This is a genomic window from Streptomyces sp. NPDC052020 (assembly GCF_040680575.1).
In the GTDB taxonomy this organism is placed as follows: domain Bacteria; phylum Actinomycetota; class Actinomycetes; order Streptomycetales; family Streptomycetaceae; genus Streptomyces.
In genome coordinates, this window is the sequence record NZ_JBFAWY010000012.1 from 56,183 (window position 1) to 167,523 (window position 111,341).

At 73.4% G+C, this 111,341-nt stretch carries 105 protein-coding genes and 1 pseudogene (2 of these 106 running past the window's edge); 25 read left to right on the top strand and 81 right to left on the bottom strand.

All coding sequences use genetic code 11. The features are described from left to right. The 7 genes from AB0L74_RS15050 to AB0L74_RS15080 form a co-directional block, all read right to left on the bottom strand. Positions 1-557, bottom strand: partial view of a hypothetical protein gene (locus AB0L74_RS15050; protein WP_365650845.1) — the 5' portion only. The gene continues 445 nt to the left of window position 1, outside the view; 557 of the gene's 1,002 nt are visible here — the first part of the coding sequence; its start codon is at positions 555-557; the stop codon falls past the left edge of the window. A gap of 112 nt (positions 558-669) precedes the next feature. Further along, positions 670-1,023 (bottom strand): hypothetical protein, encoded by a 354-nt coding sequence (locus AB0L74_RS15055; protein ID WP_365650848.1) that lies wholly within the window; start codon positions 1,021-1,023, stop codon positions 670-672. Then, positions 1,010-2,770, bottom strand: coding sequence for a hypothetical protein (locus AB0L74_RS15060; protein WP_365650851.1), 1,761 nt, complete (start codon positions 2,768-2,770; stop codon positions 1,010-1,012). The genes AB0L74_RS15055 and AB0L74_RS15060 overlap by 14 nt, the downstream gene beginning before the upstream one ends. Positions 2,771-3,002: 232 nt before the next feature. Next, entirely contained in the window at positions 3,003-3,992 is a 990-nt protein-coding gene (locus AB0L74_RS15065) for a malate dehydrogenase (RefSeq protein WP_365650854.1), read from the bottom strand. 370 nt (positions 3,993-4,362) lie between these two features. Beyond that, the gene (locus AB0L74_RS15070) at positions 4,363-5,913 is read right to left on the bottom strand and encodes a DUF2690 domain-containing protein (protein ID WP_365650857.1); all 1,551 of its coding nucleotides are present in this window, start codon (positions 5,911-5,913) and stop codon (positions 4,363-4,365) included. Between the two features lie 135 nt (positions 5,914-6,048). Then, the gene (locus tag AB0L74_RS15075; RefSeq protein WP_365650860.1) at positions 6,049-6,525 is read right to left on the bottom strand and encodes a DUF3017 domain-containing protein; all 477 of its coding nucleotides are present in this window, start codon (positions 6,523-6,525) and stop codon (positions 6,049-6,051) included. Further along, positions 6,515-7,369: a bifunctional methylenetetrahydrofolate dehydrogenase/methenyltetrahydrofolate cyclohydrolase gene (locus tag AB0L74_RS15080; protein ID WP_365650863.1), complete on the bottom strand. Its 855-nt coding sequence runs from the start codon at positions 7,367-7,369 to the stop codon at positions 6,515-6,517. The genes AB0L74_RS15075 and AB0L74_RS15080 overlap by 11 nt, the downstream gene beginning before the upstream one ends. 250 nt (positions 7,370-7,619) lie before the next feature. On the opposite strand from AB0L74_RS15080, the gene AB0L74_RS15085 reads away from it, so the two are divergent. The 3 genes from AB0L74_RS15085 to AB0L74_RS15095 all read left to right on the top strand — a co-directional run bounded on the left by AB0L74_RS15085 (position 7,620) and on the right by AB0L74_RS15095 (position 10,747). Then, positions 7,620-8,321, top strand: coding sequence for an RDD family protein (locus AB0L74_RS15085; protein WP_365650866.1), 702 nt, complete (start codon positions 7,620-7,622; stop codon positions 8,319-8,321). A 126-nt stretch (positions 8,322-8,447) separates the two neighbouring features. Then, the gene (locus AB0L74_RS15090) at positions 8,448-9,194 is read left to right on the top strand and encodes an FHA domain-containing protein (RefSeq protein ID WP_365650869.1); all 747 of its coding nucleotides are present in this window, start codon (positions 8,448-8,450) and stop codon (positions 9,192-9,194) included. Next, a complete protein-coding gene (locus AB0L74_RS15095) occupies positions 9,191-10,747 on the top strand; it encodes a protein kinase (protein WP_365650872.1) in 1,557 nt (518 codons plus the stop codon). The genes AB0L74_RS15090 and AB0L74_RS15095 overlap by 4 nt, the downstream gene beginning before the upstream one ends. A gap of 146 nt (positions 10,748-10,893) precedes the next feature. On the opposite strand, the gene purH is transcribed toward AB0L74_RS15095, so the two are convergent. Further along, positions 10,894-12,456: a bifunctional phosphoribosylaminoimidazolecarboxamide formyltransferase/IMP cyclohydrolase gene (purH, locus tag AB0L74_RS15100; RefSeq protein WP_365650875.1), complete on the bottom strand. Its 1,563-nt coding sequence runs from the start codon at positions 12,454-12,456 to the stop codon at positions 10,894-10,896. Further along, a complete protein-coding gene (gene purN / locus AB0L74_RS15105) occupies positions 12,453-13,082 on the bottom strand; it encodes a phosphoribosylglycinamide formyltransferase (RefSeq protein ID WP_365650878.1) in 630 nt (209 codons plus the stop codon). Before purN ends, purH begins: the two co-directional genes overlap by 4 nt. A 359-nt stretch (positions 13,083-13,441) precedes the next feature. Here purN and AB0L74_RS15110 point away from each other — a divergent pair, with 359 nt between their 5' ends. After that, on the top strand, positions 13,442-14,230 hold the full coding sequence (locus tag AB0L74_RS15110) for a hypothetical protein (RefSeq protein WP_365650881.1): 789 nt from the start codon (positions 13,442-13,444) through the stop codon (positions 14,228-14,230). A 91-nt stretch (positions 14,231-14,321) separates the two neighbouring features. Here the strand turns inward: AB0L74_RS15110 and AB0L74_RS15115 are convergent, their stop codons facing one another. Further along, the gene (locus AB0L74_RS15115; RefSeq protein WP_365650884.1) at positions 14,322-16,049 is read right to left on the bottom strand and encodes a DUF6350 family protein; all 1,728 of its coding nucleotides are present in this window, start codon (positions 16,047-16,049) and stop codon (positions 14,322-14,324) included. A gap of 105 nt (positions 16,050-16,154) precedes the next feature. Between AB0L74_RS15115 and AB0L74_RS15120 the strand changes: the two genes are divergently transcribed. Further along, positions 16,155-17,411 (top strand): helix-turn-helix domain-containing protein, encoded by a 1,257-nt coding sequence (locus tag AB0L74_RS15120; RefSeq protein ID WP_365650887.1) that lies wholly within the window; start codon positions 16,155-16,157, stop codon positions 17,409-17,411. Between the two features lie 86 nt (positions 17,412-17,497). On the opposite strand, the gene sucD is transcribed toward AB0L74_RS15120, so the two are convergent. The 6 genes from sucD to AB0L74_RS15150 all read right to left on the bottom strand — a co-directional run bounded on the left by sucD (position 17,498) and on the right by AB0L74_RS15150 (position 26,618). Next, complete coding sequence (gene sucD / locus AB0L74_RS15125) at positions 17,498-18,382, bottom strand: succinate--CoA ligase subunit alpha (RefSeq protein WP_365650890.1); 885 nt, start codon at positions 18,380-18,382, stop codon at positions 17,498-17,500. Between the two features lie 21 nt (positions 18,383-18,403). After that, a complete protein-coding gene (gene sucC / locus AB0L74_RS15130; protein ID WP_365650893.1) occupies positions 18,404-19,585 on the bottom strand; it encodes an ADP-forming succinate--CoA ligase subunit beta in 1,182 nt (393 codons plus the stop codon). A 744-nt stretch (positions 19,586-20,329) separates the two neighbouring features. After that, positions 20,330-21,481: a hypothetical protein gene (locus tag AB0L74_RS15135; RefSeq protein WP_365650896.1), complete on the bottom strand. Its 1,152-nt coding sequence runs from the start codon at positions 21,479-21,481 to the stop codon at positions 20,330-20,332. A 208-nt stretch (positions 21,482-21,689) separates the two neighbouring features. Further along, the gene (locus AB0L74_RS15140) at positions 21,690-22,853 is read right to left on the bottom strand and encodes a VWA domain-containing protein (protein ID WP_365650900.1); all 1,164 of its coding nucleotides are present in this window, start codon (positions 22,851-22,853) and stop codon (positions 21,690-21,692) included. Next, positions 22,850-25,351, bottom strand: a complete 2,502-nt coding sequence (locus tag AB0L74_RS15145) for a DUF5682 family protein (RefSeq protein WP_365650903.1) — start codon at positions 25,349-25,351, stop codon at positions 22,850-22,852. The genes AB0L74_RS15140 and AB0L74_RS15145 overlap by 4 nt, the downstream gene beginning before the upstream one ends. 88 nt (positions 25,352-25,439) lie before the next feature. Then, positions 25,440-26,618, bottom strand: a complete 1,179-nt coding sequence (locus AB0L74_RS15150; protein ID WP_365650906.1) for an AAA family ATPase — start codon at positions 26,616-26,618, stop codon at positions 25,440-25,442. Between the two features lie 132 nt (positions 26,619-26,750). Between AB0L74_RS15150 and AB0L74_RS15155 the strand changes: the two genes are divergently transcribed. Together AB0L74_RS15155 and AB0L74_RS15160 are read left to right on the top strand one after the other, a co-directional pair. Further along, entirely contained in the window at positions 26,751-28,112 is a 1,362-nt protein-coding gene (locus AB0L74_RS15155; RefSeq protein ID WP_365650909.1) for an SWIM zinc finger family protein, read from the top strand. A 21-nt stretch (positions 28,113-28,133) separates the two neighbouring features. Continuing rightward, entirely contained in the window at positions 28,134-29,738 is a 1,605-nt protein-coding gene (locus AB0L74_RS15160; protein ID WP_365650912.1) for a DUF5691 domain-containing protein, read from the top strand. Between the two features lie 100 nt (positions 29,739-29,838). Here the strand turns inward: AB0L74_RS15160 and AB0L74_RS15165 are convergent, their stop codons facing one another. Continuing rightward, entirely contained in the window at positions 29,839-30,255 is a 417-nt protein-coding gene (locus AB0L74_RS15165) for a cobalamin B12-binding domain-containing protein (protein ID WP_365650915.1), read from the bottom strand. Between the two features lie 453 nt (positions 30,256-30,708). Here AB0L74_RS15165 and AB0L74_RS15170 point away from each other — a divergent pair, with 453 nt between their 5' ends. Beyond that, on the top strand, positions 30,709-31,767 hold the full coding sequence (locus tag AB0L74_RS15170) for an alpha/beta fold hydrolase (protein ID WP_365650918.1): 1,059 nt from the start codon (positions 30,709-30,711) through the stop codon (positions 31,765-31,767). A 72-nt stretch (positions 31,768-31,839) separates the two neighbouring features. Further along, positions 31,840-33,477 (top strand): M23 family metallopeptidase, encoded by a 1,638-nt coding sequence (locus tag AB0L74_RS15175; RefSeq protein ID WP_365650921.1) that lies wholly within the window; start codon positions 31,840-31,842, stop codon positions 33,475-33,477. Between the two features lie 93 nt (positions 33,478-33,570). Here AB0L74_RS15175 and pcrA read toward each other — a convergent pair whose 3' ends face one another. Further along, positions 33,571-36,081 carry a DNA helicase PcrA gene (gene pcrA / locus AB0L74_RS15180; RefSeq protein WP_365650924.1) on the bottom strand — a complete coding sequence of 837 codons (2,511 nt, stop codon included), beginning with the start codon at positions 36,079-36,081 and terminating at the stop codon, positions 33,571-33,573. Between the two features lie 351 nt (positions 36,082-36,432). Between pcrA and AB0L74_RS15185 the strand changes: the two genes are divergently transcribed. Then, positions 36,433-37,434 carry a tellurite resistance/C4-dicarboxylate transporter family protein gene (locus tag AB0L74_RS15185; protein ID WP_365650927.1) on the top strand — a complete coding sequence of 334 codons (1,002 nt, stop codon included), beginning with the start codon at positions 36,433-36,435 and terminating at the stop codon, positions 37,432-37,434. On the opposite strand, the gene AB0L74_RS15190 is transcribed toward AB0L74_RS15185, so the two are convergent. Beyond that, complete coding sequence (locus tag AB0L74_RS15190) at positions 37,412-37,765, bottom strand: hypothetical protein (RefSeq protein WP_365650930.1); 354 nt, start codon at positions 37,763-37,765, stop codon at positions 37,412-37,414. The two genes, AB0L74_RS15185 and AB0L74_RS15190, sit on opposite strands and share 23 nt — an antisense overlap. Before the next feature lie 450 nt (positions 37,766-38,215). On the opposite strand from AB0L74_RS15190, the gene AB0L74_RS15195 reads away from it, so the two are divergent. Then, positions 38,216-39,271 carry an NlpC/P60 family protein gene (locus AB0L74_RS15195; RefSeq protein WP_365651197.1) on the top strand — a complete coding sequence of 352 codons (1,056 nt, stop codon included), beginning with the start codon at positions 38,216-38,218 and terminating at the stop codon, positions 39,269-39,271. Between the two features lie 18 nt (positions 39,272-39,289). Here the strand turns inward: AB0L74_RS15195 and AB0L74_RS15200 are convergent, their stop codons facing one another. Both AB0L74_RS15200 and AB0L74_RS15205 read right to left on the bottom strand, forming a co-directional pair. Beyond that, positions 39,290-40,033: a response regulator transcription factor gene (locus AB0L74_RS15200; protein WP_365650933.1), complete on the bottom strand. Its 744-nt coding sequence runs from the start codon at positions 40,031-40,033 to the stop codon at positions 39,290-39,292. Next, entirely contained in the window at positions 40,030-41,322 is a 1,293-nt protein-coding gene (locus AB0L74_RS15205; RefSeq protein ID WP_365650936.1) for a PspC domain-containing protein, read from the bottom strand. The genes AB0L74_RS15200 and AB0L74_RS15205 overlap by 4 nt, the downstream gene beginning before the upstream one ends. A 178-nt stretch (positions 41,323-41,500) precedes the next feature. Between AB0L74_RS15205 and AB0L74_RS15210 the strand changes: the two genes are divergently transcribed. Next, positions 41,501-42,901: a PspC domain-containing protein gene (locus AB0L74_RS15210; RefSeq protein ID WP_365650939.1), complete on the top strand. Its 1,401-nt coding sequence runs from the start codon at positions 41,501-41,503 to the stop codon at positions 42,899-42,901. Continuing rightward, positions 42,888-43,103, top strand: a complete 216-nt coding sequence (locus AB0L74_RS15215; RefSeq protein WP_365650942.1) for a hypothetical protein — start codon at positions 42,888-42,890, stop codon at positions 43,101-43,103. Before AB0L74_RS15210 ends, AB0L74_RS15215 begins: the two co-directional genes overlap by 14 nt. Here the strand turns inward: AB0L74_RS15215 and AB0L74_RS15220 are convergent. After that, complete coding sequence (locus AB0L74_RS15220; RefSeq protein WP_365650945.1) at positions 43,042-43,608, bottom strand: DoxX family protein; 567 nt, start codon at positions 43,606-43,608, stop codon at positions 43,042-43,044. The two genes, AB0L74_RS15215 and AB0L74_RS15220, sit on opposite strands and share 62 nt — an antisense overlap. Positions 43,609-43,804: 196 nt before the next feature. Between AB0L74_RS15220 and AB0L74_RS15225 the strand changes: the two genes are divergently transcribed. Continuing rightward, positions 43,805-44,278, top strand: coding sequence for a pyridoxamine 5'-phosphate oxidase family protein (locus AB0L74_RS15225; RefSeq protein ID WP_365650948.1), 474 nt, complete (start codon positions 43,805-43,807; stop codon positions 44,276-44,278). Between the two features lie 3 nt (positions 44,279-44,281). Here the strand turns inward: AB0L74_RS15225 and guaA are convergent, their stop codons facing one another. After that, complete coding sequence (guaA, locus tag AB0L74_RS15230) at positions 44,282-45,865, bottom strand: glutamine-hydrolyzing GMP synthase (RefSeq protein ID WP_365650951.1); 1,584 nt, start codon at positions 45,863-45,865, stop codon at positions 44,282-44,284. Positions 45,866-46,186: 321 nt separating this feature from the next. Between guaA and AB0L74_RS15235 the strand changes: the two genes are divergently transcribed. Both AB0L74_RS15235 and AB0L74_RS15240 read left to right on the top strand, forming a co-directional pair. After that, positions 46,187-46,561: a chorismate mutase gene (locus AB0L74_RS15235; RefSeq protein WP_365650954.1), complete on the top strand. Its 375-nt coding sequence runs from the start codon at positions 46,187-46,189 to the stop codon at positions 46,559-46,561. A gap of 740 nt (positions 46,562-47,301) precedes the next feature. After that, a complete protein-coding gene (locus tag AB0L74_RS15240; protein ID WP_365650957.1) occupies positions 47,302-48,318 on the top strand; it encodes an LPXTG cell wall anchor domain-containing protein in 1,017 nt (338 codons plus the stop codon). Between the two features lie 204 nt (positions 48,319-48,522). Here the strand turns inward: AB0L74_RS15240 and AB0L74_RS15245 are convergent, their stop codons facing one another. The 7 genes from AB0L74_RS15245 to AB0L74_RS15275 all read right to left on the bottom strand — a co-directional run bounded on the left by AB0L74_RS15245 (position 48,523) and on the right by AB0L74_RS15275 (position 61,988). Then, positions 48,523-50,280 carry a GMC family oxidoreductase gene (locus AB0L74_RS15245; protein WP_365651199.1) on the bottom strand — a complete coding sequence of 586 codons (1,758 nt, stop codon included), beginning with the start codon at positions 50,278-50,280 and terminating at the stop codon, positions 48,523-48,525. A gap of 141 nt (positions 50,281-50,421) precedes the next feature. Further along, the gene (locus AB0L74_RS15250; protein ID WP_365650960.1) at positions 50,422-52,035 is read right to left on the bottom strand and encodes a succinic semialdehyde dehydrogenase; all 1,614 of its coding nucleotides are present in this window, start codon (positions 52,033-52,035) and stop codon (positions 50,422-50,424) included. A 225-nt stretch (positions 52,036-52,260) separates the two neighbouring features. Beyond that, the gene (locus tag AB0L74_RS15255; protein WP_365650963.1) at positions 52,261-53,418 is read right to left on the bottom strand and encodes a serine/threonine-protein kinase; all 1,158 of its coding nucleotides are present in this window, start codon (positions 53,416-53,418) and stop codon (positions 52,261-52,263) included. A gap of 98 nt (positions 53,419-53,516) precedes the next feature. Then, on the bottom strand, positions 53,517-55,205 hold the full coding sequence (locus AB0L74_RS15260; RefSeq protein ID WP_365650966.1) for a protein kinase: 1,689 nt from the start codon (positions 55,203-55,205) through the stop codon (positions 53,517-53,519). A 168-nt stretch (positions 55,206-55,373) separates the two neighbouring features. Next, positions 55,374-57,881: a protein kinase gene (locus AB0L74_RS15265; RefSeq protein ID WP_365650969.1), complete on the bottom strand. Its 2,508-nt coding sequence runs from the start codon at positions 57,879-57,881 to the stop codon at positions 55,374-55,376. 153 nt (positions 57,882-58,034) lie between these two features. Then, the gene (locus AB0L74_RS15270; protein WP_365651202.1) at positions 58,035-60,023 is read right to left on the bottom strand and encodes a serine/threonine-protein kinase; all 1,989 of its coding nucleotides are present in this window, start codon (positions 60,021-60,023) and stop codon (positions 58,035-58,037) included. Between the two features lie 258 nt (positions 60,024-60,281). After that, positions 60,282-61,988 carry a glycerol-3-phosphate dehydrogenase/oxidase gene (locus AB0L74_RS15275; protein ID WP_365650972.1) on the bottom strand — a complete coding sequence of 569 codons (1,707 nt, stop codon included), beginning with the start codon at positions 61,986-61,988 and terminating at the stop codon, positions 60,282-60,284. Positions 61,989-62,263: 275 nt separating this feature from the next. Here AB0L74_RS15275 and AB0L74_RS15280 point away from each other — a divergent pair, with 275 nt between their 5' ends. Continuing rightward, the gene (locus tag AB0L74_RS15280) at positions 62,264-63,472 is read left to right on the top strand and encodes a nucleotide sugar dehydrogenase (protein WP_365650975.1); all 1,209 of its coding nucleotides are present in this window, start codon (positions 62,264-62,266) and stop codon (positions 63,470-63,472) included. 126 nt (positions 63,473-63,598) lie between these two features. Here the strand turns inward: AB0L74_RS15280 and AB0L74_RS15285 are convergent, their stop codons facing one another. The 4 genes from AB0L74_RS15285 to AB0L74_RS15300 form a co-directional block, all read right to left on the bottom strand. Next, positions 63,599-64,723 carry a GuaB3 family IMP dehydrogenase-related protein gene (locus AB0L74_RS15285; RefSeq protein ID WP_365650978.1) on the bottom strand — a complete coding sequence of 375 codons (1,125 nt, stop codon included), beginning with the start codon at positions 64,721-64,723 and terminating at the stop codon, positions 63,599-63,601. Positions 64,724-64,850: 127 nt separating this feature from the next. Further along, complete coding sequence (guaB, locus tag AB0L74_RS15290; RefSeq protein WP_365650980.1) at positions 64,851-66,359, bottom strand: IMP dehydrogenase; 1,509 nt, start codon at positions 66,357-66,359, stop codon at positions 64,851-64,853. Positions 66,360-66,511: 152 nt separating this feature from the next. Continuing rightward, entirely contained in the window at positions 66,512-67,099 is a 588-nt protein-coding gene (locus AB0L74_RS15295; RefSeq protein WP_365650983.1) for a sigma-70 family RNA polymerase sigma factor, read from the bottom strand. A gap of 468 nt (positions 67,100-67,567) precedes the next feature. Then, the gene (locus tag AB0L74_RS15300) at positions 67,568-68,179 is read right to left on the bottom strand and encodes a response regulator transcription factor (protein WP_003948568.1); all 612 of its coding nucleotides are present in this window, start codon (positions 68,177-68,179) and stop codon (positions 67,568-67,570) included. 379 nt (positions 68,180-68,558) lie between these two features. On the opposite strand from AB0L74_RS15300, the gene AB0L74_RS15305 reads away from it, so the two are divergent. Continuing rightward, on the top strand, positions 68,559-68,888 hold the full coding sequence (locus AB0L74_RS15305; protein ID WP_365650986.1) for a WhiB family transcriptional regulator: 330 nt from the start codon (positions 68,559-68,561) through the stop codon (positions 68,886-68,888). A gap of 58 nt (positions 68,889-68,946) precedes the next feature. On the opposite strand, the gene AB0L74_RS15310 is transcribed toward AB0L74_RS15305, so the two are convergent. Beyond that, positions 68,947-69,843 (bottom strand): LysR family transcriptional regulator, encoded by an 897-nt coding sequence (locus tag AB0L74_RS15310; RefSeq protein ID WP_365650989.1) that lies wholly within the window; start codon positions 69,841-69,843, stop codon positions 68,947-68,949. Between the two features lie 81 nt (positions 69,844-69,924). Between AB0L74_RS15310 and AB0L74_RS15315 the strand changes: the two genes are divergently transcribed. Together AB0L74_RS15315 and AB0L74_RS15320 are read left to right on the top strand one after the other, a co-directional pair. Next, positions 69,925-70,593 carry an MOSC domain-containing protein gene (locus tag AB0L74_RS15315; protein ID WP_365650992.1) on the top strand — a complete coding sequence of 223 codons (669 nt, stop codon included), beginning with the start codon at positions 69,925-69,927 and terminating at the stop codon, positions 70,591-70,593. A 96-nt stretch (positions 70,594-70,689) separates the two neighbouring features. Further along, on the top strand, positions 70,690-71,463 hold the full coding sequence (locus AB0L74_RS15320) for an SDR family oxidoreductase (protein ID WP_365650995.1): 774 nt from the start codon (positions 70,690-70,692) through the stop codon (positions 71,461-71,463). A 170-nt stretch (positions 71,464-71,633) separates the two neighbouring features. Here AB0L74_RS15320 and groL read toward each other — a convergent pair whose 3' ends face one another. The 4 genes from groL to AB0L74_RS15340 form a co-directional block, all read right to left on the bottom strand. After that, positions 71,634-73,262, bottom strand: a complete 1,629-nt coding sequence (gene groL, locus AB0L74_RS15325; RefSeq protein WP_365650998.1) for a chaperonin GroEL — start codon at positions 73,260-73,262, stop codon at positions 71,634-71,636. A 120-nt stretch (positions 73,263-73,382) separates the two neighbouring features. Further along, a complete protein-coding gene (groES, locus tag AB0L74_RS15330; RefSeq protein ID WP_029382138.1) occupies positions 73,383-73,691 on the bottom strand; it encodes a co-chaperone GroES in 309 nt (102 codons plus the stop codon). Positions 73,692-73,918: 227 nt separating this feature from the next. Then, the gene (locus AB0L74_RS15335; protein WP_365651001.1) at positions 73,919-74,653 is read right to left on the bottom strand and encodes a polysaccharide deacetylase family protein; all 735 of its coding nucleotides are present in this window, start codon (positions 74,651-74,653) and stop codon (positions 73,919-73,921) included. Then, positions 74,650-75,525, bottom strand: a complete 876-nt coding sequence (locus AB0L74_RS15340; RefSeq protein WP_365651205.1) for a polysaccharide deacetylase family protein — start codon at positions 75,523-75,525, stop codon at positions 74,650-74,652. Before AB0L74_RS15340 ends, AB0L74_RS15335 begins: the two co-directional genes overlap by 4 nt. 45 nt (positions 75,526-75,570) lie before the next feature. Here AB0L74_RS15340 and AB0L74_RS15345 point away from each other — a divergent pair, with 45 nt between their 5' ends. Continuing rightward, positions 75,571-76,875: a methyltransferase domain-containing protein gene (locus AB0L74_RS15345; protein WP_365651004.1), complete on the top strand. Its 1,305-nt coding sequence runs from the start codon at positions 75,571-75,573 to the stop codon at positions 76,873-76,875. Positions 76,876-77,140: 265 nt separating this feature from the next. Here the strand turns inward: AB0L74_RS15345 and AB0L74_RS15350 are convergent, their stop codons facing one another. From AB0L74_RS15350 to tsaB, 6 genes are all read right to left on the bottom strand, one after another. After that, positions 77,141-78,142: an LCP family protein gene (locus tag AB0L74_RS15350; RefSeq protein WP_365651007.1), complete on the bottom strand. Its 1,002-nt coding sequence runs from the start codon at positions 78,140-78,142 to the stop codon at positions 77,141-77,143. A 145-nt stretch (positions 78,143-78,287) separates the two neighbouring features. Further along, positions 78,288-79,370, bottom strand: coding sequence for a LacI family DNA-binding transcriptional regulator (locus AB0L74_RS15355; RefSeq protein WP_365651011.1), 1,083 nt, complete (start codon positions 79,368-79,370; stop codon positions 78,288-78,290). Positions 79,371-79,622: 252 nt separating this feature from the next. Further along, entirely contained in the window at positions 79,623-79,880 is a 258-nt protein-coding gene (locus AB0L74_RS15360; RefSeq protein WP_365651013.1) for a hypothetical protein, read from the bottom strand. Beyond that, entirely contained in the window at positions 79,877-80,983 is a 1,107-nt protein-coding gene (gene tsaD / locus AB0L74_RS15365) for a tRNA (adenosine(37)-N6)-threonylcarbamoyltransferase complex transferase subunit TsaD (RefSeq protein ID WP_365651016.1), read from the bottom strand. The genes AB0L74_RS15360 and tsaD overlap by 4 nt, the downstream gene beginning before the upstream one ends. Next, positions 80,976-81,458 carry a ribosomal protein S18-alanine N-acetyltransferase gene (rimI, locus tag AB0L74_RS15370; protein WP_365651208.1) on the bottom strand — a complete coding sequence of 161 codons (483 nt, stop codon included), beginning with the start codon at positions 81,456-81,458 and terminating at the stop codon, positions 80,976-80,978. Before rimI ends, tsaD begins: the two co-directional genes overlap by 8 nt. A 41-nt stretch (positions 81,459-81,499) precedes the next feature. Next, positions 81,500-82,153 (bottom strand): tRNA (adenosine(37)-N6)-threonylcarbamoyltransferase complex dimerization subunit type 1 TsaB, encoded by a 654-nt coding sequence (gene tsaB / locus AB0L74_RS15375; protein WP_365651019.1) that lies wholly within the window; start codon positions 82,151-82,153, stop codon positions 81,500-81,502. 108 nt (positions 82,154-82,261) lie between these two features. On the opposite strand from tsaB, the gene AB0L74_RS15380 reads away from it, so the two are divergent. Beyond that, on the top strand, positions 82,262-82,816 hold the full coding sequence (locus tag AB0L74_RS15380; RefSeq protein WP_365651022.1) for a hypothetical protein: 555 nt from the start codon (positions 82,262-82,264) through the stop codon (positions 82,814-82,816). A 92-nt stretch (positions 82,817-82,908) separates the two neighbouring features. Here the strand turns inward: AB0L74_RS15380 and AB0L74_RS15385 are convergent, their stop codons facing one another. From AB0L74_RS15385 to glmS, 7 genes are all read right to left on the bottom strand, one after another. Beyond that, positions 82,909-83,052, bottom strand: a complete 144-nt coding sequence (locus AB0L74_RS15385) for a hypothetical protein (RefSeq protein WP_365651025.1) — start codon at positions 83,050-83,052, stop codon at positions 82,909-82,911. Positions 83,053-83,417: 365 nt separating this feature from the next. Further along, positions 83,418-83,942 carry a tRNA (adenosine(37)-N6)-threonylcarbamoyltransferase complex ATPase subunit type 1 TsaE gene (tsaE, locus tag AB0L74_RS15390; RefSeq protein WP_365651028.1) on the bottom strand — a complete coding sequence of 175 codons (525 nt, stop codon included), beginning with the start codon at positions 83,940-83,942 and terminating at the stop codon, positions 83,418-83,420. Then, entirely contained in the window at positions 83,908-85,161 is a 1,254-nt protein-coding gene (locus tag AB0L74_RS15395; RefSeq protein ID WP_365651031.1) for an alpha/beta hydrolase, read from the bottom strand. The genes tsaE and AB0L74_RS15395 overlap by 35 nt, the downstream gene beginning before the upstream one ends. 95 nt (positions 85,162-85,256) lie before the next feature. Further along, on the bottom strand, positions 85,257-86,465 hold the full coding sequence (alr, locus tag AB0L74_RS15400) for an alanine racemase (protein WP_365651034.1): 1,209 nt from the start codon (positions 86,463-86,465) through the stop codon (positions 85,257-85,259). A 154-nt stretch (positions 86,466-86,619) separates the two neighbouring features. Continuing rightward, positions 86,620-88,065 carry an NAD(P)H-hydrate dehydratase gene (locus AB0L74_RS15405; protein WP_365651037.1) on the bottom strand — a complete coding sequence of 482 codons (1,446 nt, stop codon included), beginning with the start codon at positions 88,063-88,065 and terminating at the stop codon, positions 86,620-86,622. 334 nt (positions 88,066-88,399) lie between these two features. After that, complete coding sequence (locus AB0L74_RS15410) at positions 88,400-88,771, bottom strand: holo-ACP synthase (RefSeq protein ID WP_365651040.1); 372 nt, start codon at positions 88,769-88,771, stop codon at positions 88,400-88,402. Positions 88,772-88,882: 111 nt separating this feature from the next. Next, positions 88,883-90,730 carry a glutamine--fructose-6-phosphate transaminase (isomerizing) gene (gene glmS / locus AB0L74_RS15415; protein ID WP_365651043.1) on the bottom strand — a complete coding sequence of 616 codons (1,848 nt, stop codon included), beginning with the start codon at positions 90,728-90,730 and terminating at the stop codon, positions 88,883-88,885. 190 nt (positions 90,731-90,920) lie between these two features. Between glmS and coaA the strand changes: the two genes are divergently transcribed. Further along, positions 90,921-91,889, top strand: coding sequence for a type I pantothenate kinase (gene coaA, locus AB0L74_RS15420; RefSeq protein ID WP_365651212.1), 969 nt, complete (start codon positions 90,921-90,923; stop codon positions 91,887-91,889). Positions 91,890-91,905: 16 nt separating this feature from the next. Continuing rightward, positions 91,906-92,856, top strand: coding sequence for a DUF389 domain-containing protein (locus AB0L74_RS15425; RefSeq protein WP_365651046.1), 951 nt, complete (start codon positions 91,906-91,908; stop codon positions 92,854-92,856). A gap of 6 nt (positions 92,857-92,862) precedes the next feature. Here AB0L74_RS15425 and glmM read toward each other — a convergent pair whose 3' ends face one another. The 4 genes from glmM to AB0L74_RS15445 form a co-directional block, all read right to left on the bottom strand. Continuing rightward, a complete protein-coding gene (gene glmM, locus AB0L74_RS15430) occupies positions 92,863-94,221 on the bottom strand; it encodes a phosphoglucosamine mutase (protein WP_365651050.1) in 1,359 nt (452 codons plus the stop codon). Positions 94,222-94,447: 226 nt separating this feature from the next. After that, complete coding sequence (gene rpsI / locus AB0L74_RS15435; RefSeq protein WP_003998795.1) at positions 94,448-94,960, bottom strand: 30S ribosomal protein S9; 513 nt, start codon at positions 94,958-94,960, stop codon at positions 94,448-94,450. Positions 94,961-95,002: 42 nt separating this feature from the next. Continuing rightward, the gene (rplM, locus tag AB0L74_RS15440; protein WP_365651054.1) at positions 95,003-95,446 is read right to left on the bottom strand and encodes a 50S ribosomal protein L13; all 444 of its coding nucleotides are present in this window, start codon (positions 95,444-95,446) and stop codon (positions 95,003-95,005) included. A 208-nt stretch (positions 95,447-95,654) separates the two neighbouring features. Next, a complete protein-coding gene (locus tag AB0L74_RS15445) occupies positions 95,655-96,872 on the bottom strand; it encodes a glycosyltransferase 87 family protein (RefSeq protein WP_365651057.1) in 1,218 nt (405 codons plus the stop codon). Positions 96,873-96,956: 84 nt separating this feature from the next. On the opposite strand from AB0L74_RS15445, the gene AB0L74_RS15450 reads away from it, so the two are divergent. Then, positions 96,957-97,838, top strand: coding sequence for a hypothetical protein (locus AB0L74_RS15450; protein WP_365651060.1), 882 nt, complete (start codon positions 96,957-96,959; stop codon positions 97,836-97,838). A 25-nt stretch (positions 97,839-97,863) separates the two neighbouring features. Here the strand turns inward: AB0L74_RS15450 and truA are convergent, their stop codons facing one another. From truA to rpsC, 25 genes and pseudogenes are all read right to left on the bottom strand, one after another. Continuing rightward, a complete protein-coding gene (gene truA / locus AB0L74_RS15455) occupies positions 97,864-98,721 on the bottom strand; it encodes a tRNA pseudouridine(38-40) synthase TruA (RefSeq protein WP_365651063.1) in 858 nt (285 codons plus the stop codon). A gap of 74 nt (positions 98,722-98,795) precedes the next feature. After that, a complete protein-coding gene (gene rplQ, locus AB0L74_RS15460) occupies positions 98,796-99,290 on the bottom strand; it encodes a 50S ribosomal protein L17 (protein ID WP_365651066.1) in 495 nt (164 codons plus the stop codon). A gap of 204 nt (positions 99,291-99,494) precedes the next feature. Further along, positions 99,495-100,517 (bottom strand): DNA-directed RNA polymerase subunit alpha, encoded by a 1,023-nt coding sequence (locus tag AB0L74_RS15465; protein WP_009715858.1) that lies wholly within the window; start codon positions 100,515-100,517, stop codon positions 99,495-99,497. A gap of 151 nt (positions 100,518-100,668) precedes the next feature. Continuing rightward, a complete protein-coding gene (gene rpsK / locus AB0L74_RS15470) occupies positions 100,669-101,073 on the bottom strand; it encodes a 30S ribosomal protein S11 (protein ID WP_003956432.1) in 405 nt (134 codons plus the stop codon). 63 nt (positions 101,074-101,136) lie between these two features. After that, positions 101,137-101,517 (bottom strand): 30S ribosomal protein S13, encoded by a 381-nt coding sequence (gene rpsM, locus AB0L74_RS15475; protein ID WP_019526959.1) that lies wholly within the window; start codon positions 101,515-101,517, stop codon positions 101,137-101,139. Between the two features lie 198 nt (positions 101,518-101,715). Then, positions 101,716-101,829: a 50S ribosomal protein L36 gene (rpmJ, locus tag AB0L74_RS15480; RefSeq protein WP_003998809.1), complete on the bottom strand. Its 114-nt coding sequence runs from the start codon at positions 101,827-101,829 to the stop codon at positions 101,716-101,718. Between the two features lie 66 nt (positions 101,830-101,895). Beyond that, positions 101,896-102,117, bottom strand: coding sequence for a translation initiation factor IF-1 (infA, locus tag AB0L74_RS15485; protein WP_003948620.1), 222 nt, complete (start codon positions 102,115-102,117; stop codon positions 101,896-101,898). Between the two features lie 152 nt (positions 102,118-102,269). Beyond that, positions 102,270-102,428: pseudogene (locus AB0L74_RS15490) on the bottom strand (type I methionyl aminopeptidase); the annotation flags it as partial. Between the two features lie 100 nt (positions 102,429-102,528). Further along, positions 102,529-103,365 (bottom strand): type I methionyl aminopeptidase, encoded by an 837-nt coding sequence (map, locus tag AB0L74_RS15495; protein WP_365651072.1) that lies wholly within the window; start codon positions 103,363-103,365, stop codon positions 102,529-102,531. Positions 103,366-103,496: 131 nt separating this feature from the next. Then, positions 103,497-104,150, bottom strand: a complete 654-nt coding sequence (locus AB0L74_RS15500) for an adenylate kinase (RefSeq protein ID WP_365651075.1) — start codon at positions 104,148-104,150, stop codon at positions 103,497-103,499. Beyond that, positions 104,150-105,463: a preprotein translocase subunit SecY gene (gene secY, locus AB0L74_RS15505; RefSeq protein WP_365651078.1), complete on the bottom strand. Its 1,314-nt coding sequence runs from the start codon at positions 105,461-105,463 to the stop codon at positions 104,150-104,152. The genes AB0L74_RS15500 and secY overlap by 1 nt, the downstream gene beginning before the upstream one ends. A 241-nt stretch (positions 105,464-105,704) precedes the next feature. Further along, positions 105,705-106,160, bottom strand: coding sequence for a 50S ribosomal protein L15 (gene rplO / locus AB0L74_RS15510; protein ID WP_365651081.1), 456 nt, complete (start codon positions 106,158-106,160; stop codon positions 105,705-105,707). A gap of 2 nt (positions 106,161-106,162) precedes the next feature. Further along, positions 106,163-106,345: a 50S ribosomal protein L30 gene (gene rpmD / locus AB0L74_RS15515; protein ID WP_004984515.1), complete on the bottom strand. Its 183-nt coding sequence runs from the start codon at positions 106,343-106,345 to the stop codon at positions 106,163-106,165. A gap of 2 nt (positions 106,346-106,347) precedes the next feature. Beyond that, positions 106,348-106,953, bottom strand: a complete 606-nt coding sequence (rpsE, locus tag AB0L74_RS15520; RefSeq protein ID WP_009190144.1) for a 30S ribosomal protein S5 — start codon at positions 106,951-106,953, stop codon at positions 106,348-106,350. 43 nt (positions 106,954-106,996) lie between these two features. Then, the gene (gene rplR / locus AB0L74_RS15525; protein ID WP_365651084.1) at positions 106,997-107,380 is read right to left on the bottom strand and encodes a 50S ribosomal protein L18; all 384 of its coding nucleotides are present in this window, start codon (positions 107,378-107,380) and stop codon (positions 106,997-106,999) included. Positions 107,381-107,383: 3 nt separating this feature from the next. Then, a complete protein-coding gene (gene rplF / locus AB0L74_RS15530; RefSeq protein ID WP_365651087.1) occupies positions 107,384-107,923 on the bottom strand; it encodes a 50S ribosomal protein L6 in 540 nt (179 codons plus the stop codon). A gap of 21 nt (positions 107,924-107,944) precedes the next feature. Then, positions 107,945-108,343: a 30S ribosomal protein S8 gene (gene rpsH / locus AB0L74_RS15535; RefSeq protein ID WP_029380979.1), complete on the bottom strand. Its 399-nt coding sequence runs from the start codon at positions 108,341-108,343 to the stop codon at positions 107,945-107,947. Between the two features lie 267 nt (positions 108,344-108,610). Next, on the bottom strand, positions 108,611-108,796 hold the full coding sequence (locus AB0L74_RS15540) for a type Z 30S ribosomal protein S14 (RefSeq protein WP_003956452.1): 186 nt from the start codon (positions 108,794-108,796) through the stop codon (positions 108,611-108,613). A 5-nt stretch (positions 108,797-108,801) separates the two neighbouring features. Beyond that, positions 108,802-109,359, bottom strand: a complete 558-nt coding sequence (gene rplE / locus AB0L74_RS15545) for a 50S ribosomal protein L5 (protein ID WP_358782558.1) — start codon at positions 109,357-109,359, stop codon at positions 108,802-108,804. Beyond that, positions 109,359-109,682, bottom strand: coding sequence for a 50S ribosomal protein L24 (gene rplX / locus AB0L74_RS15550; RefSeq protein ID WP_029380977.1), 324 nt, complete (start codon positions 109,680-109,682; stop codon positions 109,359-109,361). The genes rplE and rplX overlap by 1 nt, the downstream gene beginning before the upstream one ends. A gap of 2 nt (positions 109,683-109,684) precedes the next feature. Then, positions 109,685-110,053, bottom strand: coding sequence for a 50S ribosomal protein L14 (rplN, locus tag AB0L74_RS15555; RefSeq protein WP_003998823.1), 369 nt, complete (start codon positions 110,051-110,053; stop codon positions 109,685-109,687). 104 nt (positions 110,054-110,157) lie between these two features. After that, complete coding sequence (rpsQ, locus tag AB0L74_RS15560) at positions 110,158-110,445, bottom strand: 30S ribosomal protein S17 (RefSeq protein ID WP_044383233.1); 288 nt, start codon at positions 110,443-110,445, stop codon at positions 110,158-110,160. Further along, positions 110,445-110,669, bottom strand: coding sequence for a 50S ribosomal protein L29 (gene rpmC / locus AB0L74_RS15565; protein ID WP_029380976.1), 225 nt, complete (start codon positions 110,667-110,669; stop codon positions 110,445-110,447). Before rpmC ends, rpsQ begins: the two co-directional genes overlap by 1 nt. Then, the gene (rplP, locus tag AB0L74_RS15570) at positions 110,669-111,088 is read right to left on the bottom strand and encodes a 50S ribosomal protein L16 (protein ID WP_029380975.1); all 420 of its coding nucleotides are present in this window, start codon (positions 111,086-111,088) and stop codon (positions 110,669-110,671) included. The genes rpmC and rplP overlap by 1 nt, the downstream gene beginning before the upstream one ends. A 5-nt stretch (positions 111,089-111,093) precedes the next feature. Continuing rightward, positions 111,094-111,341, bottom strand: partial view of a 30S ribosomal protein S3 gene (rpsC, locus tag AB0L74_RS15575; protein ID WP_164391222.1) — the 3' end only. It continues 577 nt past the right edge of the window; 248 of the gene's 825 nt are visible here — the last part of the coding sequence; its start codon lies beyond the right edge, outside the window; it ends in the stop codon at positions 111,094-111,096.

A 111,341-nucleotide genomic window follows, 5' to 3' on the forward strand; every position in this document is an offset into this window, starting at 1 on the left:
GCGAGGGTGAAGCCCTCGGGGTCGGTGTGGAGCTCGTATCCGGCGGGCGGCGCGGAGGACGGGCCGGACGGTGTCGCCGTCTCGTCGGGGGACGGCCCGGGGCTGTCGGCGGCCGGTGCCGAGGGCTCGGCGGTGAGGGACGGGGAGGCGCTGACGGGGGAGGGCCCGCCGTGGGTGCCGCCCTCGCCGTCCCCGTCGCCGCCCATCACCAGGGTGAGTACCAGGGCCGTGGCGACACCGGCCACGGCGGCTCCGCCCAGCACCGACCACACCACCCGGCGGCTGGGCCCGCGGCTGCCCGCGGCCGGTGCGGGTGCGGGTGCCGTGCTCTCGGTGGGCGGCCAGGGGGCGGTGTGCGGCGGCTCGGGCAGGGACCACGTACCGCTGGGACCGTCCGGGCCGCCGGGGCCCGGGGCCGGGTGGCCGTCCGGGTCCTGGGGTGCCGACGGCGAGAAGTCCGGGCGCGGCGGGGGCGGTGGGCCAGCGGGGAGTGCCCCCGCCGTGCCGTCCTCCCAGCGCTGGGTCTCCTCGTTCCAGTACCGCTGTCCCCCGCTCATCACGTCCCTCTCTCCCCTGTGGGCTCCCTTGTGGGCTCCCTCCCCTGCGCGCTCTCCCGGCGCTCGTCCCGGCGGCCTGCGCGCGGCCTGCGCTGCGGCCCGCGCGGGGACCTCACATCCCCAGCAGTCCGGCCACGGCGCCCGCCGACGCGAACAGCGTCAGGACGGTCTCGGCGTCCGTCAGCACCTCCCGCAGCCGCTGGAGGCGGCCCGGGCCGGCCGTTCCGGTGCGGGTGATCTCCTCCTCGGTCTCCGCGAGCGCCTCGTCCAGCTGGGTCGTCTGGTCGCTGTGCCGCACCCGGGACAGGTCGGCGCGCAGTTCGCGCACCGCCCTCAGCAGCTCCTCGGCGGCCTCGTCCCGCGGGGCCGGGGCCCCGTGGTGGCTCTCGGCGCGCGCGTGGCTGCCGATGGCGAAGGTGCTGTGCGACACGTCGCCGATGCGGACGGTGGGTTCATCGCTTGCCATCGCTGGACGATCCCTTCTGCGGCGCCGGGCCGCCGGTGGAGGAGCTGGCGCTGGCGTGCTCGCCGACGGCGAAGGTGGACCCCTCGACCCGGCCGATGTGCACGGCCCCGTTGCTGATGTTCACGATCTTCTGCACGAACTCGCCGGTGTCGTACCCGGCCTCGGACAGCGCCAGCCGCACCCCGTTGCCGATGCGGTCCTGGACGCTGCGCAGGTAGCGGGCGACGTCCATCTCCTGGAAGGTGGACCCGACGGGCGCCGAGGCGAGCTCCCGCACGGAGACGGCGGGCCCGTCGGGCAGCGCGCCCGCGTGGCCGCCGGTCAGCAGCCGCCACCCGTAGACCAGGCCCCGTCCGAGGGTGGCCAGGGAGCGGCCCGCGGAGGCCGGCACCAGGGCGAGGGCCCCCGCCGCCTTGCCGAACGCGTTGTTGTTGCGGAACCGGTGGCAGGCGCGGTCGGCGTCCTTGAAGTCGGCGCGCACCGGGGTCAGCACATGCGGGGCGATCTCCAGCATCAGCATGCCGCCCTGGGTGTGGACGCGCACGAAGACCGTGACGACGAGCTCCTCCTCCCAGCCGCCGACGCGCACGCGCAGGAAGTGCCGCCGCTTCTCGCCGCCCTCCTCCACCGCGCGCGCCCGGTGCCGTTCGAACTCCTGCGGGTCGTAGGGGGCCTGGTCGCGCCGGAGCAGCCCCTCGGCGGGCAGGAACACGCACTCGTCGATCTCCAGCCGGCGCAGCCGGTCCCGGACGCCGGGACCCGCGTAAGCGGCGGGCACGCGCAACTGTTCGAGCAGGGGGCGGATCCGGTCCAGGATCGCGCGGTTGCTGAGCGGCTCCTGCGGCTTGTCCTCGTCCGGCCGCAGCTCCACGGCGAGCACCCAGGTGTCGTACGCCGCTCCCGCGCCGCGGAACGGGTGTGCCTCGTGGTACATGACCAGCGGCGCGTGCTGCTCCAGCCGGATGCGGTGCATCATCCGCCGGAACCGTTCCCCCTCGGCCCGCTCCGCGGGGTCGCCGGCGACGTCCGGGAAGCGCCGCGGGGACAGTTCGGCGGCGAGCGCGCGGGCGAACTGGTTGCGCTGCGCGGCCGTGCACAGCGCGATCAGCGCGAACACCGCCAGCGTGAACCACGCCTGCCACGGCTCGGCCAGCTCGGCGACGCCGTCGGCGGCCGGGACCACCACGTCGGTGAGGCCCGGCTCGTCGGAGCCGCCGTAGCCGTAGGAGTCGTAGCCGTCGTACGAGGGGTCGTCGCCGGAGCCGGCCCCGAAGCCGACGACGACCGTGAGGATCAGGTACAGCGCGAAGGTGACCCGGCCCCACCAGCGCAGGAGGAAGGCCGGGATCCGCCGGTAGAAGGCGGGCCGCTCGGCCCGGCCCCGGATCCAGGGCGCGAGGGCGAGCAGCAGGCTCGGCCAGAGGAAGCCGGCGAGCAGCCAGCCGCTCAGCGGCAGGCCGACCACCCACAGCCCGATCACGGCGGCGGCCCACAGCAGTTCCTGCCGCCGGGCGCGCAGCGCGTGCGCGAGGACGCGGGCGGCGTCGTAGCCGAGCGAGGGCGCGACGATCCGCTGTTCGTCGAGGTACAGCTCCTCGATGACGCGGTCGCGGTAACCGGAATCCAGGTAGGCGCCCGCGCAGAGCAGCCGGGTGGCCTCGCTGGCGTGCGGTGCGACGGGTGGCGGCTCCGGTGGCGGACCGGGCTCCGCGGGCGGTGGTTGCTGCGGCAGGTGTGCGGTACTCACGCCGTTCCCCCGATATGCGAACGTGTGCCTGTGACGGGCGAGTTGAAGGCCCATCAGCATAGGGGACCGGGCGGCGCGGCAAAACCGGAATGTCAAGAGCGCGTCGGTACGGTGCGCGGGCGATCCGCAGGGCGCGAGCGGCTCGACAGAGGGCCGCGGTCCGGTCCGGCCCCGGAAACGACGGACCCCGGGCCGCTGTCGCGGCCCGGGGATCGCGGAATCGCGCCGTGGGTCAGATGAGGCCGAGGCCGCGGACCGCCTCGCGCTCCTCCTCCAGCTCCTTGACGGAGGCGTCGATGCGGGTGCGGGAGAACTCGTTGATCTCCAGGCCCTGGACGATCTCGTACGTGCCGTCCTTGCAGGTGACCGGGAAGGAGGAGATCAGGCCCTCCGGGACGCCGTAGGAGCCGTCCGACGGGATGCCCATGGAGACCCAGTCGCCCTCCGGGGTGCCGTTGACCCAGGAGTAGACGTGGTCGATGGCGGCGTTGGCGGCGGAGGCGGCCGACGAGGCGCCGCGGGCCTCGATGATGGCGGCGCCGCGCTTGGCGACGGTCGGGATGAAGTCCTCGGCCAGCCACTTCTCGTCGTTCACGGCCTCGGCGGCGTTCTTGCCGGCGACGGTGGCGTGGAAGATGTCCGGGTACTGGGTGGCGGAGTGGTTGCCCCAGATGGTCAGCCGCTTGATGTCGGAGACCGACGAACCGGTCTTCTTCGCGAGCTGGGTCAGCGCGCGGTTGTGGTCCAGACGGGTCATCGCGGTGAAGCGCTCGGCCGGTACGTCCGGGGCGGCGGCCTGCGCGATGAGCGCGTTGGTGTTGGCCGGGTTGCCGACGACCAGCACGCGGATGTCGTCCGCGGCGTGGTCGTTGATGGCCTTGCCCTGCGGCTTGAAGATGCCGCCGTTGGCCTCCAGCAGGTCACCGCGCTCCATGCCCTTGGTGCGCGGGCGGGCGCCGACGAGCAGGGCGACGTTGGCGCCGTCGAAGGCGACGTTCGGGTCGTCGCTGATCTCGATGCCCTGGAGCAGCGGGAACGCGCAGTCGTCGAGCTCCATGGCCGTGCCCTCGGCGGCCTTCAGGGCCGGGGTGATCTCCAGGAGGCGGAGCTTGACCGGCACGTCCGCGCCGAGCAGCTGGCCGGAGGCGATGCGGAAGAGCAGGGCGTAACCGATCTGGCCGGCCGCGCCGGTGACGGTGACGTTCACGGGAGTGCGGGTCATGGCGTTCTCCGTATGACAGCTGGCGGTGGGGCGTCCCCGCCCCGGGCGGATGATCGATCTCTTGGCATCAAGAGAGATCAGCCGTCAGGCTATCGCGCATCCGCTCTCCCGCACGGCCGGGTGGGTGTGGCCCGTCCCACAGATCGCGGCCCGGCACCGCCTGGACCTGCGGCGACGCACATGAAGAGGCGGCCGCCGGTCCGGGAGAGGAGGGACCGAGGCGGCCGCCGTACGGGGATACCGTTGCCGGACTCCCGTGGGGGTTGTCGTACGCGTTCCCCCACCGGGGGCGGGCATGCCTGTCGCCGGGGGCCGATTCCCGTTTTTTCGCCGGGCCCGCGGCCGAGCCGCCGGACGGGCCGCCCGGGCTTCAGCCGGTGCACCCCTTCTGCCCCGAGGCCAGCGTCACGCACGCCACGGCGTCACCGGCCTTCCGCACGGCCACCATGGGCGTGTAGGCGAGGGTGTCACCGGCCTCCGTGACGGCGCCGGTCTGCCGGGTCCCGCCCGCGCTGACCTGGACTTCGTCGCCCTGCGCGGCCTGGGTGACGCGACCCCAGGCGGCACCGCAGATCTTGCTGTAGCGGACCTCGACGACGGCCGTGCCGACCGTGACCTGCCGGGCGGTGGTCACCAGCTCGCCGCTGCATCCCATCGCCTCGGCGTCCTTGCCGGTGCACTGGTCGCCGCTGCACTTGACGCCGGGCGGCAGGCGGGGATCGGTGCTCACGGTGGGCGAGGACGAGCTCCGCGCGCCCTCGTCGGCGTCGTCGCCGCCGTCCAGCAGGAAGAAGGCGCCGGCGACGACGACCAGCGCACCGACGACACCCGCGAGGAACGCCGTCAGCCGACTGCCGGCGACCCCCGCGAGGGCCGTCGCCAGCCGCTTGCCGCCGCCGGTGGTGCCGCCCCCGCCGGTGCCGCTCCCGGTGGTGCCGCCCCGGCCGGCCCCCCGCGGCGGTCCGCCGTACGCGCCCACGCCCGGCGCTCCGCGCCCGGGGCCCTCGGCCGCCCCCGCGCCACCGGGCACACCGCCCGCCGCGCGGCCCGCGGCCGGTGACGGCCCCCGGTACCCGGCCACGCCCCAGGAGTTCCCGCCGGACGAACCACCGGACGTACCAGCGGACGAACCACTGGCCGTACCGCCGGACGTACCAACGGACGAACCACTGGCCGTACCACCGGACGTACCGTCTGAGGACCTGCCGGGACGGGTGCCGCCGCTCAGCGCGTCCGGGCCCTCGGCCGACCCCGCGCCACCGGGCGCACCGCCCGCCGCGCGGCCCGCGGCCGGTGACGGCCCCCGGTACCCGGCCACGCCCCACGAGTTGCCCCCGGACGAACCGCCGGACATACCGCCGGACGAACCACCAGACGTGCCACCGGACGTACCGCCTGAAGACCTGCCGGGACGGGTGCCGCCGCTCAGCGCGTCCGGGCTCTCGGCCGCCGTCGGCTGCGGCGGCACCGGCGGGAGCCTGGGCGCCACACCGGCGGGTCCGGTGGCCCCGGGCCCGGTGGCCGTGGCGTCGCGGCCCCGGCGGCCGGCCCTGCCGCCCTTGGCGCCGGGCTCCGGCGCTGCCGGGTCGGCGAGGGCGGCTCCGGCCTGGGAGATCCGGATGGCCTCCAGGGTCCCGTCCCGCCGCGCCTCGGAACGGCTCCAGGCGCGCTCGGCCAGCTCCCACTCGGTGGTCAGGTGCTCCGGATCGGTCCCGGTGACCTCCGCCAGGGCCACGATCGCGCCCTTGGGCGCCAGCAGCCGGCCGTCGAGATACCGCTCCCAGGACGTCTTGCCGTAACCGGTGCGGTCGGCCACGGACGCGACGCTCAGACCGCTGCGGTCCACGAGCCGGCGCAACTGGCCGGCGAACTCCCTGAGCTGCGGATCGAGTTCGTCCGGCAAGTCCCTCCAACGAGGCATCGCTACCCCCTCTTCCCCCGATGACGTGCTGTGGTCTCCCCGTACGACGTGATACCCGCGCGGCGCCTGCGCGGCGGCGGCCCGGCCCCGACGGGGGAGAGGACGGGCCCGCCGCCTCGGCGGCCGGCCCGCGGGTCAGCCGCTGACCGTGAAGTGCAGCGTGTCCTTCAGGAACGGGATCTCCAGCCACGGGTGGGGCTGGGCCATCATCGCCAGCAGGGCGATGGCCAGGCCCAGGACGCCGTAGGTGGCGATGTCCGTGAAGCGGGACCGCACGGCCAGCATGCCGACGCCGGGCAGCAGCCAGCGCAGGGCGGCCCCGCCCAGCAGCGCGACCCCGATCAGCAGCGTGCCGTACCGGAAGACGTCCAGGGCGGTCAGCAGCAGGCCGACGCCGATCAGGGACAGCACGGCGAGGATCGGCCACTGCCGGGCGGGGGCCGGGGCGCCCAGGGGCGCGGCCCGGCCGCTGCCCTCGGGGCGCGCGGTGTCCCGGGTGAACAGCGGGAAGCGGCGCGTGACGCGCCGCGGCCTGCCCTCGGCGTCGGGCGCGCTGACCGCGTCCGGGACCGTGATGTCCTCCGGGTGCCGGGCGCCCTCGTCAGCCGACACTGCGCTCCGCCGCCTCGACCACGTTGACCAGCAGCAGCGCCCGGGTCATCGGCCCGACACCGCCGGGGTTGGGGGAGATCCAGCCGGCGACCTCGGCGACGTCCGGGTGGACATCGCCGACGATCTTGCCGTCGGCGTTGCGCGAGACACCGACGTCGAGGACGGCGGCGCCCGGCTTGACGTCCTCGGGGCGGATCAGGTGCGGCGAGCCGGCCGCGGCGATGACGATGTCGGCGCGCTTGAGGTGGGCGGACAGGTCGCGGGTGCCGGTGTGGCACTGGGTCACGGTCGCGTTCTCGCTGCGCCGGGTCAGCAGCAGCGGCATGGGGCGGCCGATGGTGACGCCGCGGCCGACGACCACGACCTCGGCGCCCTTGATCTCCACGCCGTAGCGGCGCAGAAGGGTCAGGATGCCGTTGGGGGTGCAGGGCAGCGGGGCCGGTTCGTTCAGCACGAGGCGGCCGAGGTTCATCGGGTGCAGGCCGTCGGCGTCCTTGGCCGGGTCCATCAGCTCCAGGATGCGGTTCTCGTCGATGCCCTTGGGCAGCGGCAGCTGGACGATGTAGCCGGTGCAGGCCGGGTCCTCGTTCAGTTCGCGGACGACCGCCTCGATCTCCTCCTGCGTCGCCGTGCCCGGCAGTTCGCGCTGGATGGAGGCGATGCCCACCTGGGCGCAGTCGCGGTGCTTGCCGGCGACGTACTTCTGGCTGCCGGGGTCGTCGCCGACGAGGACGGTGCCGAGGCCGGGCGTGACGCCCTTCTCCTTCAGCGCCGCCACGCGGGCGGTCAGTTCGGACTTGATCGCGGCTGCGGTGGCCTTGCCATCGAGAATCTGGGCGGTCATGGCCCCATCCTCCCGGATGACCCGCCCCCGGTTCCAATCCGAGGGGCGCAGATCCCCGCGGACAGGGCGCCCGGCCATGATCTCCGGTGTTGCGCTTGCACAACATTGTGCAGGTGAGCTGGACACGGAATCACCGGCCCACCACGATGAACACGCAGTAACGCGGTCCGATCGGGGGGAAACCGCTCATGCACGCACGTTCCTCCGCTGGATCCGTTCCGTCCCCGCAGCACAACGGAGGCTCAACGTCATGAGTTTCGGCTCGCCCCCGCCCGAGAACCCCTACGGTCACCCCCAGCAGGGCCAGCAGGGCCAGCAGGGCCTGCCCGGCTATCCGCAGCAGGGCGGCCAGCCGGGTTACGGCTACCCGCAGCAGGGCGGCCAGCCCGGTTACGGCTACCCGCAGCAGGGCGGCCAGCCCGGCTACGGCTACCCGCAGCAGCCGGGTTACCCGGGTGGCCCCGGACCGCGGGTCGCCTCCATGGGCCGGCGCCTCGGCGCACGCCTGATCGACGGCGTGATAATCGGCATCGTCTACATCGTTCTGTTGATCGCCGGCGTCGCGGGCTCGTTCGGTGCGGCCCAGGACTGCGACGTGAATTCACCCGCCTACGAGTCCTGCGTCGACGACGCCGCCGCCGACATGATGGGACCGCTCACGGCGGTCTTCCTCATCCTCGGCATCGCCAGCCTCCTGTACGAGTGGCTGATGGTCGGCCTGGTGGGCGCGACGCTGGGGAAGATGCTGCTCGGCATGCGGGTGGTGAAGGCCGACACCGGCCAGAAGACAGGTCTGGGTTCGTCGTTCATCCGCTGGATCATCCCGATCGTCGGCTCCCTCGCCTGCGGCATCGGCCAGCTGCTGGTCTACCTGTCCCCGTTCTGGGACAAGTCCGGCCGCCAGCAGGGCTGGCACGACAAGGCCGCGAGCACGATGGTCGTCCAGCGCTGACCCCAGCGGGCGGCGCATCCGCGCCATTCATCCGTCAGGGCCGTGTCTCACCCGATCGAGGGGGACACGGCCCCGGCGCGTCGCCCTAGTCTGGCTGGACAGCCGTCAGGCACGGGGAGACGCACCTTGTACAGCATCATCGTGGTACCTCCGCCGACCACGGAGGACGACCGTGACCGCACCCAGATCCGGCTGGCTCCCGGCGAACGGCTCGCCTTCGGGCGGTCCGTGGACCCCGGCGGCCTGCTGATCGCACACGACGGGGTGTCCCGCCGGGCCGGTGAGATCACCGCCCACGGCACCTTCTGGACGCTGAGCAACCTCTGCGCCCACCAGACGTACGTGGTGGAGAACCCGGAGGGGGCGGGCGAGCACATCAAGGTGGCCCCGGGGCGCCTGGAGGCGCCGGTCCCGTTCGAGTTCTCGCGGATCGTGCTGCCCGCCGCGGGCGATCTGCTGCCGGTGGAGGTGTGGGCGCCGCGCCACGACTTCCTGCGCGCCGAGGGCGGCGGCGACGGCGAGACCACCGCCCCCGCCTTCTCCGTCGACCGCACCAAGCGCTACTTCGCCGTGCTGGCCGCCTTGTGCGAGCCGCGGCTGCGCGGCGCGCCGCACGCGCCGCTGCCCACGGTGGAGCAGGTCGTGGAGCGGCTGCGCCCGACCTGGCCGGCCGCGTCCCGCACGTCGGTGCAGTGGAACATCGACTACCTGGCGGTCAAACTGCGCCTGAAGCCGGGCCCGGAGAGCGCCGAGCCGGGTCACCGGCTCAACGGCAAGAAGGAGTCGCTGGTCTCCCTGGCGCTCCGCTTCGACCTGGTCCGCGAGGACGACCTCGTGGTCCTCACGGCGCCGCCCGGACGGGCGGTCCGGTGACCGGACCGTACGCGGTGCCGGTTCCCCGGGGCTACCGGGTGGGCCGCTGGGAGGTGCGCGAGCCGATCGCGACGGGCGCCTTCGGCAGCGTGTACGCCGCCCGCCGCACCGGCGGGGCGGACGACCTGCCGAGGACCGCCGCCCTGAAGTTCCTGGCGACCGGCACCGGCACCCCCCGGCAACTGGCCCACCTGCGCGAACTGATCGAACGCGAGGTGGCGCTGCTGCGCCGGCTGAGGCAGCCGCGGCTGATCCGGATGTACGAGACCCTCACCGTCGACGATCCCGAAAACCCCCGTCTGGACGGCGCCACCGTCCTCGTCCTGGAGAAGGCGGAGGGCTCCCTGTCCGGGCTGCTGGCCGGGGTGCCCCGCCCGCCGGCCGGGCCCGTGCTGCTCGCCCAGGTCTGCACGGGGCTGGCCCAGCTCCACCGGGCGGGCTGGGTGCACGGGGACCTCAAGCCCGCCAACGTGCTGCTGATGGCGGACGGTTCGGTGCGGCTGGCCGACTTCAACATGGCCGCCGAGCTGGAGGGCACGCACGCCTACACGCCCGCCTTCTCCACCCCCGACTACACCCCGCCCGAGCTGCTGTGGTCGGAGATCGGCGAACGCGGGCGCCGCATCCGCCCCTCCGCCGACGTGTGGGCCTTCGGCGTCCTCGCCCACCTCGTGCTCACCGGCTCCTTCCCGCTGCCCGGCGGCACCCCCGCGGCCCGCCGCGACGCCGCCGCGGCCTACGCCCGGGGCACCGACCAGCTGCGGCTGGCGCCCGGACTGCCCGAGCCCTGGCGGGAGATCGTGCGGTCCTGCCTGACCCGGACGCACGGCGACCGCGTCGGCACCGAAGCCCTGCTGCGGCGGGTCGAGGCCGCGGCCGGCACCGGCCGGACGCCCCGCCTGCCCCGGCTGTCGCCGCACCGCCGTACCCGCCGCGTCGTCGTCGCGGCGGCGCTGGGCGCCACCACGGCCGTGACCGCCCTCGGCTACGCCCTCAGCACCTGGGCGGGCGGCGGGAGCCCCGACGGCCGGGAGTCCGCGCCCGGCGCCCTGGCCGCCGCCGTCTCCTACGGCGCCTCCGAGCTGCGCACCGACCGGGGCATCCCGCCCGCGTACCGGCTGCTGATCGTGGAGACGGCGCACGACTGCGCGGACGAGCACGTCACCCCGCCCCTGATCGCGGCCATGCTGAAGGTGGAGAGCGATTTCGACCCGAACCTGTCCGACCCGAGGCGGAACGAGTACGGCATCGCCCGCTGGACCCCCTCGGTCCTGCGCTGGTGGATGAACGAGGACGGCACGCCCGCCGAGTCCGTTCCCGAACCCCCCTTCCCGCCCGCCGAGTCCATCCCCGCGATGGGCCGCTACCTGTGCTGGATCGCGCCGCGCCTGGACGACGGCCTGCCCGGCGACCGCCGGGTCCTGATCGCCGCCGCCTACCGGTCGTCGTACCGGAAGGTGAACGACGCGGGCGGGGTTCCCCCGAAACACCGCGCCTACGCCGACCGCGTCGCTCACCACCTCAAGGAGTACACCCCGCCCGGGAGGAAGTGACCCTGAGAGGTCCGAGGTGGTGCCGGCGGCGGGCCCGCGGGACGGTGGGACGCGCGCGGGGCCTTCCGGCTCCCTCGGGGGAGAGCCGGAAGGCCCCGGCCGTCACGGCGTCACGGCGTCACCAGTCACCGGATCACCGGCGGACCTCAGTGGAAGAAGTGGCGGGTGCCGGTGAGGTACATCGTCACGCCGGCCTTCTTCGCGGCCTCGACGACCTGCTCGTCGCGGATGGAACCGCCGGGCTGGACGATGGCCCGGACCCCGGCCTCGATCAGGATCTCGGGGCCGTCCGGGAACGGGAAGAAGGCGTCCGAGGCCGCGAACGCGCCGCGCGCGCGCTCCGCGCCGGCCCGCTCGACGGCGAGGCGGCAGGAGTCGACCCGGTTGACCTGGCCCATGCCGACGCCGACCGAGGCGCCGTCCTTCGCCAGCAGGATCGCGTTGGACTTCACCGCGCGGCACGCCCGCCAGGCGAACGCCAGCTCGGCCAGCTCCGCCTCGGACAGGGCCTCGCCGCTGGCGAGGGTCCAGGTGGCCGGGTCGTCGCCCTCGGCCTGGAGGCGGTCGGCGGCCTGGAGGAGGGCGCCGCCGTCGATCGGCTTGATCTCCACGGGCGCGGCGGGCGCCTCGGGGGCGCGCAGCACGCGGATGTTCTTCTTCTTGGTGAGGATCTCCAGCGCGCCGTCCTCGTAGCCGGGCGCCACGATGACCTCGGTGAAGATCTCCGCGACCTGCTCGGCCATCTCCTTGCTGACCGGCCGGTTCACGGCGATCACGCCGCCGAACGCCGACAGCGGGTCGCAGGCGTGCGCCTTGCGGTGCGCCTCGGCGACGTCCGCGCCGACGGCGATGCCGCACGGGTTGGCGTGCTTGATGATCGCGACGCACGGCTCGGCGTGGTCGTACGCGGCACGGCGGGCGGCGTCCGTGTCCGTGTAGTTGTTGTACGACATCTCCTTGCCGTGCAGCTGCTCGGCCTCGGCGAGGCCGCCGGTGCCGGAGACGTACAGGGCGGCGGGCTGGTGCGGGTTCTCGCCGTAGCGCAGGGTGTGCGCGCGGTCCCAGGTGGCGCCGAGGAAGTCGGGGAACGACGAGTCGTCGACCGGGGCGTACTCGGAGGCGAACCAGGAGGCGACCGCCACGTCGTAGGCGGCCGTGTGCCGGAACGCCTCGGCGGCCAGGCGCTTGCGGGCGGCCAGGTCGAAGCCGCCGTCCTTGACCGCGGCGAGGACGTCCCCGTACCGGGCGGGGCTGGTGACCACGGCGACGGAGGGGTGGTTCTTCGCGGCGGCGCGGACCATGGAGGGACCGCCGATGTCGATCTGCTCGACGCACTCGTCGGGGGTGGCGCCCGAGGCGACCGTCTCGCGGAACGGGTAGAGGTTGACCACGACCAGGTCGAACGGGGCGACGCTGAGCTCGTCGAGCTGCTGCCGGTGGGCGTCCAGGCGCAGGTCGGCGAGGATGCCCGCGTGCACCTTGGGGTGCAGGGTCTTGACGCGGCCGTCGAGGCACTCGGGGAAGCCGGTGAGCTCCTCGACCTTGGTGACGGGGACGCCGGCGGCGGCGATCCGGGCGGCGGTGGAGCCGGTGGAGACCAGCTCGACACCGGCCTCGTGCAGGCCGTTCGCGAGCTCCTCCAGCCCGGTCTTGTCGTAGACGCTGACGAGCGCCCGGCGAATCGGCCGCTTGTTGCTGTCGGCGGTCACTGGATTACTACCTTTCGTCCCTCAATGCGGTAGCCGTGGCGGGCGAGCCGCCCCACGACATCGACGAGCAGCCTTCGCTCGACTTCCTTGATGCGCTCGTGCAGAGCGCTCTCGTCGTCCTCGTCCCGGATCTCCACCACGCCCTGCGCGATGATCGGCCCGGTGTCGACGCCGTCGTCGACGAAGTGGACGGTGCAGCCGGTGACCTTGGCGCCGTACGCGAGCGCGTCCCGCACGCCGTGGGCCCCCGGGAAACTGGGGAGGAGGGCGGGGTGGGTGTTGACGAACCGCCCGCCGAACCGCGCGAGGAACTCCTTCCCCACGATCTTCATGAACCCGGCCGAGACGACGAGGTCCGGCTCGTAGGAGGCGACGGCCTCGGCGAGCGCCGCGTCCCACTCCCCGCGGGTGGCGTGGTCCTTCACGCGGCACACGAAGGTGGGCAGCCCGGCCCGCTCGGCGCGCGCGAGCCCCTCGATGCCGTCCCGGTCGGCGCCGACGGCCACGACCTCGGCTCCGTAGGTCTCCGGGCCGGTGGCGGCGATCTCGTCGAGGAGCGCCTGGAGATTGGTGCCGGATCCGGAGACCAGCACGACGAGGCGCTTGGCCACGGGCTTGGCGGCCACGATGGGGGCCCTTTCTCGGGAAAGCGGGTCCGTACGGTCGGCCCGCACGGATCGTTTTGTACGGTCGTACGAATGCCTCCCGCCCCGGGATACGGGGAAGTCTACGAAGCAGCCGACCGCCAGCAACGATACCGGCACACCCGGCGGCCCCCACGGGACGGGGGCCCGGCCGGGAGGTAGCGTCTGGGAGGGGGCCGGTTCGGGAACGCCTCCCGCGCACCGCGCGTTCATGGGGTGACGGAGCCGGGGGACCCGGACCTCTCCGGGCCGCTCCGCTCCCGTCGGGCCAGCCAGACCAGCCAGACCAGTCGTAGCAAGCCGTACGCACGCCGTACTACCAAGGGGAAGACGCTCATTTGATGCCGGACCGCAGCCTGCGACTCCTCACGCTCCCCCAGCAGTCGGCGCAGGGAGGGGAGCACAGCGGCCTGGTGCTGCGGGAGCGCCCCGCCTCGCCGCCCGACGCGCCCTCGGACGGGAAGAACGACGGCGGCGACCGGGGCGGCGCGGCCACGGACGACAACCCCTTCGCGCCGCCGCCGGAGGGGACGCCGGACCGTCCCTGGCGGCCGCGGCACCCCGGTGGCAAAGACGGCGGGCGGGGCGACGGCGGGTCCCCGTGGGGCCGGCAGTGGAGCGACCGGCAGCCCGGCCGCTCGCCCGGCGGCTTCGGCGAGCGCCCCGGCGGACCCGGCACCGGCCCGGGGGGCCCGGGCGGCGGCGCCGGCCCGCGCTGGGACCCGACGGACCCCGCCCAGCGCCGCGCCCGCTACTCGCTGCTGTGCGGCATGTGGGCCTTCTTCTTCGCGCTCTTCGGCTGGCCGTACCTGGCCCTGTTCCTCGGCGCCCTGGCCCTCTACTGGGGCATCAGCGCCCTGCGCGCCAAGCCGCGCACCGCGGCGGACCCGGACACCCCGGCGCGGACCCCGGCGCCCGAGACGGCCTCGCGCCCGCAGACCACCGCCGCCGTCAGCGGCCTGGTCACGGCCTCCCTGGCGCTTCTGCTCATCGCGGCCTCCTTCGCCGCCCAGCTCGTCTACAGCGACTACTACACCTGCCGCAGCGACGCCCTGACCAACGAGGCCAAGCAGTCGTGCAGCAGACTGCTGCCGGACGAGCTGCGCAGCGTGCTGGGGGACGAGGGCTGAGAGGCCCGTCATCGGGCGACGCGTGGCCCCGGCGGGCCCGTCGCGCGAGGCGTGCGGCCCCGCCGGGCCCGTCGTGCGCGGCGCGCGGTGGCTACCCGGGGGGCACCCGCGATCCGCGTGCGGACGGGCCGCCCGCCGCGGAGGTGTCCCGGGCTCGCCGGACCGGTTCCGCCCGCCGGGCATCCGCCGCCTCCGGCGTCCTGCGCGCGCCCGGCGGCCGCCCGCCGGGCGCGCGCCGGTTTCCGCGCGCCGCCGCCTGCGCCCGGAGCGTTTCCGGGATCGTCCTCCAGAGCGTGCGCGCCCCCCGCCAGAGCCTGCGCGCCGCCGGCCTCCAGCGCGTTCCCGGGATCCGCCAGGACGTGCGCGCCCTCGCCGTCCCGGCCGTTCCCCGAGTCCCACGGGACTGTCCCGCCCCGGACTTCCTCCGCTGCGCCGCCGTCCAGCGCCGGCACTTCCGTACTCCGATCGCCGTCGGCACCGCCACCACCGCGATCCACACCGGGGTGACGGCGCCGACCTGCCACCACACCGGCCCGAACCGGGCGAGCGCGGCCACCCCGAGCGGGCCGCCCGCCAGCGCCGCGAGCAGGGCGGTCACGACGCCGCACACCACGGCCGCCAGCCCGGCGCCCGCCGCGGTGCGGCGCCACGTCCAGGAACCGGCCGGGCCGTCCGTCCCGTCCGGTCCTCCTCTGTCCGCCGTCCGCTCCCACCCGTCCGCGCGGGTGCCCGTCCTCCCCGCCGAGGCGCGCCCCGTGAACCACCCCACGGCCGCCCCGGCCGCCAGCGGCACCACCGCGGACGCCGCGTGCAGCGGCGTACCCGGCTCCGCCTGCGGTACCGCCGCCAGCAGCGGGAACGGCGGCAGCGGCGCGGGCGCGGAGGCGAAGGGCCCCACCATGTGCCCGGCACCGGCCGCGAAGCCGGGGCCGAGGGCGTACGACGCGGCCCACACCGCCGCGTTCGGCACCAGCGCCACGCACAGCACGAGGACCGCGAACCCCCCGGCCCATCCCTCCGCCAGCCGGCCGAACGCCGCCCGGACCGCCCCGCCGTGCCACACCAGGGACACCGCCAGCAGCAGCGCGCCGCCCCCGGCCAGCACCGCCACCCCGGCCCCCGCGGCCCGCGCGGCGACGCCCAGGCCCCCGTCCGGCCCGACGAGCAGGTGCCGCGGCACCTCGGGCAGGGCGTCCAGCAGCCGCCGCACCGGCCCGCCCAGGCGGCCGTGCGCCGCCCACACGCCCGCGCCCGCCACGCCCATGACGAACAGCGGCAGGCACACCACCGTCGTGCCCCACGCGGGCCGCAGCGCGCCCCCGGCGGCGTACAGCGCGGCGGGCAGGGCGACGCCGAGGTAGCCGAGCACGACGCCCGTCCAGGCGACGCGGGGCGGCACCGGCGGCGGACCGGCGCCGGCGCCGCCCTCCCCCATCGCCAGGCCGCCGGCCACCGCGTCCCGTGCCATCCGGTGGATCAGCCACGCGGGCGGCACGGACAGCAGCAACGGCGCGACGCCGACGGGCGCGGGGGTGCCGGACAGCGTGTCGGCGCGGACCAGTTCGGCGCCGTGCGCCAGCACCCACAGCGCGGCGGCGACATGCAGCGCGCCGCCGGGGCCGCTGTCGGGGTACGGCGAGCCGACCCACACCACCATCACCAGCACGGCGAACACCCCGAGACCCAGGCCCGCCGCGACCGCGCCGCCCAGCAGCCCCGCGGGCAGACCGGGCGGACGGTCGTGGCGCAGGAGGCGCAGCAGGGCGCGCAGCAGGGACAACAGCGTGCGGCGAGCGGTCGCGGGGATCACGCCCGCCATGCTCCCAACGACACGCGCTTCCCCCGCGTAACAGGCGAACCTCCGACGTGTCGCTCAATATACGTTTATGTACCTTTATGTACGGAGCGTTCGGAGGGGCGCCCTGTGACGCGGAGCCCGGCGACCCCGTTCCCTCCCCCCGAGACGCGCCGGCGCCTGCGCGAGGCAGCCTCGCTGACGCACGCTCAGGTCGCGGCGCGCCTGGGCGTCAGCCGCGGCACGGTGCGCGCGTGGGAGACGGGACGCGCCACCCCGCGCGGCCGGAAAGGGGAGGCGTACGCGAAGCTGCTGACCACGCTGGCGGCCGGACCGGCGTCCGCCGGGCCGGCGGACCGGGCGGCCGGGGCCCCGCGGAGCGCGGACGACGAGGCCGCGGTGCCGCCGCCGGAAACCGCGTCCGGCGCCGAGGCCGCCCCCGCGCCCGCGCCCGGGTCCGGGTCCGGGTCCGCCGGGGATCCCGCCGCTCGGGCCGGCGGGCGGCCCCGGCCCGCCGGCGGTCCCGCGTCCACCGGAGGCCGGCCCTCCGGTGACGGGTCCGGGTCCGCGCCCCCCGCGCCACCGCCCGGCCTCACTCCCGCTCAGGCGTTCGACGCGCTCTACGCCTTCTGCGCGCCCGAGCTGGTCCGGCAGACCTTCGTGCTGACCGGGCGCCGGGAGCTGGCGCGCGAGTCGGTCGAGCGGGCCTTCCAGCGGGCCTGGGAGCAGTGGCCGGAGGTGGCCCGGGACCGTGACCCGGCGGGCTGGGTGCGGGCGGCGGCGTACGACTACGCGCTCTCCCCCTGGCACCGGTTCCGCCCCCGCTACCGGTTCCCCGAGCCGCCGCCCGCCGACCGCGACGAGCGCGCCCTGATGAACGTCCTGCTGAGCCTCCCGCCCCACTACCGCCGCACCCTGCTGCTGTACGACGGTATCGGCCTGAACCTGCCGGAGACGGCGGCGGAGACCGAGGCGAGCACCCCGGCGGCGGCGAACCGGCTGCTGCGCGCGCGGGAGGCGGTCGCCGCCCGGCTGCCCGGCCTGGCGGACCCCGGGGAACTGCACCGGCGGCTGGCCGGGCTGGGCGCCGGCGAGCGGCTCCGGGCGGCCGAACCGCCCTCCGTGCGCCGGGGCAGTGAGCGCCGGGCCCGCGTCTGGGCCCGGGCCGCCATCGCCTTCACCGCCGTCCTGATCGGCACCACGGCGCTCACCCTGCGGACGGCTCCCACGCACTACGAGCCGCCGGTGCCTCCGGGCTCGACGGTGCGCGGGGTGCCGCCGCGGGTGGCGCCGGGGCCGCTGTCGGAGGGGGAGCTGGCGTTGCGGGCCAAGCTGCGGGAGCGGACGCACAGCGGCCCGCAGCGGCTGGGGCCGGAGGCCCGCTGAGCCGCCGTACGCGGCGGGTCGGGGGTAGCACGCGGAAGGGCCCGCCCCTCGGTGAGGGAGCGGGCCCGCCCGTATGACGAGGCTGATCAGCCGGCGAGGATCTCGCGCGCCAGCTTGGCCGTCTCGGTCGGGGTCTTGCCGACCTTGACGCCCGCCGCCTCCAGGGCCTCCTTCTTGGCCTGTGCGGTGCCGGAGGAACCGGAGACGATGGCGCCCGCGTGACCCATGGTCTTGCCCTCGGGCGCGGTGAAGCCCGCGACGTAGCCGACGACCGGCTTGGTCACGTTGTCCTTGATGAAGGCCGCGGCCCGCTCCTCGGCGTCGCCGCCGATCTCGCCGATCATGACGATCAGGTCGGTGTCGGGGTCGTCCTGGAAGGCCTTCAGGGCGTCGATGTGGGTGGTGCCGATGATCGGGTCACCGCCGATGCCGACGCAGGTGGAGAAGCCGATGTCCCGCAGCTCGTACATCATCTGGTACGTCAGCGTGCCGGACTTCGACACCAGGCCGATGCGGCCCGGCTTGGTGATGTCGGCCGGGATGATGCCGGCGTTCGACTGGCCGGGGGTGATCAGGCCGGGGCAGTTCGGGCCGATGATGCGGGTCTTGTTGCCCTTCTTGCCGGCGTACGCCCAGAAGGACGCCGTGTCGTGCACCGCGATGCCCTCGGTGATGACGACCGCGAGCGGGATCTCGGCGTCGATGGCCTCGACGACCGCGTCCTTGGTGAACTTCTCCGGGACGAAGATGACCGTGACGTCGGCGCCGGTCTTCTCGATGGCCTCCTTGACGGTGCCGAAGACCGGTACCTCGGTGCCGTCGAAGTCGACCGTGGTGCCCGCCTTGCGCGGGTTCACGCCGCCGACGATGTTGGTACCGGAGGCCAGCATGCGACGGGTGTGCTTCTGGCCCTCGGAGCCGGTCATGCCCTGGACGATGACCTTGGATTCCTTGGTGAGGAAGATAGCCATGGTGTTCTGGTACCTCGTCCCTTACTTCGCGGCAGCAGCCAGCTCGGCGGCCTTGTCGGCCGCGCCGTCCATGGTGTCCACCTGCTGGACCAGCGGGTGGTTGGCGTCGTTGAGGATCTTGCGGCCCAGCTCGGCGTTGTTGCCGTCGAGGCGCACGACCAACGGCTTGTTGACCTCTTCGCCCTTGCTCTTGAGGAGCTCCAGGGCCTGCACGATGCCGTTGGCGACGGCGTCGCAGGCGGTGATGCCGCCGAAGACGTTGACGAAGACGGACTTGACGTCCGGGTCGCCCAGGATGATCTCCAGGCCGTTCGCCATGACCTCGGCCGAGGCGCCGCCGCCGATGTCGAGGAAGTTGGCGGGCTTGACGCCGTCGTGCCTCTCACCGGCGTACGCGACCACGTCCAGGGTGGACATGACCAGACCGGCGCCGTTGCCGATGATGCCGACCTCGCCGTCCAGCTTGACGTAGTTGAGGTTCTTCTCCTTGGCCGCGGCCTCGAGCGGGTTGGCCGCCGCCTTGTCGTGGAGCTCCTCGAACTCGGGGTGGCGGAACTCGGCGTTGTCGTCGAGGGACACCTTGCCGTCGAGCGCGATGACGTCACCGGAGGCCACCTTGGCCAGCGGGTTCACCTCGACCAGCAGCGCGTCTTCCTTGACGAAGACGTCCCACAGCTTGACGAGGACGTTGACGACCTGGTCGGCGACCTCGGCCGGGAACTTGGCGGCCTCGACGATCTCGCGGGCCTTGGCCTCGTCCACACCGTCGATCGCGTCGATGGCGATCTTCGCGACGGCCTCGGGGCGGGTCGCCGCCACCTCCTCGATCTCCATGCCGCCCTCGACGGAGGCGATGGAGAGGAAGGTGCGGTTGGCACGGTCGAGGAGGAAGGAGACGTAGTACTCCTCGACGATCTCCGGAGCCGTCTCGGCGATCATCACCTTGTGGACCGTGTGGCCCTTGATGTCCATGCCGAGGATGTCCGTCGCGCGGGCGACGGCCTCGTCCGGGGTGGCGGCCAGCTTCACGCCGCCGGCCTTGCCGCGACCACCGACCTTCACCTGCGCCTTGACGACGGACTTGCCGCCCAGCCGCTCGGTGATCTCGCGCGCCGCCTCAGGCGTGTCGATGACTTCACCGGCCAGCACCGGTACATCGTGCTTGGCGAAGAGGTCCCTCGCCTGGTACTCGAACAGGTCCACGCGCTTCCGTCCCTATCAGTGATCTCGCGGTTCGTTGGATGCGTGGGCGTGCCGCGAAGGGCAACGTGACGACCGCATGTGTCACAAGGGAAGCGCACACGGTGTCCGAGCGCGCGGCATGTCCGTCTCGCAGGTTATCGCCGCTGGGCAGGGCTCTCTAAATCACATCTCACACGTGAGCGGTGATACCTGTCACATGATGCCGGTCTTCGTGGCACCGCGTGCCGGTGCGGTGCCCGTGCGGGGCGGATGCCGTGCGGGCGCCGTGCCGGCGGGGTGACGCCGCGGCGTCCGTGCCGTGGAGGGCCTCACCGGGCTGGGGTTCACCCGGTGAGGCCCGTTGAACAGCCCCGGAGGGCCGCGCACTCCTGCGCGGTCCCCGGGGTGCGGCGGCCGGTATCCCCTCCCCAGGGGGCCGGCCGCCCTTCCGCGGGGTTTCGGCCGGACGGGGCCGACGGATTTCGGCTCGTCCGGCGCCTGACGGTCCGCGGAGTCCTGTGGCGTGCGGCCCGGCGCGTCGTGCGCCGGGGCCGAACAGTCGGCCGGGCGGCCAAGCGGTCCGACGGCCAGGCGGCCAGGCGGGGGTCGTACGCCGTGTGGGGGGCCGGGTGGACGTCCTTGCGCGTGGCCGGGGGCAACCGTGCTTGTGTGCGGCGCAGCGCGGTCCGGACGGCTGGGCGAATCCGCGCCGCGCGCTCGCGCGGCGGGTCCACGGCGGGTCTACGGCCCGGGGACGGGCCTGCCCTAGGCGGGGAAGAGGGGAACGTCCCGGTGCCGGTCCTGGGTCCCGGCCGCGGCGGCGCGCGCGACGGCGCCGGGCTCGAGGCGCAGCGGCACCTGGTGGTTCACGGTGACGGCGTGCGCGTCCCCGTGGCGCGGGGCGCCGTTGTCACCCGCGGACCGGTTGCCCAGCGTGCTGTCCGGGTCACCGGCCGGTGCCCGGTCGGCGGGGGCGGAACCGCCGGGCGTGGCGGCGCGGTGTCCGCCGGCGGGCGGAACGTCGTCCCCGGTGGCGTGACGGCACTCGGTCCCGTGTGCCGTGACCAGGGGCGTGGTGGCCGTGGTGGCCGCACCTGTCCGTCGGTCGGAGACGGGGGCGTGGGGAGCGGGCGACGGCTCGTCGGCTCCGAGACCGCCTTGCGGCGGCACCGACGCGATCGGCGCCGGGAGGCGGTGACCGGGAAGCAGGTGGTCCGGAAGGACGCGGACGTCCCGCCAGGCGGGGGATTCCGGCGGAGCGGGGGCCGCCGGCGGAACAGGAGCCTCCGGCAGGCCGGGCACCGCGGGCCCGTCGGGGAGCCCCGGCGCGTCGGCGTCGCCGGGGCGGCCGGGAACGCCGGGGAGACCGGGGCCGGGCGCGGGGACGCCGGGGCGGCCGGGGCTTCCGTCGGGCAGCGGCGGGACGAAGGGCAACGTCTCCAGCGGTGGCAGCGCCGCGTGCGCCGCGCCGAGCCCCTCGGCCACGGCCCCGACGGCCTGCCCGACCGTGCCCAAAACCTCTCCGACCGGCTTCGCGACCTGCTGCCCGACCGGCCTCACGACCCGATCGGCCGCGGCCCCGACGACCTGCCCGCCCGGACCGGTCGCCCCGATCGCCCCGGTCGCCCCGCTGGCCCCGGTCACCGAAAGCCGTACCGGGACCGGACCGGGGTGCGGCGACGATCCGGAGTCCGGCGTCGCGGCTCCGGACGCGGCGACGGTGGTGCCGGCCGACGCCACGGCAGTGCCGGCCGGGGCCGCCTGCGGCCGGTCCTCGGCCGCCTGTGCCCGCCCCCCGAAGAGCAGCCCGAGCACGAACAACGCGCCCGCCAGCAGCACCAGACGCAGGGCATGCCGCCCGGCCGCCGTGCGCATCCCGCGCAGAGCGGCACCGGGCAGGGCTGCTGACCAGGTCAAGAGGGGAAGGTTCCTCCGTGCGGCGAACGAGTGGCGCGGAGGGCGAGCAGCCGGCCCCGCGCGGTACGTCCGGCGGAGCGTCACACTCCGCCGAGGCGGCGTCGATCCTCGCACGGACCGCCCGAGGTCGCGCAAGCCCCCTGTTGCCGATGGTCAGTCATGTCCGGTTTGCCGGACGCGTTCAAGCCACTCACCGGGGTCATCGGTGTCACCCGCGGTCCGGCACCGGGAGGGGCCGTTTCTCGATCGCCGCCGCCATCACCTCGGGGAACAGATCGGGCGTGCAGGCGAAGGCCGGTGCGCCCAGCGCGGCGAGCGCCGCCGCGTGCTCCCGGTCGTACGCGGGCGCCCCTTCGTCCGACAGCGCGAGCAGCGTCACGAACCGCACCCCCGACGCCTTCATCGCCGCCACCCGCTTGAGCATCTCCTCCCGTATGCCTCCCTCGTAGAGGTCGCTGATCAGCACCACCACCGTCTCGGTGGGCCGGGTGATCCGCGACTGGCAGTAGGCCAGCGCCCGGTTGATGTCCGTGCCGCCTCCGAGCCGGGTGCCGAACAGGACGTCGACCGGGTCGTCCAGCTGGTCCGTGAGGTCGACGACCGCCGTGTCGAAGACGACGAGCCTGGTGGCGATCGACCGCATCGACGCCAGCACCGCCCCGAACACGGACGCGTAGACCACCGAGGCCGCCATCGATCCCGACTGGTCGACGCAGAGGACGACCTCCTTGCGCACCGAGCGGGACGCCCGCCCGTATCCGACGAGCCGCTCCGGGACGACCGTCCGGTGTTCCGGCAGGTAGTGCTTGAGGTTGGCGGCGATCGTGCGGTTCCAGTCGATGTCGTGGTGGCGGGGGCGGCTGACGCGGGCGCTGCGGTCCAGGGCGCCGGTGAGCGTGGACCGGGTCCGCGCGGCGAGCCGCTTCTCCAGGTCCTGGACGACCGTGCGGACGACGGCCCGCGCCGTTTCCCTCGTCGTCTCCGGCATCGCCTGGTGGAGCGTCAGCAAGGTGCCGACGAGGTGGATGTCGGGCTCCACGGCCTCCAGCATCTCCGGCTCCATCAGGAGCGTGGCCAGGCCCAGCCGGTCGATGGCGTCCCGTTGCATGACCTGGACGACGGAGGCCGGGAAGTACGTCCGGATGTCCCCCAGCCAGCGCGCCACGGACGGCGCCGAGGCGCCCAGCCCCGCCGAACGGTCCCGGCCGCCGCGCGTCGTCTCCTCCTTCCCGTAGAGCGCGGCGAGCGCCCTGTCCATCGCGGCGTCCGCCCCGGACAGCGAGCTGCCGGTGCCGTCGGCCGCGTCGCCCCCGAGCACCAGCCGCCACCGCCGCAGCCGTTCCCGTGCCATGTCCACCGGCTCGCCCGTCATCCGTCCGCCCCCACCAGGTCGTCGTCCCCACTGTGCTGCCGGTCCCCGTCATCCGGCGCGCCCCGGCCGCCCGCGCGGCCCACGGCGCCACCGGAACGGCCGGGGCCGCCCCCGCCCAGCAGCAGCCGCACCACCGGAAGCACGGCGTCGGCGCGCTCGGCGTCGAGCTCGGCGGCGAAACCGGGCAGACCGGGACCGGTACCCGCCGCGCTCCCCCACCGCCCCGGTCCCCGCCGGGCCAGTTCGCCCAGGGTGCGGCGCACACCCGGCTCGTACGCCGAGAAGGTCCGCCGCAGCAGCGGCAGCACCTCGGTGAACGCCTCCGCGGGCACGCCGGTCAGCCAGGTGTCGACCAGCCGGAGCAGCCGTTCGTCGTGGACCAGGAGCATGCCTCCGCCGGTGCCGCCGCCGACGAAGCCCTCGATCCAGGCGGCCGCGTCCGCGGGCGGTGTCCCCCGCGACAGCGCCAGGCCCATGGACCGCTCGGCCTCCTCGGGGGCCACCGCCCCGTCGTCCAGCAGCAGCCGCAGGGCACGTCCCCGGATGGCGCCGGGCACGCTGTCCCGCGCGGACAGGGCCCGCAGCACCTTCTGCCACCGGCCGCGCAGAGCGCCGTGGCCCGGTGCCGGGTCGTCGCCGAGCAGCCCCACCGCCCCGTGGACGGCGTCCACATGGCGCCGCATCTCCTCGGCCGCCTCCGCGTCCAGGGCGGTACAGGCCGGGGGCAGGCCGACGAAGATCCGCTCGGTGAGGCCCGCGGCGACCTCGGCCAGCGCCCCGGTGTCCGTGCCGCGCACATCGCCGTAGCGCAGGGCGCGGACCAGGGCCGGCAGGGCCCGCGCGAGCCGGCCGACATCGGCGTCGAGCGCCGCCCGTTCGGCGAGGATCCGCATCACCGTGGGCAGCGCCCTCGGCAGACCGGCCGGCAGGCACCGCTCGGCGAGCGCGGTGACCTCGGCGAGGTCGTGCGCGGCGATGGCGTCCGCCTCCGCCTTGGCGGTCGCGGCGGTGAGCACGGTCGTCCCCCACACCCCGGCCTCGGCGACCCGCACGGACAGCTCCGGCTCCCAGCGCAGCCGCCAGGTCTCCCGGAAGGTGCCCGTGCTGCCGCGCGAGGCGGCCGGTTCGCCCCAGGGGACGCCGAGCAGCCGCAACCGGTGCAGCAGTCTGCCGCGTCCGGCGTCGGTCTCCTTGCGCAGGTCCAGTTCGAGTTCCCGCTCCCCGGCCTCCGGTCTGAGCCGCAGTCGCCGCTGGAGCCGGTGGAGGTCGCGCTGGAGGGGCACCGCCGGCGCCTCCGGCGGCACTTCCCCCAGTACGTCGCCCACGACCAGCCGGTCCCGTACCAGCGCCAGCGGCACCTCCGCGCCCTCGCACATCACCGCCCGCACGGCGTCGGTCGTCTCGCCGAGCCCGGGCAGCGGCCTGCCGCGCAGCGCGGCCAGCGCCTCCGCCAGCCGCACCGCCTCGATGACGTGGGCGGAGGAGACCATCCGGCCCTCGTCCCGCAGCAGGCCCGCCACTTTCGTCAGCCACCGCTCGACGGGCCGGTCCGGCGCGCCGAACAGATGCCCGTACCAGCCCGGCGCGTCGATGCCCGCCCCGTACCCGCTCGCCCGCGACAGCCTGCGGTGGGTCCACGGCACCCAGGTCAGGTCCACCTTGAGCTTGGGCAGGCCCTTCAGCAGCGCCCGGTCGGCGGCGACGGTCGTCGCGCGCCGCAGCCCCGGCACGTGCCAGGCCCCGCACACCACGGCCACGCCGCCGGCGTACTCGCGTCGCGCCGCCCGCAGCTGGAGCCGCATGTACGCCTCGCGGACCAGGTCCCGCTCGTGTCCGCCGTCCCCGTACGTCTCGCGCAGGGCGCCCATGGCCTCCTCCAGCGCGGCGAACGGCGCGAGCGCGTCCCCGGCGCCGGCGCCCCGGTGCTCGACGACGTCCTCCCACCAGCGCTCGGGATCGTCGTAGCCGGCGGTCCCGGCCAGCACGGCCAGCGGGTCGATCCGGGCGTCGGGGACGGGCCCGCCGCCCGCGCCGGTACCGGGACCGCGTGGGCCGGCGGGCGGGCCCCCGGCCGCGTCCCCCTCCGGTGCGTCCTCCTTCGGCGCGTCGTCCCCCGGTGCGTCCCCCTCCGCTGTGTCCCAGGCCAGGGTGTGCGCGGCCGGAAGGTCGATGAAGCGGGCCGGGACGCCGTGTTCGAGGGCCCAGCGCAGGGCGACCCACTCCGGGGAGAACCCGGCCAGCGGCCAGAACGCCGACCGCCCTGGTTCGTCGGCGGCGTGGGCGAGCAGGGCGACCGGTGGACGCATGCCCTCCGCGGCGGCCAGCGGGACGAGGGCGTCCGCCTCGGGCGGACCTTCGATCAGCACCACCCGCGGCCGGGCCGCGTCCAGCGCCGCCCGCACCGCCCGCGCCGATCCCGGCCCGTGGTGGCGCACCCCGAGCAGCAGCGGCTCCGCCCCCGCTCCGCCGCCGCCCCGGGGCCTGTCCTCGCCCGTCACACCGTCCCCCTCGCCCCCGCGGCCGTCCCGTGCCACCTTCCGCCGTCCGGCCCTCCGGCGCCGGCCGCCGGCCTCCCCGCCCGGCAGATCACACGCTCACCTCCCGGCAGGCGCGGTAGAAGTCCTTCCAGCCGTCCCGCTCCCGCACGACCGTCTCCAGGTACTCCTGCCAGATGACGCGGTCGGCCGCCGGATCGCGGACGACGGCCCCGAGAAGACCGGCGGCGACATCGCCCGGCCGCAGCACGCCGTCACCGAAGTGGGCGGCCAGCGCGAGGCCGCCCGTGACGACGGAGATCGCCTCGGCGGTGGACAGCGTGCCGCTCGGTGACTTCAGCTTCGTCCGCCCGTCGGCCGTCACACCGCCCCGCAGCTCGCGGAAGACGGTCACGACGCGGCGGATCTCGTCGATGCCCTCCGGCACGGCCGGCAGGTCGAGGGAGCGGCCGATCTGCTCCACGCGGCGCGCGACGATGCCGACCTCCGCCTCGGCGCTCTCCGGCAGCGGCAGCACCACGGTGTTGAAGCGGCGGCGCAGGGCGCTGGACAGCTCGTTGACACCGCGGTCGCGGTCGTTGGCCGTGGCGATCAGGTTGAAGCCGCGGACCGCCTGCACCTCCTGGCCCAGCTCCGGTATCGGCAGCGTCTTCTCCGACAGGATCGTGATGAGCGTGTCCTGCACATCGGCCGGGATGCGGGTCAGCTCCTCCACGCGGGCGGTCATCCCCTCCGCCATGGCCCGCATGACCGGGCTGGGCACGAGGGCCTCGCGGCTGGGGCCGTGCGCGAGCAGCCGCGCGTAGTCCCAGCCGTAGCGGATCGCCTCCTCCGGGGTGCCGGCCGTGCCCTGCACCAGCAGGGTCGAGTCGCCGCTGACCGCCGCCGCCAGGTGCTCGGACACCCAGGTCTTCGCGGTGCCGGGCACGCCGAGCAGGAGCAGCGCGCGGTCGGTGGCGAGGGTGCTGACGGCGACCTCGACGATCCGCCGCGGGCCCACGTACTTCGGTGTGATCACCGTGCCGTCCGGCAGGGTGCCGCCGAGCAGGTACGTCGCCACGGCCCACGGCGACAGCTTCCAGCGGGCCGGGCGCGGCCGGTCGTCCCGCGCGGCCAGGGCGGCCAGTTCGGCGGCGAAGGCGTCCTCGGCGTGCGGGCGCAGCGCCTGCCCCTGCGCCGTGCCCGCGGGGCCGGGGGCGGAGCCGGTGTGCGCGGGCGCGGACGCGCTCCGGCCCGGGTCGGCGGACGTCGGTTCAACGGAGACAGGCATGGCTGAGTCCCCCTCCAGCTCGGCCGGTTCGGATCTGGTCCCCACGGTGCACCATCCCACTGACAATCGCTCTGACCTGCGGCTTCTCGCTGCCCGGGGCGATTGTCAGTGGCGGGATCTACCTTCGATGGCATGACTCAGCAGGGGGTGCGCTGGACCGCGGACCGGGTGCTGGCACTGGCACCTGACGACGCGTCACGCGAAGCGGGCCGCCGACTCGGCGCGGCCGGGCCGTGGTCCGGGGCGGGCGGTTCCGAGGAGGGGGCGGTATGGGGACTGTGCGAGGGCGGCGGCACCGAGCCGTACCGGACGGTCGTCGATGTCACGGACGTCTCCGGGGCGGCGTACAGGTGCAGTTGCCCGAGCCGCAAGGTGCCGTGCAAGCACGCGCTCGGGCTGCTGCTGCTCTGGGCGGAGGGAGAGGGCCGGGTGCCGCGGGGACAGCCGCCGGACTGGGCGGAGCGGTGGATCGCGGCCCGGCGCGGACGCGCGGAGCGGGAGCGGCCGGCCGGGGCGTCCGGCGCCGCCGCCCCGCCCGCCGACCCGCGGGCGGCACGGCGCCGGGCGGAGCGGCGGGCCGAGCGGATCACCGCGGGGGCCACCGAGCTGGAGCGGCGGCTGGCGGACCTGCTGCGCGGGGGGCTGGCCGGCGTCCAGCAGGCCGGGTACGGGCTGTGGGAGGAGACCGCCGCCCGGATGGTCGACGCGCAGGCGCCCGGCCTGGCCGCCCGCGTGCGCGAGGCGGCGGCGATCCCGTCCTCCGGCTCCGGGTGGCCCGCGCGCCTGCTGGAGGAGTGCGCCCTCCTCCACCTCCTCGGCCGGGGCTGGCTGCGCCGGGAGGACCTGCCGGACGGCCTGGCGGTGACGGTCCGCTCACGCGTCGGCCTGCCCGCCTCGCCGGACGGCCCGCCCCTGCGTGACCACTGGCTGGTCCTCGCCCAGTACGACACCGGGGACAGCCGCCTGACGACCCGCCGCATATGGCTGTACGGCGCCGCGTCGCAGCGGACCGCGCTGCTCCTTTCCTACGGCGCGGCCGGCCGCGCTCCCGACCTCGCGCTGCCGGCCGGACTGGCGCTGGAGGCGGAGGTGACCGCGTACCCGGGCCCCGGGCAGCTGCGGGCGGCACTCGGCGAGCGGTTCGCCCCGCCCGCGCACACGTCGGTCCGCCCGCCGGGCCTGACCACCTCGCAGGCGGCCGCCCGCTACGGCGACGCGCTGCGCGACGACCCCTGGCTGGACGCGGTCCCGGTGACCCTGGACCGGGTGGTGCCGGTCCCGGACGGCGACTCCTGGCAGCTGGCCGACGCCGACGCGGACACGGCCCTGCCGCTCACGGCCGCCGCCCGCGCCCGGTCCGGCCTGTGGCGCCTGGTCGCCGTCTCGGGCGGCGGTCCCGTCAAGGTCTTCGGCGAGCTCGGCCACCAGGGCTTCACCCCACTGACCGTCTGGCCCGCGGACGGGGGCGAGGGCACCGCCGTCCCCCTCTGCTGAGCCCGACCGGAAAGGAACCGCATGACCAGCCCATCCCCCGCTGCCGAGGCGCCCGTCCCGGGCGGCTGGGAGGACCTCGTCACGGCGGCCCTGCTGGGCACGGAGCGGCGCACGCCCCCGGGCTGCGCGCCCGGCCCCGACGCGCCGGCGGCCCTGCTGGACGCCGCGGCCGCGGAGACCGTACGCAGACGCGCCGGACTGCGCCCCGCACCGGCCGCGGACCGCCCCGAACCGGCGCCCGCCGACCCCCGGCCCCCGCTGCCGGCCGCGGCCGCCCGCCGCCTCGCCATGCTGCTGGCCGACCGCCCGGCCACACCCGGCAGGGGGACCGCCCCGGACCTGACGGAGCTGCTGCCCCAGTGGCTCGCGGCGGCCAACGCCCGCGGCTTCGCGGCGCCCGCGCAGGCGCTGCCCGCCCTGCTGGACGCGGCCCGGGGACGCACGGACCTGCGCCCGGCGGTCCTGAGGTTCGCCGGGCCGCGTGCCCTGTGGCTGGCCCGGCTGAACCCGGACTGGCGGTTCGCCCTGCGCGCGGCGGGCGGCGCGAGCGCGCCCGGCCGCCCCGGCGACCCGGAAAGGACACACGCGCTCTGGCAGGAGGGCCTGTTCGCCGAACGCGTCGCCCTGCTGGCGTCCCTGCGCTCCCGCGATCCGGCCGCCGCTCGCGCACTGCTCGCCTCCACCTGGACGACGGAGCGGGCGGAGGACCGCCTGATGTTCCTCGACTCGCTGCGCACCGGCCTGAGCCCCGAGGACGAACCGTTCCTGGAAGAGGCGCTCCGCGACCGCAGCCGCAACGTGCGCCTCACGGCGGCGGAACTGCTGTCCGCCCTGCCGGACTCGGCCCTCGCCTCGCGCATGGCGGTCCGGGCGGCGGCCTGCGTGGCCATCGACCACACCCGGGACACCCCGACGATCGTCGTGGAGGCGCCGCACGCGTGCGACGCGGACATGGAGCGGGACGGCGTCCTGCCCACGCCGCCCACCGGCCGCGGCGAGCGCTCCTGGTGGTTCGGCCAGCTGGCGGAGGCGGCACCGCTGCGCGTCTGGCCCGCGCGGCTCGGCGGACGCGCCCCCGGCCGGATCGTCACGCTGCCGGTGGCGGACGACTGGCGCGACGACCTGCACGCGGCCTGGTGCCGGGCGGCCGTACGGCAGCGCGACGCGGAGTGGGCCCGGGCCCTCCTCGGCTCGCCCACGGCACCGGAGGCCGGCGGCCCGGGGGCGGTCTCCCTGGCCGAACGGGCCAAGCTGCTCGGCATCCTGTCCCCCGGCGAACGGGCCGAGTGGGTCGCCGGGTTCATCGCGACGCACGGCCTGTCCGAGGCGTTCCAGCTCCTCGGGGTCTGCGCCGTACCGTGGGCGGCCCCCCTGGGGCGGGCGGTGGTCGACGCGCTCGACATCGCGCGCGACGCCGGCAGTTACCCGTGGAGCTTCAGCGGCGTCATGGGCCTGGCCGAACGCTGCCTCGACCCCGCCGAGGCAAGCCGCCTCGACGGCCTCCTCGCCGTCCCCGACGAACCGGAGGACGCGTCACCGGGAGCGGGCGGGTACTGGGCGGAGGCCTTCCAGCGCCTGGTCACCACCTTGCGGCTGCGGGCGGCGATGGCCGACGAACTGAGGTGACCACGGCCGCGCCCGCGCCCGCTCCCGCGCTCCCGTCCGGACGCCGCAGCCGGCGGCCCGCCGCCTCCGGCTGTCCCCGCGCGGGCGGGGACAGCCGCGCCTACGCCTCGGCCGGCTGCCGCACGTTCGCCCGCACCCAGTCCACGATCGAGGCCGTCGTCGCACCGGGCGTGAAGATCTCCGCCACGCCCTTCTCCTTCAGCGGGGGGATGTCCGCCTCGGGGATGATGCCGCCGCCGAAGACCAGGATGTCCGCCGCGTCCCGCTCCTTCAGCAGATCGATCACGGCGGCGAAGAGCGTGTTGTGCGCGCCGGAGAGGATGGACAGCCCGATCGCGTCGGCGTCCTCCTGGATCGCGGTGTCCACGATCTGCTCGGGCGTCTGGTGGAGCCCGGTGTAGATGACCTCCATACCGGCGTCGCGCAGGGCCCGCGCGATCACCTTGGCTCCGCGATCGTGGCCGTCGAGCCCCGGCTTGGCCACCACCACGCGGATCGGACCGGCTGCCACACCCATCACTGCCTCCATGAAGCGACTACATCCATCCGTAACCACACCTGCGCAGGTGCACAGTGCACCACCCGCTCCCGCGCGGCACCCGCGCGGCGCGCCCGCTCCTTGCCCGGCACCGGCACGCCACCGCCCGGCTAAGTGAACGAACGTTATCGCCAGCATCGCGCAACGGGCGGTTTCGCGGTGGATACCGAGGGGGAAATCACACAGTGGGACACGTTCGTCGCGCACCGTTCCGGCTCCCCGCGACCGCCGCGCCGTATCCGCCCACGGCACTGGGGCAGCTGCCGGACCACGCGCGAGGAGAGCCGCGACACGGCACTACGGCATCCCCAGACCCTTGAGGCGTCCTCGACCCCACACACCTCAGTGGCATCGCCGAGCGCTTGTGTCACCTCTCTCCATGAGGGCACACGGGAAACAGACGCGTTTCCGCGTGCCGGCAGGAGGTCGGCCATGAAGGTCACCAGAGCAGCACAGCCGTTCATCCCGCTCTGCCGGCGTCTCCTGCCCCTGCCCCTGCCGTCGATCGTGCCGGTCAGGGTGCCGGGAGTGTCCCTGGCCCTCCTTAAGGCGACCGTGCTGGAGATCGCGATCCTCACGGGGCACCTCATCCTGTATCCGTACGGCATCGCCCAAGAGCGCCGCGCCACCCCCGTGAAGCCCCCGAACCCCGCGGGCCCCCTCCACACCCCCGGTGGCCCCGCCGGGCCAGGCACGCCCTGCCCTCCGCCCGCCCCGTCCGATCCGCCCGACACGCCCGACACGCCCGACACGCCCGAGACGGCCGGGACACCGGAGGCGTCGGAGGCGCTCGGGGCTCCGGGTGCGTCCGGGCTGGCTCCGGGCGCCCCCCGTCCGCTCCTGCCGGCCAGGCCACCGGTCGTCCTCCTGCACGGCTTCATCGACAACCGCTCGGTCTTCGTCCTGCTGCGCCGCAGCCTGGCCCAGCACGGCGCGCGCCAGCTCGTGTCGCTGAACTACTCCCCGCTGACCTGCGACATACGTATCGCGGCCGAGCTGCTCGGCCGCCACGTCGAGGAGCTCTGCGACCGCACCGGCAGCGGGCGGGTCGACATCGTCGGGCACAGCCTCGGCGGTCTGATCGCGCGGTACTACGTGCAGCGGCTCGGCGGCGACGGCCGCGTCCGGACGCTGGTGACCCTCGGTACGCCGCACGCGGGCACCCGGGTCGCGCCCCTGGCCAACGCGCACCCCATCGTGCGCCAGATGCGCCCCGACTCCCCGGTCATGGAGGAGCTGGCCGGCCCCGCCCCCGGCTGCCGTACGCGCTTCGTCGGTTTCTGGAGCGACCTGGACCGCCTGATGGATCCGCTGGAGACGGCCTGTATCGCCCACCCCGACCTGATCGCGCGGAACGTACGGGTGAGCGGCATCGGCCACCTGGCGCTCCCCGTGCACCCCGCCGTCGCGACCGCCGTGCGGCAGGCCCTCGACACCCCCGGGGAGGAGACCGGAACCGGTGACCCCGCCGGCGGTCTGACCGTCGCCTGACACTCCAACGCCTCGAACAGAGGTCGAACACAAAGCCAAGCCCGCGCCCGCCGTCCCCCGAATCACGGCCGAATGCCCGTTTCCTGCGTGCGCGAAACCTGGCGAAGATTGTCGCGCCCGCGTACCGCCGGGTACAGTCGCCGCACTGCTCTCGCAGCCCCTGTTGTCGAGGCGAAAGAGACGTTGGTGAACGACCGTCACCCGTCGGGGACCCTTCCGACCCCGGCTCCGGCTTCCGACGCGGCCCCGGCGCCTTACGCGTCGTACGGCACGCAGGAAGCCCAGTACGGCGACTTCACCACGTACGGCGACTATGACGCCACCGGTTTTACGACCGGCGGCCCCGCGGGCACGGACTACGAGGCCGACCCCCTCTTCGGGAGTCTCCCGGCCCAGAACACGGGCGCGTACGACACCACGGCCACGTACGACGCGACCGGCACGTACGACGCCGCCCGGTGGGCCGCGGCCGGCCACCAGAGCCCGCGGTACGACGCGTACGCGGACCGGCACGACGCCGGCTACGACACCGGCGCCTACGACACCGGCGCGTGGACGGCCGGTCAGCCCCACCTGGCCGTGATTCCGCCGCAGGCCACGGGCAACGAGACCACCGGCCAGTGGGACGCGGCGGCGTGGCTCCAGCCGGACCAGTCCGGGAACCCCGCCGACCAGACCCAGCAGTGGGAGTGGGGCGCGCGGACCTTCGACACCGGCGCCTACGACGCCACCCAGTGGAACGTGGCCGCGCCGGAGTCCGCCCCAACCCCCGGGGCCGACCCGCACGCCCCGCGGACCGGGCCGCGGGAGCGGCGGGCGGAGGACCCCTTCGAGCGGTTCGCCTACGAGGACGACGCCGCGGCCGGCGACGAGACGGCCGCCACGGGTGAACTGCCCGCCGTCGGCCCGCTCCTCGACGGGCAGGAGGAAGTCACTCCGGCCTCCCGCGCCGCCTCCCGTGGCGGTGGGCGTTCCCGCCGCCGTCAGCCCGCCAAGCGGTCCGCGCTGCTGACCATCGCCGTGCCCTCGGCGTGCGTGATGGGCGTCGCCGGCATCGCCGCCGCCTCCGTCTCCACGCTGAGCGGCGGCGACGACACCAAGGAGACCACGGCTTCCGCGGCGGACACCCCGTCGGTGAAACCGGCCACCGCCAACAACCGGCTCGACACCCAGCTCCAGAGTCTGTCCGCCGGCGCCGACGACTTCGCCGACCGGGCCAGCCGGACCCAGGAGCGCATCGACCTCGAGGCCCAGCAGGAGGCCGAGAAGAAGCGGGCGGCGGCGGAGGCGGCCCGCAAGGAGCGGCTGCGGCCGAAGTTCGCCCTGCCGGTCGCGCAGCACGGCCTGAGCGCCTACTACGGCCAGTCCGGCATCAACTGGATGTCCGTCCACAGCGGCATCGACTTCCCCGTCGCCTACGGCACGACGGTGATGGCCGCGACCGACGGCACGGTCCGCACGCAGTGGAACAGCGCCTACGGCAACATGATGATCGTGACCGCGAAGGACGGCACGGAGACGTGGTACTGCCACCTCTCCAGTTACCGCGTTCCCTCCGGTACGACCGTGAAAGCCGGCGATCCGATCGCGTACTCCGGCAACTCCGGCAACTCGACCGGCCCCCACCTGCACTTCGAGGTGCGGCCGGGCGGCGGCTCGGCGATCGACCCGCTGTCGTGGCTGCGCAGCCACGGCCTCGACCCCTCATAGCGCCGGGCGCCGCGCCCCCGCCCACCCCGACGGCGGCGGGATCGCGGCTCACCTGCGCGAAGCCTTCCCTCCCTCTCGGGGCCCGTCGTCCGCTCAGAGCTTCTCGACCGGCGCGTACCGCAGCAGCAGCCGCTTCGGCTTGGCGTCACCGAAGTCGATCGTCGCCTCCGCGTTCGCTCCCGTGCCCTTGACCGCGATCACGGTGCCGAGCCCGAACTGGTCGTGGGTGACCCGGTCGCCGACCGCCAGGGCCGCCACCGGCTTCTCCGATGCCCGGCGCGTGGCGAAGCCGGACGCGCCCGCCGCCGTGGAACGCGACCGGGACGACGACAGCGAGGCGGCGATGCCCGAGGCCGGCCCGGAGGACACGGGCGCGGTCGCCCCGGTCCGCTTCCACTCCAGGTGGGCCGCCGGGATCTCCTCCAGGAAGCGCGAGGGCGGGTTGTACGACGGCTGCCCCCAGGCGCTGCGCATCGTGGACCGGGTGAGGTACAGCCGCTCACGCGCGCGCGTGATGCCGACGTACGCCAGGCGGCGCTCCTCCTCCAGCTCCTTGGTCTGGCCGAGGGCGCGCATGTGCGGGAAGACGCCGTCCTCCATGCCGGTCAGGAAGACGACCGGGAACTCCAGGCCCTTGGCGGTGTGCAGCGTCATCAGGGTGACGACGCCGTCGCCCTCCTCGTCGGGGATCTCGTCGGAGTCGGCGACCAGGGCGACCTGCTCCAGGAACTCGGCGAGCGTGCCGGGATTCCCCTCCCCGCGGGACTGCTCGAACTCCAGGGCGACGGCGGCGAGCTCCTGGAGGTTCTCGATCCGGGTCTCGTCCTGCGGGTCGGTGGAGGACTGCAGCTCGGCCAGGTAGCCGGTGCGCTCCAGGACCGCCTCCAGCACGGTCGCCGGTCCCGCGCCGGACTCGACGACCGTACGGAGCTCCTCCATGAGCGCGTTGAACCGCTTCACGGCGTTCGCGGAGCGTGCCGCCATGCCGTACGCCTCGTCGACCCGCCTGAGGGCCTGCGGGAAGCCGATCTTCTCCCGCTGGGCGAGGGCGTCGATCATGGCCTCGGCGCGGTCGCCGATGCCGCGCTTGGGCACGTTGAGGATGCGGCGCAGCGGGACGGAGTCCTCGGGGTTGGCGAGCACCCGCAGGTAGGCCAGGACGTCCCGGACCTCCTTGCGCTCGTAGAAGCGGACGCCGCCGACGACCTTGTAGGGCAGGCCGACGCGGATGAAGACCTCTTCGAAGACACGGGACTGGGCGTTGGTGCGGTAGAAGACGGCGACGTCGCCGGCCTTGGCCTCGCCCGCGTCCGTGAGACGGTCGATCTCGTCGGCGACGAACTGCGCCTCGTCGTGCTCGGTGTCGGCCACGTACCCGGTGATCAGCGAGCCGACGCCCTGGTTGGTCCACAGGTTCTTCGGGCGGCGGGACTCGTTGCGCTCGATGACGGCGTTGGCCGCGCTCAGGATCGTCTGCGTGGAGCGGTAGTTCTGCTCCAGCAGGATCGTCGTGGCGTCCGGGTAGTCCTCCTCGAACTGGAGGATGTTGCGGATGGTCGCGCCGCGGAAGGCGTAGATCGACTGGTCGGCGTCACCAACGACGCACAGCTCGGCGGGCGGCAGGTCGCCCTCGCCCGGGGGGACGTCCTCGTCGTACGCACCGGTGCCGACCAGCTCCCGGACCAGGGCGTACTGCGCGTGGTTGGTGTCCTGGTACTCGTCGACCAGGACGTGGCGGAACCGGCGGCGGTAGTGCTCGGCGACGTCCGGGAAGGCGCGCAGCAGGTTGACCGTCGTCATGATCAGGTCGTCGAAGTCGAGGGCGTTCGCCTCGCGCAGCCGCGACTGGTAGAGGGCGTAGGCCTGGGCGAGGGTCTTCTCGAAACCGTCGGTCGCCTGGGCGGCGAAGTCCTCCTCGTCGATCAGCTCGTTCTTGAGATTGCTGATCTTGGCGCTGAAGGACTTGGGCGGGAACCGCTTCGGGTCGAGGTCCAGGTCGCGGCAGACCAGGGCCATCAGGCGCTTGGAGTCGGCCGCGTCGTAGATCGAGAAGGAGGAGGTGAAGCCGAGCTTCTTGCTCTCCCGGCGCAGGATGCGCACGCACGCGCTGTGGAAGGTCATCACCCACATCGCGTTCGCGCGCGGGCCGACGAGCTGCTCCACACGCTCCTTCATCTCGCCCGCGGCCTTGTTGGTGAAGGTGATCGCGAGGATCTGGCCCGGGTGGACGCCCCGCTCGGCCAGCAGGTAGGCGATGCGGTGGGTGAGCACCCGCGTCTTGCCGGAGCCGGCACCGGCGACGATGAGCAGCGGGGAGCCGGCGTGCACGACCGCGGCGCGCTGGTTGTCGTTCAGCCCCGCCAGGAGCGTGGCGGAGTCGGCCACCGGGCGCGGGGCGCCGTTGCGGTAGTAGGCTCCCCCGCTCCCGGCCCCGTCCGGGCCGGCGCCCCATCGCTCCGGCGGCACGTCGAACTTCCCGCCGAACAGATCGTCCGGAAGGGGCTCCGGTACGTGATCGTCCTCGGGCGGCGGCGGGGGCTCTTCCTCGGGCCCGCGCGGGGCCTGGAGTTCCGCCAGGAAGCTGTCGTCAAAGAGGCTGCTCATCGCTCTCCGAGTCTAGGGCGCCCCACCGACAACCGGCCGCCGCCTTGACAACATCCCCGCACCCCCCCGTTCACGTCCGCGCCCCCGGCGGGCGCGGCCCGCGCGCCCGCGCGCCCTGGTGGGTCAGGGCTCGTACGCTCCTCCGGGCACCGCGTGAGACTTTGGTCACGACGGCGGCCCGGAAGGGGAGAGCGCCGTCGCACGTGACGCCGGGCACCGGCACGGCCGGAGCGCCCCGGCCGGTACCTCCGCCCTGACGCGCCCGCCCGGCGCCGGGGCAGTCAGGTGTTTTCGCCCGGCACGCGCGCGTGCCCCGCCCGCGCGGCGCGTCCGCTGCCTAGCATCGGCCCCATGTCCGGCTCCTCACCCCTGCGCGCCTGGTGGGCGCAGCGTCCGCCGGCGGCCGGTGCCGCCGTGATGGCGACCGGCATCGTGTCGGTCGGCCTGCATCTGAGGGGGCACGAGTTCCTGTCCTGCCTCGCGCTGGTCCTGGCCTGCGCCGCCTGGCTCGGGCTGGCCCTGAACTTCGTCGTCCTGCTGCTGCGCGAGCGGGCGCGGTGGGTGGCGCAGGCGGGGACGCCGGGCGCGCTCACCGCGGTCGCCGCCACCACCGTGCTGGGCACGCGCTTCTCCCAGCTCGGCTGGCAGGTCGTGGCGCAGGCGCTGCTGGCACTGGCCGCGGTGCTGTGGCCGGGGCTGCTCTGTCTGGTCGTACGCCACTGGGGGCGGCCCATGCCGGGGGCGGTGTTCCTCGGCTGTGTGGCGACGCAGGGGCTCGCGGTGCTGGGGGCGACCCTGGCCCCGGTCTCCTCGGCGGCCTGGCTGGCCCACGCGGCCCTGGTGTTGTTCTGGCTGGGGCTCGTCCTCTACCTGATCGCCTTGGTCCGCTTCGACCTGCGGCAGGTGGCCCTGGGGGCCGGGGACCACTGGATCGCGGCCGGCGCGCTCGCCATCTCGGCGCTCGCGGGGTCCAAACTGCTGGCCGCCTCCGGCGCGGGCCTGCGCCTGTGGAACCACGACGACAGCGGTGTCCTGCGCACCGTGACCGTCGCGCTGCTCGTGCTCGATCTGGCCTGGTACGTCGTGCTGCTCGCCGCCGAGGCGGGGTGGCCGCGGCCGCGGTACGACGTGCGCCGCTGGGCGACCGTCTTCCCGATGGGCATGACGGCGGCGGCGACGCTGTCCGTCGCCGCCGTCGTCGACGTGCCGTGGCTGGGCGGGCCCGGTCAGGTGCTGCTGTGGGTCGCGGTGGCCGCGTGGCTGGCGGTCGCCGCGGGCGCGGTCGGGTCCGCGCGGGACGGGCTGCGGTCCGCGGCCGCCGGGGAGACGGTCAGGTCCACAGCACGGCGATGAAGACGTTCGCCATGGTCAGCAGCCCGACCAGCCCGAACAGGCCCTTGTCCGCCTTCTCCTCGTCCCGCTTCACGTAGACCAGGCCGAGGATCACGATCAGCAGGGCCAGCTTCACCCCGATCTTGATGTTGTCGACGGGCTGGTCGTCGGCCTGGTTGAGGCCGACCAGGATCACTCCGGTGACCAGCATCGTCAGCGCGCCGTGCAGCATCGCGGGACCGAAGCGCGCGGTGCCCTGGCCCATCGGCTTCATCTGGGTCAGGAAGCCGCCCAGCAGCGCCGCGATGCCGATGATGTGCAGGCCGACGAAGAGGTGGATGAGTACGTCCATGAGGCCGGAGCCTAATCCCGGGCGCGGGCGCCCCCGGAACCGGCCCGCCACCGGGTCCCCGCCCTGGTGCCCGCGCGCCTCATAGCACTCCGCAGCCCCTCCCGGCTCGGTGATCACTCGCATCGATCATCACGCTCTGTGAATGTATCGATCGCCATTCCGCCCCACGGTCACCTACGGTCACCAAGTGGTCGGCTGGGGCCACTTCCGTACATTTCGGGACCGGCCCGGCGTATCGAGAGCTAGCGTCCTGCCCCAGGTGCCCGGCCCCCCTCGCCGCCCGGGCCAGGGGCGGCAGCCGGCACCACCGCCGAGCGGGTCCGGCGGGCGCCCCGCCCCCGTACCCGTCGCCGTCGCACCGGCCGACCGCCGGTGCGTCCGCCCGGCCTCCGCCCGGCGGACCCGGCGCCCAGGCGGAACACACGAGCCATAGGGAAGGACGTGGAGCCAGTGGCAAGCCACCGCAGGCCCCGGCAGCGAGGAGCGGGCGGCGGTACGGCACGGACCGCCGCCACGATCGCCCTCACGGGCGCGGCGACCGCCGCCGGACTCGACGGAACCGGACACGCCGAGCCGCAGCGGACTCCGGCACAGGTCCGGGCCGAGGTGGAGCAGTTGTACCGGGAGGCCGAGGTGGCCACCGAGAGATACAACGGCGCGAAGGAGAGAGCCGGACAGGCCGAGCGCCGGCTGGCGCGACTACAGGACGCCGCGGCGCGCAAGCAGGAGCGGCTCTCCTCGGCACGCACCCTGCTGGGCACGACCGCGGCGGCGCAGTACCGCGGCGGCGGCCTCGATCCCGCGCTGCAGCTCGCCCTCTCCGAAAATCCCGACGGATACCTCGAAGGGGCCGCGCTCGCCGAACGGGTGGGCAGCAGGCAGGCGGCCGCCGTCGCCCGCGTACGCGGGCATCTCCGGGAGATCGAGCGGCTGCGCGGGGCCGCCCGCGTGGAGGTGACCGAGCTGAGGTCGCGGCGGACGGAGCTGAAACGTCACCGTGCGACGGTCACCGGGAAACTGGACGCGGCCCGCCGGCTGCTGTCCGCGCTGTCGGCCGCGGACCGCGCGGGGCTGGGCGGCGCACCGGGCCGGGCCTCCCGGCCGGCGCCGGGCGCCCGGGAGGGCGTGCCGGCCGCCGGGCCGGTGCGGGCACCCGACGCCCGGGCCGCGGCGGCCGTCGCCTACGCCCACCAGAAGATCGGCAGCCCGTACGTCTGGGGCGCGACCGGCCCGAACGCCTTCGACTGCTCGGGGCTCGTCCAGGCGGCGTACCGCGCGGCTGGCGTCGCCCTGCCCCGCACCACCTACGCCCAGATCGGCGCCGGCCGCCGGGTGTCACGCTCCGAACTGCTCCCGGGTGACCTGGTGTTCTTCTACTCCGGCATCAGCCACGTCGGCATCTACGTGGGGAACGGCCGGATGATCCACGCCCCCAACCCCTCGGCCCCCGTACGGTCGGCGCCCGTCGACCAGATGCCGTTCGCCGGGGCGACCCGGGTCGTGTGACAGGGCCGCCCGCGCCGGTCACACCAGCCGCCGGGCCGTCGCCCACCGGGTCAGCTCGTGCCGGTTGGACAGCTGCAGCTTCCGCAGGACCGCCGAGACATGGGACTCGACCGTCTTCACGGAGATGAACAGCTGCTTGGCGATCTCCTTGTACGCGTAGCCGCGGGCGATGAGCCGCAGCACCTCGCGCTCGCGCTGCGTGAGACGGTCGAGGTCCTCGTCGACCGGCGCGGCGTCGGTGGAGGCGAAGGCGTCCAGGACGAACCCGGCCAGGCGCGGGGAGAAGACCGCGTCGCCCTCCTGCACACGGAAGACGGAGTCGATCAGGTCGGAGCCGGTGATCGTCTTGGTCACGTATCCCCGGGCGCCGCCGCGGATCACGCCGATCACGTCCTCGGCCGCGTCCGAGACGGACAGCGCGAGGAACCGGACCGGCCGCTCGGGGTCGGCCATCAGGGCGGCGCACCGGCGCAGCACTTCGACGCCGCCCCCGCCCGGCAGGTGCACGTCGAGCAGGACCACCTCGGGCCGGGTCGCGGTGATGACCGTGACCGCCTGGTCGACGTCGGCGGCCTCGCCGACCACCTCGACGCCGGTCTGCTCGGTCTGGCCGATCTCGGCCTGCACCCCCGTACGGAACATGCGGTGGTCGTCGACGAGGACGACACGGACACGGCGCCCGCCCGCGCCGCCCGCCGCCCGCGCGGACCCGGCCGCCTCCGCCGATCCCGCCGTTCCGTTCGCCTCGGTCGGGTCGCTCATGACGTCTTCTCCGCCCTCTCCATCTCCAGCTCGACCTCCGTGCCGCCGTCCGGTACGGCGCGCAGCCGCGCCGTACCGCCGTTGCGCTCCATGCGGCCGATGATCGATTCTCTGACACCCATGCGGTCGGCGGGTATCGAGTCGAGGTCGAAGCCGGGGCCGCGGTCCCGGACGGACACGAAGACCGTCCTGCCCTCGACTTCGGCGTAGACCTGAACGGCGCCGCCCTCGCCACCGTACTTGGCGGCGTTCACCATCGCTTCGCGCGCGGCTTGCATCTGTGCGCCGACCCGCTCGTCGAGCGGGCAGTCGCCGACCACGACGACCTCGATGGGGACACCGTGCTTGTCCTCCACCTCGGCGGCGTTGCGCCGCACGGCGTCGGCGAGGGTGGCGGGCTCGTCGGCCTCGTCCTTGCCGTTGCCCTCCGGCTTGTACAGCCAGGCGCGCAGGTCGCGCTCCTGCGCGCGGGCCAGCCGGCGCACCTCGCCCGGGTTGTCGGCGTTGCGCTGGATCAGGGTCAGGGTGTGCAGCACGGAGTCGTGGACGTGGGCCGCGACCTCGGCGCGCTCCTGGGCGCGGATACGCATCAGCCGTTCCTCGGAGAGGTCCTGCGTCATACGGACCAGATACGGGCCGGCCAGCAGCGTGATGCCGACCAGGACCGCGAGGGCGGCCTGGAGAACGGACCCGAGGTGGGCGGCGGAGCCCTGGAGGACGAACATGCCGGAGACACCGGCCGTGACCAGCAGCACGCCCGCCACGGCGCGCAGCAGGGTCACCGTGCGCCGCCGGCGGCCGACCTCGGCCCAGCGGGCCCGGCGGGCGTTGTCCGCCTGCCGCCAGACGAGGGCGACGCCCGCGCCGACGAGCACGGCCGGCCAGAGGTAGGCCTTGGCGCCGTTGCCCACGTTCACGTTGCCCACGAAGACCAGGGCCACGACGACCATGAGGAACAGGGCGACGATCTGGCCCTTGTCCGGCTTGCGGGTGACGAGTCTGCGGCGGCCGTCCGGCGAGGTCTCCGTCGTCACCAGGGACGGCGGCTTCCTGGCCTCGACACCGCCGACACCCAGAGGGACGAAGAACCAGAACGCGGCGTACAGCAGCGCGCCGAGGCCGTCCGCCATGAACAGGCCGACGAAGACGAGCCGTACCCAGATCACGGGCAGCCCGAGGTGCCCGGCGAGCCCCCGCGCCACACCCCCCAGCCAGCGTCCGTCACCGCTGCGGTAGAGCTTGCGCGGCGGCCGCGGTTCGGCGAGTGGCGCTGCTGCGGCTTCCGGCATGCCAACGATGGTCACACGGCCGCGGTCCCCGGACATCAGGGTCCGCCCCGGAGACTCCCCTGATCTTCGAAGCGACGGCTCACCGAAGCCACCGGGCCCGGTCTCGGGGCCGGATTTCAGGGTCCTCCCAGGGTCGCTCCCGCTCCCGCCGCCGTGCCGCGCCCGTCACCATGGAGCCATGACCGATCACGAGCACGCCACGACGGGTCCGGGACCCGGCTCCGGCCCGCGCTCCCCGCTCGGCGCCGGGCCGCGGGGCGCCGCACCCGGCCCCGGCGCGGCCGCCGGCGGTGCCGACGGGCCCGGGCCTGTCCGCAGGTTCCGGCGCGACCCGCGGTTCAGGATGCTCGCCGGCGTGTGCTCGGGGCTGGGCCGGCAGTTCGACATGGACCCGGTGATCTTCCGGATCACCCTGGCGGTGCTCTCCGCGACCGGCGGCCTCGGCCTCATCTTCTACGGTTTCGCCTGGCTCTTCGTCCCCGCCGACGACGAGGACGAGAACGAGGTGCGCAAGCTGCTGACGGGCCGGGTCGACGGCCAGGCGCTGGCGGCGGTGCTGTTCGCGCTGGTCGGCTGCGGCGTGTTCCTGACGATGCTGAACAACGGCGGGGTGCTGACGTTCGCCGTCGTCCTCTCCCTCCTCCTCGCGGGCGCCGGATACTGGTCGCGGCAGCGCGGCGCCCCCGGCCCGGACCCCCTCGCCGCGCAGGCCGTCGCCGACGCGCCGCCGGAGCCCCAGGCGCCCCCGGTCTCCCTCACCTTCCCGTCCTGGTGGCGCGACCCCATCGTCAAGGACGGCACGCACATCGGCGGCACCGGATACCTGTGGGGCCCCGGGGACTCCTACGCCCCCGATCTCGCGGCAACCGTCGACGTCAGCCTCACCGGCCACGGCACCGGCCGGAAAAGCACGGCGGCCCGGCACTCCCGGCCGCCGAAGCCGCGCGGTCCCCGCTGGATCGGCGGCTGGATCTTCCTGCTCGCCCTGCTCACCGGCGGCCTCGGCACCCGCCTGGCCTGGGAGGAGCACCCGCTCGGCACCAGTCTGCAGGCGGGCCTGTCCTGCGCGCTGGTCGTCTTCGGCGCCGGCATCGCGGTCAGCGCCTTCCTCGGCCGCACGGGAGCCGGCTCCCTCTTCCTGGCGATCGTCACGGCGGCCCTGCTGGCCGGTTCGGCGGCCGTGCCCGAGAAGATCGACACCCGTTGGACGCACACCACCTGGAGACCCGCGGCCGTGGCCGGCATACGCCCCCAGTACGAGGTGGGCACCGGCGTCGGCACCCTGGACCTGTCCCGCCTGCGCGTCGCCGACGGGCAGACGGTGACGACACGGGCCGACGTGGGGGTGGGGCGGATACGGGTGGTCGTACCCGAGGACGTGACCGTGCGGCTGAGCATCGACGTCGGTGTGGGTGACATCCAGCTGCCGGGCGACGACCGGAGGGACGTGGACGTGGCCCCGGGCAAGCACCGGGAGGTGACCCTGTCCCCCGCCACGGGCGACAAGGACACCGGCACGCTCGATCTCGACCTCGGGGTCGGCATAGGACAGGCGGAGGTGAGCCGTGCTGCGTCATGAGTTCCAGCCCGGGAGGCTGGTCGCCGGCCTCTTCCTGGCCCTGGCGGGCGCCGTCTACGCGGGGGACGCGGGCGGCCTGTGGGAGACCCCCTGGTTCGCCGTCATCCCCCTCGTCGTCGGGGGCCTGTGCCTGGCCGGTGTCACCGCCCTGCTGTCCCGGAGCCGACACCGCCGGGCGGCCAGGGCGGACGCACCGCGCTGACCCCGGCCGCCGCGACACGCCGCCGCCGTGCCCGCCACCGGGCGTCCACCGACAGCAGGGGCGCCCCCGCGAGGACGAGCGGGATCCACGCCATGAGATACGGAAGATCGTTGCCGTAGTAGTACGGGTCCGAGGCCCAGCTCACGGTCAGCCACAGACTGAGGGAGATCAACGCGCCCCCGAGCGCGGCCAGGCGGGCGAACAGGCCGAGCAGCGTCCCGATCCCGACGGCCAGCTCGCCGAGGGCGATGGCGTAGCCGAACCCCGCCGGGCTCTTCAGCGACAGGTCGACCAGGGCGGGAAGGGCCGAGGAGTCCCGGACCGCGCGCATCATCTCCCCGACGGAACCGGCACCCGCGTCCTTCATGAAGGAGCTGTCGATGAGTTTGTCGAAACCGGCGTAGACGAAGGTGACACCGAGGAAGACCCGCAGGGGCAGCAGCGCGTACCGTGCGACCCCGTCCCGCCGCTCCCCGCCGCCGGGCCGATTCTCCTGACTCGTCACTGCCGCCGCCTCTCGCCGCCCTGCCCGGAACTCCCCACCAGACCATACGGACGACCGACACGCCCCCGCACCGGCGCCCCGCCCCCGTGACCCGAGCGGCCTCGCGGCCGCCCACGGCGGAAGGAATGTGCCGGGGGTGCCGGCCCCCGCCGTAAACCAGACAGTGGATGTCCGGTTTCGGCGGCACACTCGCCGTATGGCTGAAAACTGGGAAACCTTCGCCACCGCCGAGCCCGCCCTGGCCGCCACCGTGGAGAAGCGCTTCGGCGCCTACACCCACCACGTCCTCGCGACCCTGCGCAAGGACGGCTCACCGCGCACCACCGGGCTGGAGGTGCGGTTTCTCCACGGCGAGCTGTGGCTCGGCATGATGCCGAACTCGCTGAAGGCCCTCGACCTGCGCCGCGATCCGCGCTTCGCGCTCCAGGCGAATCCCGGCGGCGGCACCGACCTGGGCGGCGGCGACGTCCGGATCAGCGGCCGGGCGTTCGAGGTCGACGACCCCGGGACGAAGGCCGCGTACACGAAAGAGGTGGAACCGCCGCAGCCGTTCCACCTCTTCCGCACCGAGCTGACGGAGGTCACACGGACCTATGTCGAGGACGACACGTACCTCGTCGTCCAGGTCTGGAAGCCCGGCGAGCCCCTGCGCACCATCAAGCGCACCTGAGGGCTACTCCCACTCGATCGTGCCCGGCGGCTTCGACGTCACGTCGAGGACGACCCGGTTGACGTCCTTGACCTCGTTGGTGATCCGGGTGGAGATCCGGGCGAGGACGTCGTACGGCAGCCGCGACCAGTCGGCGGTCATGGCGTCCTCGGAGGACACCGGGCGAAGGACGATCGGGTGGCCGTACGTCCGGCCGTCGCCCTGGACACCGACGGAGCGGACGTCCGCGAGCAGCACCACCGGGCACTGCCAGATGTCACGGTCGAGGCCGGCCGCCGTCAGCTCCTCGCGGGCGATGGCGTCGGCCTCGCGGAGCAGGTCGAGCCGCTCCTTCGTCACCTCGCCGACGATCCGGATGCCGAGGCCGGGGCCGGGGAACGGCTGGCGCTGGACGATCTCGTCCGGCAGGCCGAGCTCCTTGCCGACCATGCGGACCTCGTCCTTGAACAGCTTGCGCAGCGGCTCGATCAGCTTGAACTCGAGGTCCTCGGGCAGTCCGCCGACGTTGTGGTGGGACTTGATGTTGGCGGTGCCGCTGCCGCCGCCGGACTCGACGACGTCGGGGTACAGGGTGCCCTGGACCAGGAACTCGACGGCCGGGCCCTCGTCCGCGATGATCTCGGCCTGGGCCTGCTCGAAGACCCGGATGAACTCCCGGCCGATGATCTTCCGCTTCTCCTCGGGGTCGGTGACCCCCTTGAGCGCGTTCAGGAACCGCTCGCTGGCGTCGACGACCTTGAGCTGGACGCCGGTCGCGGCGACGAAGTCCTTCTCGACCTGCTCCGTCTCGCCCTTGCGCATCAGGCCGTGGTCGACGTAGACGCAGGTCAGCTGCGAGCCGATGGCCTTCTGCACGAGGGCGGCGGCGACGGCGGAGTCCACGCCGCCGGACAGACCGCAGATGGCGCGCTTGTCGCCGACCTGCTCGCGGATCGCGGCGACCTGCTCCTCGATGACGTTGCCGGTGGTCCAGTCCGGCTTGAGGCCGGCACCCCGGTACAGGAAGTGCTCCAGCACCTGCTGCCCGTGCGTGGAGTGCATCACCTCGGGGTGGTACTGGACGCCGTACAGCTTCTTGTCGTCGTTCTCGAACGCGGCGACCGGGACGACGTCCGTGGAGGCGGTGACCGCGAAGCCCTCGGGGGCGGCCGAGCAGGCGTCGCCGTGCGACATCCACACGGCCTGCTCCTCGGGGGTGCCCTCGAAGAGGGTGGAGGACGACTTCGCGACGTGCAGGTCGGTGCGGCCGTACTCGCGGGCGCCGGTGTTGTCGACCGTGCCGCCCAGCGACTGCGCCATGAGCTGGAAGCCGTAGCACATGCCGAAGACGGGGACGCCGGCCTCGAACAGGGTGCGGTCGACGGTGGGAGCGCCCGGCTCGTAGACCGACGAGGGGCCACCGGAGAGGATGATGGCCGCCGGGTTCTTGGCGAGCATCTCCTCGACCGGCATGGTGCTCGGCACGATCTCGCTGTAGACCCGGGCCTCGCGGACGCGACGGGCGATGAGCTGGGCGTACTGCGCGCCGAAGTCGACGACCAGAACGGTGTCGGGAGCGGCGCTGGCAGCGGGAGTCGCTGATGACACAGGGTGCCTTCCGGCGGTTTGGGCGGGGGTCTTCATTACCGATTCTAACGGGGGGCGCGCGCGAGAACTTCCCGTCACCCGCGTCTCACCATGCGACCCGCGTTGGCCCGGCCCGCGGCACACGGCATACTGGGCCCATGCTCACGCACCAGACCTTCGTCTTTACCTATGGCATCCGGCCCGCCGGCTGCCATGGTCGTGCTGCTTGAGCAACTGACAAGCGACTTCCCAGGCGCCCCGGGCCGACAAGGCCCGGGGCGCCTGTCGTCCTCCCGGGTCCTGTCGCTCCGGGGCGGCCCCGCCCCCGATGAGGAGCCCGACGTGACCGTCACCACCGCCACCCCCGCGAGCACCCCGGCCGCCACCGCCACCCCAGCCACCGGAACCGCGGCAACCGGAACCGCAGGCACCGGGCCCCGGCCCTCCGACCGCACCGGAGCCCGGACCCCCGAGGCCGCAGACGTGATCGCCGGCGCCCGCGAGCGCATCGACGCCCTCGACGACCGGATCATCGGTCTGGTCCAGGAGCGGATGGCGGTCTCCGCCGTCATCCAGGAGGCACGGATCGCCTCCGGCGGCCGCCGCGTGAACCTCTCCCGCGAGATGGATGTCCTCGGCCACTACCGGGAGGCGCTGGGCAAGCCGGGCACGGCCCTCGCGATGACGCTGCTGGAGCTGTGCCGCGGTCGTATCTGAGTTCGGGACCGCTCTCACCCGTACGGCGCGTGACCGCGACCGGAGCGGCCTCGTTGGTCCGGATGTCCGTGCCAGCCAGGGGCGGGCCCGAAAGAACCACGCGTGGCTCGCTGGAGCGTGAGACGTACGGATCGTGCTGTGCGTCGTGGGACCTCGCTCCAGGGAAGTGACCGGACGGCAGGGGACAGCAGCCCGGTCACCAAGAGAACGGCCGGCCCCGGGGACGCCCGGGGCCGGCCGGCGGGAACGTCCAGGACCGGGACGGCCCGTCGGCGGGCCGATCGACCGGCCGGCCGGTCGCGCGAGAGATCCAGCGGACCGTACGCGAACCTGTGCCGGACCGCCGCTGGAGCGGCGCCCGGGCACCGGTGCCGCCCCGACGCCGGTGCCGACCGCAGAAGGGCCCCGCGACTCCGCCCGCGGGGCTCTTCGCCTGCCCGGCCCCCGCCCCGGCGTCCCCCCGACACCCGGACCCCGGCACCCGGACCCCGGACCGCCCGGCGCACCCCGCTCCCCCATGAGCGCCCGGAGCGCCCGCCCAGCGGCCGCCCAGTGAAGCGTGACACGCGTCACATGAAAATTGTATGAGTGTGGGGACAACCCTTCCTCGGCCTCACTGATCAAACCTGCTGAATCAAGGACCACGCCCGTGCCCCACACGCGGCGGCCTTCCTCAGACTCGTACTGTGACGCCGCAGTGCGCCCGACTTCCCGAGGTCTTCATGAAGCTTCGCCGCGCCATGGCAGCAGCGGCCGCGACGGCAGTCATAGCGCCCGCGGCGCTGCTCGCCGCGCCGGCCGCGTACGCCGCCGCGGGCCCGTCCGACGCCTCGCCGAGCGCCACCGGGAGCGAGTCGCCGACGCCGACCGGCGACCCGAGCACGTCCCCGGCTCCCTCCGGGTCGGCCAGTGACGGCCCGTCGGCCCCGAGCCAGACCCCGTCGGCCCCGAGCCAGACCCCGTCCTCCCCGGCCCCGACGGCGTCGGAGAGCGAGACCACGCCCGCGCCGAGCGGCTCGGCCACCCCGACCAGCCCGGCGCCGACCACCACCGCGCCCGAGGAGAGCGAGACCCCCGGCCCCGAGCCCTCCATCTGCGCGGACTCCAAGGTCGACGTCGACATCGAGGGCCTGCCCGGCAAGATCGCGGCGGGCAGCGGCTGGCACGCATTCTCGCTGACCGTCGTCAACAACTCCGACTCCGCCCTGGAGGAGCTGGACTACATCGCCGGCGCCTCCTCGGACGAGGCCGGTGCCGACCTGTTCTCCAGCAAGCGGGTCCAGCTCCAGGCGTGGGATCCCGAGGCGGGAATCTGGCAGGACCTCAACGAGGACGGTCACGCGATCGGTTACGTCGGTTACTCCCCCGAGCTGGAGGCCGGCCACGAGGTCGAGATCCCGCTGCGCATCAACGTGACGTCCAAGGCCCCGGCCGGTGCCGGCTTCTCGATCGGCGCGACCGTCTACGGCGACACCGACGGCGCGTGCACCGGCTTCGGGAGGATCTCCTACAGGTTCCAGATCGTGGCCGCGGGCACGGACACGGGGGGCGAACGGCCGGCCGAAGGCGGCAGGGCGCCCATCGCGGCCGACAAGCCCAAGCCCGCCGGCACCGCGCCCCGGGTCACCGGTACCCTCGCCGCGACCGGCTCCAGCTCCGCCCTGCCCGTGATCGGCCTCGTCGGCGGCGTCGCCGTCGTCGCCGGTGCCGGGGCCGTGTTCGCGGTCCGGCGGCGCAAGGCCGGGTCCGAGGGGTAAAGACCCGGTTCCGGACCGGCGGAGGCGGACTCACGGCGGACGGCGGGCTCGCACGAAACCCGTCGCCCGCCCGAATCACCGGCTCGCGGCCGGACCGGCCATCAGCGTGACCGGCCTGACCACCAGGCTCGTCGCACGACCGAAGGACCTGCGCTCGGAGGGGGGCGCAGGTCCTTCGCCCTGTCCGGGGCGGCCGGCGGCCGCCTACTTCTTCGGCGGCACCGCCGGCATCCCCAGGAACGGCAGCCGCAGCGCCCCGAACGCGTCCGCCGGGACGGCCGGGGACTTCGGCTCCACCGGGTTCACCCGCTCGTACGGCGCGCCCTGCGCCGGACGGGGGTCGGGCTCGCCCTTGTTGGGCCAGTACGACATCGCCCGCTCCGCCTGGGCCGTGATGGTCAGGGACGGGTTCACGCCCAGGTTCGCCGAGACGGCCGCGCCGTCGACGACCGAGATGCCGGGGTGGCCGTACAGGCGGTGGTAGGGGTCGATCACGCCGGTCTCGGGGGAGGCGCCGATCGGGCAGCCCCCGAGGAAGTGGGCGGTCAGCGGAGTGCCCATCAGCTCACCGACGTTGGAGCCCGCGAAGCCGTTGATCTCGGCGGCGAGGGCACGGGCCCCCTCGGCCGCGGCCTTGATCTGCTTCGGGTTGGGCGAGCCGTGGCCCTGCCGGGCGGTGAGCAGTCCCTTGCCGACGCCCGACGGTTTCAGATACGTCGTCAGGGAGTTGTCCAGCGACTGCATCACCAGGCCGATGATGGTCCGCTCGGACCAGCGGTGGTTGGACAGGGAGCGCAGGACCCGCAGCGGGTGCCTGGCCGCGTGGGCCAGGAAGCCCAGGACGCGGGTGGTGCCCCTGCCGTCCTCGGCGTACGGGACCTGGAGGATGGACAGGCTGCCCATCGAGTTGGAGCCCTTGCCGTAGCGGACGGGCTCTATGTGGGTGCTGGGGTCCGGGTGGATGGAGGACGTGATGGCGACCCCGCGCGTGAAGTCGGCCTTCGCCTGGCCGGTGACCTTGCGGTAGCGCCGGTCGTCGGTCTGGGCGCCGACCAGGGCCTCGGAGTTGGTGCGGGTCAGCTCGCCCAGCCGGTCGGAGAGGTGCGGCAGCCGGCCGGTCGCCTTCATGCGGTGCAGCAGGGTCTGGGTGCCGTAGGTGCCCGCGGCGAGGACGACCCGGCGGGCCCGGAAGACGCGGCCCGCGCCCTTCCTGCCGCGGTCGGTGGGGAGCGTGGTGACCGCGTAGCCGCCGCGGGAGTCGTCCGTGACGGAGACGACCGTCGTCATGGGGTGCACGACCGCGCCCGCCTTCTCGGCGAGGTACAGGTAGTTCTCGTTCAGGGTGTTCTTCGCGCCGTGCCGGCAGCCGGTCATGCACGAGCCGCACTCGCTGCACGCCCGGCGGGCCGGACCCACGCCCCCGAAGTAGGGATCCGGTACCCGCTGTCCGGGCTCGGCGGTCACCGTGCCGTCGGCGTCCTCGCCGTCGCCGAAGAAGACCCCCACCGGTGCCATGTGGAAGGTGTCGCCGACGCCCATCCGCTCGGCGGCGGCCTTCAGGTGCACGTCGGACGGGGTCATCGTCGGGTTGAGCCGGACACCGAGCATGCGGCGCGCCTGGTCGTAGTACGGCTTCAGCTCCTGCGCCCAGTCGGTGATGTCCCGCCACTGGGGGTCCTCGAAGAACGCCTTCGGCGGCACGTAGAGGGTGTTGGCGTAGTTGAGGGAACCGCCGCCCACCCCGGCTCCCGCCAGGACCATGACGTTCCCGAGCAGGTGGATGCGCTGGAGGCCGTACATGCCCAGCCGGGGAGCCCACAGGTAGTTCTTCAGGTCCCACGAGGTCTTCGGCAGCGTGCCGGGGGTGAAGCGGCGGCCCGCCTCCAGCACGCCGACGCGGTAGCCCTTCTCGGTGAGGCGCAGCGCCGAGACGGATCCGCCGAAGCCGGAGCCGACGACGATGACGTCGTAGTCGTATCCGTCGTCCCCCCGGTCGTCCGTCCGGTGGTCGTCCCGGTGGCGGTCAGGGTTCTCCGGTGGGTTCTCCGGTGCGTTCTCCTGTGACACGTGCTCTCCTCGTCGAGAACGGGTGCGGGGCCGGGGCTAGCGGAAGCGGAACGCCTTCATCAGGCGCAGGCTCCGGCTCATGAACGCCGCGTACTTCTCGTCGTCCATGCCGAGCGAGGGCGCCATCGGCAGCAGCCGCTGCCGGGCGATCGTCTGGGCCTCGGTGTACTTGAGGATTCCCTCGGAGCCATGGCGGCGCCCGAGTCCGGAGTCCTTCATACCGCCCATCGGCGACTGGACGCTGCCGTACGCGGGCGCGTACCCCTCGTTGATGTTGACGGTGCCGGTGCGCAGCCGGGCGGCGATCTCCCGGCCGCGGCGGGCGTCGGTGGTCCACACCGAGGAGTTCAGGCCGTAGGGGGTGGCGTTGGCGCGTTCCACCGCCTCCTCCTCGGTGGTGAAGCGGTAGACCGACACGACCGGGCCGAAGGTCTCCTCGGCGCACACGGCCATGGGTTCCGCCACGCCGTCGAGGATGGTCGGCTCGTAGAAGAAGGGGCCGATGTCCGGGCGGGCGACCCCGCCGGCGAGGACCGTCGCGCCCTTGGCGACGGCGTCCGCCACATGCCGCTCGACCGCCTGGAGCTGGCGGGCTCCGGCCAGCGAGCCCATGTCGGCGCCGTAGGCCAGCGACCCGCCCAGCCGCATCGCCCGCGTGCGCGCGGCGAAGCGCTCCAGGAAGGCGTCCGCGACCGACGCGTGGACGAACAGCCGCTCGATGGAGATGCACAGCTGGCCGGCGGAGGAGAAGCACGCGCGCACGGCGCCCGCCGCCGCCTTCTCGATGTCGGCGTCCTCCAGCACCAGCATGGCGTTCTTGCCGCCGAGTTCGAGGGAGACGCCGACCAGGCGGGCGGCGGCGCCCTGGGCGACCTCGCGGCCGGTGCGGGTGGAGCCGGTGAACGAGACGTAGTCGGCGTGGCGGACGACCTCGGGGCCGATCACCGGGCCGTCGCCGAGGACGACCTGGAAGACCTCGGCGGGCAGCCCGGCCTCGATGAGCAGGTCGCGGGCCCACAGCGCGGTCAGGCAGGTCTCGGTGTCCGGCTTCATCACCACCGCGTTGCCCGCGACGAAGGCCGGCAGCGCGTCGCCGACGGACAGCTCCAGGGGGTAGTTCCAGGGCGCGATCTGGCCGACGACCCCGCGCGGGTGGCGTACTTCGGTGACCTGCGTCAGGACCGGTACGGCGCCCGCGTGCCGCCGCCCCCGCAGGTAGGCGGCGGCCCGGCGGCCGTAGTGCCGGGCGGCGACGGCGACGGCCTGCACCTCCTCGTGGGCGTGCAGGCGGGCCTTGCCCGTCTCCAGCTGGATCAGGTCGAGCACCTCGGCCTGGCGTTCCAGCACCAGGTCGTGGAAGCGCAGCAGCACCGCCGCGCGCTGCCGCACGGGCGTGCGCGCCCAGACGGACTGGGCGGCGCGGGCCTGTTCGAACGCCCCGGCCACGTCCTCGGGCGTCGACTCGGGCAGGTCGGCCAGCTTCTCACCGGTGAGCGGGGTGTGGTTGGCGGTGCGCCCGGAACCGGCGACACCCTTGGCGAGCCGGGCGACCAGTGCGGGGGTGACCACGTCGGCAGCGGTGCGGGCGCCCGCCGGGGCGGGGGCGAGGGGGTTGGTGCCGGTCTTCTCCAGGGCCTGCGCGTCCGTCATGAGCCGCAGGGTATGCGGCGCCGAACGGTTTGTGTACCCGTCGGTAACGGGGATTCACGCAGCGCTCACACCCTGCCAGCGTTCGCTGGCAACAAACGGGCTGATCAGGGCGTTGGCGGTCGCCTCCGCGCAACACGCCACCTTTCGCACGCGGGTGATCTCCCACCGTCGGCGCCCGGGCCCGGTCCCCGTCGCCCACCGGCTCCGGCCTGGGCGGCCGAGCGGCTACGGGCGTCCCGCCCCCTGGGACACGGTCACGGTGACCGTCGACACGGTGACGTCCGGCTCGGGAGCCGGGGACTGTCCCGCGGACCGGTTCGCGGACGGCGCCGAGGACGGGGACGCCGGTGGGGACGGCGGCCCGGGCGGCGGTGCCGGCGGCGATGTCGGGGGTGCCGGGCTGGCCGGTGTGCCGTCCCCGCCGCCGTCCCGGTCGGTGATCAGCGCCGCCGCCGAGATGCCCGCGCCCGCGGTCGCGGCCACCAGCAGCGCCGCCAGGAGCACGGTCCGCGTGGAGCGGCGGGGGTCGGCCGTACCGGCGGGCGGGAACGTCCGGCCCGTCTCCAGGTAGGCCCGCAGCATCTCCTCCGCCCGTGCCGCGTCCAGCCGCCGGTCCGGGTCGCGTTCGAGCAGGCCCCGGATGACGGGGAGGAGGGGGCCGGCCTGCGCCGGTGGCCGGATCTCCTCGGAGACGACGGCGTGCAGGATGCCGCCCAGCGAGTCGCGGTGGAACGGCGACGCGCCGCTGAGGACCGCGCACAGCAGCGCGCCCAGCGACCACAGGTCGGACTCGGGGCCGGTCCGGGTGCCGGACATCCGCTCGGGCGCGGTGTACTCGGGGGAGCCGACGAGCGTGCCGCTCTCGGTGAGCGTGCTGGTGCCCGCGACGTGGGCGACGCCGAAGTCGGTGAGCACGACCCTGCCGTCCTCGGCGATCAGCACGTTGGAGGGCTTCACGTCGCGGTGGAGCACGCCCGCCGCGTGCGCGGTGCGCAGGGCGCCGAGCAGGGCGACGCCGATGCGGGCCGCCTCCCGCGCGTCGACCGGCCCGTGCCCGGCGACACGGTCGGCGAGCGAGCCCCCGCCGACCAGCTCCATGACGATGTAGGGCCGTTCGTCGTGCTCGACGACGTCGTGCACGACGATGACGTTCGGGTGGTGCAGCTGGGCGACCGCGCGGGCCTCCCGCAGGGTGCGGTCGCGCCGGCGCCGGGCCTGGGCCGCGGAGAGGCTGTCGTCGGAGGGGAGTTCCTTGACGGCCACCTGCCGCCCGAGCAACTGGTCGGTGGCCCGCCATACGACGCCCATGCCGCCGCGGCCGAGCCGGTCCTGAAGCCGGTAGCGGCCCGCGATGACACGTCCGGTCTCCCCCTCGGTCACCATGCGGCCATGATGCCCCACCGGAGGCGGCGGCTCCGGGACGCCGCAGCGCGGGTGGCCGACAAACGACGGCCGCCGGGCGGAGCGGCGGCCGCCGGTGGTCAGCCGGTCCTCTCCTGCCACCCCTGCAACACGGCCCGGAACTGCCGGCGGGCGGCCGCCCAGTCCTCGGCGGGCGCGGACATGTACAGGGCGTACTCGACACCGTCCCGGGACATGTACGTCTCCTCGACGGCGCGGCGCGGGCCGGGGAAGGCGGTGTCCTTGGCCAGGGCGGTCCAGGTGTACTCCCACCGGGAACTGCTGCGATCGCGGTAGAGGCCCTTCTCCAGGGTGACGCGGCGGTAGTCGGCCAGCCGCTGGAGCTGCTGCTCCAAATCGAGCTGGTGGGCGTAGGGGTCGTTGAAGTCGGGCGAGGTGTCGACGGCGACGCGCAGGAAGTGCTCACCGCCGTCCGGGGTGTAGTCGATCTGCGTCAGACCGTCCTCGCTCATGAACTCCTCGCGCTTCCAGCCCTCGGGGAGGTAGAGGCTGAAACCCGCCGGGTCGTCCCGGCGGACCCAGTCGGCCGGAACGGCTCCTCCCGGCTCCGGGGCACCGTCCCCGACGGTGGTGTCCGCGGCGGCGGACACGCCGTCGCCCGGGTGCCGGTCCGCGTCCCACTGGTGCAGCAGCACGGCCGTGCCGCCCCCGGCGAGTGCGGCCAGGAGGGCCAGCGCGACGAGGGTACGGCGGCGCCGCCGGGGCCGGAGGGGAGCGGTGGCCGCCGGGTGCGCGGGCACCGCCGTGGGCCCGATCACCGTCGCGTACGGCGTCGCGGTGGTCCCGGCCGCCGTCCCCGGCCCCGGGTGCCCGGCCGCACCGTCGTGCCCGCCCCCGTGGCCCGCCTCGGCCGCCCGGCCATCGCGTGCGTGCGGCTGCCCGCCGCCCGCCCGGTACCGCGCCGTCGCCACATACGCCTGCGCGGCGCTCGGCCGCCGTCCCTCCGCCGCCTCCGCCAGCATCTGCTCCGCCGCCGCGCTGTCCGGCCGCTGGTCCGGATCCTTGCGCAGCAGGGCGCTGATGACGGGTTCGAGCGGACCGGCGTGGCGCGGCGCGCCGATCTCCTCCTGGACCACCGCCTGCATGGTGGACAGCGGCGAGGTGCGGCGGAACGGCGAGGTGCCCTCCACCGCCGTGTACAGCGTCGCACCCAGCGCCCACAGGTCGGAGGCGGGCCCGGGATCGTGGCCGCGGATCCGCTCGGGCGCCAGGTAGTCGACCGAGCCGACGACCTCTCCGGTGCGGGTGATCGTGCTGTCGCCCTCGATCTGCGCGATGCCGAAGTCGGTGAGCAGGACGCGTCCGTCGTGGCCGAGGAGGACGTTGCCGGGTTTGACGTCGCGGTGCAGCACACCGGCGGTGTGCGCGGCGCGCAGGGCGCGCAGCACCCACAGGCCGACCCGGGCCGCCTCCCGCGGCTCGACGCGGCCCTCCGCCTTGACCGCGTCGGCGAGCGAGCGGCCCTCGACCAGCTCCATCACGATCCACGGCCGGCCGTCGTGTTCGAGCACGTCGTGCACGGTGACGACGGCGGAGTGGTTGATCCGCGCGGCGGCGCGCGCCTCGGCCCGGGTGCGTGCCAGCAGCACCGGCCGGTCGCCGTCCGACACGTAGAGAGCGGCGGTCAGCTCCTTGATCGCCACGGTCCGGTGCAGCACCTCGTCATGGGCGCGCCACACGCGGCCCATGCCGCCGCTGCCGATGGAGTCGCCGAGCCGGTAGCGGCCCGCCAGAAGCCGGCCCTGCATCTGATTCACGTTGCCCCGCAATGGTCTTGACAGGGTCAGCGTAAGGACCGGCCTCCGTCCGGGGAACCGCTGGGGTGTCCCCGGTACCGCACTGTGACGGTTGTCGCTTTCCGCGGCGGCGGTGAACCCCGGTGACTCCTGGGACCTCTGAGCCGCCGTCAGCGCGGGTCAGCCCGTGGGCGTGTACGTCGCCGACGCCTGCTCGAACAGCCGGGTGACCTCGTCCCGCTCGGACTCCGGGCCGCGCACCTGCACCACGTGGTACCGGCCGTCGATCAGCAGGGCGAGGTTGCGGACGTACAGGTCGCGGCCCCGGGGGTCGGTCCAGGTGAACTGCCCCTCGGCCATGGTGCGTCCGCCCACCTCGATGCTCTTCAGGCCGGTGGAGGTGGCCCAGCTGGAGTCGCGGTAGGGCTGCAACTCGCGCTCGCTGTCCCGCTGGTAGGCCATCGGATCGGTGCCGTAGTCCCGCGCGCTGTCCCGGCCCGGCACGACGAGCAGCTCGAAGCCGCCGCGGGAGTAGACGACCTGCCCGCTGCCGTTGGCGGGGGCGCGGTTCCAGCCGTCCGCGACGGCGACGCGGAACCCCTCGGGGTCCTTGCGCAGGGTGAAGCCGTCGGCGGTCTTCGGGTCGGTGGTCTGGGGCTCGGTGGAGGCGTCGGACTCGGTGGGCGTTCCCCCGCCCGCGGAGGTGTTCTGGTCGGGCCGGGGGTCGCTGCCGGTGCCGGTGGCCGGCGGCGGTGCCTGGCTCGCCCCGCCGTCGGCGCCGGTACGGTCCGCCGGGCCGGTGCCGCCCGTACCGGCCTTCGGCAGGAACAGCATCGCGTAGGTGATCGCCGCGGCCGTGCCCAGCAGGACCAGCAGCAGCAGGAGGCGGCCCAGGCTGCGGGGGGAGCGGGTCTCCTCCCGGGCCCGCTTGTGGCGCCCGTGGTGCGCGGGCAGCCCGGCGCGCCGCCTGCGCACCAGTTCGCCCCGGCGGCGGACGATGGGCAGCCGGGCGGTGTCGGCGGGCGGGGCGGCGACGACGTGCAGTCCGGCGTCCGGTTCGGGCGCGGAGCGCACCAGCGAGCGCAGCCAGCCGCTCAGCTCCTCGAAGTCGATGCGCTCGGTGGGGTCCTGACGCAGCAGCGACTCCACGACCGGCCTGAGCGGCCCGCACTCCTCGGCGAACGCGGGCGGCTCCGCGCACACCATCTGCACCAGCTCCGCGGTCGACTCCTCCGGGTAGGGCGCGTGCCCCTGTACGGCCCGGAAGAGCAGGGCGCCCAGCGCCCACAGGTCGGTGGCGGGGCCGATGGGCGGCGCCAGCCGCCAGTTCTCGTGCACGGGACCGGCCTGCTCGGGGGCCCAGCGCTCGGTCACCGGGCCGACCACCGCCATCCGCGTCTGCCGGGCCCGCTCGGCGGCGAGCGCGGTGGTGGGGCCGCGGCGGGCGGGGGCGGCCGGTTCGTCCCAGCGGCCGGAGGGCGGCACGGGCGTGCCGGGCGGGGTCTGTCCGCCTCCCGGGGTACGGGGCGTGGCGCCGTGCCAGGAGCCCGTGCCGACGCCGTAGGGGTCGGCGATCCGGCCCGGCGCGGGCACGGTCTCGGCGCCGCTCCCGGGGGCGGGGCGGGCGCCGGGGACGGGGCGGCCCGCGTCACCGGCGTACGGTGCGGGACGCGTCTCGGGCGCCGGGCGGGCGCCGGGCAGGGCGGCCCGGCCGTTGCGCGCCTCCTGGACGCGGGCCGCGGCCCGCGCTCCCTCGCGGTACGCGGCGATCGCCCCGGCGCGCGCCGCGCGGATGTCGCCGCTGGTGTCGGAGGTGTCGGGCGGCTGTCCGGGTCCGGGGACCAGCCCGGGGCTGGCCGCGCGGCCGGGGGGCAGCCCGGCGGGCAGCCCGGGGTGCCCCTCCGCTCCGAGGCCCGGATCCCCTTCGGCGGACCGTGCCCGGATGGCGGCCCGGCGGGCGGCCTCCGGGTCGGCGGGCTCTTCCGGCCCGGCCGGACCGGCGGGCGCCCCCAAGCCGCCGTGGCCGCCCGTGGTGTCCCCGCCGACCGGCTCGCCCTCCGGCCCGGGAACGGGGTCGTACCCGCACAGGGCCTCCTCGGCCGCGCCGACCGCGAGGCCGCTCAGCATCACCCGTCCGTCGTCGCAGACGAGCACCGTACGGGCGGTGATGTTGCGGTGCACCCAGCCGTGGCCGTGCAGGACCCGCAGCGCCATGAGGACGTCGGAGGCGACCTCGGCGGCCCGGTACGGCGACAGCTCCTGTTCGGCGAGGAGGGCGGCCAGCGGCCGGGCGGCGACGAGCTCGCTGACGACCCACAGGGAGCCGTCCTCGGCGAACACGTCGAAGACCTGGTCGAGCCGGGGATGGTCGGGGACGCGGGCCGCGGCCTGGGCGGCCTCGATGGCGTGCCGCACCAGCGGATCGGCGGGCCTGCGGGTGCCGCCCCGTCCCAGGGGCGGCCGCCCGCCGGGGCGCGTGGCCCCGTTCCGGGCGGTGAATCCGTCGGGCAGGCCCTCCGCGTCGAGCACCTCCGCCTCGACGACCTCGGGCAGCGGCACCTGCCGGATGAGGACTTCCTGCCCGCTGTAGGTGTCGAAGGCGCGGGTCTCGCTGAGTTCGTACGCGTCGGAGGGCGGCAGCGGCAGGCGGTAGCGGTCGGCGAGCACCCGGCCCGCGTAGTCGTCCACGTTGCCTCCCCCGGCAGCCCGGTCGGTCAATTCCGTTCGCCCCGCGGCCCGTTCCCGCTGCGCACGGTCCACCGCCCCTCACGATACGTGCCACGGGCAAGCCGCAAAGAGAGGATGCCGGATATCAGGCCGGTGAACCGGGAAGTCCCCGGCTCACGCCTTCGGCCGGAAGGTGCGCGTCAGCGTGCGCCAGGTGTCCTTGCGCAGGTCGCTGTCCCAGTCGGCGGCCTTCGCCGTGTACATGAGCCCGTAGCCCTGGTGGTCGTTGACGACGAAGCCCCGGTCGACCGACCGGTACGTGGTCCCGCCCTGGACGTAGGTGAACTCCCAGTCGGCGGTGTTCCAGTCGCGGTAGTCGACCTTCTCGATGCGGATCCGCTGGTACTGGGAGCGCACCATGGAGCGCTCCTGGTTCTTCCAGTCGGCCACCGGGTCGTCCTTCGGCGTGGAGGTCCAGCCGATGAGCAGCTTCTGCCCGCGGGGCCCGGTGAACCGGTCCCCGGCGGCGTCGCTGGACCGGTACGACCAGCCCTCGGGCAGTCCGATGGTGTAGCCCTGCCTGCCCCGGTGGGTGGCGGCGGCGCCGTCGTCCGCGGAGTCCTTCCCGTCGTCCCGCTCGTCGTCCGGGCCGGCGGAGGTGCCCGTCGCCGTCCCGGCGCCCGGCGCGCCGCCCGCCGGCTCCGACGCCGACGTGGCCGACTCCCCGGCCGCGCCGTCCGTGTGGGCGCCGCTGCCGTCCCGGCCGGTGTCGCCGCTCGCGGTGGCGCTCGCGACGGCCGTGCCGCCGTCGCCGTTCCCGGCGCCCCGCGTGCCTTCGTCGTCGCCGCCGAGCGTCAAGGCCAGGACGGCGGCGATGACCGCGAGCACCACGGCGACCGCGATGATCACCAGCGTCCGCCGCGGCACCACGTCGGTCAGCGACGCCTTGGGCACGGGCCGGGGCGGCAGGTCCGGCGGGGACATCACCGGCCATCCCGAACCGCCGCGGCCGGCCGCGCCGTTCGCCGCCCCGGCCACCGGCGCCGTGGCGGGGCCGCTGCGGGCGCCGGCCGCCGACGGCGCGGCGGCGGACCCGGCCGGTCGGGAGCCGGCGGTCCCGGAGGCCGCCGGGCCGGCCGCGACGGCGGCCTTGCGCACGGACCGCAGGGCCCCGCGCAGCCGCTCCCCGGGCTCCTCGCCCCGCTTGGCCCCGGTGCCCGCGCCGGTCCCGCCCGCGTCCCGGCCCGGCTGCACCGGCAGCGGTACGACCTTCGTGGCGTCCACCGGCTCCGGCTGGGCCCCGCGCGGGCCGGACCCGTGGATGACCGCGTTCAGCAGGGCGCGGGCCCCGGCGTCGTCCAGGCGCTGGGCGGGGTCCTTGCTGAGCAGACCGTAGATGACGTCACGCAGCGGACCGGCGTTCTTCGGCTCCTCCAGCGGCTCGGTCATCACCGCGGTGAGCGTCGCGATCGCGGATCCCTTGTCGTACGGCGGCACCCCCTCCACCGCCGCGTACAGCAGGCCGCCGAGCGACCACAGGTCGGCCGCCGGGCCCGGCTTGTGCCCGCGCGCCCGCTCGGGGGAGATGTAGGAGGGCGCGCCGACGAGCATGCCGGTGGAGGTGATGGACGGGTCGCCCTCGACCTGGGCGATGCCGAAGTCGGTGAGCACGACCCGGCCGTCCTCGGCGATGAGCACGTTCGAGGGCTTCACATCGCGGTGCAGGATGCCCTCGCGGTGCGCGGAGCGCAGCACGTCGAGGACGGCGAGGCCGACCTCGGCCGCCCGCCTCGGCTCCAGCACGCCGTCCTCGCGGATGACCTCGGCGAGGGACTTGCCCTCGACCAGTTCCATGACGATCCAGGGCCGGTCGTCCTCCTGGACCACGTCGAAGACCGTCACGGCGCTGTTGTTGCGGATCCGCGCGATCGCCTTGGCCTCGCGCAGCGTGCGCGTGATCAGGCGGCGCTTCTCCTCCTCGTCGATGTTCGACGGGAACCGCAGCTCCTTGACGGCGACCGTGCGCCCCAGGGTCTCGTCCTCGGCCCGCCACACCGTGCCCATGCCGCCGCGGCCGAGCACGTCTCCCAGCCGGTACCGCCCGGCGAGGAGACGTGCGCTCTTGTCCTGACGGGGTGTCCCCGCCCGCTCCGCCTCCGACATGCGTCCCCTCATGCAACCCGCCCTGACAGAGCCTTCATTGTCTCTCACCCGACAAGTGCTCGACGCCCAGGGTCTCCCCTGACGGCGCGTTTGGCCCCGGTCGCCGCGCACACCGGGGAACGACGCCTTCCGCCGGGCCGCCGGCGGTGGCGGCGCGGTGGTCCGGCCGCGCCGGGCCGGGGCGCGGGCGGGCGGACGCGCCCGGCGGGGGCCCGCGGACGGGCGCTGAACCGGCGTCATCTCCCGTGCCGGCCGGGCCTACAGCGGCACGATGTCCGGCGCCCCGAGCCGTGCCGCGTCCGCGGTCAGGTCGTCCGGCTGGCGCTGCGACTCCCGCTCGGCCTCCACCCGCTTCTCGTAGTGTTCGACCTCCCGTTCGATCTGGCCCTCGTCCCAGCCCAGCACCGGCGCCATCAGCCCGGCGGCCTCGCGGGCGCTGCGGGTGCCCCGGTCGAAGGTCTCGATGGAGATGCGGGTGCGGCGGGTGAGCACGTCGTCCAGATGGCGGGCGCCCTCGTGCGAGGCGGCGTAGACGATCTCGGCGCGCAGGTAGTCGTCGGCGCAGTGGAGCGGCGCGCCCAGGGAGGGGTCCTCGGCGATGAGGGCCAGTACCTCCTCGGCCATCGAGCCGTACCGGTTCAGCAGGTGCTCCACGCGTACGACGTGGAGTCCGGCGCGGGCGGCGATGCGCGCGCGGGCGTTCCACATCGCCCGGTAGCCCTCGGCGCCGAGCAGCGGGACGTCCTCGGTGACACAGTCGGCGACCCGCAGGTCGAGCGCGTGCACCGCCTCGTCCACGGCGTCCTTGGCCATCACCCGGTACGTCGTGTACTTGCCGCCCGCGATGACGACCAGCCCCGGCACGGGGTGGGCCACGGTGTGCTCGCGCGACAGCTTGCTGGTGGCGTCCGACTCGCCGGCCAGCAGCGGGCGCAGGCCCGCGTACACGCCCTCGACGTCGTCGCGGGTGAGCGGCACGGCGAGCACCGCGTTCACGTGTTCGAGCAGATAGTCGATGTCCGCGCTGGACGCGGCCGGGTGCGCCTTGTCCAGGTCCCAGTCGGTGTCGGTGGTGCCGACGATCCAGTGCCGGCCCCAGGGGATGACGAAGAGCACCGACTTCTCGGTGCGCAGGATCAGCCCGGTCGTGGAGTGGATGCGGTCCTTGGGGACGACCAGATGGATGCCCTTGGAGGCGCGGACGTGGAACTGGCCGCGCTCCCCCACCATCGCCTGGGTGTCGTCGGTCCACACACCGGTGGCGTTGACGACCTGCTTGGCGCGGATCTCGTACTCGCCGCCCGCCTCCACGTCCTGGACCCGGGCGCCGACGACCCGCTCGCCCTCGCGCAGGAACCCGGTGACGCGGGCGCGGTTGGCGGCCAGGGCTCCGTACGCCGCCGCCGTGCGCACCAGGGTCGCCACGAACCGGGCGTCGTCCATCTGGGCGTCGTAGTACTGGAGCGCGCCGACCAGCGCGTCCTTCTTCAAGCAGGGCGCGACCCGCAGGGCGTGACGCCGGGTCAGATGGCGGTGGACGGGCAGCCCGCGGCCGTGTCCGCGGGCCATCGACATCGCGTCGTAGAGCGCGACGCCCGAACCGGCGTACAGCCGCTCCCATCCCTTGTGCCGCAGCGGATACAGGAACGGCACCGGCTTGACCAGGTGCGGGGCGAGCCGTTCCAGCAGCAGGCCGCGCTCCTTGAGCGCCTCCCGGACGAGGGCGAAGTCGAGCATCTCCAGATAGCGCAGGCCGCCGTGGATGAGCTTGCTGGACCTGCTGGAGGTGCCCGACGCCCAGTCCCGCGCCTCGACCAGGCCGGTGGCCAGGCCCCGGGTGGCGGCGTCGAGGGCGGTGCCCGCGCCGACCACCCCCGCGCCGACGACGAGCACGTCCAGTTCCCGCTCGGCCATCGCCGCGAGCGACTCGGCGCGCTGCGCCGGCCCCAGTGTCGCTGTCCTCACCGCTGCCTCCCGCTGTCAGTCGCGTCGGCCGCACCCGTCGGGCGTAGCCCGGTTCCCGGTACCCCCCTGACCGAATTCTGACCGGGATGCCCGACTTCAGCCACCACGCGAGCCGGGCCTGTGGACGGCGTTCAAGGAAACTCCCACCGAGACTCGGCCGACCAATCCCACAAATCGGTCATATTTACTCCTAGTCTGACAGTGCGCTCGCCCGTCCTGTCCACCGGGCTTGCGCACCTGTCCCGCTTCGGTTATTGGGAAGGACGGCCCACGCCATGCCCGCAGATCTCGCCGTCATCGGACTCGGCCCGTACGGCGTGCCCCTGGCCCAGGCCGCCTGCGCCGCCGGCATCCCGACCCTGGGCTACCGGACCGGTCCCGAGGCCGACCCGCTCACCCCCGCCGAACTGCGCCGGATGCTCTCGGGGGGCTTCCGGACGACCGCGTCCCCGGCCGAACTCGGCCGGGTGCGCACCGCGGTCATCTGCGCGCCGACGCCGCCGGGCGCGGACGGCGGCCTCGACCTCGGCCAGGTCGAGGCGGCGGCCCGCACCCTCGCCGGCCATCTGCGGCCGCACACCACCGTGATCCTGGAGTCACCGGTGCAGCCGGGCACCACGGAGGACTTCCTCCGCCCGGTCCTGGAGAAGGGCTCGGGGCTGCGCGCCGGCCGCGACTTCCACCTCGCCTACTCGCCCAGCCGGGTCGATCCCGGCAACCGCGACTTCACTCCCGCCAACACTCCCCAGGTCATCGGCGGCCTCACCCCCGCCTGCACCGAGTCGGCCGCCGCCTTCTACAGCCGCCTCACCGACAAGGTGGTCCGCGCCCGCGGTCCCCGCGAGGCGGAGACGGTCCAGCTACTGGAGACCAACTTCCGCCATGTCAACATCGCACTCGTGAACGAGATGGCGGTTCTCTGCCACGACCTGGGCGTCGACCTGTGGGACGTCATCCGCTGCGCGGAGACCAAGCCGTTCGGCTTCCACGCCTTCCGCCCGGGGCCCGGCGTCGGCGGCCACTCGGTCCCCCAGGACCTGAGCGGCCGCGCCAGCCGCGTCCTGCGCATGGTCGAACTGGCCCAGCAGGTCAACAACCAGATGCCCCGGTACGTCGTCCAGCGCGCCGCCGCCCTCCTCAACGAGCACGGCAAGTCCGCGCGCGGCGCCCGCGTCCTGCTCCTCGGCGTCACCTACAAGGCGGACCTCGCCGACCAGCAGGCGGCCCCCGCCCAGGAGATCGCCGTCCGCCTGATGGAACTGGGCGCCTCCGTGAGCTACCACGACCCGCACATCCCGTCCTGGACGGTCCTGGACCGCCCCGTCCCCCGGGTCGACTCCCTCTACGAGGCCGCCGCCGAGGCCGACCTGACGATCCTCCTCCAGCAGCACCGCACCTACGACCTCCAGGGCCTGTCGGTCAAGGCCCAACTGCTGCTGGACACCCGGGGAGCCACGCCCACGGGGGCGGCGCACCGGTTGTGAGAGGCGCGCGCCGGTGCGACGCCGCCGGAACCGGCGGCGTGGCGTGTCCCGCCTCGCGGGACGGGCGGAACGCGACGGGGCCGGTCACCCTGCTCGGGTGACCGGCCCCGTCCTGCCGCGGGGCGGCTACCGCCGGTGCTGCGAGTCCGCGACCGTGACCTCGACCCGCTGGAACTCCTTGAGCTCGCTGTAGCCGGTGGTGGCCATGGCGCGGCGCAGGGCGCCGAAGAAGTTCATGGAGCCGTCGGGGGTGTGGGAGGGGCCGGTGAGGATCTCCTCGATCGTGCCGACCGTGCCGAGGCCGACCTTCTTGCCGCGCGGCAGTTCCTCGTTGACGGCCTCCATGCCCCAGTGGTGGCCCTTGCCCGGCGCGTCGGTCGCGCGGGCGAGCGGGGAGCCCATCATCACCGCGTCGGCGCCGCAGGCGATCGCCTTGGGCAGGTCGCCGGACCAGCCGACGCCGCCGTCCGCGATCACGTGCACGTACCGGCCGCCGGACTCGTCCATGTAGTCCCGGCGGGCCGCGGCCACGTCGGCGACCGCGGTGGCCATCGGGACCTGGATGCCCAGGACGTTGCGCGTGGTGTGGGCGGCGCCGCCGCCGAAGCCGACCAGCACGCCCGCCGCGCCGGTGCGCATCAGGTGCAGGGCGGCTGTGTAGGTGGCGCAGCCGCCGACGATCACCGGGACGTCGAGCTCGTAGATGAACTGCTTCAGGTTCAGCGGCTCGTGCGCGGACGAGACGTGCTCGGCCGAGACCGTCGTCCCGCGGATGACGAAGATGTCGACGCCCGCGTCCACGACCGCCTTGGAGAACTGGGCCGTGCGCTGCGGGGAGAGCGCGGCGGCGGTGATCACGCCCGAGTCGCGCACCTCCTTGATGCGCTGCCCGATCAGCTCTTCCCGGATCGGGGCGGCGTAGATCTCCTGGAGGCGCCGCGTCGCGGTCTCCGCGTCCAGCTCCGCGATCTCGTCGAGCAGCGGCTGCGGGTCCTCGTACCGCGTCCACAGCCCTTCCAGGTTGAGCACGCCGAGGCCGCCGAGCTCGCCGATGCGGATCGCGGTGGCCGGGGAGACGACCGAGTCCATGGGGGCGGCCAGGAACGGCAGCTCGAAGCGGTAGGCGTCGATCTGCCAGGCGATCGAGACCTCCTTCGGGTCCCGCGTACGGCGGCTGGGGACGACGGCGATGTCGTCGAAGGCGTACGCCCGGCGGCCGCGCTTGCCGCGCCCGATCTCGATCTCAGTCACGATGTGTGGCCTTTCCCTGATGCGTCTCAGCGCCTTCCAGTATCCCCGACCGGTACGACGAAGGCGGCCCCGGATCGTCCCGGGGCCGCCCTCGGCCGTCACCCCACGCGCGCCCGGCGCGCGTGGCTCACCGCTTGGCGCTGTAGTTCGGCGCCTCGACGGTCATCTGGATGTCGTGCGGGTGGCTCTCCTTCAGGCCCGCCGAGGTGATCCGGACGAACCGGCCCCGGTCCTGGAGCTGGGGGATGGTCCGGCCGCCGACGTAGAACATCGACTGGCGCAGGCCGCCGACCAGCTGGTGGACGACCGAGGAGAGCGGGCCGCGGTAGGGCACCTGGCCCTCGATGCCCTCGGGGACGAGCTGCTCGTCGGAGGCGACGCCCTCCTGGAAGTAGCGGTCCTTGGAGAACGACTTGCGGTCGCCGCGGGTCTGCATGGCGCCCAGCGAGCCCATGCCGCGGTACGACTTGAACTGCTTGCCGTTGATGAACATCAGCTCGCCCGGCGACTCCTCGCAGCCCGCGAGCAGCGAGCCCAGCATCACCGTGTCGGCGCCGGCGACCAGGGCCTTGGCGATGTCGCCGGAGTACTGGAGGCCGCCGTCGCCGATGACCGGGACGCCCGCCTCCTTGGCGGCCAGCGCGGCCTCGTAGATCGCGGTGACCTGCGGGACGCCGACGCCGGCGACGACGCGGGTGGTGCAGATGGAGCCGGGGCCGACGCCGACCTTGATGCCGTCGGCGCCCGCGTCGACCAGGGCCTGGGCGCCGTCGCGGGTGGCGATGTTGCCGCCGATGACGTCGACGCCGGAGGAGTTCGACTTGATCTTGGCGACCATGTCGCCGACCAGGCGGGAGTGGCCGTGGGCGGTGTCGACGACGATGAAGTCGACGCCCTTCTCGATCAGGGCCTGGGCGCGCTCGAAGGCGTCCCCGGCGACACCGACCGCGGCGCCGACCAGCAGGCGGCCCTCGGCGTCCTTGGCGGCGTTCGGGTACTTCTCCGCCTTCACGAAGTCCTTGACCGTGATCAGGCCCTTGAGGACGCCGTCGTCGTCGACCAGCGGCAGCTTCTCGATCTTGTGGCGGCGCAGCAGCTCCACGGCCTCGACGCCGGAGATGCCGACCTTGCCGGTGACCAGCGGCATCGGCGTCATGACCTCGCGCACCCGGCGGGAGCGGTCGGTCTCGAAGGCCATGTCACGGTTGGTGACGATGCCGAGCAGCTTGCCGGCCGGGTCGGTGACCGGGACGCCGCTGATGCGGAACCGGGCGCACAGCTCGTCGGCCTCGGCGAGGGTGGCGTCCGGGTGGATGGTGATCGGGTTCGCCACCATGCCGGACTCGGAGCGCTTGACCAGGTCGACCTGGTTGGCCTGGTCCTCGATGGACAGGTTGCGGTGGAGCACGCCCACGCCGCCCTGGCGGGCCATCGCGATCGCCATGCGCGACTCGGTGACCTTGTCCATGGCCGCGGACAGCAGCGGGATGTTCACCCGCACGTTCTTGGAGACGTACGAGGCGGTGTCGATCTCGTCGGGTGCCATGTCCGACGGGCCCGGCAGCAGCAGCACGTCGTCGTAGGTCAGCCCGAGTGTCGCGAATTTTCCGGGCACTCCGTCGACGTTGGCAGTCATGACACCTTCCCCAAATGGCCTTGATCGGTGCGGATGTCCATGCTAACGGGAAGTGGACGTGTCTCATTCCACGATCATGGACACACATCGGTCTCGTATGTTCGTACGGGACCGGCCGCCGCATCCGCTCATCGGAAGGGCGGGCCCCGGGGCTACTGCTCGGCGAGGGCCCGCAGCCGGCTGAGCGCCCGGTGCTGGGCCACCCGGACCGCGCCGGGTGACATTCCCAACATCCGGCCCGTCTCCTCGGCCGTGAGGCCCACCGCGATGCGCAGCAGCAGCAGCTCCCGCTGGCTCTCGGGCAGGTTGGCCAGGAGTTTCTTGGCCCATTCGGCGTCGCTGCTGAGCAGCGCCCGCTCCTCGGGGCCCAGGGAGTCGTCCGGCCGCTCGGGCATCTCGTCGGACGGGACGGCCGTGGAGCCGGGGTGCCGCATCGCCGCGCGCTGGAGGTCGGCGACCTTGTGGGCGGCGATGGCGAAGACGAACGCCTCGAAGGGGCGCCCGGTGTCCCTGTACCGGGGCAGCGCGAGCAGCACCGCGACGCAGACCTCCTGGGCGAGGTCCTCGACGAAGTGGCGGGCGTCGCCGGGAAGGCGCGACAGCCGGGTGCGGCAGTAGCGCAGTGCGAGGGGGTGGACATGGGCGAGCAGGTCGTGCGTGGCCTGCTCGTCTCCGTCCACGGCGCGGTGGACGAGCGCGCCGATGCTCCCTTCCGCGGGAACCGCATCGTCGTCGCGCATCGGTCCATGGTGCCCTGCGGCCGTCCGGTCCGCGGCACCGCGCCCGTTGTTGTGCACCGAAGCGTTATGAGCAGGTGCGCCGGAACTCATCCCCTGCGCCCTCCCCTTCCGCTCGACCGACTCGTCCCCGAGGAACTCCACACCTCAAGGATGCGGCATCGGCGCCGAAACGAGCAGCGGGCGTCCGGCGAGCCCTCCGGCCGCCCCCGTCCACCGCGGGGCGGGCGGGGATCCGGATGCCGTCTCCGGCCGCACGGAGGCGCCCGGCCCTGTCGTCGGACTCCCGTCGCCGCTCCAAGGGCGGCCCTGCCGCGCCGGACGCGCGCGCTCGGCGCGGCAGGGCCCTGGCCCTCGTACGGGGCATACGCGGGCCAGGGCCCGGTGCGGCGAGGGGGAAGGCCCCCGGCGGCGAGAGCCTGGGGGAGCGTGCCTGGCGTCGCGGGGCGGACGGGAGTGGGACGACAGGGCCTAGCGGACCAGGCCCCACCGGAAGCCGAGCGCCACGGCGTGTGCCCGGTCCGAGGCGCCGAGCTTCTTGAACAGCCGGCGGGCGTGCGTCTTGACGGTGTCCTCGGAGAGGAACAGCTCCCGGCCGATCTCGGCGTTGGAGCGGCCGTGGCTCATGCCCTCGAGCACCTGGATCTCCCGCGCGGTGAGCGTGGGCGCGGCGCCCATCTCGGCGGAGCGCAGCCGGCGCGGGGCGAGCCGCCAGGTCGGGTCGGCGAGGGCCTGCGTGACCGTGGCGCGCAGCTCGGCGCGCGAGGCGTCCTTGTGCAGGTAACCGCGGGCGCCGGCGGCGACGGCGAGGGCCACGCCGTCGAGGTCCTCGGCGACGGTGAGCATGATGATGCGCGCGCCGGGGTCGGCGGACAGCAGCCGCCGGACGGTCTCGACGCCGCCCAGTCCGGGCATGCGCACGTCCATCAGGATCAGATCCGAGCGGTCGGCGCCCCAGCGGCGGAGGACTTCCTCGCCGTTGGCCGCCGTCGTCACGCGCTCGACGCCGGGCACGGTGGCCACCGCGCGGCGGAGCGCCTCTCGGGCAAGCGGGGAGTCGTCGCAGACGAGGACGGATGTCATGGCCGTCCTCCGCAGCTGATGCGCGTCACCTTGAGCCTCCAGGCTGGTACGAAATGTCACCTATGCGGTCGACCGTCTCGGACGCCCGCCCGAGCGCCTTTCCTTCAACCGCCTCCGCACTCTCAACGACGGTCACTCGAAAGAGTTACGGGGCCGTGCGTCATCTTCGGCACTCTATGTGAGGGGACGGACACGGTGGAGACATGAGCGGCAGACCCACAAGCTTTCATCACAACCTATGCCCCATTTAGACCCTTTTCTTCCGCTTTGCCAGTGTCTGCGGCTAGATTCGCAATGAGTCATATTTTCATCTCCTTAGATCGTACTTGTACGGTCGTGGACACCGTATCCGCCCAGATCGGCTACAAGGGGTCACGCAATGGCAGATTTCTCCCGCCTTCCCGGACCGAACGCGGACCTGTGGGACTGGCAGCTCCTGGCTGCTTGCCGCGGGGTGGACAGCTCGCTCTTCTTCCATCCGGAGGGCGAGCGCGGTGCGGCTCGGAGTGCTCGCGAGAACTCGGCCAAGGAGGTCTGCATGAGGTGCCCGGTCCGCGCCGAGTGCGCGGCGCACGCGCTGGCGGTCAGAGAGCCGTACGGCGTGTGGGGCGGGCTGACCGAGGACGAGCGCGAAGAGCTCATGGGGCGAGCGCGCCACCGGCTGGTGTCGGCGTCGGCCACCGGCGGGAACGCTTCCCCGAACAGTTGAAAGAACGTTTCTTCAATCCCCCGGGCACGCGCACGCGTGCCCTGACTTCTGCCGGGGGTTACCGCGCCGCCGCCCGCGCGAGCTCCTCCAGCGTCGCCGCCACCGCCGGGACCTGGGCCAGGTCGGGCAGGGTGAGCGCGACGATCTGCCGCTCGACCGCCGGTTCCAGCGCCACCGTGCGCGCGCCGCGCGGCCGTACCGACTCGACGGCGAGCTGCGGCAGGACGGCCACGCCCAGTCCGGCCCCGACCAGGCCGACGACGGCCGGGTAGTCGTCGGTGGCGAAGTCGATGCGCGGGGTGAAGCCCGCCCCCTCGCACACCTCCACGAGCTGCCCCCGGCAGCGGGGACAGCCCGCGATCCACGGCTCCCGGGCGAGCTCCCCGATGGCGACGGACTCCGCGCGCGCGAGGCGGTGCCGCTCCGGTACGAGCGCCACGAGCCGGTCGGCCAGCAGGGGCCGTACGACGAGGTCGTCCCACTCCTCGGCGCCCGCCGCGCCCTCGTAGCGGAAGGCGAGCGCCACATCGCAGTCACCCTCGCGCAGCAGCTCGACGGACTTGGGCGGCTCGGCCTCCTCCAGGGAGACGCGGGTGCCGGGATGGGCGGCGCGCAGGGCGGCCAGGGCGGTGGGGACGAGGGCGGAACTGCCGCTCGGGAAGGAGACCAGCCGGACCCGGCCCGCGCGCAGTCCGGCGATGGCGGCGACCTCCTCCTCGGCCGCCGTCAGCCCGGCGAGGATCCCGGCGGCGTGCCGGACGAGCGCCTCGCCGGCCTGGGTCAGCCGCATCTCGCGTCCGCTGCGGACCAGCAGGGGGGTGCCCACGGACGTCTCCAGGGCCTTCATCTGCTGGCTGACGGCGGGCTGGGTGCAGCCCAGCTCGCGCCCGGCGGCCGAGAAGGAACCGGTGGCGGCCACGGCGCGGAGCACGCGGAGGTGACGGGCTTCGATCACACAGCAGAGGATAAGGGGTCCTTTGGTACGACCGCGAATATTGCGTCGACGCTTTGGCTCGCGGTCCCCTACCGTGCCGCCATGAAGCTTCTGTCTGTGAATCTCGGCCGCGCGAAGACCGTGCCGTACACCGATCAGCCGGAGGGCCTGACGGGGATCGACAAGCGGCCGGCCGACGGGCCGGTGCGGGTGGCGGCGCCGGGCCCGAAGGGGGCCGGCGGGAGCGGGCTGGCGGGGGACGCGGTGTGCGACACCCGCCACCATGGCGGCGACGACCAGGCGGTGTACGCGATGGCCCGCGAGGACCTGGACGACTGGGAGCGCGAGCTGGGCCGGCCGCTGCCGAACGGCTCGTTCGGCGAGAACCTCACCACCGCCGGCCTGGACGTGTCCGGGGCGCGGATCGGCGAGCGCTGGCGCGTGGGGCCCGAGGTGGTGCTGGAGGTCACCTGCGGACGGATTCCCTGCCGCACCTTCCAGGAGCATCTGGGGGAGAAGCAGTGGGTGCGGCGCTTCACGCGGAAGGGGGCGCCCGGCGCGTATCTGCGGGTGGTGGAGCCCGGCGAGATCCGGGCGGGCGACGCGGTGGAGATCGTGCACCGGCCGGACCACGAGGTCACGGTGGCCTTGCAGTTCCGGGCGCTGACCACCGAGCGGGAGCTGCTGCCGCGGCTGCTCGCGGCGGGCACCGCGCTGCACCCGGAGGCGAGGGAGGCGGCCCGCGCGTACGTGGAGCGGTACGGCGCCTGACGGCCGCTCACCGGGAGTGCCTTCACCCGCGCTTCATCGATCGGGAGGGCCTGTGACCAAACGGACGAGCACGGTCCGGGTCACTAATCTTGCGTCATGACAACGGCATTGATTACGGGATCGACGGCAGGCATCGGCGCCGCGTTCGCCCGGCGGCTGGCCGCCGACGGGCACGACCTGGTGCTGGTGGCCCGCGACACCGGCCGGCTGCGGGTGCAGGCGACCGAGCTGCACGACCGGCACGGCATCGAGGCGGAGGTCCTGACGGCCGACCTGGCGACCGACGACGGCATCGAGGCGGTGGCCGCCCGGCTGCGCGACCGCCGCAACCCGGTCGACCTGCTGGTCAACAACGCCGGTTTCGGCAACAAGGGCCGCTATCTCGACGTCCCCATGGCCGACGAGCTGCGCATGCTGAAGGTGCACATCGAGGCGGTGCTGCGGCTGACCTCGGCGGCGACGGAGGCGATGCGGGAGCGCGGACGCGGCGGCGTCGTCAACGTCGCCTCCGTCGCCGCCTTCGTGCCGCGCGGCACCTACGGAGCGTCCAAGGCGTGGGTCGTGCAGTTCACCCAGGGCGCGGCGCGCGATCTGGCGGGCAGCGGCGTACGGCTGATGGCGCTGTGCCCCGGCTTCGTGCGCACCGAGTTCCACCAGCGGGCCGGGATGGGCACGGACAACATCCCCGGCTGGCTGTGGCTGGACGCGGACAAGCTGGTCGCGGCGGCGCTCGCGGACCTCGCCCGGGGCAAGACCGTGTCCATCCCGGACCCGCGCTACAAGGCGCTGATGGGTGCGGCGAAGCTGGCGCCGCGCGGGCTGCTCGGCGGGATCACGTCGAAGACGGGGCGGAAGTACGGGCCGCGCTAGCTTCGTGACGGGGCGGAGACGGGGGACTTCCGCCCCGGCAGGGCGAGAACGCCGTGAACCGCCGTCCCGGCGGGGCGGAGGCGGGGATCTCGCCGGTCAGCGCGCGGACGCGGGAAAGCCCCCGGCCCGGCGGGTCGCGCGGGGCGGGGGCTTTCTCGGATGCCGGTGGCTCAGTGGGCGTGGCCGTGGCCGTGGCCGTGGCCCGCGGCGGCCTCTTCCTCTTCCTTCTTCTCGACGACCAGGGTCTCAGTCGTCAGCAGCAGGGAGGCGATGGAGGCGGCGTTCTCCAGGGCGGAGCGGGTGACCTTCACCGGGTCGATGACGCCGGCCTTGATCAGGTCGCCGTACTCGCCGGAGGCGGCGTTGTAGCCGTTGCCCTTCTCCAGCTCCTTGACCTTGGAGACGATGACGTAGCCCTCCAGGCCGGCGTTCTCCGCGATCCAGCGCAGCGGCTCGACGACGGCGCGCGCGACGACGGAGACACCGGTGGCCTCGTCGCCGGTCTTGTCGAGGTTGCCCTCGAGGACCTTGGAGGCGTGGACCAGGGCGGAGCCACCACCGGAGACGATGCCCTCCTCGACCGCGGCGCGGGTCGCGGAGATGGCGTCCTCCAGACGGTGCTTGCGCTCCTTCAGCTCCACCTCGGTGGCGGCGCCGACCTTGATCACGCACACGCCGCCGGCCAGCTTGGCGAGGCGCTCCTGGAGCTTCTCGCGGTCCCAGTCGGAGTCGGTGGTCTCGATCTCGGCCTTGATCTGCGCGACCCGGCCCTGCACGTCCTCGGACTTGCCGGCACCGTCGACGATCGTGGTGTCGTCCTTGGTGACGGTGACGCGGCGGGCGGAGCCGAGCACGTCCAGGCCGACCTGGTCGAGCTTGAGGCCGACCTCCTCGGAGATGACGGTCGCGCCGGTGAGGACCGCCATGTCCTGGAGCATCGCCTTGCGGCGGTCGCCGAAGCCCGGGGCCTTGACGGCGACGGCGTTGAAGGTGCCGCGGATCTTGTTCACGACGAGGGTGGACAGGGCCTCGCCCTCGACGTCCTCGGCGATGATCAGCAGCGGCTTGGAGGAGTTGGCCTGGATGACCTTCTCCAGCAGCGGCAGCAGGTCCGCGATGGCGGAGATCTTGCCCTGGTTGATGAGGATGTACGGGTCCTCCAGGACGGCCTCCATGCGCTCCTGGTCCGTCACGAAGTACGGCGACAGGTAGCCCTTGTCGAAGGCCATGCCCTCGGTGAAGTCCAGCTCCAGGCCGAAGGTGTTGGACTCCTCGACGGTGATGACACCGTCCTTGCCGACCTTGTCCATCGCCTCGGCGATGAGCTCGCCGACCTGCTGGTCCTGGGCGGACAGCGCGGCGACGGCGGCGATGTCGGACTTCTCGTCGATCGGGCGGGCCGTGGCGAGGAGGTCCTCGGAGACGGCGGCGACGGCCGCGTCGATGCCCTTCTTCAGGGCGGCCGGGGAGGCACCGGCGGCGACGTTCTTCAGGCCCTCGCGGACCAGCGCCTGGGCCAGGACGGTGGCGGTGGTGGTGCCGTCACCAGCGATGTCGTTGGTCTTGGTCGCCACCTCCTTCACCAGCTGGGCGCCGAGGTTCTCGTACGGGTCCTCGATCTCGACCTCGCGGGCGATCGTGACACCGTCGTTGGTGATGGTGGGGGCGCCGAACTTCTTGTCGATGACGACGTTGCGGCCCTTGGGGCCGATCGTCACCTTCACCGTGTCGGCAAGCTTGTTGACGCCGCGCTCGAGGGCGCGACGGGCGTCCTCGTCGAACTTCAGGATCTTCGCCATGGCAGCGGGAGCCCTCTCGGAAATCTGGGATGAAAAGCGACTGCGCCCCGGCGCCCGGCTTCGTTATCGGTCGCGGGGGCCAGGGCGCAGCTGTTGAGCAGAAGTCGAGGTGAGGTCGACTTACTTCTCGACGATCGCGAGCACGTCGCGGGCCGAGAGAACGAGGTACTCCTCGTTGTTGTACTTCACCTCGGTGCCGCCGTACTTGCTGTAGAGCACGACGTCACCGACCTTGACGTCAAGCTCGACGCGCTTGCCGTCCTCGATGCGGCCCGGGCCCACGGCCAGGACGACGCCCTCCTGGGGCTTCTCCTTGGCGGTGTCCGGAATGACCAGGCCCGAGGCCGTGGTCTGCTCGGCGTCCAGCGGCTGGACCACGATGCGGTCCTCGAGCGGCTTGATGGCAACCTTGGAGCTGGCGGTCGTCACGATCCGACCTCCCCCTTCGGAGATCTCACGGGGTTAACTGTCTGAGGTGGCGACCAGGTCGATCCGTCGTCGCGGGTGCCGGACCTGCCCGTCGCGTAGTTGGCACTCTCCAGGGGGGAGTGCCAGAGCCGAGACTATGACCGTCGTTAGCACTCGGTCAAGCGGAGTGCCAATTGCGGACGGCGCGTCGGGTGCGAGCGGGGGCGCTCGCCCGGCCGCGCGACGGGTCAGAGGTAGTCCTCCAGCCGCCCCACCCGCAGCCCCCGCCGCTCGATCTCCCGCAGCACCCGCTCGGTGCGCTCGCTCAGCGGGCGGCCCGTCGGGCGGTCCGGGTCCACGGCGACGATGTCGCCGGGGTGGAGCCGGCGGGCGCCGCGGGTGTACGTCAGACGGCCCTCGCCGTCGGCCGCCGCCCGCCACAGGACGACCGCCGCGAGGCCGCAGTCGGCGGCGGCGCGCAGGGTCGTGGCGTCGTACGTGCCGTAGGGCGGGCGAAGCAGCCGCGGGCGGACGCCGAAGCGGGCCTTCAGCTTGTGCTGCTGGCCGCAGATCTCGGCGCGCTGTCCGGCGTAGGGCAGGCCGCGCAGGGACGGATGGTCCAGGGTGTGGTTCTGCAGGCTCGCGCCGACCGCGCGCAGCCGCGCGAAGTGCCCGTAGCCGGGCCCGGCGACGCTGTCGGTGAGGAACATGGTGACCGGCAGCCGCCGGGCGCGGACCAGTGCGAGGAACCGCGGGTCGCGTTCGGCGCCGTCGTCGTAGGTGAGGAAGACGACCGGGTCCCGGGTGCGGACGTGGTCGACGACGGCCGGCAGCGGGTGCCCCTGGCCGCTCTCGCGCGTCCCCTTGCCGCCCGGCCGCTGGGCGAGCGGGGCGGAGCCGCCGGCGGCGCAGCCGGCGATCAGGGCGGCGGTCAGGGCGGCGGTCAGGGCGGCCCCGGCCGGCCGGGTCCGCCGCCGCCTCACAGGTAGTCCTCCAGCCGGGCCACCGCGTATCCGTCGGCGGTGACCTTGTCCAGGAACCGGCGGACCATGTCGCGCATCGTGCCGTTCCAGTCGTCCCGGCCGCGGAAGTGGCTGAGGACGATGTCGCCGGGGTGCAGCGAGCGGTCCCACTCGCGGTACTCCCAGTGGTCGGCGAAGACCTCCTCGCTCCACAGGGGCACGTGCTCGATGCCGCAGTTCTTGGCGGCGCGCAGGGTGTTCCCGTCGTAGTTGCCGTACGGCGGGCGGAAGACGGTGGGGCGCTTGCCGTACCGCTCGCCGATCACCCGCTGCATGCCGCAGATCTCCTCCTCCTGGCGGCCGTAGGACAGGGCGGGCAGGTACGGGTGGTGCAGTGTGTGGTTGTTGAGGGTGACGCCCCGGTCCTGCATCCGCTTGAAGTAGCCGTAGTCCTCCTTGACCAGGTAGTCGCTGAGGAAGGCGGTGTACGGCACCTTCAGCTCGCTCATCATCCGCAGGAACGCCGGGTCCTTCTCGGCGCCGTCGTCGATGGTGAGGAAGACGATCCGGTCCTCGGTGGGGACGGTGGTGAAGACCGGCGGCAGACCCTGCTCCTCGTGGCCGTCGACCTCGAAGCCGGGGCGCGTGGTGATCACCGGTTTGCGCGCGGGCGGCGGCGGGGCGGTCAGCGGCACCCGCTTCAGGCCCCAGCGCCGGGCGGCGGCGGCCCGGGCGGCGTGCGCCGCGCCCAGCTTGGCGGCGTAGGCGTCGAGCGCGCGGGCCGGGGGCGCCTGGAGCGGCTGCTGGCCGGCGGCGGGCCGCACCCCGGAGGCGTCGTGCGCGCAGCCCGCGGCCAGGGAGGCGACGGCGAGCACGGCGAGGCCGCCGCGGATCCGCGTCCCCGGCGACACCTTCGAGATCACCCCGGTTTTGTCATTTTGTCCGACTGCTCGCATGGTGCCGGATCCTCGCAGCCGCCGCCCCGGAACCCGGCCCGACACCTCGGCCCGCGGCGGACCATCCACCGACTGGCCGACAATGAGCCGGTGAACGACCTCGACGCCCTCCTGCCCCTGCTCACCCCCGAGGGCCGCGCCCTCCTCGACGAGGTGCGCGGCACCGATCCCGCCCGGGAGCTGGCGGTCGCCACCCGGCTGCGGCGCGACCACCCCGCCGCGCTGGTGTCGGCGGCGCTCGGGCAGGCGCGGCTGCGGCAGCGGGCGGTGGCGAAGTTCGGGGCCGTGGACGCCGGGCGGATGTTCTTCACCCCGAACGGGGTCGAGCAGTCGACCCGGGCGACGGTGGCGGCGTACCGGGCGGAGCGGATGAGGGCGCTGGGGGTGACCTCGGTGGCCGACCTGTGCTGCGGGATCGGCGGTGACGCGATCGCGCTGGCCCGGGCCGGGATCCGGGTGCTGGCCGTGGACCGGGACCCGCTGACGGCGGCGGTGGCGCGCGCCAACGCCGACGCGCTCGGCCTCGCCGGGCTCATCGAGGTCCGCGAGGCGGACGTCACGGAGGTGGACACGGCCGGGTACGACGCCGTCTTCGTCGACCCGGCGCGGCGCGGCGGACGGGGCCGCGTCTTCGACCCGGAGAGCTACTCGCCGCCCCTGTCCTGGGCCGTGGAGGCCGCCCGCGGGGCATCCCGCGCCGCCGCGCTGAAGGTCGCGCCCGGCATCCCCCACGAGGCCGTGCCCGCCGGCGCCGAGGCCGAGTGGGTCTCCGACGGCGGGGACGTGAAGGAGGCGGTGCTCTGGTTCGGCACCGAGCCCGGAGCCGTGCGGGCCACGCTGCTGCCGGGGCCGCGCACCCTGCTGTCCCGGCGCCTGCCCGACCCGGCGGTGCGGCCCGTCGGGCGGTACCTGTACGAGCCCGACGGAGCGGTCATCCGCGCCCATCTGGTCGCCGAGGTCGCCGAGCGGGTCGGCGGCGGGCTGCTCGACGCGACCATCGCCTACGTCACGGCCGACGACCTGCTGCCCACGCCGTACGCCACCGCGTACGAGATCACCGACCACCTCCCCTTCAACGTCAAGAGGCTGAAGGCGCTGCTGCGGGAGCGGGGGGTCGGGACGCTGACCGTGAAGAAGCGGGGGTCGGCGGTCGAGCCGGAGGAGCTGCGGCGGAAGGTCAGGCCGCAGGGACCGAACGCGGCGACGGTGTTCCTGACCCGGGTGGCGGGGGCCCCGGCGATGCTCGTCGGCCATCCGGTGCGCCCGGCCCCGTCCGGCACGCCCTGAAAGCCCCCGCCCGCCGGGCGCCATCCCCCGCGGCCGCCCGGCGCCGCACTGCCCGGCGCGCCGCGTCAGCATCCGCCGCTCCCGTTCGTCGCCGGTCAGCGGGGCGGCCCGGGCGCACTCCGCGCGGGCCTCGTCCCTACGGCCCAGGCGGTGCGGCAGGGCGCCGCGCACGCTCGGCAGGAGGGTCGCAGTCCCGCAGGGCGGGTGCGGCGGCGGGTCTGGTTCAGGGCCGTCCCGCGGAGCCGGGTCCGCAGGGCGGGCGCGGTCAGCGCAGGGACGCCCAGAGACGCTCCGCCTCCGGCTCCCTCGCCACCACCCGGTTGGCGTCCCAGGGAGCCGGTACCACCGGCATCGTCACCGTCCGCACGCCGGACGGCGACAGGCCCCGCAGACTCTGGCCGAGGCCGGCCAGTTCGCCGAGGGAGTCCAGGCCGGTGTCGGTGGTGAGGCTGCCGGTGACCGCGTCGGCGATCCGGTACAGCCGGGCCGGGTCGGTGAGCAGACCGGCCGAGGAGATTCGTTCCAGCAGCGCCTTGACCAGCTTGTGCTGGAGTTCTATGCGGGCCAGGTCGCTGCCCTGGGCCAGGCCGTACCGGGTGCGGGCCAGGCCCAGGGCCTGGGTGCCGTTCAGGCGGTGGGTGCCCGCCGGGAGGCGCAGATGGCTCTTGTCGTCGTCGATGTCCTCGTCGATCGTGACGGTGACCCCGCCGAGCGCGTCCACGAGCCGGGTGAAGCCGGAGAAGTCGATCTCGATGTAGTGGTCCATGCGGACGTCGGTGAGCGCCTCGGCCGTCTTGACCGCGCACACCGGACCGCCCACGGCGTACGCGCTGTTGAACATCGCGTTCCGCGCCTCGGGCGTCGCGCCGCCGGACGGCAGCGGGCAGGAGGGGCGCGTGACGAGCGTGTCGCGCGGGATGCTCACGACGGTCGCGCCGGTACGGCCCGCGTCGAGGTGGACGATCATCGCGGTGTCGGAGCGGGCGCCCTCGCTGTCACCGCCGCCCAGCTCCCGGTTCTCCTCGCCGCCGCGCGAGTCCGAGCCGAGCACGAGGATGTTCAGGGGCCCGGTGGGCGGCGGGGCCGCCGCGGACGGCGTCGTCACGGGCCGGGCCGGGCGGTCGTCGCCGAGGGCCTGGTCGATGTCGACGCTGGTGATGTTGCCGTTCAGCTGCCGGTACGCCCATCCCGCCGCGGCGGCGCCCAGCAGCAGCGCGCCCGCCAGGGCGAGACCGGCGATCCGTACGAGCCTCGACCGCCCGCCCATGGGCCCGCCCCCGTTCCCGGCGCGCCGCGCGCACCGCCCGCGTGTCCCCGCGTGTCCCCGTGCAACCCCTACAGGGAGGAACGTACGTCCGATTTATGACAGGCGGACGTCCGGGGCGGACTTTCTTCGGAATTTCTCAGACTTTTCAGCCGTCCGCCTCCGCCGGGTTCTCCGCCCGGGCCGTCGCGGGCGGAGCCGTGCTGCTGCGCACCACCAGGCTGGTGGCCAGTTCCACCCGGGTCGCCGCCGCGGAGCCGTCGTCGCGGCCGAGGTCGAGGACGAGGCGGGCGGCGGCCTCGGCCATCTCGGTCAGCGGCTGCCGTACGGTCGTCAGCGGCGGGCCCACCCAGCGCGCCACCGGCAGATCGTCGAAGCCCACCACGCTGAGGTCCTCCGGGATGCGCAGTCCCAGCTCGCGCGCGGCCTCGTAGAGCCCGAGCGCCTGGAGGTCGTTGCCGGCGAAGACGGCGGTGGGCCGGTCGGGGCGGCGCAGCAGGGTGAGGCCCTGCCGGTAGCCGGCCTCGTGGTGGAAGTCGCCGGCGGTGATCAGCTGGGGGTCCACCGGGAGTCCGGCCGTCTCCAGGGCGGCCCGGTAGCCGTCGACGCGGGCGCGGCTGCACATCATCCGCGACGGCCCGCTGATCGCGCCGATCCTGCGGTGCCCGAGTTCGATCAGATGGCGGGTGGCCGCCAGTCCGCCCTGCCAGTTGGTGGCGCCGATGGACGGCACGTCGGCGCCCGGGTCACCGGCCGGGTCCATCACCACGAACGGGATGGAACGGCTGGTCAGCAGGGCGCGCTGGGACTCGTCGAGGCCGGACAGCACCAGCACCACGCCGTGCGGGCGGCGGGCGGCGACCTGGTCGGCCCAGCTCCGCCCGGGGGTCAGCCGCCCCGCGCTCTCGGAGAGGACGACGCTCAGTCCCGCGTCCCGCGCCACGTTCTCCACGCCCCGGATGACCTCCATCGCCCAGGCGCTCTCCAGTTCGTGGAAGACCAGGTCGATGAGGGGCGAGCGGGTCGCCTCGGCCCGTCGGCGGCGGTAGCCGTGGGCGCGCAGCAGCTCCTCCACCCGGCTCCGGGTGGCCGGGGCGACGTCGGCGCGTCCGTTGAGAACTTTCGAAACAGTCGGTGCCGACACACCGGCCGCACGGGCGATCTCGGCGAGTGTCGCGGACTGCGTGGATCGCCCTTGCGTCCGGGTTTCAGCGGGCTGCGGGGATGTCATGGCGGCGATCGTATCCTCCGTGGCCCTCGCGAATGAAGCCATCAGAACCCATCGGGGCACTCCGGCCGCCCGGAACATTCGGTCAACCGGCCGCAACATTCGCCACGGCGTGGCTGTCCAATCCGCCCGCCCGGCCCGTTCCGACGGCCCGCACAGCGGGCGGGGCGCACCGGGCGGCCCACCGGAAACGGGTACGGCCGCGCCCCCGGGCCGGGGGTACGGCCGCACCGAGGGCCCGGCCCCGCCCGCCGGTCAGTCCGCGTCCACCGCCTCGAACCGCCAGCGGTGCACCGCCCGGGTGACCAGCTCCGCGTCCGGCTCGGGGAGTTCGGGCAGGCCGGCGTCGTACGGAGCGTCCCACCAGGTGATGACCAGGACCCGGTCCCGCGGGGCGCGGAAGGTCTCCCGGCGCAGCGGAGCGCGCGGCAGCCGCTGCGCCCGGGCCCAGGCCAGCAGTTCCTCTCCCCGCCCGGCCACGGCCCGCGCCTCCCACATCAGGGCCACCGTCATGAGTACAGGTTCTCCTTGCTCACCTCGTGCACATGGTCGTGGCCGTGCGCGTGGCCCGGGACGTGCGGGTCCGTCACGGGCAGCGACGAGTCCGCCGACAGGTCCCAGTCGGAGGCGGCCCGGCCCCGGGCGACCATCTCCGCGCCGAGCGCCGCGACCATCGCGCCGTTGTCCGTGCACAGCTTGGGCCGGGGCACGCGCAGCCGGATCCCGGCCGCCTCGCACCGCTCCTGGGCCAGCGCCCGCAGCCGGGAGTTGGCGGCGACCCCGCCGCCGATCATCAGGTGGTCGACGCCCTCGTCCTTGCAGGCGCGCACCGCCTTGCGGGTGAGCACGTCGACGACCGCCTCCTGGAAGGAGGCCGCCACGTCCCGCACCGGCACCTCCTCCCCCGCCGCCCGCTTGGCCTCGATCCAGCGGGCCACGGCCGTCTTCAGGCCGGAGAAGGAGAAGTCGTACGCCGGGTCGCGCGGCCCGGTCAGCCCGCGCGGGAACGCGATCGCCTGCGGGTCGCCCTCGCGCGCGTACCGGTCGATGACCGGGCCGCCGGGGAAGCCGAGGTTCAGCACGCGGGCGATCTTGTCGAACGCCTCGCCGGCCGCGTCGTCGATGGTGGCTCCCATCGGGCGGACGTCGGAGGTGATGTCCGTCGACAGCAGCAGCGAGGAGTGGCCGCCGGAGACCAGCAGCGCCATCGTCGGCTCGGGCAGCGCGCCGTGCTCCAGCTGGTCGACGCAGATGTGCGAGGCGAGGTGGTTGACGCCGTACAGCGGCTTGCCGAGCGCGTAGGCGTACGCCTTCGCCGCCGAGACGCCGACCAGCAGGGCGCCGGCGAGTCCGGGACCGGCGGTGACGGCGATGCCGTCCAGGTCCCTGGCGCTCACCCCCGCCTCCTTCAGCGCGCGGTCGATGGTGGGGACCATCGCCTCCAGGTGGGCGCGGCTCGCCACCTCCGGCACGACACCGCCGAAGCGGGCGTGCTCGTCGACGCTGGAGGCGACGGCGTCGGCCAGCAGGGTGGTGCCGCGGACGATGCCGACGCCGGTCTCGTCGCAGGAGGTCTCGATACCCAGGACGAGCGGCTCGTCGCGTGAGTCAGCCATTGATCTCGGTTCCTTGTACGCCGTTGAGGGAGGTTGCGGGGTCGGTCAGGCGCATCACCAGGGCGTCCACGTTCCCCGGCTGGTAGTAGCCGCGTCTGAGGCCGATGGGCTCGAAGCCGAAGCGCTCGTAGAGCTTCTGGGCGCGGACGTTGTCGACGCGGCATTCGAGGAGCACCTCGGCGCACTCGAAGGCGGTCGCGGCGCGCAGCAGCTCGGTCAGCAGCCGGCGGCCGAGGCCGGTGCCCCACTGGTCGCGGGCGACCGCGATGGTCTGGACGTCGCCGACGCCCCCGGCGGCGGCCAGGCCCGCGTATCCGGCGATCCGGCCGTCCAGCTCCGCCACGAGGTAGCGGTGGGTGGCCGCCGGCCCGCGCGCGTGGGCCAGCTCGGACCAGAACATCCCGCGCGACCAGGCGTCGTCAGGGAACAGCTCCCGTTCCAGCTCCAGCACGGGTTCGATGTCCCACCAGCGCATCTCGCGCAGCACGGCGGGCGCCGACCCGGTCACTTGCCCGGTCACTTCGGCGTGACCACCTTGTAGTTCTTGGGGACCTGGGCGTCGGGCCGGCGCAGGTACAGCGGCCGGGGCGCGGGCAGCTCCTCGCCGGCCGCGAGCTTCTCGGCGGCCAGCCTGGCCAGGGCGGCGGCCGAGACGTGCTCGGGCTCGTGCGCCCGGGGGAAGGTGTCCGGGTAGAGCAGCGCGCCCGCGCCGACCGCGGGCAGGTCGCGGATCTGCTCGGCGATGTCGGCGGGGCGGTCGACGGCCGGGTCGGTCAGACGGGTGCGGGAGTCGGCGTAGCGGGCCCAGTAGACCTCCTTGCGGCGGGCGTCGGTCGCCACGACGAAGGGGCCCGGCAGGTCGGCGGCGTACGCCAGGCCGTCCAGCGTGCACAGACCGTGCACGGGCACGCCGAGCGCGAGGGAGAAGGTCTCCGCGGTCATCAGGCCGACGCGCAGGCCGGTGTAGGGGCCGGGCCCGATGCCGGCGACGATGCCGGTGACGGCGTCGAGCTTCAGGCCGGCCTCGGCGAGCACCCGGTCCACGGCCGGAAGCAGCAGCTCACCGTGGCGGCGCGCGTCCACCTGGCTCGACGAGGCGATGACATCCGTACCGTCGTGCAGCGCGACGGTCACGGCGGGAGTGGCGGTATCCAGAGCGAGCAAGAGCACGCAAACAGCCTACGGCTCCCGCGCCGGGCGCACGGCCGCCCCGGTCGGACGGTCACGTCCTGCTACCGTCGCCAGCAAGCACGACGTACGACGACGAGGTGGTCGCCAGTGGCAAGCAGCAGCGCCGGGATCGTCGCCGGGCTCACCGCGGCGGCCCTCGTGACGGTGGGCGTCCTCGCCTACCAGGCGTCGGCCACGGTCCCGGCCGGCCTGGGCAAGCCGCGCTCCGCCGCCAGCCCCGCCCCGGGGCCCGCCAAGGCGCCCCGCGACCAGCGGAACCCCACCGCGCTGCCGGGCGGGTCCGGGCAGGGCGAGCGGGTCGTGTACTCGCTGGACGACGACCGGGTGTGGCTGGTCGGCGCGGACAACCGGGTCCAGCGCACGTTCAAGGTCGTCCCCAGCTCGGTGGACCCGGCGCCGGGCACCTACGCGGTCACCTCCCGCTCGAAGGCGATCACCGGCTCCGACGGCATCCCGGTGGAGCACGTGGTGCGCTTCGCCGGTGTGGACGGGGTGGTCATCGGCTTCAGCGCGGCCGTGGACGGCTCGATGCCCACGCCCAACCCGAACGTGCGCACGGGCGGCATCCGCCAGTCCCGCGCCGACGGCCACGCGATGTGGCACTTCGCGACGATCGGGCAGCGCATCGTCGTCATCCGCTGAGCGAGGCCGGGCGGCCGGGCGGCGGAGGGCTCTGACGCTCCGCGGCCCCTGCCCCGTGGTCAGGGCCCCGTGGCCTCAGGGCCCCGTGGGCCTCAGGCGGCCTCGCGGTGTTCTCCGGCCCGCCGGGACGCGGCCGCCGGAAGGTCCGGCGGGCGCGGCGGGGTGGAGACGGCGGTCGCGGCGGCGCAGGCCGCCAGCAGATCGCCCATGGACACCACCCCGGACACCCCGGACACCCCGGGCGCCTTCGGCTGCCGTGGCTCTGACTGCGGCCGCGGTTGCGCGTGGGTTCCTGAAGCCGACATGGACGCCTCCTGGGGGGCCGGGGGCGGACGTAGTTAGGTAGACCTAACTACGGACTGGATACCATGTGACCACGCGCCGGACGCCGAACGCAACACCTTGCCGACGGCCTGTCGGAATATTCCGGGACGAGAACCCGCCAACGAGGCATCCCGGACGTTCCCGAGACACACGAAACGGCGTCGAGCCTCAGGCGCCGGGCCTCGGGCCCCGGGCCCCGGACAGCCGGGCCTCGGGCCCCGGGCCCCGGGCCCCGGACAGAGGGTTCCCCGCCGCGGGGCGGCCGGCGACCTCCCGCTCAGACGGCGAGCACGCTCAGGTCGGCCGCGGCCCACCGCTCCCCGATGCCCGTCAGCGTCACGTGCCGCACCTCGTCGGTGGTGTCGCCCACGGCGCGGTGGATCAAGATCTGCAGCCGGTCGTCGGTCAGCTCCTCGACCTTGCCCTCGCCCCACTCCACCACGATCACGGACTCGGGCAGCGAGACGTCGAGGTCGAGGTCCTCCATCTCGTCCAGGCCGCCGGACAGGCGGTAGGCGTCGACGTGGACGAGCGGCGGCCCGTCACCGAGGGAGGGGTGCACACGGGCGATGACGAAGGTGGGGGAGGTGACGGCGCCGCGCACGCCGAGCCCCTCGCCCAGCCCGCGGGTCAGCGTGGTCTTGCCCGCGCCCAGCTCCCCGGTGAGCATCACGAGGTCGCCCGCGCGCAGCAGCTTGGCGAGCGTGCGGCCCAGTTCCCGCATCTGGTCGGGGGAGGTGACGGTGATCTCGACGGCGGGCAGGGGCTCAGCCGGGCCCTGCGGTGCTGCTGGTGCTTCCATAGCCCTCAACCGTAGCCCCTGCGGGCACCGCGCCCGCGCGTGCCAGCAGGTCGGCGAGGCGGTCGGTGACCACCTCCGGATGCTCCAGCATCACCAGGTGCCCGGCGTCCGGCACCAGCACCAGTTCGGCGCCCGGCAGCAGGCCGGCGATCGCCTCGCTGTGCTCGCTGGGCGTGACCATGTCCTGGATCCCGGCCAGCACGAGCACCGGCAGACCCGCGAAGCGGGCGAGCGCGTCGGTCTTGTCGTGGTCGTCGAAGGCCGGGTAGTACTCGGCGACGACGTCGATCGGCGTGGACTCGATCATCCGCTCGGCGAACCGGGCGACGGCCGGATCGACGTCCCGGGACGCGAACGAGTACCGCTTGATGATCCCGGCGAACAGGTCCGCGGTCGCCCGGCGCCCCTTCTCCACCAGCTCGGCCCGCTGCCCGAGCGCCTTCAGCACCCCGGGCAGCACCCGCCGCACCGCGTTGACCCCGGCGACCGGCAGCCCGAAGTTGACCTCGCCGAGCCGCCCGGAGGAGGTGCCGACCAGGGCCGCGGCGACGACCCGCTCACGGATCAGCTCGGGGAACCGGTCGGCCAGCGCCATCACCGTCATGCCACCCATGGAGTGCCCCACCAGCACGATCGGCCCCTCGGGCACGGCCGCGTCCAGGACGGCCTTCAGGTCGCCGCCCAGCTCGTCGATGGTGACCGGCGCGCCGTCGCGGACCTGCGCCACGCCCCGCCCGGACCGGCCGTGGCTGCGCTGGTCCCAGTGCACGGTGCGCACCAGGCCCCGCAGCGCCGCCCGCTGGAAGTGCCAGGAGTCCTGGTTGAGGCAGTAGCCGTGGCAGAAGACGACGGTGACCGGGGCGGGCGCCTTGCGGCCGAAGAGGCGCCGGCGGCGCGCCGCCGGGCCGCCCTCGGGCTCCGCGTCGTCGACCTCGTAGTACAGCTCGGTGCCGTCCTCGGCGTACGCCGTGCCGGGCGTGCCGCGCAGCGCGCCGTACGGTCCGGCCGCGTCCAGGACGAGCCGCGCCCTGCGGCGTATGCCCCGGCCGACGGTGAGCCGCTCCAGGGCGACGCCGGCCGCCGCGCCCGCCGCGACGACGCCCAGCGCGACGCCGGCGATGCCGGTGGCCCGGCGCCAGCCTCCGGCGGCCGCTTCCGCGGCGGAGGCGACGGCCGCCGCGGCGACGTCCGCGACGGCCTCCCCGCTGCTCTCGCTCACGTACCGCTCCTCCTCGCCGGACTGGTGTTCGGCTCGTAAGCCGGGGTGGGGTCTTGTGCGTGGGTGGTGCCGAAGTGCCGTGCCGTCCTTGTCGGTTACCCGGCTCGCCGCTCGTCCACCGGGACGTCGCCGGCGGGCGCGTCGTTCAGGTGGACGCGGGGGACGCGCGGTCCGATCCGGGTGACGATCTCGTACGCGATGGTGCCCGCGGCCTGGGCCCAGTCCTCGGCGGTGGGCTCACCGCGGTCGCCGGGCCCGAACAGGACGGCCTCCGCCCCCGGTTCGGGCTCGTCCCCGCCGAGATCCACGACGAACTGGTCCATCGCGATCCGGCCGGCGACCGTACGCCACTTGCCGTCGACCAGCACGGGCCCGGTGGAGGAGGCGTGCCGCGGGACGCCGTCGGCGTACCCCAGCGGGACCAGGCCGAGGGTGGTCCGGCCGGGCGTGGTGTAGCGGTGCCCGTAGCTGACGCCGTGGCCGCCGGGCACCTGCTTGACCAGGGCGAGCGAGGCGGTCAGCGTCATCACCGGGCGCAGTCCGAAGTCGTCCGGGGTGCCGATCTCGGGGCTGGGCGAGATGCCGTACATGGCGATGCCCGTCCGTACGAGGTCGAAGCGGGCCTCGGGCAGGGTGAGCGTGGCCGGCGAGTTGGCGATGTGGCGCACCTCGGGGCGGACGCCCTGCTCCTCGGCGTACGCCACCATCTCCCGGAAGCGGGTGAGCTGGGCGGCGATGGAGGGGTGCCCCGGCTCGTCGGCGCAGGCGAAGTGGGACCACAGGCCGGTGACCCGCAGCAGCCCCGCGCGTTCGGCCCGCAGGGCTTCCCGGACGAGTACGGCCCAGTCCTCGCCGGGCTGGCAGCCGCCCCGCCCGAGTCCGGTGTCGGCCTTGAGCTGCACCCGCGCGGGGCGCCCCGCGCGCCGGGCGGCCTCGGTGACCTCCGCCAGGGCCCACAGGGCGCTGACGGACATGTCGAGGCCGGCCTCGATCCCCTGCCGCCAGGGCCCGCCCGGCGTCCACAGCCAGCACATGATCCGGACGTCGGCGGGGATGCCGTCCGCCGCCCGCAGCGCGAGCGCTTCCTGCGGCGTCGCCGTGCCCAGCCAGGTCGCGCCGGCCTCGACGGCCGCGCGGGCGCACGGCAGCGCGCCGTGGCCGTACGCGTCCGCCTTCACCACGGCCATGACGGCCGCGCCGCGCGCCCGTTCGCGCAGCACGCGCACGTTGGCCCGCAGGGCGGCCAGATCGATCTCGGCGCGGGCCCGCAGGGTCGCGGTCCGCAGGGCTGCTGTCTCACTCATCGTGCCCCAGTGTCTCAGAGCGCCACACCGGCCGGTCCGACCGCACCGGCCCGGGGCCCCGGCCCGCTCCCCCGTGCCCGCCTGCCACGGCACCCCCTCCGGCCGAGGCCCGCTCTCCGCGCCGCCACTCCCGCCACACCGCGGCCCGCCCTCGTCACCGCTCCCGTACGACGTCCCGCCACGCCCGGGGAAGCGCCTCCGCCACGTCGTGCGCCCCCACCGGCGCCTCCTCGGCCGCCAGCCGTCCGGCCAGCCCGTGCAGGTACGCCGCCACGCTTCCCGCGTCCCGCGCCGAGAGCCCCGCGGCGAGCAGCGAGCCCGCCAGGCCGGAGAGCACGTCCCCGCTCCCGGCGGTGGCCAGCCAGGACGTCCCCGTGGCGTTCACCCGCACCGGACGCCCGCGCTCCGGGCCGGCCACCACCGTCGTGGACCCCTTCAGCAGGACGGTCGCCCGGTAGCGGGCCGCCAGCTCCCTGGCCGAGGCCAGCCGCGCCGACTCGACCTCCTCCCGGCTGACGCCGAGCAGCGCGGCGGCCTCCCCGGCGTGCGGGGTCATCAGGGTCGGTGCCCGGCGCGCCCGTACGGCGTCCCGGTCGGCCAGCCGCAGCCCGTCCGCGTCGACCAGCACGGGGACGTCCGCCGCCAGGACCTCCGCCACGGCCGCCGCGTCGTCCCCGGCGCCCGGCCCGACGACCCACGCCTGCACCCGCCCGGCACGCCCCGGCCCCTGGTCGGACACGAGCGTCTCGGGGAAGCGGGCGATCACGGCGTTCCCGGCGGGCCCGACGTACCGCACAGCCCCGGCCCCGCCCCGCAGCGCGCCGGACACGGCGAGGACGGCCGCTCCCGGATACCGCGCGGACCCGGCGGCGATGCCCACGACCCCGCGCCGGTACTTGTCGCTCTCGCTCGCCGGCACCGGCAGCAGCCGGGCCGCGTCCGCGTGCTGGAGCGCCTCCAGGTCGGCGTCGGCGGGCAGTTCGGGCCGCAGCCCGATGTCGACCAGCCGTACGGACCCGGCGTACTGCCGCGCGGGATCGATCAGCAGCCCCGGCTTGTACGTCCCGAACGTCACCGTCACATCGGCCCGTACGGCGGCTCCGTGCACCTCCCCCGTGTCCGCGTCGACGCCGCTCGGCAGGTCGACGGCGACGACGGCGGCCCGGGCCCGCTCGGCCGCGGCGGCGAGCGGGACGGCGTCCGGCCGCAGCCCGCCCTTCCCGCCGATGCCGACGATGCCGTCCACGACGAGGTCGGCCCGCTCGATCACCCGGTCCGCCGCGCCGGCGTCCGCGACGGACCCGCCGGCCCGGCACAGCGCGGCCAGCCCCGCGGCGTGCGCCCGCCGCGGCGCGAGGAGCACCGCCGTCACCCCCGCGCCCCGCCGGGCGAGCCGCGCCCCGGCGTACAGGGCGTCACCCCCGTTGTCCCCGCTGCCGACGAGCAGCACGACCCGGCTGCCGTACACCCGCCCGAGCACTTCCGCGCAGACGGCGGCGAGCCCGGCCGCCGCCCGCCGCATCAGTGTCCCGTCGGGAAGCCCGGCCATCAGCTCCCGCTCCGCCGCCCTGACCGTCTCCACGCTGTACGCAGTACGCATGCCGTCGAGTGTGCCCCGTACGCCGATGCCCCTGCCGCAACCGGCGGGGAAACACACCGGGTCCCGGGCTCGGGCTGCTCGGCTCCGCCGGACCCGCGTGCGGACCCCGGAGAAACGGCGAACCCCGGCCCTGTGACAGGACCGGGGTTCGTCATCGAGCGCCGGGCAGGCCTTGCACCTGCATCTCCCCGCAGGAAGCGGGGCGTCTTTCCTTGGACCACCAACGCGGGCCGGGTCACCGCCCGCCGGGCGGCTCGCTCAAGATCGATATTAGCCCAGCCGGGGGCCGCCGCGCCACTTCGCGCCCGGGTGGCCCGCCCCGGGCGGGCGGCGGCTATCCCTCCGCGACGACCACCGCGGAGGCCACCCCCGCGTCGTGACTGAGCGACACATGCCAGGACCGCACCCCCAGTTCGGCCGCCCGGGCCGCCACCGCGCCGCTCACCCGCAGCCGGGGCTGCCCGCTGGCCTCGACGTAGACCTCCACGTCCGTCCAGTACAGCCCCGCGGGCGCGCCGAGCGCCTTGGCCAGCGCCTCCTTGGCGGCGAAACGGGCGGCCAGGGAGGCGACGCCCCGGCGCTCCCCGCTGGGCAGCAGCAACTCGCTGTCGCGGAACAGCCGCCGGGCCAGATTGGGCGTACGCTCCAGCGACTCCTCGAACCGCTCGATCCCGGCCACGTCGATACCGACCCCGATGATGCTCATGGCGAGCACCTTACGAGGTGCCCGAACGGCCCCTTCCGCGCCATCGGGCGGGTCCCGGGGCGCCCGGCCGTCACGGCCCGCACGGGCCGGGCTCCGGGGTGGGCCGGCCGCTCACTCCACCGTCACCGACTTCGCCAGGTTCCGGGGCTGGTCCACCTCGTTCCCGCGCGCCGTCGCCAGCTCGCAGGCGAAGACCTGGAGCGGCACGGTCGTCACCAGCGGCTGGAGCAGGGTCGGCGTGGCGGGGACGCGCACCAGGTGGTCGGCGTAGGGGACGACCGTCTCGTCGCCCTCCTCGGCGATGACGATGGTGCGCGCGCCGCGCGCCCGGATCTCCTGGATGTTGGACGCGATCTTGTCGTGGAGGACGGAGCGGCCGCGCGGCGAGGGCACCACGACCACCACCGGCAGGTCCTCCTCGATCAGCGCGATCGGCCCGTGCTTCAGCTCGCCCGCCGCGAAGCCCTCGGCGTGCATGTAGGCGAGCTCCTTGAGCTTGAGCGCGCCTTCCAGCGCCACCGGATAGCCCACGTGCCGCCCCAGGAAGAGCACGGTGTCCTTGCCGGCGAGGGAGCGCGCGAGCTCCCGCACGGGCTCCATGGTCTCCAGGACCCGCTCCACCGCGCCGCCGATCCGCGCCAGGTCCCGGATGACGGCCAGGATCTCGTCGCCCCACTTGGTGCCCCGCACCTGGCCCAGGTAGAGCGCGACCAGGTAGCACGCCACCAGCTGCGTCAGGAACGCCTTGGTCGAGGCGACCGCGACCTCCGGTCCCGCGTGGGTGTACAGCACCGCGTCCGACTCGCGCGGGATGGTCGAGCCGTTGGTGTTGCAGATCGCCAGCACCTTGGAGCCCTGCTCGCGGGCGTGGCGCAGGGCCATCAGGGTGTCCATGGTCTCGCCGGACTGGGAGATGGCGATGACCAGCGTCTGCTGGTCCAGGATGGGGTCCCGGTAGCGGAACTCGCTGGCGAGCTCGACCTCGCAGGGGATCCGCGTCCAGTGCTCGATGGCGTACTTCGCGATCAGCCCGGCGTGGAAGGCCGTGCCGCAGGCGACGATGACGACCTTGTCCATCTCGCGCAGCTCGGCGGCGGAGATCCGCACCTCGTCCAGCGTCAGGGAGCCCGACGCGTCGATGCGGCCCAGCAGCGTGTCGGCGACCGCCCTGGGCTGCTCGGCGATCTCCTTGAGCATGAAGGAGGCGTAGCCGCCCTTCTCGGCGGCGGAGGCGTCCCAGTCGACGTGGTAGGCGCGCACCTCGGCCGGGCCGCCGTCGAAGTCCGTGACGGTCACGCCGTCCCGGCACAGTTCGACGACCTGGTCCTGGCCCAGCTCGATCGCGTCCCGGGTGTGGGCGATGAACGCGGCGACGTCGGAGGCGAGGAAGGACTCGCCCTCCCCCACGCCGACCACGAGCGGCGAGTTGCGGCGCGCGCCCACGACCACGCCGGGCTCGTCGGCGTGCGCGGCCACCAGCGTGAACGCGCCCTCCAGCCGCCGGCACACCAGCCGCATCGCCTCGGCCAGGTCGGCGCAGGAGGAGAACTCCTCGGCGAGCAGATGGGCGACGACCTCGGTGTCGGTCTCGGAGGTCAGCTCGTGCCCGCGCCCGGCCAGCTCGGCCCGGAGCGCGGCGAAGTTCTCGATGATGCCGTTGTGGACGACGGCGACCCGGCCCGCGTTGTCCAGGTGCGGGTGGGCGTTGGCGTCGGTGGGGCCGCCGTGGGTGGCCCAGCGGGTGTGGCCGATGCCGGTCGTGCCGATGGGAAGGGGCCGTTCGGCCAGCTCCTTCTCCAGGTTGACGAGCTTGCCCGCGCGCTTGGCGGTGGCGAGCTGGCCGTCCGCGAGCACGGCGACGCCCGCCGAGTCGTAGCCCCGGTACTCCAGCCGCTTCAGCCCGGCCATCACGACATCGAGCGCCGGCCGCGTCCCCACGTATCCCACGATTCCGCACATGGGCGGCAGCCTACGGCGGGCTCGCGCGCCGAACCCGGCTTCGCGTGCCCGAAATCGGAAATTCCCACCGGTGTACGAGGCGCCGGCGGGAACGGGGCCGCCGGACGTGCCCCACCGGACGTGACCCACCCCACCTGACGCCCCCCGCGAACTCCGTTAACAATGGACTGTGATCTCTCCGGCCTCCTCGATGCCCCGGAGCGCCCACCGGCACAGGCCGGAGGCGACTCCCTACGTCGACCTCACCCGCGCCGAGTGGAGCGCGCTGCGTGACAAGACGCCGCTGCCGCTGACCGCCGAGGAGGTCGAGAAACTGCGCGGCCTCGGTGACGTCATCGACCTGGACGAGGTGCGGGACATCTACCTCCCGCTGTCCCGGCTGCTCAACCTCTACGTCGGCGCCACGGACGGCCTGCGCGGCGCGCTCAACACCTTCCTCGGCGAACAGGGCTCCCAGTCCGGCACCCCGTTCGTCATAGGGGTCGCGGGCTCCGTCGCCGTCGGCAAGTCCACCGTGGCCCGCCTCCTGCAAGCCCTGCTGCGGCGCTGGCCCGAGCACCCGCGCGTCGAGCTGGTGACCACGGACGGCTTCCTGCTGCCCACCAAGGAGCTCCAGGCGCGCGGCCTGATGTCGCGGAAGGGTTTCCCCGAGTCCTACGACCGCCGGGCGCTGACCCGCTTCGTCGCCGACATCAAGGCCGGCAAGGAGGAGGTGACCGCCCCCGTCTACTCCCACCTCATCTACGACATCGTCCCCGGCGAGAGACTCGTCGTGCGCCGCCCCGACATCCTCATCGTCGAGGGCCTCAACGTCCTCCAGCCCGCGCTGCCCGGCAAGGACGGCCGCACCCGGGTCGGCCTCGCCGACTACTTCGACTTCAGCGTGTACGTCGACGCCCGCCCCGAGGACATCGAGCGCTGGTACCTCAGCCGCTTCAGGAAGCTGCGCCAGACCGCCTTCCAGAACCCCTCGTCGTACTTCCGCAAGTACACCCAGGTGTCGGAGGAGGAGGCGCTGGACTACGCCCGCACCACCTGGCGGACCATCAACAAGCCCAACCTCATCGAGAACGTGGCCCCGACCCGCGGCCGGGCCACCCTGGTCCTGCGCAAGGGACCGGACCACAAGGTGCAACGGCTGAGCCTGCGCAAACTGTGACCGTTACGCTGCCGCCATGCTGCATGTGCGCCTGATCTGCCCGGCCGACCGGACCGACGAGGTGGTCCGCGTGATCGAGCGGACGGTCGGCACCACGCATCTGGTCGTCCTTCCGGGCGCCGCCCGCAGCCCCGCCGGGGACGTGGTGCTGTGCGACGTGGCCCGCGAGGCGGGCGACGAACTCATCGGCGAACTGCGGGCGCTGGGCCTGGACCGTACGGGCTCGATCGCCGTGGAGAACATCGGCCTGTCGTTGTCGCGGCGGGCCGAGAAGGCCGAGGAGGAGGCACCGGGCGAGGCCGCGGACGCGGTCCTGTGGGAGCACCTCGCGGACGCCACGCACGAGGAGTCGACGCTCTCCATCACCTACGTCGCCTTCCTCACCCTCGCCACGATGATCGCGGCCTGCGGTGTGGTGCTGGACAACGCCATCCTGATCGTGGGCGCGATGGCGGTCGGCCCGGAGTTCGGTCCGCTGGCCGGCTTCTGCACGGCCCTGGTGCGGCGGGCCTCCCGCCTGGCACTGCGGTCGCTGATCGCGCTGGTGGTGGGCTTCGCGGTGGCGATGGCGGTGACGGTCGCCTTCAGCTGGTTCATGGACGCCGTCGGCCTGTTCACCGAGGCGAAACTGGAGGGCGAGCGGCCGCAGACCGGCTTCGTCTACGCCCCCGACTGGTTCTCCTTCGTGGTGGCGGTCCTCGCCGGCATGGCGGGCACCCTCTCCCTGACCTCCGCGAAGTCCGGCGCCCTGGTCGGCGTCGCCATCTCCGTCACCACGGTCCCGGCCGCCGCCAACGCGGCCGTCGCCCTCTTCTACGGCGACATGGGGCAGACGGTGCACTCCACCGAGCAGCTCCTGCTGAACCTGCTCGGCATCGTCCTCGCCGGGACGCTGACGCTGCTCGCCCAGAAGGCCCTCTGGGCGAGCCAGCGCCCGCGCATGACCAAGCCGGACCAGCCGTATTAGAAGGGCTCAGCCCAGCGCCGACTTCACCGCGTCGGCCAGCCGCCCGGCCACCGTCCGCGCCTGCTCGATGTCGGCTGCCTCGACCATCACCCGCACCAGCGGCTCGGTGCCGGAGGGACGCAGCAACACCCGACCGGTGGAGCCCAGTTCGCGCTCGGCCTCGGCCACCGCGGCGGCCAGCTCCGCGGAGGTGCCCACCCGGGACTTGTCGACGTCCGGCACGTTGATGAGCACCTGCGGCAGCCGCTCCATGACGGACGCGAGGTCCTGGAGCGTACGGCCGCTCTCGGCGACCCGCGCCGCCAGCAGCAGGCCGGTCAGCGTGCCGTCGCCGGTCGTGGCGTGGTCCAGGACGATGACGTGCCCGGACTGCTCGCCGCCGAGGGCGAAGCCCTTGTCCTTCATCTCCTCCAGGACGTACCGGTCGCCGACCGCGGTCTGCACCAGCCGGATGCCCTCGCGCTCCATGGCCAGCTTGAAGCCCAGGTTGGACATGACGGTGGCGACGACGGTGTCGGCGCGCAGGGCGGAACGCTCCCGCATCGCCAGCGCCAGCACGGCGAGGATCTGGTCGCCGTCCACCTCGCTGCCGGTGTGGTCCACGGCCAGGCAGCGGTCGGCGTCACCGTCGTGCGCGATGCCGAGGTCGGCGCCGTGCTCCACGACGGCGGCCTTCAGCAGGCTCAGGTGGGTCGAACCGCAGCCGTCGTTGATGTTGAGCCCGTCCGGCTCGGCACCGATCGTGATCACCTCGGCGCCGGCCCGCGCGAACGCCTCCGGCGAGACCCGGGCGGCCGCGCCGTGCGCCTCGTCCAGGACGATCTTCAGCCCGTCCAGCCGGTTGGGAAGGGCGCCGACGAGATGGGCGACGTACTGGTCGAACCCCTCGGCGTACTCCCGCACCCGGCCCACTCCGGCACCGGTCGGGCGGTCCCAGGGAGCACCGGTGCGGTGCTCCTCGTACACGGCCTCGATCCGGTCCTCCAGCTCGTCGGCGAGCTTGTGGCCGCCGCGGGCGAAGAACTTGACGCCGTTGTCCGGCATGGCGTTGTGGCTGGCGGAGAGCATCACGCCGAGGTCGGCGCCGAGCGCGCCGGTCAGGTACGCCACCGCGGGCGTCGGCAGCACGCCGACCCGCAGCACGTCCACACCGGCGCTGGCCAGGCCCGCGACCACGGCGGCCTCCAGGAACTCCCCGGACGCGCGCGGGTCCCGCCCGACCACCGCGGTCGGCCGGTGTCCCTCGAACGTGCCCGCCTCGGCCAGTACGTGCGCCGCGGCGACGGAGAGGCCGAGCGCCATCTCGGCCGTCAGGTCCGCGTTGGCGACACCGCGCACGCCGTCCGTGCCGAAGAGTCGTCCCACTTGTCCTCCTGAGGAAGCATCAGTTCCGGAAGGCCGTGCCGGTGCGGCCCACGCACGCGCCCTCCGCATCCCAGGCAGGCGATGTCACCGCCCTGCCCGGCCATCCGATCGCACAAGCCCATGAGCGCTTTGTGCCGTTATACGCCCACCGGCCGTGATAGACGAACGCCCCGGCAGCACTGTGGCGTGCCGCCGGGGCGTTCGGAGTACGAGCAGGCGACTGAGATTAGCGCTTGCTGTACTGCGGAGCCTTGCGGGCCTTCTTCAGACCGGCCTTCTTCCGCTCGACCGCGCGGTCGTCGCGGCGCAGGAAGCCGGCCTTCTTCAGGGGACCGCGGTTGTTGTCGACGTCGGCCTCGTTCAGGGCGCGGGCGACACCGAGACGGAGCGCACCGGCCTGACCGGAGACACCGCCGCCCGCGATGCGGGCGATGACGTCGTAACGGCCCTCGAGCTCGAGCACCTTGAAGGGCTCGTTGACTTCCTGCTGGTGCACCTTGTTCGGGAAGTAGTCCTCGAGGGTGCGGCCGTTGATCTTCCACTTGCCGGTGCCCGGGACGATCCGGACACGGGCGATGGCGTTCTTGCGACGGCCCAGGCCGGCGGCCGGCTGGGGCTCGCCGAAGCGGGAGGCCAGGGACTCCGAGGTGTACTCGCCCTCGACGGGGACCTCGGACTCGGTGGTGTAGCTGTCGATGTCAAGCTCTTCGAGCGGCTGCTCGGCAGTGGTCTCGGCCACGATTCTCCTCAGATTCTCTTCAGTCTTAGGGGGTGGCCGGACTTACTGCGCGACCTGGGTGATCTCGAACGGCACCGGCTGCTGGGCAGCGTGCGGGTGCTGGTCGCCCGAGTAGACCTTCAGCTTCGAGAGCATCTGACGGCCCAGGGTGTTCTTGGGAAGCATGCCCTTGACGGCCTTCTCGACGGCCTTCTCGGGGTTCTTGGCCAGCAGCTCGTCGTAGCGGACGGAGCGCAGACCACCCGGGTAGCCGGAGTGGCGGTAGGCCATCTTCTGGGTCCGCTTGTTGCCGGACAGGTGCACCTTGTCGGCGTTGATGATGATGACGAAGTCACCAGCGTCGACGTGCGGCGCGTAGATCGGCTTGTGCTTGCCCCGCAGGAGCGTGGCGGCGGTGGAGGCGAGACGGCCCAGGACAACGTCCTGAGCGTCGATGACGTGCCACTGGCGCGTCACATCGCCGGGCTTGGGGCTGTACGTACGCACGGTTCGTAGCCTTCGCTTCTTCAGTGAATGGTCCTGACAAGGTCACCGAAGACGATCACGACAGCCTAGACCGCACAGCGGTGACGCAAGCCGCGTGCCTGGTCGCTGGTCATCGGCCCGGTGGACCGGTGTAAGGGCCCCTCACGTGAGAATGAGCAAGCCAATACACATAACGAAAGTGCAGGATACCTGCGGCGCGGCGGCCGGGTCAAAACGGGGCTGTCGGCACCCGCACCGGCCGGTCGGCTCCTCCAGTGTAGGCGGCTCCCTCCCCTCGCGGCCCCCTCCCGCCGCGGCCCCGCACCGCCTGGTGCGCCACCGTCCAGGCCAGCACGCACAGGGTCACCGCGTCCTTGAACGCCCGGCGCCGCCCCGTCTCCAGAAACGGCCAGGTCAGACCGGGCAGCTGCGGCACCAGGGCGAGCCAGAACCAGGGCCGCCGGGCCACCGACCCCTCGTAGGGCAGCCCGGCCAGCAGCAGCGGCAGCACGACCAGGAGGTAGTGGTCGTAGGAGGGCCGGGAGACCAGGAACGCCGAGAGCATCAGACCGGCGGCGGTCTCCGCGAGCCGCAGCGGGCCGGGCCCGGCGCGGCGCCAGCGCCGGTACGCGCACCCCGCCCCGAGGACCGCCGCGAGCGCCGCGATCCCCTCGGCGAGCGGGCCCGGCACCCCCAGACGCGGCAGCACGGCCGCCGGAGAGGCTTCGTAGAGCCGTACGAAGCCGTCGTCGCCGTGGAGCAGGAACGGCAGGGTGCGGGTGAGGAAGCCGGCCGGGTCCGGCATGAGCAGCGCCGCCCCCGCCGACGCCAGCGCGGGCACCAGGACCACCGCCCCGAGGGCACGGCCGCGCCCGGCGAAGAGGAACAGCAGCGCCAGCGGCGCCAGCAGCGGCTTGAGCGCGATGGCGGCGCCGACGACCGCGCCCGCCGCCGCCCACCGGCCCCGGCCCGCCAGGAGCAGGCACAGCGGCAGCGCCACCGCGGCGGTCACCGTCCAGTTGCCCAGCCGCACCAGATGCCCGAACGGCGCGAACCCGGCCGCCAGCCCGATCAGGCCCAGGACGGCGAACCGGCTGCCCAGGGCGACCCGGTGCAGCCGCAGGGCGCAGGCCCAGCCCAGCACCAGCAGGCCGGTCACCGCGGCCGGCACCAGCACCCGCAGCACCGCTCCGGGCAGCAGGGCCTGCGGCACGGCGGCCAGGACCGCGCTCGGGAGATACAGGAAGTGGGGGTCGTCGTACGGATCGCCGCCGGCCAGCCAGGTCCGGGCGGCCCGGACGACGATCGCGTTGTCCATGCCCCCGTCCGGGGTCGCGCGTGCCGCGTGCGCCGCGAGCGCGCCCAGCACCACCGCGAGCGCCGCCCACAGGTACCGACCCGCCGGTCGCACCAACCACCCGGAGATGTCGCTTTTGCCCGTCCGCATGGGAGGAACGCTAGGGGCTCCGGGCCCCGTGGCAGCGGACCAGCGCGGACCAGCGTGCCCCCTGTCCCGTCTAAGATGCGCCCCATGAGCTTTGGGCAGGGGGGACCCGACTCCCGGTGGGATCCCTGGACACCGCACTCTCAGCAGTCACAGCAGCCCCTGGCGGGAGGCGGCGACACCCCGGACTGGGCGGCGCTCGCCGAGGCGTCCGAGGCCCGCGCCAAGCGACGCCGCCTGCTGTTCATCGGCGGTGGCGCGCTGGCCACCGTGGCCGTCGCGGCGGCCGTCGCCGTGGCCGTGGTCTCCGCCGGCGGATCCGGCAAGAGCGCGGACCCCACCGGCGGGCCCTCGACCGCCGACATCCCGAGCGAGTCGGCCTCGGCCCCGTCCTTCGCCCCGACCACCGCCCCGCCGCCCCTGAACCCCAAGGACTTCATCTCCAGCGCGAAGAAGGACACCGCGCCGCTCGGCCCGGAGATCCTCTTCCCCGGCACGCAGCTCACCATGGGCGAGACGGTGTACAAGAAGGGCCCGACCGCCGACACCCGCGCCTGCGCCTCCGCCGCCCAGAAGACCCTGCCGGCGGTCCTCACCGGCAACGGCTGCACCCGCCTGATGCGGGTCACCTACACCAGGGACGACGTCGCCGTGACGGTCGGCGTGGCCGTCTTCGACACGGCGGCCCAGGCGGCCAGGACCAGGAGCCAGGCCGACAAGAAGAGCATCGTCAGCCCCCTGACCGGCGACGGCGTGCAGCCGTTCTGCACCGGCGCCATCTGCCGCTCCACGACCAACGCCTACGGCCGCTACGCCTACTTCACCATCTCCGGCTTCACCACCGGCAAGGACGTGACGACCAAGGACACCCGGGTCTTCCGGGCCGGTGACGACCTGGCCGAGTTCGCCTTCCGCCAGATCCGGCGCCGGGGCGAGGCCCAGGCGTCGGCCGCCGCGGCGGTCGGATAGCCCGCCGCGGCCTGCCCGCCGCCGCTCAGCAGCACCCGGCGGCGGGCAGCGACCGCTTCCGCCGCGCCTGTAGGTTCCGCGCCGCCAGCAGCTCGTCCGCCGGGTAGCCGACCTCCTCCAGGGTCAGCCCGTGCGGCCGTACGACATGCACGGCCGAGTCGCGTACGCCCGCGGCCAGCACCTTGGCGGGCCACTCGGGCGGCCGGTGGCCGTCGCCGACGAACAGCAGCGCCCCGATCAGCGAGCGCACCATGTTGTGGCAGAACGCGTCGGCCCGCACGGTGGCCGTGATGACCCCGTCCGCACCGCGCACCAGGCTGAGCTCCTGGAGCCGGCGGATGGTGGTGGCGCCCTCCCGCCGCTTGCAGTAGGCGGCGAAGTCGTGCTCGCCCAGCAGCCCCCGCGCGGCCTCGTTCATGGCGTCGACGTCCAGCGGCCAGTCGTGCCACAGGACGTGCCCGCGCAGCAGCGGGTCCACCCCGCCCGGGTTGTCGGTGACCCGGTAGGCGTACCGGCGCCAGATCGCGGAGAACCGGGCGTTGAACCCGGCGGGCGCCTCGGTGAGCGACCACACCCGCACGTCCTTGGGCAGCCGCCCGGCCAGCCGCTTGAGCAGCTTGTCCTTTTGCTCGGCCCACAGCTCCCCGGGCAGGTCGACGTGGGCCACCTGACCCCGCGCGTGCACCCCCGCGTCCGTACGCCCGGCCACGGTCAGCTCGTACGTCGTGTCCCTGGTCCGCGTGACCGTGCGCAGCGCGTCCTCGATCTCGCCCTGCACGGTCCGCTTGCCGCCGGCCTGCTTGGCCCAGCCGTGGAAGTCGGTGCCGTCGTAGGACAGGTCGAGGCGGATGCGGACGTGTCCGGGCTGTACTTCGTCACTCACATGCAGATCCTCTCAGGTACGCGAAAGCGGGCCCGCCCCGCGAAGGGCGGACCCGCTCAGCGCGAGGCGGTGCCTCAGGCGTCCTTGGCCTCCTCGGCCGGAGCCTCGGCGGCCTCGTCGGCCTTGGTCTCCTCGACCTTGGCCTCCTCGGCCTCCTTGACCGCGCGCTTCGTCGCGGCCTCGGCCTCACCGGTCGCCTGCTGCGCCACCGTCAGCGCCTCGACCAGCTCGATGACGGCCATGGGCGCGTTGTCACCACGGCGGTTGCCGATCTTGGTGATACGGGTGTAGCCACCCGGACGGTTCTCGTACCGCGGGCCGATCTCGGTGAAGAGCGTGTGGACGATGCTCTTGTCCGTGATGACCTGGAGCACCTGACGGCGGTTGTGAAGGTCGCCCTTCTTCGCCTTGGTGATCAGACGCTCGGCGTACGGCCGCAGACGGCGGGCCTTCGCCTCGGTGGTGGTGATACGGCCGTGCTCGAAGAGCGACTTCGCGAGGTTCGCGAGCATCAGCTTCTCGTGCGCGGCGCTGCCGCCCAGACGGGCACCCTTGGTGGGCTTCGGCATCGTGTCTCTCCTAGGTGTCTGCCCCGGCCGTGTCAGGTACCGGGGTCAGTATCCGAGCAGGCGGTCGCCTGTCGGAGATCCGGGGCAGCCCCGAAGGGGCGCCCCGGAAGGGGCGCGGGGCGGTGTCGAGGTGCGACTCCGTCGCGTGAGCGCGACAAGCCACAGCGCACCCGCACCCGACTACGGACCGATAGGTCCGAGCTCTTAGTACTGCTCGGTCTCGACGAATCCGGCGTCCGCGTCGTCGTCGGCGCCGAAGGCGTCGGCGGCGGCGGTCGGGTCGAATCCGGGCGGGCTGTCCTTCAGGGCCAGGCCCATGCCGGCCAGCTTCGCCTTGACCTCGTCGATCGACTTCGCACCGAAGTTGCGGATGTCGAGCAGGTCGGCCTCGGAGCGGGCGACGAGCTCACCCACGGAGTGGATGCCCTCGCGCTTGAGGCAGTTGTAGGAGCGGACCGTGAGCTCCAGCTCCTCGATCGGCAGCGCCAGGTCGGCGGCGAGCGCGGCGTCCGTCGGGGACGGGCCCATGTCGATGCCCTCGGCGTCGACGTTCAGCTCGCGGGCCAGACCGAACAGCTCGACCAGCGTCTTGCCGGCCGACGCCATGGCGTCGCGCGGACGCATGGCCTGCTTGGTCTCGACGTCGACGATCAGCTTGTCGAAGTCGGTGCGCTGCTCGACACGGGTCGCCTCGACCTTGTAGGTGACCTTGAGCACCGGCGAGTAGATGGAGTCGACCGGGATACGGCCGATCTCCTGGCCCACCTGCTTGTTCTGCACGGCGGAGACGTAGCCGCGACCGCGCTCGACGGTCAGCTCCATCTCCAGCTTGCCCTTGCCGTTGAGCGTGGCGAGGACGAGGTCGGGGTTGTGCACCTCGACACCGGCCGGCGGCGCGATGTCGGCGGCGGTGACCAGACCCGGACCCTGCTTGCGCAGGTACATCACCACGGGCTCGTCGTGCTCGCTCGACACGACCAGCTGCTTGATGTTGAGGATCAGGTCGGTGACGTCCTCCTTGACGCCCGGCACGGTGGTGAACTCGTGCAGGACACCGTCGATCCGGATGCTGGTGACGGCGGCACCGGGGATCGACGACAGGAGGGTGCGGCGGAGGGAGTTGCCGAGGGTGTAGCCGAAGCCCGGCTCCAGCGGCTCGATCACGAACCGGGAGCGGAACTCGTCGACGACCTCTTCGGTCAACGAGGGACGCTGAGCGATCAGCATGTGGGGATCAGATCCTTCAGTCGGGGGCGCCCGCTATATGACGCCCGACTCAGCCGCACCCGGGAGAGTGCGGGTAGTGCAAGGGTACGGGCGGCACGGCCCTTTTACGGAGCCGTACCGCCCGGAACCAGCCCTGTGAGGCAGCCGTGCGTCAGACGCGGCGGCGCTTCGGCGGACGGCAGCCGTTGTGCGGGGTCGGGGTGACGTCCTGGATGGAGCCGACCTCGAGACCGGTCGCCTGGAGCGAGCGGATGGCGGTCTCACGACCGGAACCCGGGCCCTTGACGAACACGTCGACCTTGCGCATGCCGTGCTCCTGGGCGCGGCGGGCAGCCGACTCGGCGGCCATCTGCGCGGCGAACGGCGTGGACTTCCGCGAGCCCTTGAAGCCGACGTGGCCGGCGGAGGCCCAGGAGATCACGTTGCCGGACGGGTCCGTGATCGACACGATCGTGTTGTTGAACGTGCTCTTGATGTGCGCGTGGCCGTGAGCGACGTTCTTCTTTTCCTTGCGGCGCACCTTCTTGGCAGCGCCCTGACGTCCCTTGGGGGGCATCTCTAACTCCTACGGAGGTGGTCGGTCCTACAGCGAAGACCGTGGACAGGCGTCCGCTGCGGACTACTTCTTGCCCGGCTTCTTCTTGCCGGCGATGGCGCGACGCGGGCCCTTGCGGGTGCGGGCGTTGGTGCTGGTGCGCTGGCCGCGGACGGGCAGACCGCGGCGGTGCCGCAGACCCTGGTACGTGCCGATCTCGACCTTGCGGCGGATGTCGGCCTGGATCTCGCGACGGAGGTCACCCTCGGTCTTGATGTTGTTGTCGACGTACTCGCGGATCGCGACGAGCTGCTCTTCGGTCAGGTCGCGAACGCGGGTGTTCGGGTCGACGCCGGTCGCCGCCAGCGTCTGCTGCGAAAGGGTCCGGCCGATGCCGAACACGTAGGTGAGGGCGATCTCCACGCGCTTGTCGCGCGGGATGTCAACACCGGAAACGCGTGCCATTCAATGGCTCCTGGTGATCTTCGGAGGTCTTCCACAGAGCCGGTTCCCGGCCGCCGTATCAGGTACGAACCGGGTCCCCGGCCTCCGAACCGGGGGTGTCAAGCCGCGGCTGCGGCTTGGGCTCTGCGTATGAACATATTCAGCTCGCGTCGCGCGAATCTCTGCGATAGCGGTGCAGAGGGTGCGGTCGGTCGTGCGTCAGCCCTGGCGCTGCTTGTGGCGCGGGTTCTCGCAGATGACCATGACCCGACCGTGGCGGCGGATCACCCTGCACTTGTCGCAGATCTTCTTGACGCTCGGCTTGACCTTCATGGGATGTGAGGTTCTCCGGGTCAGTTGCCGGCGGCCCCACGCCGAGGCGCGAGGCGTGGGCAAGATCTACTTGTACCGGTAGACGATCCGGCCACGCGTCAGGTCGTACGGAGACAGCTCCACCACGACCCGGTCGTCAGGGAGGATGCGGATGTAGTGCATACGCATCTTGCCGCTGATGTGTGCCAGGACCTGGTGGCCGTTCTGGAGCTCGACCTTGAACATGGCGTTCGGAAGAGACTCGACGACAGTGCCCTCGATCTCGATGGCACCTTGCTTCTTGGCCACGCTTCGCCCTTCGAATCGACTACCTTGATCGACTCCGGGATGCACCACTTCGAGCGCATGCAGGCATGCGGGTGCACTAGAGCCGACGAGTCAGTCTACGTCAGCACACCCGGAAAGGCGAAACGAGGAAGTCTGCCCCATGGCGGAGGTCATCATGCGAGGGGGTCGGGGGCCGCGGTGACGCCGTACCCGGCGAGCTTCGCCTTGCCGCCGTCCGGCGCCGTCAGGACCAGCGGGCCCTGCTCCGTCAGGGCCACGGAGTGCTCCCAGTGGGAGGACCAGGTGCCGTCGGTGGTGACCACCGTCCAGTCGACCCATCCCTGACGCCGCTCTCGCGGGCTCGGCGCCCAGGGCGCCTCACAGGCTTCGAGCGGCTGCGCCGGCCTCCGGCCGGCGGTCGTCGCACCGTCGTCAGGCCAGAGGATCGGGCGCCGCCGTGACTCCGTACTCGGCGAGCTTCGCCTTGCCGCCGTCCGGCGCCGTCAGGACCAGCGGGCCCTGCTCCGTCAGGGCCACGGAGTGCTCCCAGTGGGAGGACCAGGTGCCGTCGGTGGTGACCACCGTCCAGTCGTCCTCCAGGACCGCCGTCTTGGGCGTGCCCAGCGACACCATCGGCTCGATGGCCAGGCAGAAGCCGGGGACCAGCTTCGGGCCCTTGCCGCGGCGCCGGTCGACGTAGTTCAGCAGGTGGGGGTCCATGTGCATCTCGGTGCCGATGCCGTGGCCGCCGTAGTCCTCGATGATCCCGTACCGGCCGCCGCCCGGCTTGGGCTGGCGGCGGATGTAGGTCTCGATGGCCCGGGAGATGTCCACCAGCCGGTTGCCCTGCTTCATGGCCGCGATGCCGGCCCACATCGACTCCTCGGTCACCCGGGAGAGCTCGACCAGCTCCGGTGCGTGACCGGAGCCCACGAACGCCGTGAAGGCGGCGTCGCCGTGCCAGCCGTCGATGATCGCGCCGCAGTCGATGGAGATGATGTCCCCGTCCTTGAGGACGACGTCGTCGGAGGGGATGCCGTGGACGACGACCTCGTTCACCGAGGTGCAGATGGTCGCCGGGAAGCCGCCGTAGCCGAGGAAGTTCGGCTTGGCGTTGTGCTCCGCGAGCACCTTGCGGGCGACCTGGTCCAGGTCCCTGGTCGTGGCGCCGGGCACGGCGGCCTCGCGCGTGGCCGCGTGGATGGCGGCGACGACCAGCCCCGCCTCGCGCATCTTGGCGATCTGCTCGGGGGTCTTGATCTGCACCATGGGGACTGCGGCCTTTCTGGGGACCGGGGAGAGTACGAACGTTTCCAACGATACGGGTAGCCCGGCACCGCCCCGCACGCCGCAGCCGCGGCCCCCACAGGGACCGCGGCTGCGCGCGACGCACGGAGTGACTACCGGCCGCGCTTGAGCGCCTCCAGGGCGCGCTCCGTGACCTCGTCCACGGCCCCGGTGGCCGCGATGGTGACGACCAGCCCCTGGGCCTTGTAGTAGTCGATGATCGGCTCGGTCTTCGTGTGGTAGACCTCCAGCCGCTTGCGGACCGTCTCCTCGGAGTCGTCGCCGCGCTGGTACAGCTCACCGCCGCAGACGTCGCAGACGCCCTCCTTGGCCGGCGCCTTGTACGTCACGTGGAAGACGTGGGCCGAGTCGTTGCGGCAGACGCGCCGGCCGGCGATCCGCTTGACGACCTCCTCCTCGGGGGCCTCCAGGTCGAGCACGGCGTCCAGGGTGATGCCCTCGGTCTCCAGCAGCTCGTCCAGCGCCTCGGCCTGCGAGACGTTGCGCGGGAAGCCGTCGAGCAGGAAGCCGCCCACGGCGTCGGGCTGCTCCATGCGGTCCTTGGCCATCGCGATCGTGATCTCGTCCGGCACGAGATTGCCGGCGTCGATGTACGACTTCGCGGCCTTCCCCAGCTCCGTCTGCTGGCTGATGTTGGCGCGGAACAAGTCGCCCGTGGAGATGTGCGGAACGCTCAGCTTCTCGGCAAGCCGTGTGGCCTGCGTTCCCTTACCGGCGCCCGGCGGCCCGACGAGGACGATTCGCATCAGCGGAGGAACCCTTCGTAATTGCGCTGCTGGAGCTGGCTCTCGATCTGCTTCACCGTCTCGAGGCCGACACCCACGATGATCAGGATGCTGGTGCCACCGAACGGGAAGTTCTGGTTTGCCTCGAAACCAACCAACGCCATCGTCGGTACGAGAGCGATCAGACCCAGATACAGCGAACCCGGCCAGGTGATCCGGTTGAGTACGTAGCCGAGGTACTCAGCGGTCGGTCGGCCAGCCCGGATGCCCGGGATGAAGCCACCATACTTCTTCATGTTGTCGGCGACTTCCTCGGGGTTGAAGGAGATCGCCACGTAGAAGAACGCGAAGAAGACGATGAGCAAGAAGTACAGGGTGATGTAAATCGGGTGGTTGCCCGTCACGAGGTGAGACTCGATCCAGGTCTTCCACCCGGAGGTGCCGCTGGAGAACTGCGCGATCAGTGCCGGGATGTAGAGCAGCGACGACGCGAAGATGACGGGAATCACACCCGCCTGGTTCACCTTGAGCGGGATGTAGGTGGAGGTGCCGCCGTACGAACGGCGGCCGATCATGCGCTTGGCGTACTGGACGGGAATCCGGCGCTGGGCCTGCTCGACGAAGACCACCAGGCCGACCATGACCAGGCCGACCGCGAGCACGGTGCCGAACTCGATCCAGCCGTCCGCGAGGTCGCCCTGGGTCTTGATCGCCCACAGGGCGGACGGGAACGTGGCGGCGATCGAGATGAACATCAGGATCGACATGCCGTTGCCGATGCCGCGGTCGGTGATCAGCTCACCGAGCCACATCACGACGGCGGTGCCGGCGGTCATGGTGATCACCATGACGATCGTGGTGAAGATCGCGCGGTCCGGGACGATCTGGGAAGCGACCGTGCAGCCGGAGAAGAGCGCGCCGCTGCGGGCGGTGGCCACCAGGCCGGTGCCCTGGAGGATGGCCAGCGCGATGGTGAGATAGCGGGTGTACTGCGTGATCTTCGCCGTGCCCGACTGGCCCTCCTTCTTCAGGGCCTCCAGGCGCGGGATCACCACGGTCAGCAGCTGCAGAATGATGCTCGCGGTGATGTACGGCATGATGCCGAGCGCGAAGACCGTGATCTGCAGCAGGGCGCCGCCGCTGAACATGTTGACCAGACCGAAGAGGCCCTGGTTGCCGGACGCCTGGTCCACACACTCCTGAACGCTCTTGTAGTCCACGCCCGGGATGGGGATGTGGGTACCCACCCGGTAGACCACGATGATGCCGAGCGTGAAGAGCAGCTTCTTGCGCAGGTCGGGCGTCTTGAACGCCCGGGCGAACGCGGTGAGCACGGTGCCTCCTGCGACCCCCGCGCAACTGCGTCAAGGGTGACGGTCTTGAGGTTCGACTGACGACTTAATAGCTAACGGTCAACTGCCGCTCAGGGTGCCCCATGTGTGACACCCGTGAAAGAGGGCAGTGCAGGTCACCTTACCGGCGGGACCACTGCCCTAGGAACGACCAACCGGGGATACCCCATTTGTGGGGTATCCCCGGTCGGGATCGCTCAGGTCATCAAGACGTCTGAAGGGTTCAGACGAGCTCGGTGACGCTGCCGCCGGCGGCGGCGATCTTCTCCTTGGCGGAGGTGGAGGCCTTGTCGACCTTCACCGTCAGCGCCACGGAGATCTCGCCCTCGCCGAGGACCTTGACCAGGCTGTTCTTGCGAACGGCGCCCTTGGCGACCAGGTCCTCGACCGTGACCTCGCCACCCTGCGGGTAGAGCTTGGCCAGCTTGTCGAGGTTCACGACCTGGTACTCGGTCTTGAACGGGTTCTTGAAGCCCTTCAGCTTCGGGAGACGCATGTGGAGCGGCATCTGGCCGCCCTCGAAGCGCTCCGGAACCTGGTAGCGGGCCTTGGTGCCCTTGGTACCACGACCGGCCGTCTTACCCTTCGACGCCTCACCACGACCGACACGGGTCTTGGCGGTCTTGGCGCCCGGGGCGGGACGGAGGTTGTGGATCTTCAGCGGGTTCTGCTCCGCCATGATCAGTCGACCTCCTCGACCGTCACGAGGTGGCGGACGGTGTGCACCATGCCGCGGAACTCGGGACGATCCTCCTTGACGACCACGTCGTTGACCTTCTTCAGGCCAAGCGAACGCAGGGTGTCACGGTGGTTCTGCTTGCTGCCGATGTAGGACTTGACCTGCGTGATCTTGAGCTGAGCCATGATTACGCACCCGCCCCGGCACGCGCACGGAGAAGAGCCGCGGGGGCGACGTCCTCGAGCGGCAGACCACGGCGGGCCGCGATCTCCTCGGGACGCTGCAGGCCCTTCAGGGCCTCCACGGTCGCGTGCACGATGTTGATGGCGTTGTCGGAGCCGAGCGACTTCGACAGCACGTCGTGGATACCGGCGCACTCGAGCACGGCACGCACCGGACCACCGGCGATAACACCGGTACCCGGGGACGCGGGCTTGAGCAGCACGACGCCGGCAGCCTTCTCACCCTGGATCGGGTGCGGGATGGTGCCCTGGATGCGGGGGACCTTGAAGAAGTGCTTCTTGGCCTCCTCAACGCCCTTGGCGATGGCGGCCGGCACCTCCTTGGCCTTGCCGTATCCGACACCCACGGTGCCGTCACCGTCGCCCACCACGACCAGCGCGGTGAAGCTGAAGCGACGACCACCCTTCACAACCTTGGCGACGCGGTTGATCGCGACGACGCGCTCAACGTACGCGGTCTTCTCGGCGGCAGCAGCGCCGCCGTCACGGCCCTTCCGGTCCCGCCGCTCGCCGCCACCGGCGCCACCACCGCGGCGCTGGGGTCCAGCCATTGGAATTACCTCTCTCTGTTTCCGCTAGCTACGGAACCGGGGCTCAGAACTTGAGCCCGGCCTCGCGGGCGGCGTCGGCCAGGGCGGCGATGCGCCCGGCGTACTGGTTGCCACCACGGTCGAACACGACAGCCTCGACACCGGCGGCCTTGGCACGCTCGGCGACCAGGGCGCCGACCTGCTTGGCCTGCGTGGACTTGTCGCCCTCGCCACCGCGGATCGAAGCGTCCAGGGTGGACGCCGACGCCAGGGTGTGGCCCTTGAGGTCGTCGATCACCTGCGCCACGATGTGGCGGTTGGAGCGGGTCACGACCAGACGGGGGCGCTCGGCGGTACCCGAGACCTTCTTGCGGATCCGGATGTGGCGGCGCTTGATAGCGGCACGCTTGTAGGCGTCGCCCTTGAGGATCTTCTGCCCGTATGCCATGGCTTACTTACCCGCCTTTCCGACCTTGCGGCGGATGACTTCGCCCTCGTACTTGACGCCCTTGGCCTTGTACGGGTCGGGCTTGCGCAGCTTGCGGATGTTGGCCGCGACCTCGCCGACCTTCTGCTTGTCGATGCCCTCGACCGAGAAGCGGGTGGGGGACTCGACCTTGAAGGTGATGCCCTCAGGGGCCTCGACCAGGATCGGGTGGCTGTAGCCCAGGGCGAACTCCAGGTTGGAGCCCTTCGCCTGGACGCGGTAACCGACACCGCTGATCTCGAGCTTCTTGACGTATCCCTGGGTCACACCGGTGATCATGTTCGCCACCAGCGTGCGGGACAGGCCGTGCAGGGCCTTGCTCTGCCGCTCGTCGTTCGGGCGGGTCACCGCGAGGGTGCCGTCTTCGCCCTTGACGATCTCGATCGGCGCGGCAACGGTGTGCGAGAGGGAACCCTTGGGGCCCTTCACGGAAACCGTACGGCCGTCGATGGTGACGTCCACGCCGGCGGGAACCTGGATGGGGAGCTTGCCGATACGCGACATTGGCTTTTCCTCCGTTCCCGACTACCAGACGTAGGCGAGGACTTCCCCACCCACGCCCTTCTTCTGCGCCTGCTTGTCGGTCAGGAGACCGTGGGACGTGGAGATGATCGCCACGCCCAGGCCGCCGAGGACCTTCGGCAGGTTGGTGGACTTCGCGTACACCCGGAGACCGGGCTTGGAGATCCGCTTGATGCCCGCGATGGAGCGCTCACGGTTCGGGCCGAACTTCAGCTCGAGGACGAGGTTCTTGCCGACCTCGGCGTCCTCGACGCGCCAGCCCGTGATGAAGCCCTCCTGCTGGAGGATCTCCGCGATGTGCGACTTGATCTTGGAGTGCGGCATCGACACCGAGTCGTGGTATGCCGAGTTCGCGTTCCGCAGACGCGTCAGCATGTCTGCGATCGGATCAGTCATGGTCATGAATTGGCCTTCGGCCTCTCTCGCCGGGGTTTCCTGGTGCGCCATCCCTCTCCCCGATCCGAGACGGGACGGGTGCGGCGCGGTGGACCTACGGCGTAGTAAGTCGTAAGGGCGGCGGCAGACGCCCAACCCCACAAGCCTAAGGCATGCGGGCTGGGCGTCCTGCCGCCCCGGTTGCTTACCGAGAGCTTCAGGAATCCCAATCCAACCCGTTGGCCCGAAGGGCCGCCCTTGCGGGGCGGTGGTCGGGCGACGGGCGGGCGGGGATTACCAGGAGCTCTTGGTCACGCCCGGCAGCTCGCCGCGGTGAGCCATCTCACGAAGGCACACACGGCACAGGCCGAACTTGCGGTAGACGGAGTGCGGGCGGCCGCAGCGCTGGCAGCGGGTGTACGCACGCACACCGAACTTGGGCTTGCGAGCAGCCTTCGCGATCAGAGCCTTCTTCGCCATCTCGCTCACGCCTCCTTGAACGGGAAGCCGAGGTGACGGAGAAGGGCGCGGCCCTCTTCGTCGTTGGTCGCCGTGGTGACCACGGTGATGTCCATACCCCGGACGCGGTCGATCTTGTCCTGGTCGATCTCGTGGAACATGACCTGCTCCGTGAGACCGAAGGTGTAGTTGCCACGGCCGTCGAACTGCTTGGGGGACAGGCCGCGGAAGTCGCGGATGCGCGGGAGCGCCAGCGACAGGGTGCGGTCCAGGAACTCCCACATGCGGTCGCCACGGAGCGTGACGTGGGCACCGATCGGCTGTCCCTCACGCAGCTTGAACTGCGCGATGGACTTGCGGGCCTTGGTCACGGCCGGCTTCTGACCGGTGATCGTGGTGAGGTCGCGCACGGCGCCCTCGATCAGCTTGGAGTCGCGGGCGGCGTCGCCCACACCCATGTTGACCACGATCTTGACGAGGCCCGGAACCTGCATGACGTTCTCGTACTTGAACTCGTCACGCAGCTTGCCGATGATCTCCTCGCGGTACTTCGTCTTGAGACGCGGAGTCACGGTGGTCGTCATCAGATGTCCTCACCCGTCCGCTTGGCAACGCGGATCTTGTTGCCCTCGTCGTCGAAGCGGTAGCCGACGCGGGTCGGGACCTTCTGGCCGTCCTTCTCCACGACCAGCATGACGTTGCTGACGTGGATGGGGGCCTCGGTGGTCACGATGCCGCCGGCCTGCGAGCCGCGGGCGGTCGGCCCGGCCTTCGTGTGCTTCTTGACCCGGTTGACACCCTCGACCAGGACGCGGTCCTCGCGGGGGAAGGCCGCGATGACCTTGCCCTGCTTGCCCTTGTCCTTACCGGTGATGACCTGAACCAGGTCGCCCTTCTTGATCTTCATGCTCACAGCACCTCCGGCGCGAGGGAGATGATCTTCATGAACTTCTTCTCGCGCAGCTCACGGCCGACGGGGCCGAAGATACGGGTGCCGCGAGGGTCGCCGTCGTTCTTCAGAATGACGGCGGCGTTCTCGTCGAAGCGGATGTACGAGCCGTCCGGACGGCGGCGCTCCTTCACGGTGCGAACGATGACCGCCTTGACGACGTCACCCTTCTTCACGTTGCCACCGGGGATCGCGTCCTTGACGGTGGCGACGATGACGTCACCGATACCCGCGTAGCGGCGACCGGAGCCACCGAGCACACGGATGCAGAGGATCTCCTTCGCACCCGTGTTGTCGGCGACGCGCAGTCGCGACTCCTGCTGGATCACGTCTATCTCCTGGTTGTCTGCCGGTTCCCGGGGAGAAGCGTGAATGACTCACGCTTCTCCCCGAGCCTGGCGGAACGATGCCTAGGGGGTCCCCCTAGGAGGGATTACTTGGCCTTCTCGAGGATCTCGACGACGCGCCAGCGCTTGGTCGCGGACAGCGGCCGGGTCTCCATGAGGAGGACGCGGTCGCCGACACCCGCGGCGTTCTGCTCGTCGTGCGCCTTGAGCTTGTTCGTACGGCGGATGACCTTGCCGTACAGCGCGTGCTTGACGCGGTCCTCGACGGCGACGACGACGGTCTTGTCCATCTTGTCGCTGACGACGTAACCCTCGCGGGTCTTACGGAAGCCGCGCGCTTCGGTCTTCTGCTCAGTCACGTTGTTCTCGCTCATCAGGCGTTCTCCACCTGCTCGATGCCGAGCTCACGCTCACGCATGAGGGTGTAGATCCGGGCGATGTCCTTGCGGACCGCCTTCAGACGGCCGTGGTTCTCGAGCTGGCCCGTCGCCGCCTGGAAGCGGAGGTTGAACAGCTCTTCCTTGGCCTCGCGGAGCTTGTTCAGAAGCTCCTCGTTGCCCAGCTCGCGCAGCTCGGACGCCTTGGTACCGGCCGACATCACGCTTCACCTGCCTCGCGCTTGACGATCCGGCACTTCATCGGCAGCTTGTGGGCCGCACGGGTCAGCGCCTCACGGGCGATCTTCTCGTTGGGGTACGACAGCTCGAACATGACGCGTCCGGGCTTGACGTTCGCGACCCACCACTCCGGAGAACCCTTACCGGAACCCATGCGGGTCTCGGCCGGCTTCTTCGTCAGCGGACGGTCCGGGTAGATGTTGATCCAGACCTTGCCGCCACGCTTGATGTGGCGGGTCATGGCGATACGAGCCGCCTCGATCTGGCGGTTCGTGACGTACGCCGGGGTCAGCGCCTGGATGCCGTACTCGCCGAACGCAACCTGCGTGCCACCCTTGGACATGCCGTTGCGCTTCGGGTGGTGCTGCTTGCGGTGCTTGACCCTACGGGGGATCAGCATGGTGGTCAGGCCTCCGTTCCGGTGCTCTCAGCCGGAGCGGCGGCTGCGGGAGCCTCGGCCTTGGGGGCCTCGGCCGCCGGAGCCTGCTGCGGCTTGCGACCGCGCCGCTCGCCACCGCGGCCACCACGGGCCGGGCGGTCGGCGCCACCGCGGGCCGGGCGGTTACCCGCACGGGCGGCAGCGTTCTCGGCGCGGACCTCGGCGATGTTCTTGACGTCGCCCTTGTAGATCCAGACCTTCACACCGATGCGGC

What these genes read in the sequence shown, in the direction of transcription:
- AB0L74_RS15055 (WP_365650848.1), bottom strand. Translation starts at nt 1,023, where the DNA reads ATGGCAAGCGATGAACCCACCGTCCGCATCGGCGACGTGTCGCACAGC.
- AB0L74_RS15355 (WP_365651011.1), bottom strand. Translation starts at nt 79,370, where the DNA reads ATGACATCCCCGCAGCCCGCTGAAACCCGGACGCAAGGGCGATCCACG.
- AB0L74_RS15500 (WP_365651075.1), bottom strand. Translation starts at nt 104,150, where the DNA reads ATGCGAATCGTCCTCGTCGGGCCGCCGGGCGCCGGTAAGGGAACGCAG.
- AB0L74_RS15255 (WP_365650963.1), bottom strand. Translation starts at nt 53,418, where the DNA reads ATGGTGACCGAGGGGGAGACCGGACGTGTCATCGCGGGCCGCTACCGG.
- AB0L74_RS15110 (WP_365650881.1), top strand. Translation starts at nt 13,442, where the DNA reads ATGCCGGACCGCAGCCTGCGACTCCTCACGCTCCCCCAGCAGTCGGCG.
- rpsE (WP_009190144.1), bottom strand. Translation starts at nt 106,953, where the DNA reads ATGGCTGGACCCCAGCGCCGCGGTGGTGGCGCCGGTGGCGGCGAGCGG.
- tsaE (WP_365651028.1), bottom strand. Translation starts at nt 83,942, where the DNA reads ATGGAAGCACCAGCAGCACCGCAGGGCCCGGCTGAGCCCCTGCCCGCC.
- AB0L74_RS15190 (WP_365650930.1), bottom strand. Translation starts at nt 37,765, where the DNA reads ATGGACGTACTCATCCACCTCTTCGTCGGCCTGCACATCATCGGCATC.
- rplP (WP_029380975.1), bottom strand. Translation starts at nt 111,088, where the DNA reads ATGCTGATCCCCCGTAGGGTCAAGCACCGCAAGCAGCACCACCCGAAG.
- rplX (WP_029380977.1), bottom strand. Translation starts at nt 109,682, where the DNA reads ATGAAGATCAAGAAGGGCGACCTGGTTCAGGTCATCACCGGTAAGGAC.
- coaA (WP_365651212.1), top strand. Translation starts at nt 90,921, where the DNA reads ATGCCCCGGAGCGCCCACCGGCACAGGCCGGAGGCGACTCCCTACGTC.
- AB0L74_RS15225 (WP_365650948.1), top strand. Translation starts at nt 43,805, where the DNA reads ATGGCTGAAAACTGGGAAACCTTCGCCACCGCCGAGCCCGCCCTGGCC.
- alr (WP_365651034.1), bottom strand. Translation starts at nt 86,465, where the DNA reads ATGAGTGAGACAGCAGCCCTGCGGACCGCGACCCTGCGGGCCCGCGCC.
- AB0L74_RS15070 (WP_365650857.1), bottom strand. Translation starts at nt 5,913, where the DNA reads ATGCCTCGTTGGAGGGACTTGCCGGACGAACTCGATCCGCAGCTCAGG.
- AB0L74_RS15445 (WP_365651057.1), bottom strand. Translation starts at nt 96,872, where the DNA reads ATGCGGACGGGCAAAAGCGACATCTCCGGGTGGTTGGTGCGACCGGCG.
- rpsQ (WP_044383233.1), bottom strand. Translation starts at nt 110,445, where the DNA reads ATGAGCGAGAACAACGTGACTGAGCAGAAGACCGAAGCGCGCGGCTTC.
- rplQ (WP_365651066.1), bottom strand. Translation starts at nt 99,290, where the DNA reads ATGCCGAAGCCCACCAAGGGTGCCCGTCTGGGCGGCAGCGCCGCGCAC.
- AB0L74_RS15260 (WP_365650966.1), bottom strand. Translation starts at nt 55,205, where the DNA reads ATGCAGGGCCGGCTTCTGGCGGGCCGCTACCGGCTCGGCGACTCCATC.
- AB0L74_RS15450 (WP_365651060.1), top strand. Translation starts at nt 96,957, where the DNA reads ATGAGCTTTGGGCAGGGGGGACCCGACTCCCGGTGGGATCCCTGGACA.
- rplE (WP_358782558.1), bottom strand. Translation starts at nt 109,359, where the DNA reads ATGACGACCACCGTGACTCCGCGTCTCAAGACGAAGTACCGCGAGGAG.
- AB0L74_RS15305 (WP_365650986.1), top strand. Translation starts at nt 68,559, where the DNA reads ATGGCAGATTTCTCCCGCCTTCCCGGACCGAACGCGGACCTGTGGGAC.
- rpmD (WP_004984515.1), bottom strand. Translation starts at nt 106,345, where the DNA reads ATGGCTCAGCTCAAGATCACGCAGGTCAAGTCCTACATCGGCAGCAAG.
- rplR (WP_365651084.1), bottom strand. Translation starts at nt 107,380, where the DNA reads ATGGCATACGGGCAGAAGATCCTCAAGGGCGACGCCTACAAGCGTGCC.
- pcrA (WP_365650924.1), bottom strand. Translation starts at nt 36,081, where the DNA reads ATGAGCAGCCTCTTTGACGACAGCTTCCTGGCGGAACTCCAGGCCCCG.
- AB0L74_RS15270 (WP_365651202.1), bottom strand. Translation starts at nt 60,023, where the DNA reads ATGTCGGAGGCGGAGCGGGCGGGGACACCCCGTCAGGACAAGAGCGCA.
- AB0L74_RS15165 (WP_365650915.1), bottom strand. Translation starts at nt 30,255, where the DNA reads ATGGGTGTGGCAGCCGGTCCGATCCGCGTGGTGGTGGCCAAGCCGGGG.
- AB0L74_RS15250 (WP_365650960.1), bottom strand. Translation starts at nt 52,035, where the DNA reads ATGACGGACGCGCAGGCCCTGGAGAAGACCGGCACCAACCCCCTCGCC.
- rpsM (WP_019526959.1), bottom strand. Translation starts at nt 101,517, where the DNA reads ATGGCACGCGTTTCCGGTGTTGACATCCCGCGCGACAAGCGCGTGGAG.
- rpmC (WP_029380976.1), bottom strand. Translation starts at nt 110,669, where the DNA reads ATGTCGGCCGGTACCAAGGCGTCCGAGCTGCGCGAGCTGGGCAACGAG.
- guaB (WP_365650980.1), bottom strand. Translation starts at nt 66,359, where the DNA reads ATGACTGCCAACGTCGACGGAGTGCCCGGAAAATTCGCGACACTCGGG.
- rpsH (WP_029380979.1), bottom strand. Translation starts at nt 108,343, where the DNA reads ATGACCATGACTGATCCGATCGCAGACATGCTGACGCGTCTGCGGAAC.
- AB0L74_RS15080 (WP_365650863.1), bottom strand. Translation starts at nt 7,369, where the DNA reads ATGACCGCCCAGATTCTCGATGGCAAGGCCACCGCAGCCGCGATCAAG.
- rplF (WP_365651087.1), bottom strand. Translation starts at nt 107,923, where the DNA reads ATGTCGCGTATCGGCAAGCTCCCCATCCAGGTTCCCGCCGGCGTGGAC.
- AB0L74_RS15200 (WP_365650933.1), bottom strand. Translation starts at nt 40,033, where the DNA reads ATGAGCGACCCGACCGAGGCGAACGGAACGGCGGGATCGGCGGAGGCG.
- rpsK (WP_003956432.1), bottom strand. Translation starts at nt 101,073, where the DNA reads ATGCCCCCCAAGGGACGTCAGGGCGCTGCCAAGAAGGTGCGCCGCAAG.
- AB0L74_RS15280 (WP_365650975.1), top strand. Translation starts at nt 62,264, where the DNA reads ATGCCCGCAGATCTCGCCGTCATCGGACTCGGCCCGTACGGCGTGCCC.
- rimI (WP_365651208.1), bottom strand. Translation starts at nt 81,458, where the DNA reads ATGCGCTGGTGGGACATCGAACCCGTGCTGGAGCTGGAACGGGAGCTG.
- AB0L74_RS15360 (WP_365651013.1), bottom strand. Translation starts at nt 79,880, where the DNA reads ATGACGGTGGCCCTGATGTGGGAGGCGCGGGCCGTGGCCGGGCGGGGA.
- AB0L74_RS15405 (WP_365651037.1), bottom strand. Translation starts at nt 88,065, where the DNA reads ATGCGTACTGCGTACAGCGTGGAGACGGTCAGGGCGGCGGAGCGGGAG.
- groL (WP_365650998.1), bottom strand. Translation starts at nt 73,262, where the DNA reads ATGGCGAAGATCCTGAAGTTCGACGAGGACGCCCGTCGCGCCCTCGAG.
- AB0L74_RS15160 (WP_365650912.1), top strand. Translation starts at nt 28,134, where the DNA reads ATGACCAGCCCATCCCCCGCTGCCGAGGCGCCCGTCCCGGGCGGCTGG.
- AB0L74_RS15085 (WP_365650866.1), top strand. Translation starts at nt 7,620, where the DNA reads ATGAGTTTCGGCTCGCCCCCGCCCGAGAACCCCTACGGTCACCCCCAG.
- AB0L74_RS15150 (WP_365650906.1), bottom strand. Translation starts at nt 26,618, where the DNA reads ATGCCTGTCTCCGTTGAACCGACGTCCGCCGACCCGGGCCGGAGCGCG.
- AB0L74_RS15295 (WP_365650983.1), bottom strand. Translation starts at nt 67,099, where the DNA reads ATGCGCGACGACGATGCGGTTCCCGCGGAAGGGAGCATCGGCGCGCTC.
- AB0L74_RS15350 (WP_365651007.1), bottom strand. Translation starts at nt 78,142, where the DNA reads ATGGGCGGGCGGTCGAGGCTCGTACGGATCGCCGGTCTCGCCCTGGCG.
- AB0L74_RS15155 (WP_365650909.1), top strand. Translation starts at nt 26,751, where the DNA reads ATGACTCAGCAGGGGGTGCGCTGGACCGCGGACCGGGTGCTGGCACTG.
- sucD (WP_365650890.1), bottom strand. Translation starts at nt 18,382, where the DNA reads ATGGCTATCTTCCTCACCAAGGAATCCAAGGTCATCGTCCAGGGCATG.
- AB0L74_RS15185 (WP_365650927.1), top strand. Translation starts at nt 36,433, where the DNA reads ATGTCCGGCTCCTCACCCCTGCGCGCCTGGTGGGCGCAGCGTCCGCCG.
- AB0L74_RS15300 (WP_003948568.1), bottom strand. Translation starts at nt 68,179, where the DNA reads ATGACATCCGTCCTCGTCTGCGACGACTCCCCGCTTGCCCGAGAGGCG.
- map (WP_365651072.1), bottom strand. Translation starts at nt 103,365, where the DNA reads ATGGTGCAGATCAAGACCCCCGAGCAGATCGCCAAGATGCGCGAGGCG.
- AB0L74_RS15425 (WP_365651046.1), top strand. Translation starts at nt 91,906, where the DNA reads ATGCTGCATGTGCGCCTGATCTGCCCGGCCGACCGGACCGACGAGGTG.
- tsaD (WP_365651016.1), bottom strand. Translation starts at nt 80,983, where the DNA reads ATGGCTGACTCACGCGACGAGCCGCTCGTCCTGGGTATCGAGACCTCC.
- AB0L74_RS15410 (WP_365651040.1), bottom strand. Translation starts at nt 88,771, where the DNA reads ATGAGCATCATCGGGGTCGGTATCGACGTGGCCGGGATCGAGCGGTTC.
- glmS (WP_365651043.1), bottom strand. Translation starts at nt 90,730, where the DNA reads ATGTGCGGAATCGTGGGATACGTGGGGACGCGGCCGGCGCTCGATGTC.
- AB0L74_RS15205 (WP_365650936.1), bottom strand. Translation starts at nt 41,322, where the DNA reads ATGCCGGAAGCCGCAGCAGCGCCACTCGCCGAACCGCGGCCGCCGCGC.
- AB0L74_RS15320 (WP_365650995.1), top strand. Translation starts at nt 70,690, where the DNA reads ATGACAACGGCATTGATTACGGGATCGACGGCAGGCATCGGCGCCGCG.
- AB0L74_RS15065 (WP_365650854.1), bottom strand. Translation starts at nt 3,992, where the DNA reads ATGACCCGCACTCCCGTGAACGTCACCGTCACCGGCGCGGCCGGCCAG.
- AB0L74_RS15210 (WP_365650939.1), top strand. Translation starts at nt 41,501, where the DNA reads ATGACCGATCACGAGCACGCCACGACGGGTCCGGGACCCGGCTCCGGC.
- AB0L74_RS15170 (WP_365650918.1), top strand. Translation starts at nt 30,709, where the DNA reads ATGAAGGTCACCAGAGCAGCACAGCCGTTCATCCCGCTCTGCCGGCGT.
- rplO (WP_365651081.1), bottom strand. Translation starts at nt 106,160, where the DNA reads ATGGCGGAGCAGAACCCGCTGAAGATCCACAACCTCCGTCCCGCCCCG.
- AB0L74_RS15140 (WP_365650900.1), bottom strand. Translation starts at nt 22,853, where the DNA reads ATGACGGGCGAGCCGGTGGACATGGCACGGGAACGGCTGCGGCGGTGG.
- AB0L74_RS15315 (WP_365650992.1), top strand. Translation starts at nt 69,925, where the DNA reads ATGAAGCTTCTGTCTGTGAATCTCGGCCGCGCGAAGACCGTGCCGTAC.
- AB0L74_RS15540 (WP_003956452.1), bottom strand. Translation starts at nt 108,796, where the DNA reads ATGGCGAAGAAGGCTCTGATCGCGAAGGCTGCTCGCAAGCCCAAGTTC.
- AB0L74_RS15465 (WP_009715858.1), bottom strand. Translation starts at nt 100,517, where the DNA reads ATGCTGATCGCTCAGCGTCCCTCGTTGACCGAAGAGGTCGTCGACGAG.
- AB0L74_RS15175 (WP_365650921.1), top strand. Translation starts at nt 31,840, where the DNA reads ATGCCCGTTTCCTGCGTGCGCGAAACCTGGCGAAGATTGTCGCGCCCG.
- AB0L74_RS15240 (WP_365650957.1), top strand. Translation starts at nt 47,302, where the DNA reads ATGGCAGCAGCGGCCGCGACGGCAGTCATAGCGCCCGCGGCGCTGCTC.
- AB0L74_RS15115 (WP_365650884.1), bottom strand. Translation starts at nt 16,049, where the DNA reads ATGGCGGGCGTGATCCCCGCGACCGCTCGCCGCACGCTGTTGTCCCTG.
- rpmJ (WP_003998809.1), bottom strand. Translation starts at nt 101,829, where the DNA reads ATGAAGGTCAAGCCGAGCGTCAAGAAGATCTGCGACAAGTGCAGGGTG.